This window comes from Pseudofrankia sp. EUN1h (assembly GCF_001854645.1).
Lineage (GTDB): Bacteria > Actinomycetota > Actinomycetes > Frankiales > Frankiaceae > Pseudofrankia > Pseudofrankia saprophytica.
Window position 1 is genome coordinate 115,344 of record NZ_MBLN01000003.1, and the last position, 115,343, is coordinate 230,686.

General features: G+C 71.7%; 94 protein-coding genes and 2 pseudogenes (2 of these 96 cut by a window edge). 46 read left to right on the forward strand and 50 right to left on the reverse strand.

The features are described 5' to 3' along the window. The 6 genes from BCD49_RS03670 to BCD49_RS03695 form a co-directional block, all read left to right on the forward strand. On the forward strand, window positions 1-226 hold the 3' portion of the coding sequence (locus BCD49_RS03670) for a ferredoxin (RefSeq protein ID WP_007517563.1). It extends 11 nt beyond the left edge of the window; 226 of the gene's 237 nt are visible here — the last part of the coding sequence; its start codon lies off the left edge, out of view; its stop codon occupies window positions 224-226. Between the two features lie 4 nt (window positions 227-230). Beyond that, on the forward strand, window positions 231-1,019 hold the full coding sequence (locus tag BCD49_RS03675; RefSeq protein WP_007517561.1) for an SDR family NAD(P)-dependent oxidoreductase: 789 nt from the start codon (window positions 231-233) through the stop codon (window positions 1,017-1,019). Window positions 1,020-1,056: 37 nt separating this feature from the next. After that, window positions 1,057-2,304 (forward strand): cytochrome P450, encoded by a 1,248-nt coding sequence (locus tag BCD49_RS03680; protein ID WP_007517559.1) that lies wholly within the window; start codon window positions 1,057-1,059, stop codon window positions 2,302-2,304. A 112-nt stretch (window positions 2,305-2,416) separates the two neighbouring features. After that, window positions 2,417-2,869, forward strand: coding sequence for a nitroreductase family deazaflavin-dependent oxidoreductase (locus BCD49_RS03685; RefSeq protein WP_007517557.1), 453 nt, complete (start codon window positions 2,417-2,419; stop codon window positions 2,867-2,869). Between the two features lie 225 nt (window positions 2,870-3,094). Beyond that, the gene (locus BCD49_RS03690; RefSeq protein ID WP_007517554.1) at window positions 3,095-4,159 is read left to right on the forward strand and encodes a phosphotransferase family protein; all 1,065 of its coding nucleotides are present in this window, start codon (window positions 3,095-3,097) and stop codon (window positions 4,157-4,159) included. Between the two features lie 3 nt (window positions 4,160-4,162). Then, window positions 4,163-5,050 (forward strand): SDR family NAD(P)-dependent oxidoreductase, encoded by an 888-nt coding sequence (locus tag BCD49_RS03695; protein ID WP_007517553.1) that lies wholly within the window; start codon window positions 4,163-4,165, stop codon window positions 5,048-5,050. Window positions 5,051-5,346: 296 nt separating this feature from the next. On the opposite strand, the gene BCD49_RS03700 is transcribed toward BCD49_RS03695, so the two are convergent. After that, complete coding sequence (locus tag BCD49_RS03700; RefSeq protein ID WP_007517551.1) at window positions 5,347-6,309, reverse strand: hypothetical protein; 963 nt, start codon at window positions 6,307-6,309, stop codon at window positions 5,347-5,349. Between the two features lie 450 nt (window positions 6,310-6,759). After that, complete coding sequence (locus BCD49_RS03705) at window positions 6,760-7,284, reverse strand: MarR family winged helix-turn-helix transcriptional regulator (protein ID WP_007517549.1); 525 nt, start codon at window positions 7,282-7,284, stop codon at window positions 6,760-6,762. Window positions 7,285-7,510: 226 nt separating this feature from the next. On the opposite strand from BCD49_RS03705, the gene BCD49_RS03710 reads away from it, so the two are divergent. From BCD49_RS03710 to BCD49_RS03720, 3 genes are all read left to right on the forward strand, one after another. After that, a complete protein-coding gene (locus BCD49_RS03710) occupies window positions 7,511-9,091 on the forward strand; it encodes a DHA2 family efflux MFS transporter permease subunit (RefSeq protein ID WP_071041118.1) in 1,581 nt (526 codons plus the stop codon). A 290-nt stretch (window positions 9,092-9,381) separates the two neighbouring features. After that, window positions 9,382-9,693, forward strand: coding sequence for a hypothetical protein (locus tag BCD49_RS03715; RefSeq protein WP_007517547.1), 312 nt, complete (start codon window positions 9,382-9,384; stop codon window positions 9,691-9,693). Window positions 9,694-9,931: 238 nt separating this feature from the next. Then, a complete protein-coding gene (locus BCD49_RS03720; protein WP_051467154.1) occupies window positions 9,932-10,669 on the forward strand; it encodes an HAD family hydrolase in 738 nt (245 codons plus the stop codon). Here BCD49_RS03720 and BCD49_RS03725 read toward each other — a convergent pair. The 3 genes from BCD49_RS03725 to BCD49_RS03735 all read right to left on the reverse strand — a co-directional run bounded on the left by BCD49_RS03725 (window position 10,666) and on the right by BCD49_RS03735 (window position 15,290). Then, window positions 10,666-13,578, reverse strand: a complete 2,913-nt coding sequence (locus tag BCD49_RS03725) for an FAD-linked oxidase C-terminal domain-containing protein (RefSeq protein ID WP_007517543.1) — start codon at window positions 13,576-13,578, stop codon at window positions 10,666-10,668. The genes BCD49_RS03720 and BCD49_RS03725 overlap by 4 nt on opposite strands. A gap of 118 nt (window positions 13,579-13,696) precedes the next feature. Further along, on the reverse strand, window positions 13,697-14,482 hold the full coding sequence (locus BCD49_RS03730) for an NUDIX hydrolase (RefSeq protein WP_007517541.1): 786 nt from the start codon (window positions 14,480-14,482) through the stop codon (window positions 13,697-13,699). 25 nt (window positions 14,483-14,507) lie between these two features. Beyond that, entirely contained in the window at window positions 14,508-15,290 is a 783-nt protein-coding gene (locus BCD49_RS03735) for a Clp protease N-terminal domain-containing protein (RefSeq protein WP_007517540.1), read from the reverse strand. A 460-nt stretch (window positions 15,291-15,750) separates the two neighbouring features. On the opposite strand from BCD49_RS03735, the gene BCD49_RS03740 reads away from it, so the two are divergent. Both BCD49_RS03740 and BCD49_RS03745 read left to right on the forward strand, forming a co-directional pair. Further along, complete coding sequence (locus BCD49_RS03740) at window positions 15,751-16,515, forward strand: class I SAM-dependent methyltransferase (RefSeq protein WP_007517538.1); 765 nt, start codon at window positions 15,751-15,753, stop codon at window positions 16,513-16,515. 625 nt (window positions 16,516-17,140) lie between these two features. Further along, complete coding sequence (locus tag BCD49_RS03745) at window positions 17,141-19,339, forward strand: hypothetical protein (RefSeq protein WP_131803360.1); 2,199 nt, start codon at window positions 17,141-17,143, stop codon at window positions 19,337-19,339. 23 nt (window positions 19,340-19,362) lie between these two features. Here BCD49_RS03745 and BCD49_RS43960 read toward each other — a convergent pair whose 3' ends face one another. Then, window positions 19,363-20,694, reverse strand: a complete 1,332-nt coding sequence (locus tag BCD49_RS43960; RefSeq protein WP_007509666.1) for an NAD(P)H-dependent oxidoreductase — start codon at window positions 20,692-20,694, stop codon at window positions 19,363-19,365. A gap of 258 nt (window positions 20,695-20,952) precedes the next feature. Between BCD49_RS43960 and BCD49_RS03760 the strand changes: the two genes are divergently transcribed. Beyond that, entirely contained in the window at window positions 20,953-21,984 is a 1,032-nt protein-coding gene (locus BCD49_RS03760) for a phosphotransferase family protein (protein WP_007509665.1), read from the forward strand. Between the two features lie 129 nt (window positions 21,985-22,113). Continuing rightward, complete coding sequence (locus tag BCD49_RS03765; protein ID WP_007509663.1) at window positions 22,114-23,319, forward strand: acyl-CoA dehydrogenase family protein; 1,206 nt, start codon at window positions 22,114-22,116, stop codon at window positions 23,317-23,319. Window positions 23,320-23,336: 17 nt separating this feature from the next. Here BCD49_RS03765 and BCD49_RS03770 read toward each other — a convergent pair whose 3' ends face one another. Beyond that, window positions 23,337-23,678 (reverse strand): ankyrin repeat domain-containing protein, encoded by a 342-nt coding sequence (locus BCD49_RS03770; protein ID WP_007509661.1) that lies wholly within the window; start codon window positions 23,676-23,678, stop codon window positions 23,337-23,339. Between the two features lie 378 nt (window positions 23,679-24,056). Between BCD49_RS03770 and BCD49_RS03775 the strand changes: the two genes are divergently transcribed. From BCD49_RS03775 to BCD49_RS03785, 3 genes are all read left to right on the forward strand, one after another. After that, window positions 24,057-24,665, forward strand: a complete 609-nt coding sequence (locus tag BCD49_RS03775; protein WP_083401228.1) for a flavoprotein — start codon at window positions 24,057-24,059, stop codon at window positions 24,663-24,665. A gap of 125 nt (window positions 24,666-24,790) precedes the next feature. Further along, entirely contained in the window at window positions 24,791-25,363 is a 573-nt protein-coding gene (locus BCD49_RS03780) for a MerR family transcriptional regulator (protein WP_007509657.1), read from the forward strand. Next, window positions 25,363-26,379, forward strand: coding sequence for an aldo/keto reductase (locus BCD49_RS03785; RefSeq protein WP_007509655.1), 1,017 nt, complete (start codon window positions 25,363-25,365; stop codon window positions 26,377-26,379). The genes BCD49_RS03780 and BCD49_RS03785 overlap by 1 nt, the downstream gene beginning before the upstream one ends. Window positions 26,380-26,435: 56 nt before the next feature. Here BCD49_RS03785 and BCD49_RS03790 read toward each other — a convergent pair whose 3' ends face one another. Continuing rightward, the gene (locus tag BCD49_RS03790; RefSeq protein WP_007509653.1) at window positions 26,436-27,599 is read right to left on the reverse strand and encodes an acyl-CoA dehydrogenase family protein; all 1,164 of its coding nucleotides are present in this window, start codon (window positions 27,597-27,599) and stop codon (window positions 26,436-26,438) included. Between the two features lie 203 nt (window positions 27,600-27,802). Here BCD49_RS03790 and BCD49_RS03795 point away from each other — a divergent pair, with 203 nt between their 5' ends. The 5 genes from BCD49_RS03795 (at window position 27,803) to BCD49_RS03815 (ending at window position 33,097) form a co-directional block, all read left to right on the forward strand. Next, window positions 27,803-28,654: a tyrosine-protein phosphatase gene (locus tag BCD49_RS03795; protein WP_106410524.1), complete on the forward strand. Its 852-nt coding sequence runs from the start codon at window positions 27,803-27,805 to the stop codon at window positions 28,652-28,654. Between the two features lie 56 nt (window positions 28,655-28,710). Beyond that, on the forward strand, window positions 28,711-29,517 hold the full coding sequence (locus tag BCD49_RS03800) for an enoyl-CoA hydratase (RefSeq protein ID WP_007509649.1): 807 nt from the start codon (window positions 28,711-28,713) through the stop codon (window positions 29,515-29,517). 200 nt (window positions 29,518-29,717) lie between these two features. Beyond that, complete coding sequence (locus tag BCD49_RS03805) at window positions 29,718-30,593, forward strand: alpha/beta fold hydrolase (RefSeq protein ID WP_007509647.1); 876 nt, start codon at window positions 29,718-29,720, stop codon at window positions 30,591-30,593. Window positions 30,594-30,860: 267 nt separating this feature from the next. Then, window positions 30,861-32,651 carry a protein kinase domain-containing protein gene (locus tag BCD49_RS03810; protein WP_007509645.1) on the forward strand — a complete coding sequence of 597 codons (1,791 nt, stop codon included), beginning with the start codon at window positions 30,861-30,863 and terminating at the stop codon, window positions 32,649-32,651. Between the two features lie 74 nt (window positions 32,652-32,725). Further along, the gene (locus tag BCD49_RS03815; protein ID WP_131803361.1) at window positions 32,726-33,097 is read left to right on the forward strand and encodes a hypothetical protein; all 372 of its coding nucleotides are present in this window, start codon (window positions 32,726-32,728) and stop codon (window positions 33,095-33,097) included. Between the two features lie 73 nt (window positions 33,098-33,170). Here the strand turns inward: BCD49_RS03815 and BCD49_RS03820 are convergent, their stop codons facing one another. Together BCD49_RS03820 and BCD49_RS43965 are read right to left on the reverse strand one after the other, a co-directional pair. Further along, a complete protein-coding gene (locus tag BCD49_RS03820; RefSeq protein ID WP_007509641.1) occupies window positions 33,171-34,136 on the reverse strand; it encodes an isopenicillin N synthase family dioxygenase in 966 nt (321 codons plus the stop codon). Between the two features lie 944 nt (window positions 34,137-35,080). Further along, window positions 35,081-35,305 (reverse strand): hypothetical protein, encoded by a 225-nt coding sequence (locus BCD49_RS43965; protein ID WP_198536039.1) that lies wholly within the window; start codon window positions 35,303-35,305, stop codon window positions 35,081-35,083. Window positions 35,306-36,543: 1,238 nt separating this feature from the next. Between BCD49_RS43965 and BCD49_RS03830 the strand changes: the two genes are divergently transcribed. Continuing rightward, complete coding sequence (locus tag BCD49_RS03830) at window positions 36,544-37,926, forward strand: lysine N(6)-hydroxylase/L-ornithine N(5)-oxygenase family protein (RefSeq protein WP_007509637.1); 1,383 nt, start codon at window positions 36,544-36,546, stop codon at window positions 37,924-37,926. 76 nt (window positions 37,927-38,002) lie between these two features. Here the strand turns inward: BCD49_RS03830 and BCD49_RS03835 are convergent, their stop codons facing one another. From BCD49_RS03835 to BCD49_RS44775, 8 genes and pseudogenes are all read right to left on the reverse strand, one after another. Then, window positions 38,003-39,190 carry a P1 family peptidase gene (locus BCD49_RS03835; protein WP_007509635.1) on the reverse strand — a complete coding sequence of 396 codons (1,188 nt, stop codon included), beginning with the start codon at window positions 39,188-39,190 and terminating at the stop codon, window positions 38,003-38,005. A gap of 459 nt (window positions 39,191-39,649) precedes the next feature. Beyond that, a pseudogene (locus BCD49_RS45790) lies at window positions 39,650-39,754 on the reverse strand (ATP-binding protein); the annotation flags it as partial. A gap of 646 nt (window positions 39,755-40,400) precedes the next feature. Then, window positions 40,401-41,333, reverse strand: a complete 933-nt coding sequence (locus BCD49_RS03845) for an MHYT domain-containing protein (protein WP_007509631.1) — start codon at window positions 41,331-41,333, stop codon at window positions 40,401-40,403. Between the two features lie 206 nt (window positions 41,334-41,539). Continuing rightward, window positions 41,540-42,193 carry an ester cyclase gene (locus BCD49_RS03850; protein WP_007509630.1) on the reverse strand — a complete coding sequence of 218 codons (654 nt, stop codon included), beginning with the start codon at window positions 42,191-42,193 and terminating at the stop codon, window positions 41,540-41,542. 759 nt (window positions 42,194-42,952) lie between these two features. Further along, window positions 42,953-44,419 (reverse strand): VWA domain-containing protein, encoded by a 1,467-nt coding sequence (locus BCD49_RS45795; RefSeq protein WP_007509627.1) that lies wholly within the window; start codon window positions 44,417-44,419, stop codon window positions 42,953-42,955. Between the two features lie 71 nt (window positions 44,420-44,490). Next, window positions 44,491-46,119, reverse strand: a complete 1,629-nt coding sequence (locus tag BCD49_RS03860) for a TIGR02679 family protein (protein ID WP_007509625.1) — start codon at window positions 46,117-46,119, stop codon at window positions 44,491-44,493. Window positions 46,120-46,684: 565 nt separating this feature from the next. Then, window positions 46,685-46,942: a hypothetical protein gene (locus BCD49_RS46310; protein WP_425343354.1), complete on the reverse strand. Its 258-nt coding sequence runs from the start codon at window positions 46,940-46,942 to the stop codon at window positions 46,685-46,687. Then, on the reverse strand, window positions 46,843-47,118 hold the full coding sequence (locus BCD49_RS44775) for a hypothetical protein (protein ID WP_232794149.1): 276 nt from the start codon (window positions 47,116-47,118) through the stop codon (window positions 46,843-46,845). Before BCD49_RS44775 ends, BCD49_RS46310 begins: the two co-directional genes overlap by 100 nt. Before the next feature lie 124 nt (window positions 47,119-47,242). On the opposite strand from BCD49_RS44775, the pseudogene BCD49_RS03865 reads away from it, so the two are divergent. After that, window positions 47,243-47,832: pseudogene (locus tag BCD49_RS03865) on the forward strand (IS30 family transposase); the annotation flags it as partial. A 1,938-nt stretch (window positions 47,833-49,770) separates the two neighbouring features. Here BCD49_RS03865 and BCD49_RS03875 read toward each other — a convergent pair. The 4 genes from BCD49_RS03875 to BCD49_RS03890 form a co-directional block, all read right to left on the reverse strand. After that, window positions 49,771-50,208: a type II toxin-antitoxin system death-on-curing family toxin gene (locus BCD49_RS03875; RefSeq protein ID WP_007509621.1), complete on the reverse strand. Its 438-nt coding sequence runs from the start codon at window positions 50,206-50,208 to the stop codon at window positions 49,771-49,773. A gap of 91 nt (window positions 50,209-50,299) precedes the next feature. Then, a complete protein-coding gene (locus tag BCD49_RS03880; RefSeq protein ID WP_027140946.1) occupies window positions 50,300-50,506 on the reverse strand; it encodes a CopG family transcriptional regulator in 207 nt (68 codons plus the stop codon). 706 nt (window positions 50,507-51,212) lie between these two features. Further along, complete coding sequence (locus BCD49_RS03885; RefSeq protein ID WP_051467159.1) at window positions 51,213-52,331, reverse strand: CapA family protein; 1,119 nt, start codon at window positions 52,329-52,331, stop codon at window positions 51,213-51,215. A gap of 238 nt (window positions 52,332-52,569) precedes the next feature. After that, entirely contained in the window at window positions 52,570-53,718 is a 1,149-nt protein-coding gene (locus BCD49_RS03890) for a thiolase family protein (RefSeq protein WP_007509615.1), read from the reverse strand. Between the two features lie 239 nt (window positions 53,719-53,957). Between BCD49_RS03890 and BCD49_RS03895 the strand changes: the two genes are divergently transcribed. The 6 genes from BCD49_RS03895 (at window position 53,958) to BCD49_RS03920 (ending at window position 60,863) form a co-directional block, all read left to right on the forward strand. Beyond that, window positions 53,958-54,764, forward strand: a complete 807-nt coding sequence (locus BCD49_RS03895; RefSeq protein ID WP_007509613.1) for an LLM class flavin-dependent oxidoreductase — start codon at window positions 53,958-53,960, stop codon at window positions 54,762-54,764. Between the two features lie 253 nt (window positions 54,765-55,017). Beyond that, window positions 55,018-55,896 carry a branched-chain amino acid ABC transporter permease gene (locus BCD49_RS03900; RefSeq protein WP_007509611.1) on the forward strand — a complete coding sequence of 293 codons (879 nt, stop codon included), beginning with the start codon at window positions 55,018-55,020 and terminating at the stop codon, window positions 55,894-55,896. Then, window positions 55,896-57,821, forward strand: coding sequence for a branched-chain amino acid ABC transporter ATP-binding protein/permease (locus tag BCD49_RS03905; protein ID WP_007509609.1), 1,926 nt, complete (start codon window positions 55,896-55,898; stop codon window positions 57,819-57,821). Before BCD49_RS03900 ends, BCD49_RS03905 begins: the two co-directional genes overlap by 1 nt. After that, complete coding sequence (locus BCD49_RS03910; protein ID WP_007509607.1) at window positions 57,818-58,579, forward strand: ABC transporter ATP-binding protein; 762 nt, start codon at window positions 57,818-57,820, stop codon at window positions 58,577-58,579. Before BCD49_RS03905 ends, BCD49_RS03910 begins: the two co-directional genes overlap by 4 nt. Before the next feature lie 92 nt (window positions 58,580-58,671). Continuing rightward, window positions 58,672-59,940, forward strand: coding sequence for an ABC transporter substrate-binding protein (locus BCD49_RS03915; protein ID WP_007509605.1), 1,269 nt, complete (start codon window positions 58,672-58,674; stop codon window positions 59,938-59,940). Window positions 59,941-60,068: 128 nt separating this feature from the next. Beyond that, the gene (locus tag BCD49_RS03920; RefSeq protein ID WP_083401232.1) at window positions 60,069-60,863 is read left to right on the forward strand and encodes a GntR family transcriptional regulator; all 795 of its coding nucleotides are present in this window, start codon (window positions 60,069-60,071) and stop codon (window positions 60,861-60,863) included. Here BCD49_RS03920 and sulP read toward each other — a convergent pair. Continuing rightward, a complete protein-coding gene (gene sulP, locus BCD49_RS03925; protein ID WP_007509602.1) occupies window positions 60,860-62,617 on the reverse strand; it encodes a sulfate permease in 1,758 nt (585 codons plus the stop codon). The two genes, BCD49_RS03920 and sulP, sit on opposite strands and share 4 nt — an antisense overlap. Before the next feature lie 184 nt (window positions 62,618-62,801). On the opposite strand from sulP, the gene BCD49_RS03930 reads away from it, so the two are divergent. Continuing rightward, window positions 62,802-63,239: a pyridoxamine 5'-phosphate oxidase family protein gene (locus BCD49_RS03930; protein WP_007509600.1), complete on the forward strand. Its 438-nt coding sequence runs from the start codon at window positions 62,802-62,804 to the stop codon at window positions 63,237-63,239. A 150-nt stretch (window positions 63,240-63,389) separates the two neighbouring features. Next, a complete protein-coding gene (locus BCD49_RS03935) occupies window positions 63,390-63,833 on the forward strand; it encodes an SsgA family sporulation/cell division regulator (protein WP_007509598.1) in 444 nt (147 codons plus the stop codon). Window positions 63,834-63,904: 71 nt separating this feature from the next. On the opposite strand, the gene BCD49_RS03940 is transcribed toward BCD49_RS03935, so the two are convergent. The 3 genes from BCD49_RS03940 to BCD49_RS03950 are packed head-to-tail and all read right to left on the reverse strand — an operon-like array spanning window position 63,905 to window position 67,290. Further along, entirely contained in the window at window positions 63,905-65,353 is a 1,449-nt protein-coding gene (locus tag BCD49_RS03940) for an NAD(P)(+) transhydrogenase (Re/Si-specific) subunit beta (protein WP_007509596.1), read from the reverse strand. A 36-nt stretch (window positions 65,354-65,389) separates the two neighbouring features. After that, window positions 65,390-65,803, reverse strand: a complete 414-nt coding sequence (locus BCD49_RS03945) for an NAD(P) transhydrogenase subunit alpha (RefSeq protein WP_007509595.1) — start codon at window positions 65,801-65,803, stop codon at window positions 65,390-65,392. After that, on the reverse strand, window positions 65,800-67,290 hold the full coding sequence (locus tag BCD49_RS03950; RefSeq protein WP_083401241.1) for an NAD(P) transhydrogenase subunit alpha: 1,491 nt from the start codon (window positions 67,288-67,290) through the stop codon (window positions 65,800-65,802). Before BCD49_RS03950 ends, BCD49_RS03945 begins: the two co-directional genes overlap by 4 nt. A 420-nt stretch (window positions 67,291-67,710) precedes the next feature. Here BCD49_RS03950 and BCD49_RS43385 point away from each other — a divergent pair, with 420 nt between their 5' ends. Then, window positions 67,711-68,421: an AMIN-like domain-containing (lipo)protein gene (locus BCD49_RS43385; RefSeq protein WP_007509592.1), complete on the forward strand. Its 711-nt coding sequence runs from the start codon at window positions 67,711-67,713 to the stop codon at window positions 68,419-68,421. Between the two features lie 119 nt (window positions 68,422-68,540). Next, the gene (locus BCD49_RS03960; RefSeq protein WP_007509590.1) at window positions 68,541-68,810 is read left to right on the forward strand and encodes a metal-sensitive transcriptional regulator; all 270 of its coding nucleotides are present in this window, start codon (window positions 68,541-68,543) and stop codon (window positions 68,808-68,810) included. A gap of 78 nt (window positions 68,811-68,888) precedes the next feature. Here BCD49_RS03960 and BCD49_RS03965 read toward each other — a convergent pair whose 3' ends face one another. Then, window positions 68,889-71,090: an MMPL family transporter gene (locus BCD49_RS03965; protein WP_007509588.1), complete on the reverse strand. Its 2,202-nt coding sequence runs from the start codon at window positions 71,088-71,090 to the stop codon at window positions 68,889-68,891. A gap of 405 nt (window positions 71,091-71,495) precedes the next feature. On the opposite strand from BCD49_RS03965, the gene add reads away from it, so the two are divergent. After that, window positions 71,496-72,530, forward strand: a complete 1,035-nt coding sequence (gene add / locus BCD49_RS03970; protein WP_071041121.1) for an adenosine deaminase — start codon at window positions 71,496-71,498, stop codon at window positions 72,528-72,530. Window positions 72,531-72,671: 141 nt separating this feature from the next. On the opposite strand, the gene BCD49_RS03975 is transcribed toward add, so the two are convergent. Next, window positions 72,672-73,232 carry an RICIN domain-containing protein gene (locus tag BCD49_RS03975; protein WP_027140950.1) on the reverse strand — a complete coding sequence of 187 codons (561 nt, stop codon included), beginning with the start codon at window positions 73,230-73,232 and terminating at the stop codon, window positions 72,672-72,674. A 39-nt stretch (window positions 73,233-73,271) separates the two neighbouring features. Then, a complete protein-coding gene (locus BCD49_RS03980) occupies window positions 73,272-73,850 on the reverse strand; it encodes an RICIN domain-containing protein (protein ID WP_071041123.1) in 579 nt (192 codons plus the stop codon). Window positions 73,851-74,407: 557 nt separating this feature from the next. Between BCD49_RS03980 and BCD49_RS03985 the strand changes: the two genes are divergently transcribed. Continuing rightward, window positions 74,408-76,006 carry an alpha/beta hydrolase domain-containing protein gene (locus BCD49_RS03985; protein WP_007509581.1) on the forward strand — a complete coding sequence of 533 codons (1,599 nt, stop codon included), beginning with the start codon at window positions 74,408-74,410 and terminating at the stop codon, window positions 76,004-76,006. A gap of 662 nt (window positions 76,007-76,668) precedes the next feature. Here the strand turns inward: BCD49_RS03985 and BCD49_RS03990 are convergent. From BCD49_RS03990 to BCD49_RS04000, 3 genes are all read right to left on the reverse strand, one after another. Continuing rightward, a complete protein-coding gene (locus tag BCD49_RS03990) occupies window positions 76,669-77,439 on the reverse strand; it encodes an SDR family NAD(P)-dependent oxidoreductase (RefSeq protein ID WP_007509579.1) in 771 nt (256 codons plus the stop codon). 153 nt (window positions 77,440-77,592) lie between these two features. After that, window positions 77,593-78,018 (reverse strand): VOC family protein, encoded by a 426-nt coding sequence (locus BCD49_RS03995; protein ID WP_007509577.1) that lies wholly within the window; start codon window positions 78,016-78,018, stop codon window positions 77,593-77,595. Window positions 78,019-78,190: 172 nt separating this feature from the next. Continuing rightward, complete coding sequence (locus BCD49_RS04000; RefSeq protein WP_071041125.1) at window positions 78,191-79,120, reverse strand: SDR family NAD(P)-dependent oxidoreductase; 930 nt, start codon at window positions 79,118-79,120, stop codon at window positions 78,191-78,193. Between the two features lie 469 nt (window positions 79,121-79,589). On the opposite strand from BCD49_RS04000, the gene BCD49_RS04005 reads away from it, so the two are divergent. Together BCD49_RS04005 and BCD49_RS04010 are read left to right on the forward strand one after the other, a co-directional pair. Next, window positions 79,590-80,942 carry an ABC transporter substrate-binding protein gene (locus BCD49_RS04005; RefSeq protein ID WP_071041127.1) on the forward strand — a complete coding sequence of 451 codons (1,353 nt, stop codon included), beginning with the start codon at window positions 79,590-79,592 and terminating at the stop codon, window positions 80,940-80,942. 184 nt (window positions 80,943-81,126) lie between these two features. Next, window positions 81,127-81,534: a nuclear transport factor 2 family protein gene (locus BCD49_RS04010; RefSeq protein WP_157845263.1), complete on the forward strand. Its 408-nt coding sequence runs from the start codon at window positions 81,127-81,129 to the stop codon at window positions 81,532-81,534. Between the two features lie 382 nt (window positions 81,535-81,916). On the opposite strand, the gene BCD49_RS04015 is transcribed toward BCD49_RS04010, so the two are convergent. The 5 genes from BCD49_RS04015 to BCD49_RS04035 all read right to left on the reverse strand — a co-directional run bounded on the left by BCD49_RS04015 (window position 81,917) and on the right by BCD49_RS04035 (window position 86,799). Then, window positions 81,917-83,230 (reverse strand): cytochrome P450, encoded by a 1,314-nt coding sequence (locus BCD49_RS04015; RefSeq protein ID WP_007509570.1) that lies wholly within the window; start codon window positions 83,228-83,230, stop codon window positions 81,917-81,919. A 4-nt stretch (window positions 83,231-83,234) separates the two neighbouring features. Further along, window positions 83,235-83,699 (reverse strand): hypothetical protein, encoded by a 465-nt coding sequence (locus BCD49_RS04020; RefSeq protein WP_007509568.1) that lies wholly within the window; start codon window positions 83,697-83,699, stop codon window positions 83,235-83,237. After that, window positions 83,696-85,348, reverse strand: coding sequence for a long-chain-fatty-acid--CoA ligase (locus tag BCD49_RS04025; RefSeq protein WP_007509566.1), 1,653 nt, complete (start codon window positions 85,346-85,348; stop codon window positions 83,696-83,698). The genes BCD49_RS04020 and BCD49_RS04025 overlap by 4 nt, the downstream gene beginning before the upstream one ends. Window positions 85,349-85,417: 69 nt before the next feature. After that, complete coding sequence (locus tag BCD49_RS04030; RefSeq protein WP_007509564.1) at window positions 85,418-86,251, reverse strand: phosphopantetheine-binding protein; 834 nt, start codon at window positions 86,249-86,251, stop codon at window positions 85,418-85,420. Between the two features lie 125 nt (window positions 86,252-86,376). After that, window positions 86,377-86,799: a hypothetical protein gene (locus tag BCD49_RS04035; protein WP_131803364.1), complete on the reverse strand. Its 423-nt coding sequence runs from the start codon at window positions 86,797-86,799 to the stop codon at window positions 86,377-86,379. A 242-nt stretch (window positions 86,800-87,041) separates the two neighbouring features. Here BCD49_RS04035 and BCD49_RS43060 point away from each other — a divergent pair, with 242 nt between their 5' ends. Beyond that, complete coding sequence (locus BCD49_RS43060; RefSeq protein ID WP_131803365.1) at window positions 87,042-87,341, forward strand: hypothetical protein; 300 nt, start codon at window positions 87,042-87,044, stop codon at window positions 87,339-87,341. Between the two features lie 8 nt (window positions 87,342-87,349). On the opposite strand, the gene BCD49_RS04045 is transcribed toward BCD49_RS43060, so the two are convergent. Both BCD49_RS04045 and BCD49_RS04050 read right to left on the reverse strand, forming a co-directional pair. Further along, entirely contained in the window at window positions 87,350-89,149 is a 1,800-nt protein-coding gene (locus BCD49_RS04045) for a sensor histidine kinase (RefSeq protein WP_027140954.1), read from the reverse strand. A gap of 179 nt (window positions 89,150-89,328) precedes the next feature. Beyond that, window positions 89,329-91,281 carry a histidine kinase gene (locus BCD49_RS04050; RefSeq protein WP_116439367.1) on the reverse strand — a complete coding sequence of 651 codons (1,953 nt, stop codon included), beginning with the start codon at window positions 91,279-91,281 and terminating at the stop codon, window positions 89,329-89,331. A 233-nt stretch (window positions 91,282-91,514) separates the two neighbouring features. Here BCD49_RS04050 and BCD49_RS04055 point away from each other — a divergent pair, with 233 nt between their 5' ends. After that, a complete protein-coding gene (locus BCD49_RS04055; protein ID WP_071041144.1) occupies window positions 91,515-92,225 on the forward strand; it encodes a LuxR C-terminal-related transcriptional regulator in 711 nt (236 codons plus the stop codon). Window positions 92,226-92,739: 514 nt separating this feature from the next. On the opposite strand, the gene BCD49_RS04060 is transcribed toward BCD49_RS04055, so the two are convergent. The 7 genes from BCD49_RS04060 to BCD49_RS04090 all read right to left on the reverse strand — a co-directional run bounded on the left by BCD49_RS04060 (window position 92,740) and on the right by BCD49_RS04090 (window position 101,409). Beyond that, window positions 92,740-93,483 (reverse strand): class II aldolase/adducin family protein, encoded by a 744-nt coding sequence (locus BCD49_RS04060; RefSeq protein ID WP_071041145.1) that lies wholly within the window; start codon window positions 93,481-93,483, stop codon window positions 92,740-92,742. Between the two features lie 38 nt (window positions 93,484-93,521). After that, window positions 93,522-94,745: an amidohydrolase family protein gene (locus BCD49_RS04065; RefSeq protein WP_007509550.1), complete on the reverse strand. Its 1,224-nt coding sequence runs from the start codon at window positions 94,743-94,745 to the stop codon at window positions 93,522-93,524. Window positions 94,746-94,835: 90 nt separating this feature from the next. Then, window positions 94,836-96,047: a thiolase family protein gene (locus tag BCD49_RS04070; RefSeq protein ID WP_007509548.1), complete on the reverse strand. Its 1,212-nt coding sequence runs from the start codon at window positions 96,045-96,047 to the stop codon at window positions 94,836-94,838. 2 nt (window positions 96,048-96,049) lie between these two features. Continuing rightward, complete coding sequence (locus tag BCD49_RS04075; protein ID WP_083401234.1) at window positions 96,050-96,799, reverse strand: PadR family transcriptional regulator; 750 nt, start codon at window positions 96,797-96,799, stop codon at window positions 96,050-96,052. Then, on the reverse strand, window positions 96,796-99,510 hold the full coding sequence (locus BCD49_RS04080; RefSeq protein WP_083401235.1) for a CaiB/BaiF CoA transferase family protein: 2,715 nt from the start codon (window positions 99,508-99,510) through the stop codon (window positions 96,796-96,798). The genes BCD49_RS04075 and BCD49_RS04080 overlap by 4 nt, the downstream gene beginning before the upstream one ends. 11 nt (window positions 99,511-99,521) lie before the next feature. After that, complete coding sequence (locus BCD49_RS04085) at window positions 99,522-100,871, reverse strand: amidohydrolase family protein (protein ID WP_007509542.1); 1,350 nt, start codon at window positions 100,869-100,871, stop codon at window positions 99,522-99,524. Between the two features lie 16 nt (window positions 100,872-100,887). After that, window positions 100,888-101,409, reverse strand: coding sequence for a Zn-ribbon domain-containing OB-fold protein (locus tag BCD49_RS04090; protein WP_007509540.1), 522 nt, complete (start codon window positions 101,407-101,409; stop codon window positions 100,888-100,890). Between the two features lie 439 nt (window positions 101,410-101,848). Here BCD49_RS04090 and BCD49_RS04095 point away from each other — a divergent pair, with 439 nt between their 5' ends. Then, window positions 101,849-103,264 carry an ABC transporter substrate-binding protein gene (locus tag BCD49_RS04095; RefSeq protein WP_071041132.1) on the forward strand — a complete coding sequence of 472 codons (1,416 nt, stop codon included), beginning with the start codon at window positions 101,849-101,851 and terminating at the stop codon, window positions 103,262-103,264. Here the strand turns inward: BCD49_RS04095 and BCD49_RS04100 are convergent. Next, complete coding sequence (locus BCD49_RS04100; RefSeq protein ID WP_007509537.1) at window positions 103,251-103,964, reverse strand: nitroreductase family protein; 714 nt, start codon at window positions 103,962-103,964, stop codon at window positions 103,251-103,253. The genes BCD49_RS04095 and BCD49_RS04100 overlap by 14 nt on opposite strands. 319 nt (window positions 103,965-104,283) lie before the next feature. Between BCD49_RS04100 and BCD49_RS04105 the strand changes: the two genes are divergently transcribed. From BCD49_RS04105 to BCD49_RS04125, 5 genes are all read left to right on the forward strand, one after another. Further along, a complete protein-coding gene (locus BCD49_RS04105) occupies window positions 104,284-105,639 on the forward strand; it encodes an ABC transporter substrate-binding protein (RefSeq protein ID WP_007509535.1) in 1,356 nt (451 codons plus the stop codon). 407 nt (window positions 105,640-106,046) lie between these two features. Continuing rightward, window positions 106,047-109,052 (forward strand): CHAT domain-containing tetratricopeptide repeat protein, encoded by a 3,006-nt coding sequence (locus BCD49_RS04110; protein ID WP_007509533.1) that lies wholly within the window; start codon window positions 106,047-106,049, stop codon window positions 109,050-109,052. Window positions 109,053-109,241: 189 nt separating this feature from the next. Further along, entirely contained in the window at window positions 109,242-111,638 is a 2,397-nt protein-coding gene (locus BCD49_RS04115; protein ID WP_007509531.1) for an ATP-binding cassette domain-containing protein, read from the forward strand. A 185-nt stretch (window positions 111,639-111,823) separates the two neighbouring features. Further along, entirely contained in the window at window positions 111,824-112,264 is a 441-nt protein-coding gene (locus tag BCD49_RS04120; protein WP_007509530.1) for a helix-turn-helix transcriptional regulator, read from the forward strand. Between the two features lie 10 nt (window positions 112,265-112,274). After that, window positions 112,275-112,685 carry a VOC family protein gene (locus tag BCD49_RS04125; RefSeq protein WP_007509528.1) on the forward strand — a complete coding sequence of 137 codons (411 nt, stop codon included), beginning with the start codon at window positions 112,275-112,277 and terminating at the stop codon, window positions 112,683-112,685. 16 nt (window positions 112,686-112,701) lie between these two features. Here the strand turns inward: BCD49_RS04125 and BCD49_RS04130 are convergent, their stop codons facing one another. Then, a complete protein-coding gene (locus BCD49_RS04130) occupies window positions 112,702-113,496 on the reverse strand; it encodes an SDR family NAD(P)-dependent oxidoreductase (protein WP_007509527.1) in 795 nt (264 codons plus the stop codon). Window positions 113,497-113,605: 109 nt separating this feature from the next. Then, on the reverse strand, window positions 113,606-114,190 hold the full coding sequence (locus tag BCD49_RS04135) for a TetR/AcrR family transcriptional regulator (protein WP_007509526.1): 585 nt from the start codon (window positions 114,188-114,190) through the stop codon (window positions 113,606-113,608). A 152-nt stretch (window positions 114,191-114,342) separates the two neighbouring features. Here BCD49_RS04135 and BCD49_RS04140 point away from each other — a divergent pair, with 152 nt between their 5' ends. Beyond that, window positions 114,343-115,179, forward strand: a complete 837-nt coding sequence (locus BCD49_RS04140) for a DUF427 domain-containing protein (protein WP_007509525.1) — start codon at window positions 114,343-114,345, stop codon at window positions 115,177-115,179. A 48-nt stretch (window positions 115,180-115,227) separates the two neighbouring features. On the opposite strand, the gene BCD49_RS04145 is transcribed toward BCD49_RS04140, so the two are convergent. Next, window positions 115,228-115,343 carry the final stretch of a MarR family winged helix-turn-helix transcriptional regulator gene (locus BCD49_RS04145; protein WP_274535038.1) on the reverse strand. Its footprint extends 397 nt past the window's final position, so only the last 116 of its 513 coding nucleotides appear in the window; its start codon lies beyond the right edge, outside the window; it ends in the stop codon at window positions 115,228-115,230.

Sequence of the window (115,343 nt, forward strand, 5' to 3'; positions counted from 1 at the left end):
CGCCCCCGCTCCCGCTGACTGGTCGGTCGCCGTCGACCGCGACCAGTGCATCGGCAGTGGGATCTGCATCGTCTATGCCCCGGACTTCTTCACCCACGACGACGAGGCCAAGGCAATGGTGATCGACGGTGCTGGCGACGCCGACCTGGGCGCCGTCCGCACCGCCGTGGAAGCCTGCCCGACCAGCGCGCTGGCGTTCCTGGCCGGCGACAAGAAAGAAGCGTGACCTGATGGGAAACCTGCTCGAAGGCAAGAGCGCCATCGTCACCGGTTCCGGCGGTGGCGTCGGCCGGGCCTCCGCCTTACGGTTCGCCGAGGAGGGCGCGCGGGTCGTCTGCGCCGACATCCGGCTGGAACCGGTCAAGGAGACGGTGAGCCTGATCGAGGCGGCCGGCGGGACGGCGATCGCCGTCGGCGCCGACGTGTCGAACGAGGACGACGTCGTGGCGATGATCGCCGCCGCCGTCGAGGCGTTCGGCCAGCTCGACATCCTGTTCAACAACGTCGGCATTCCGACGCCGCGACTGGGCACAAAGCTCGAGGACCACACCGCCGAGGACTTCCAGCGCCTCGTCGGCGTGAACTTCGGCGGCGTGTTCTTCGGTACCAAGCACGCGATGCTCCAGTTCAAGGCGCAGGGCGGCGGCGGCGTCATCCTCAACACCGGTTCGGTCGCCGGGCTGGTCGCCTGGGGTGGATCCGTGTACGGCGCGACGAAGGGCGCGGTGCACCAGCTCACGAAGGCCGCGGCCATCGAGGGCGCGCCGTTCAACATCCGGGCCAACGCGATCTGCCCGGCCGGCATGCCGTTCACCGGGTTCATGGCGGCCGGCGGCATGACGGTGACCGACGAGGCGACGCTGCGCCACGTCGCCGAGACGACCGGGGCCAACCACCCGCTCGGCCGGCCCATCACCGCCGAGGACTGCGCCGAGGCCGCCGTCTACCTGGTCAGTGACCGGGCCGCGAACGTCACCGGCGTGCTGCTGCCGGTCGACGGCGGCTACGTGGCGCGCTAGCCGCCACGCCACCCCACCGAAATCGGCGGACAATTCCATGACCGAGATAGCCACCCTCGACCGCGCGCGCATCCAGGAGCTCTTCGACCTGCGCGGCGCCTACCTCGCCCGTTCCGGCGGCGGCTACACCGACGACCCGAACCCGATCTGGAACCGGCTGCGGGAACAGGCGCCGGTGCATCCGGGCACCGTCCACGAGCTCACCGGCGTCGACGAACCGCTGATGTTCGCCGGTCTGCCCTTCCCGGACCGACCGCACTTCTCGGCCTTCACCTGGGCGGCCTGCGATGCCGCCTACCGGGACGCGGAGGTGTTCGCCTCCTCGCCCGAGCCGGTCGACGTCGCCGGCGGCCCGTCGGCCGTGCTCAACAGCATGCTGTCGATGGGTGGCACCGAGCACCGGCGCTACCGGGCGCTCGTGCAGCCGTCGTTCGTGCCGAACAGGGCGCAGTGGTGGATCCGCAACTGGATCGAGCAGACCGTCCAACTGCTGATCGACAGCTTCGCCGCCGACGGCCGGGCGGAGCTGAACGTCGACTTCTGCGCCGCGATCCCGGTGCTGACGATCACCAGCAGCTTCGGGGTGCCGGTTGACCAGGCCCTCGACATCCGGGCCGCGCTCCAGCACCCCGAAAAGATCATCGAGATCATCCGCCCGATCGTCGCGGCCCGCCGCGAGGCCCCGGGCGACGACCTGATCAGTGTGCTGACCCAGGCAGAGATGACCGACGAGAACGGCGTCCGCCACCGGCTGTCCGACGCCGAGATCTACTCGTTCTCACTGCTGCTGCTGGCCGCCGGCTCCGGCACGACGTGGAAGCAGATGGGCACGATGATCACCATTCTGCTCCAGCGGCCCGAGCTGCTGAAGGCCGTCCGCGAGGACCGGGCGCTGCTGCGGCCGGCGATCGAGGAGTCGCTACGCTGGCTGCCGACCGACCCGATGTTCTCCCGGTACGTGACCCGCGACGTCGACTTCCACGGCGTGCACCTGCCCGAGGGGGCGGTGCTGCACATCTGCCTCGGCGCCGCCAACCGGGACCCGGCCCGCTGGGACCGGCCCGACGAGTACGACGCCGGCCGGCCGCTCAAGCCGTCGTTCGCGTTCGGCGGCGGCGCGCACGTGTGCCTAGGCATGCATGTCGCCCGGGCCGAGATCCGCGTCGCCATCAACGCGCTCCTCGACCGGCTGCCGAACCTGCGCCTCGACCCCGACGCCGAGCCCCCGCGCTTCGTCGGCATGTACGAGCGCGGCGCGACGGCCATCCCCGTCCTGTTCGACTGACGCGGGCCGCACCACCGACCCGGGCCGCCCAGGCTCGGGCCGGTCGGCCTCGCCGGCCCGAGCCTGGGCGGCGCGGCCCGGCCGCCACGTCTCCCGACCTCCGGAGAACCCCGTGAGCGAACCGAACCCCGCAAGTGAACCGAACTACGTCAAGCCCGAGCTCACCCTGCTGGGGGCGGACCACATCCGCGCCTACCGGGAGACCGACGGCGAGACCGGCTACCTCTGGAACGGCGTCCCGACGCTGCTGCTGACCACGACTGGCCGGCGCACCGGCGAGGCCCGCACCTCGGCGCTGATCTTCGCCCGCGACGGCGACGACTTCCTCGTCGTCGCCTCCACCGGCGGGGCACCCAACCATCCCAAGTGGTACCTGAACCTCGAGGCGAACCCGGCCGTCGAGATCCAGGTCAAGGCCGAGCACATCAAGGTCGTCGCGCACCCGGCCACCCCGGAGGAGAAGCCCCGCCTCTGGAAGATCGTGACGGACGCCTGGCCGAACTACGACGTCTACCAGACGCGCACCGAACGCGTGATCCCGGTCGTGGTCCTGCGCCGCGCCTGAGCACCCGGTCGCGAATGCTCCGCCGCGCCGGCCCATCGGCGAACCCGCCGACGGTGACCGGCCGGGCGGCGCCAGAATGGCCGCCGGCCCGGCTCCTGGCCCCAGATCCCTGCCACCTCGCGCCCAAGGAGGAGACATGCTCCCGCAGGTCCCGACGGAGACCGCGCCTACACCGTGCGCGGCGCTCGGCCGCATTGGCCGCACCACCGCCCCCGAGGCCGCCTTATGAGCACGGTCGCGCCGCGGTTTCCCGACACCCTCGACGAGGCGCTCTCCCCCGCCTGGCTGACGGAGATCCTCAGCAAGCAGTACCCGAACATCCGGGTCCACGGGGCCAGTCGCGGCCCCATCGTCGCCCGGGTCGCGACCAATCTCCGCTTCGACGTCGACTGCGACGGCCTGGGCGAGGACCAGGCGCCGCTGAAGCTCTGCGTCAAGGGCTTCTTCACCCCGGCCGGCGAGCTCGTGCACGGCACCGGCGAGCACGAGGCGTACTTCTACCGGGATCTCGTCGACTCCACCGGGGTCCGCACGCTGAACGCCGTCTACGCCGACGTCCACCCGCAGCACGGCGGCGGCGTGATCATCACCCGGGACATCGTCGCCGAAGGCGCGACCTTCCTCGACGCGCTCGCCCCGTACACCCCCGACCAGGCAGCGGTCAGCCTCTCCCAGCTGGCCAAGCTGCACTCCTCGACCTGGAACGCCCCGGCGCTCGCCGACGTCGGCTGGCTCGCGCCCCGCCTCGATGGCCATCTGCGGCACCGCGGCTTCAAGGAGATCAACGGGAACTTCACCGGCCCGATCGGCGCCGGCGTCCCGGCAGAGGTCCGCGACGCCCAGCGGCTCGTCGACGCCTACCGGCGGTTCGCCGCCCTGGTCGCGGCCGCCGATCCGTGGTGCATCGTGCACGGCGACCCGCACGTCGGGAACGTCTACCTCGACGCGCGGGGCCGGCCGTCGTTCGTCGACTGGCAGCTCGCGCAGCGCGGCCCGTGGTGGGTCGACGTCGGCTACCACATCGCGTCCGCGCTGACCGTCGAGGACCGCCGCGGCCACGAACGCGACCTGCTCCAGCACTACCTCGACGAGTTGCGCGCCGGAGGCGTCGACGCCCCGTCGCTCGACGACGCCTGGACCGGCTATCGCCAGGGCATCGTCGAGGGCTTCTACCTCTGGGGGATCACTCTCAAGGTCAAGCCGGAGATCACCACCGTGCTGCTCGCCCGGATCGGCACCGCGGTCGCCGACCACGACTCCCTCACCGCCGTCCTCGACGCCGAGGGCTGACCGGTGCCGACAGCTCTGGTCACCGGCGCCAGCCGCGGCATCGGCAAGGCGATCGCCGTGCACCTGGCCAGGACCGGCTATGACGTCGCGGTCACCGCCCGGACCGTCAAGGAAGGCGAAGGGCGCGAGCACTCGTCGACCCTGCGTCGCTCCGACACCAGCCCCCTTCCCGGGTCGCTGTCCTCGACCGCCCTGCTCGTGGAGGCGGAGGGCACGCGGGCACTCACCGTCCCCGCCGACCTGACCGACCGTTCCTCGGTCTTCGCCGCCGCCGACGCCGTGCTGGCGGAATGGGGCCGCATCGACGTCCTGGTCAACAACGGCCGCTACATCGGCCCCGGCCACATGGACCACCTGGAGGAGACCCCGCTCGACCTGCTGGAGCTGCACCTCGAGGCGAACGTCATGGCTCCCCTGGCGCTCATCAAGAAGGTGCTGCCCGGCATGCTCGAGCGCGGGTCCGGCTGCATCGTGAACATCACCTCCGGCGCGGGTTACCACGACCCGCCGGCCGCCGCGGGCGCCGGCGGCTGGGGGCTTGGCTACGGCCTGAGCAAGGCGGCCCTGCATCGCGTGGCCGGCATCCTGCATCTGGAGACGGCCGGCCGCGGGGTGCGGGCCTTCAACGTCCAGCCCGGGTTCGTCGCCACCGAGCGGATGGCGCAGGACATGGGCACCTTCGGCTTCGACGCGTCCGGCGCCGCCCCGCCCGACGTGGTCGGCGCGGTCGTCGCCTGGCTGGTGGCCAATCCCGAGACCGCGGAGGCGGCCATGGAGGACGAGCCGGCCGTCTTCCGGTCGACCAGGGACGGCCGCACCATCGAGGCCCAGCAGGTCTGCCGTGACCTCGGCCTTCTGCCCGGATGGCCCAGCACACCGGCTGGTCCCTGAACCAGAAGGCCACGTTCCGTGCCCCGGTTCGCGGGCGCGTCGCACGCGGGCCGGGGTGCGGCCGGATCGATGGAGGTGGCCGGTGGGCGAGGCGGCGGTTGGGCTTCGGGTCGGATTTCACGCCGGGACGGACCTCGAACCCGCCCCTGCGCGACCACGCGGCCTCGAACCTGACCGCACCTCTTCGAACCTGGCCACACCCTGTTGATCACGACCTCACCCCGTTGATCTCGAGTCGCCGGGCGTAACGTCCCGCCTGCGCGCCAAGCGGCGCTTTCGGCACGTCAGCGCCGGATTCACGCGCAGACCCGGCATGGGCGGAAGCTCCCGGTCCAGCCACGCAGGTGGAGCGCGGCGGCCTGTCGGCGGGCGGCCTCGCAGGGGTTGGCGAGTACCAACGAGCCTGGGAGGTGGAGGATTTCAAGATGGTCGAGCTTGATGTCAAAATCGCGTAGCTGGCCCTTTGACCATGCCTCCTGGTGCCCATGAAACTTCCATCCGTCCAGCTCGACGACAAGCCGTTCATGCTCATAGAAGCCGTCAAACCTGTACCTGCCGCTCTGCCCCTGGAAGGGGACCTGCCGAGCCGGCTCCGGCAAGCCGTGGCGCCGACACAGCCGCGCATGCCGCATCTCCAGCAATGAGTGCGCACCATCGGCCGCTAGCAGGCAGCATTCTCGCAGTAGTTTGCGATGCCGGGCATGACTACGGCGTTCCAGTGCCTGATTCAGCTGAGCGCCGGTCGTAATGCGGCTACGCACCGCCTTCGCGACCAGTTCACAGACGGCCTCCAAGTCGTCGAACTGCTCGGCGAGGTCAAGAACTGTGCGCTCGACAGAGGTACGCGGCGGCCCATCGGAGCGATAGATGTCCCCACCCGTCAACGGCCGGCGGGTGCGGTGGATATCGACTCCTTCAGCCGCGGTAAGCTTCATTGGCCCGGTGACGAGCACATGGATGATGCGGGGCGGCTCGTCCTGGAGACCCCAGCTGTGCGCCGCGCTCTCCCGGCAGAGAACCGCCTCAGGCCCGGCATACAGAAGCGCGGCCCACAACCGGGTCTCAGCCGTCAACGGCCCGTTGTAGGCGGCATAGACCCTCGGGTACACCCGCTGCCACCGTTGCGCCGCCACCTGCGCCCTCACCCGGTAGTCAGGTATACCGTGCCGTTTCGCCTGCTCGACAGTGAATGCCGCCGCCTGTGCGCGGACGAGGGCACCCCACCGCGCGTTTTCCCAGTCTCGAAGCTCGATCTGCATGCGCCAACTCTGCCCCGATACCGGCTCCGGCTCTATCCGCGCTCGCGGGACCCGACTTGACACGAACCGTGGCAGCTCACCCAGCCAATAGGCTCACCCATCCAACACACATCGATAGCAGTGCGGCGGAGTGTGTTGGATGGGGGAGTCTATTGGCTCGTTCAACTGACACGATTCCGGTTTGGAAGGTGGGACGGTCGGAGGAGGGATGCAGAGGGTGTGCGGTGCGGCCCAGGCAATCACACCGGCGGGCTGCAATGGGCCGGCAGGAGCCGACTCAGCCGTGTGGGGACAGTCACCGTACGTACTTGGCGTGGTGGGCGAGCCACCGAGTGGAACTCGTGGAGGCACGACGATGGGGCACCACGCTGCCCCMGCCCATGAAGGCCCCTCCGCGGGAGCCGGCTATCACCGGGTACCCGGCCGGCTGGGCTTGGACGGGACCGGACGTCAGGCGGGCTGGATGAAGCTGGCTGGGACGCGGGGGCGCATCGCCTCTGGAACGGCGGGTTCGGCGGCAAGGACGCGCATGAGGAGAGCCAGCAACTGCTCCTGCTCGGCCGGCGAGAGCACACCCAGCGAGCGCGGCGGGACGGTGAGGATCTCGAGGGCCTGGGCCAGGACCTGATGGCCCTGCTCCGTTATCGCGACGGTCTTGGCCCGCCGGTCGGTCGGGTGCGGCTCGCGGCGGGCGACGCCGCGGCGCTCCATGACGTCCACCACGCTGGTCAGGTACGACGGGTCGTGCCGAAACGTCTCGATCAGCTCGCGCATGGGGCGCGGCCCGGACGCCAGCACCATGAGGATCTTCATCGCCGCCGGAGTTAGGTCTACCGCCTGGCAGACGTCATGCATCCGGGTATGCGCCTCGCCGCCCATGGTCAGCGCCAGCATGGCGCGCCAGGTCTCCCGGGCGAGCGTCGTCTCCCGAGTGAGCGCCGCCTCCCCGCCAGTCTGCCCAGCGGCCTCGATCATGTCTTGATGGTAGCGGCTGCCGCCACGATCCGGTCATTGTTGCAACAATATGTTTGACACCACTCAACGATCGACCCCATGCTGGGCGACGACAGCATCGTTCCGTCCCGTCCGCTCGCCGGAGGGGCCGCGTCCGTGGTCCTCCCAGGTCGGCGCAACCGACCGAGGGTGATCGGCGGCGCGACCGACCTCCCCGCGTCTGCCGCTCTCTTCCCGGGAGATCATCGTGCCCGACCAACCCACCGAGGCCCCGCCGCCGGCCAACACCGCGCCAGGACCGGACACGGACAAGCTCGACCCGGCCCTGCTTCGCCTCGCCGGCACCGTCATGCTCGGCGCGATCATGGTGATCCTCGACACCACGATCGTCTCGGTGGCCATCCACGACCTTGGTAGCGAGTTCGACACGTCGCTGTCCACGATCTCCTGGGTCACCACGGGCTATCTGCTCGCGCTGGCGGTGGTCATCCCGCTGGCCGGCTGGGCGGTCGAACGGTTCGGCGCCTTCAGAATGTGGAACATCTCGCTGGCCCTGTTCGTGATCGGCAGCGCGCTGTGCGGCCTGGCCTGGTCGGCGCCGGTGCTGGTCCTCTTCCGGGTGCTACAGGGCCTCGGCGGCGGCATGATCATGCCAATCTGTATGACCCTGCTCGCCCAGGCAGCCGGCCCGCAGCGCATGGGCCGGGTGATGAGCATCATCGGCGTCCCGACGCTGATCGCCCCGGTGCTCGGCCCCGTCATCGGCGGTCTGATCGTCGACAACCTGAGCTGGCGCTGGATCTTCTACGTGAACCTGCCGATCGGCGTTCTCGCGCTGTTCCTGTCCTGGCGGGTGCTGGAGCGCAGCGACCACGGGGCATCGCACCACCGGCTTGACGTCCCCGGGCTCGCCCTGATCTCACCTGGGCTCGCGGCACTCGTCTACGGCCTGTCCGAGGCCGGCAACAGCGGCGGCTTCGGCGCGACGAAGGTGCAGGTCGCGATCCCGCTCGGCGTCGTCCTGCTCGCCGGGTTCGTCGTGCACGCCGTGCGCCGGGYCGACCCGCTGCTCGACATGAAGATGTTCCGCAACCGGTCGTTCAGCGTCGCGAGCATCGCCACTTTCGTCATCGGCGCCATGCTGTTCGGCGCGATGTTCCTGCTGCCCCTGTACTACCAGGTCGCCCGTGGGCAGAGCGCGATGGCCGCCGGCCTGCTGCTCGCGCCTCAGGGCCTCGGCGCGATGATCGCCATGCCGCTCRCAGGGAAGATCTCCGACCGCCGAGGGCCCGGCTACGTCGTCCCCGTCGGCATGGCGGTGACGCTGCTCGGCACCCTGGTGTTCACCCAGGTCGACGCGCACACCAACGAGGTCGTGCTGGCGCTGTCCCTGTTCGTGCGCGGCCTCGGTTTCGGCGCGGCGATGATGCCGGCGATGGGCGCCGCGTACCAGACGCTCGCGCCGACGGATGTGCCCAAGGCGTCCACGACGCTGAACATCCTGCAGCGGGTCGGCGGCTCGCTCGCGACCGCGCTGGTCGCCGTCGAACTGCAGCGCGGCATCGCCAGCCGGCTGCCGAGCCTCGCCGGCGGGGATGGGGCGCTCGCCGCGTCGTCCGCGCAGAAGCTGCCCGAGGCCATCGCCGACAAGGTGGGTGCCGCCTTCGGCGCGACCTTCTGGTGGATCATCGGCCTGTCCGCCGTCGGCTTCGTCTCCAGCCTCCTCCTGCCACGCCATCCCGCGAGGCCCGCCCACGGCGCGGCCACCCCCGACGCCGCGGCCACCGAGCCAAGCGCGCCCGCCCGTCAGGTGGTCGCGGTCGACTAGTTCGGCCCCGACTTCGGCACGCAGTTCTGCACCCAGTTCCACGTGGCCGGTCTCGAGGCCCGCTGACCGGTCCCGGGCCGAGCCCGGGACCGGCTCCGGGCCGGCCGCATCAGGAGAATCCCCAGCCGTCATCGCCGGCTGGGGATTTCTCGTTGTCCCCGGATCCGGCGGCGACGCCCGACCGGATACGCTTTTTCCGATCTCGGCTGGGGTAGGTCGATAGCGCACGGATTGTCCCTGGGCCGCGGCTGGCGCGCCGGTCCGCACGTGACCTGCCGCGAGGAGGACCCATGTCGACAGATGAGACCGAGACATCACCCGGTTCCCGTCCCAGCTCGGCGACGACCACCGGCGCCCTGCCCAGACCGAAGGCGCCCCCCGCCCCCCGCCCCAGCGTGGTGGCACCCGCGGGTTCGCAGCGGTGGTTCAGCGCGCCCCGCTATCTCGTCCTGTGCCTTCTCGGCGTCGCCATGCTGGGCTCGCTCGGCGGCTGGATCGCGATGGTCCTGATGGACAAGGCGGTGCCCGACGGGTTCCCGGTCGTCATCGGCACCGTCATAGGCGGCCTCGTGGGCATCGCCGCCACGGACAGATCCTCCTGAGCGCCGGCGGCCCAGGGGCCCGGCCCGCGGACTACGCACCCCGCATCGGCCCGCTCCCCGCCTGGGCGGCGCACCCCGCCGGCCGTCCCCGGTAGACGTACCGGAGTCCGGGCCGGGACCGGGCCGGCTGGGGCGGCTGGGGCGGCTGGGGCGGCTGGGGCGGCTGGGGCGGCGTGATCGGCTCGGTCGCGCGGTTTTCGGCGCGGTCGGCGGTCCGCGGGTGTGCGACGATGGCGACGTGCCCGTCCGTCTTGTCCTGTGGGATATCGACCAGACGCTGATCGACACACGAGGCATGGGACGGCTCGTCTACGAGCGGGTTTTCAGCCGGATCACCGGGGTGGCGCTGCGGGAGCTGGCCGCGCTGCAGCACGGCAACACGGAGCTGGACACCGTCCACAGCACCCTTACGAGCCACGGGCTGGTCCCCTCGGAGGAGCTGGTGTACGACATGCTCGCGGCGTTGGCCGAGGGGTTCGGCGCGGCGCGCGCCGAGCTCGCCGAGCGCGGGCGGGTGCTGCCCGGCGCCCTGGAGGCGCTCACCGCCCTGACGGGTCTGTCCACCGTCCGCCAGAGCGTGCTGACCGGCAACACCCGCGCCGTCGCCGAGATCAAGGTCCGGGCATTCGGGCTGGACCCCTACGTCGACCTCCGGCTCGGCGCCTACGGCGACGACCATCGTGACCGGCCGGCCCTCGTCGCGTTCGCCCGCGACCGGGCGGCCACCCACTTCGGCCGCTCGCTCGACCCGCCCGAGATCCTGCTGGTCGGCGACACGCCGAACGACGTCACCGCCGCGCTCACCACCGGCGCCCAGATCGTCGCCGTCGCCAGCGGCGCCTTCTCCGTCCAGGAACTCAGGGACGCCGGCGCGCCGACCGTCCTTGCGACGCTCGCCGAGCTGCTCCCGCTCGCTCCCACCCTGTTCGGCGCGGGTGACGAGGTAGCGGCCGCTGACGAGGTACCCGCCGGTTAGTCGGGGAGATCGGCCTCCTGGGCGCCTGCGCCCGGCGGGCGGTCGAGAAGCTCGGCCAGGTGCAGGCTGTCCGTGCCGGCGAGCTGAGCCAGCTGGGTCCGGCAGGAGAAGCCGTCGGCCAGGACGACGCTGCCCGGGGCGGCCGCGCGGACGGCCGGGAGCAGGGCGGTCTCGGCGACGGCGACGGACACGTCGTAGTGGCCCTTCTCGACACCGAAGTTGCCGGCGAGGCCGCAGCAGCCGCCCACGGCCCTGACCTCGGCGCCGGCGGCGGCGAGCAGGGCCGCGTCGGGAGCCCAGTCGAGGATGGCGTGGTGGTGGCAGTGCGGCTGGGCCACCGCCTGGACGCCGTCGAGGCGTGGCGGGGTCCAGCCGGGAGTGGCGGACAGCAGTTCGGCCAGGGTTCGGGTCGCCTCGGCGACCCGGGTGGCGCGGGGGTCGTCCGGGAGGAGTTCCACGAGGTCGCGGCGCAGCACGGCGGTGCAGGACGGTTCCAGGCCGATGACCGGGATGCCGGCGTCGACGGTTGGGGCGAGCGCGTCGACGGTGCGGCGGAGCTTCCGCCGAGCGGTGTCGAGCTGCCCGGTGGAGATCCAGGTCAGGCCGCAGCAGACCGGTCGGTCGGGAATGCGGACCTCGTAGCCGGCCGATTCCAGCACCCGCACCGCCGCCTGGCCGATCTCGGGGCTGAAGTGCTCGGTGAACGTGTCGACCCACAGAACCACCGGTTCGCGCGCGCCCGCCCCTGCCACGCCCGCATCGCCGGTCGGGGCAGGCGCGGAGGCGGAGGCTGCGGAGGCGTCCGGGCCGGGACGCTGGGCGAACCATCGGCGGAAGGTCTGGGTGGCGAACTCGGGAAGGTCGCGGCGCTGGTCGATGCCGCCGAGGCGTTTGGCCAGCCGGGCCGTGACCGGGCGGCGCAGCGTCGCGTTCGCCAGGCGAGGCGCGCGGGCTGCCGCGCGGGCGGCCCGTGGCAGCCAGCCGAGGCTGTAGTGGGACGCCGGCCGCGGCCGGTGGCGGTACTTCTGGTAGAGCGCCTCGGCCTTGTAGGTGGCCATGTCGACGCCGGTCGGGCAGTCGGTGGCGCAACCCCGGCACGACAGGCACAGGTCGAGGGACTCCTCGACCTCCTTCGACCGGAACCCCCGCACCAGGGTGCCGTTCGCGACCTCCTGCAGCACCCGCGCCCGTCCACGGGTGGAGTCCTTCTCGTCCCGGGTGGCGAGGAACGACGGGCACATGACGCCGCCGACCGCGGTGTTGTCCGCGCGGCAGCGGCCCATGCCAACGCAACGGTGTAGCGCCGTCGTCAGGTCGCCGCCGTCCTCCGGGTAGGCGAAGGCCAGGCCGCGCCGCAGCGGCCGAGCCTGCGGAACGCGCAGGTCGGCGTCGAGCGGCCGCGGGTCGACGAGGATCCCCGGGTTGAGGACGTTGTCCGGGTCGAAGGCGTGCTTGACAGCCCCGAAGGCGGCGATCGCCGCCGGGGAGTACATGTAGCCGAGCAGCTCGCCGCGCGCGCGGCCGTCGCCGTGCTCGCCGGACACCGATCCGCCGTGCCGCGCGACGAGCTGCGCTCCGGCGACCATGAACTCCCGGAACGGCTTCGGGTCGCGGCCGTAGGCGAACGGAAAGTCGATCCGGGCGTGCACGCAGCCGTCGCCGAAATGCCCGTACATCAGCCCGTCCAGCCGGTGCTCGGCCAGAAGCGCAGCGAACTCCCGCAGGTAGGTCCCGAGCCGGTCGGGCGGGACGGCCGCGTCCTCCCAGCCCGGCCAGGCGGGTGCCCCGGCCGGGGTGCGCCCGCCAAGCCCGGCCCCGTCCTCGCGGATCCGCCACAGCGCGCGGGCCGCCGGGCCGGTGACCACGGCCGACTCCAGGCAGCCGGCGTCCGCGGCGAGCCGGCGGGCGGCGTCGACCGCCTCCGCCTGGGTGGCACCCGCGGTCTCGACGAACAGCCAGCCACCTCCGCGCGGCAGATCGGGCACGGCCGCCGGGCCACGGCGGGTGCGAACCACCTCGACCAGCCGCGCGTCTATCCCCTCCAGCGCGACCGGCGCGTGCGGCCGCAGGGCGCCGGTCGCCTCCGCCGCGGTGGGCATGTCCTCGTAGCCGAGCACGGCGAGCGCGACCGCCACCGGCGCCTCGACCAGCCGGACCGTGGCCTCGACGACCATCCCGAGGGTGCCCTCGGTTCCGACGAGGAACCGGGCGAGGTCGGCTCCGTTCTCCGGGAGCAGGTGCTCCAGCGAGTAACCGGACACCTGGCGGGTGAACCGGCCGAACTCGGTGCGGATCGACCCGAGGTTGGCGGTCACGACCTGGTCGAGGGCCTTGCCGATCGGCCCGGCGCCGCCGAGACCCTCGCGGCCGAAGGCCCGGGCCGTGAGCCGGTCGCCGCCAGCCGTCAGCAGGTCGAGCGTGACGACGTTGTCGGCGGTACGGCCGTAGCGCATCGCCCGCGCGCCGCAGGCGTTGTTGCCGATCGCGCCGCCGATCGTCGCGCGGGCGTGCGTCGACGGGTCCGGGCCGAACCGCAGCCGGTCCGCCGCAGCGGCCGCGGTGATCTCGTCGAGGATCGCGCCCGGCTGGACGCGCGCCGTCCTGGTCTCCGGGTCGACGGCGAGCACCCGGTTCAGGTGCCGGGAGAAGTCCAGGACAAGCCCCGAGCCGACCGCGTTGCCCACGATCGACGTACCTCCGCCGCGCGCGGTCAGCGGCACCCCGGCCGCGCGGGCCGCCGCCAGCGCCGCCGCGACCTCGTCGGCATCGTGCGGGAACACCACCGCCGCGGGCACGACCCGGTAGTTCGACGCGTCCGACGAGTACTCGGCCCGCCGCCGCGCCGAGACGTCGACCTCCCGAATCCCGGCCCGCGCCAACGCCGCCGTCAACGCCCTCGGATCGTCCACCCACCCATCCTGGCCCATCGGCTCCGGTGCCGCGCCGCAGGTGGTGGGACCGGGCCGGATGCGGGCATCAGGCACCGACACCGGTCCATCAGGTACCGACGCCGATCCAACGCACCGGCTACGGACCGGCCGGGCCGGCCGGGCCGGACCCGTGCTGGCTCCGCTGGTGGTACTCGTCGAGGACGGGGGCCAGGTAGTCGGCGACCGGGCCGCCGAGGGTGGCCAGGTCGCCGGGTATGGAGACGAAGGCGATCTGGTCGAGCTCCGGGTCGTGGCCGCGCGCCCGCTCGGTCCGGACCAGGGACGCGTACTGGTCGCGCAGCGACGTGACGGGCCTGGGCGGGGCGCGGAACAGGACGCCGACGTCGCTCTGGGAGCTGAGCATGAGGCACTGGAGACCGAGGTCCGCGGGCGCCGCTTCGGTTCCGGTCTCCTCCCACAGTTCCCGGGCCGCGAGCGAGCGAAGGCCATCGACGTCCAGGGGATCGTCCTCGGCCTTCGGTGGCTCACCCGTACCGCTTGGCAGCTGCCAGCGGCCGGGAGCGGACGTCCACGACGCCATCCGCCCGACCAGCAGCCGGCCGTCGTCCGTCGGCTGTAGGACGCTGACGTACAGGTGTGGAAGCCAGCAGGTGGCGCCGGGAACCCCGCGCGGCACGTAGCGCCGGTACGTGGTCCGGACCCAGGCGAGCACCAGGCTGTCGGGACCCTCCCACCCGAGCCCGCCGGACGCGGCCACCGGCCCGTCGAACATGCTCGGCTTGGCCTGGACGGCGTCGTCCCAGGCGCGATCGGTGAGCTCCTGCTCGTCGGCCGACAGTCGCGGCGCCTCGACCTCGACCAGCCGGAGCCGCCCGGCCGTCAGAAGCATGGTCCCGTCCGGCACCGCCAGCCAGTCCGTCACCGGATCAGACTCGCACAGCCGACGCTCAGTCAGCGCCGGTGTCACCGTCCGGACCGGCCGCCTGGGCCGCGGCGACCACCTGGGCGAGGAAATCCGCGATGTGCCGCTCGGAGGCGGCCTTGGAGATGCCCAGATCGCCGAGCAGCGGCTTGCCTTCCTCCAGGTCCTCCAACTCGAGCAGGGCGAGCAGGATGTGCTCGGTGCCGATGTAGTTGTGGCCGAGGCGCAGCGCCTCGCGGAAGGTCAGCGTCAGCGCCTTCTTGGCCCGACCGTCGAACGGGATGAGCTTCACCGGGGCGCCCGTTCCCCCGGCCGGTGTCGGCTCGACACGTGACGGCAGCGCCGCCGTGGCGGCGGCGCGGACCGCGTCCAGCGAGACGCCGGACGCGACGATCACCTTCGCGGCGATGGCCGCCGGTTCGGCCAGCAGGCCGAGCACGAGGTGCGCCGGAATGATCTGGTCGTTGCCGGCCGCGATCGCCTCGTTCTGGGAGGCGATCACGACGTTGCGGGCCCGCGGGGTGTAGCGGGCGAAGCCCTGGTTCGGGTCGAGGTCCGACGGTTCGCCGGGGTCCTTCGGCACGAAGCGCTTCTGCGCGGCCTGCTTGCTGACACCCATGCTCCGGCCGATCTCCGTCCAGGAGGCGCCGGAACGGCGCGCCTGGTCGACGAAGTGCCCGATCAGGTGGTCAGCGACGTCGCCGAGGTGATCGGCCGCGATAACCGCGTCGGTGAGTTGGTCGAGGGGGCTCGAGTGCACCTTCTTGATCGTCTCGATCAGATCGTCGAGCCGCACAGGAGCCGTCATCTGCACTGGTTCCGCCATGCGTCAACTGTAGGTTGACGATGCTGGATCGTCAACTCAAGGTTGACGCCACCAGGCCACCAGGCCACCAGGCCACCTGCCACCTGCCACGGGCCTTCACACCCCCACAGGGGCGGCACGCAATGGATCCATGGATATGGACGCGGAACGCAAAGATGCCGGTCGGTCGGCGCGGTACGGGGGGATCCGCGCCGGCCCGGCCGGCATGCACTCGATAGTGCCCTAATGCAACGGAAGTGTCGATACCTGTACCGTGGCGGGTTGTCACCTTCGGTAACGGCAATCCGAGGGCCCAGGTCAGGTGTGATGCGAGCCCGCGGCGCGGCAGCCACGAGACGCAGGTCACTCTCCAACCGCGACTGCCCTTCTACGCGAGGTCACCAGGACGACCGCGGGCCGCCCCGACTCGGTGGTCGGCGGCGGGCGCGAGGATCATGGGGCTATGGCTACTCCCCCCACGAAGCTCGACGGACCCACTGACAGCTACGAGCGAACCCGGCCCCGGTACCCGGTCGAGCTGTTCGCTCACGCCGTCACGCTGCTGCCAGCGGGTGCCCGGCCGACGGTTGTGGACGTGGGCGCGGGGACCGGGATCGCCCTGGAGGCGCTGCTCCCACAGCTTTCCGCCGACGCGGAGGTGCATGCGGTCGACGTGTCCGGCGACATGATCAACATTGGTAGAGAGAAGTTCCCCCAGGTGGCGTGGGAACAGGGCAAGGCCGAGGAGTTCCTCGATCGGTTCACCGGCATCGACTTCGTCGTGTCCGCCCAGTCGTACCAGTGGATGGACCGGCCGGCATTCCTGTCCGCCGCCGCGCGAGCGCTGCGGCCCGGCGGGGTGTGCATGGTCGTCCAGAACAGTCTCGACTACCAGGTCGGAGGGCTCGCCGCGGAGTACGAGAACCTTCTCGAGGAAATCTCGCCCTTCCATAGCCGTAGCCGCGCCTTTAAGCCCATCGATGTCGAGACGGAGCTGTCGGCTCACTTCGACGAGGTGGAACGTCGGGCGACGGAGTGGCGACAGCCGCTCACGATCAACGAGTTCGTCGCCATGAGCTCCTCGTCGACGCAGGGCCAACGCGCCATCGCCGCCGCCGGGCCGCTCTTTCTCCGTCAGGTTCGCGCGCTGTGCGCCAAGCACGTGAAGGACGGCCGCGTCCAGCTCCCTTACGTGACCGAGGCCTTCTACGGCAAGGGCCGCGCCTGACGGGTCCGTATCAGCCCGGCCTGGCCCGTGCGTGCCGGGGCTGACAGCCGGGTCGGACGCCCGCCGGTCCACCCGAAACCAGGAGAATTGGCGGAGAGTGGCCGGTGTTCGTGGGTGCGCCGATCAAACGACGGTCACGGCCGGCAGTGCGCGCGACCAGTGTGAACCGCGGTGAGCGGTATCCACAGGATGCCGGACGTGACTACTCACCCAGTACTTTGTGTGGTAACACCTCTTTGTCAGCGATTCCGCCGGACTGTCCGGACAGCGCCGGCCCGACGAGCTCTGCCAGGTAGCCAACACTCGAGAGGCGATCGGCATTCGCGTCGGTCGCGTGGCCGCGTCATTCCGCCGTCCGCGACGAGCCATCCGGGCTGAGATGTCAGCTCACCGCGCTCGCCACCACCTCCGGTGGGATCCCGCGCCCAGCACCGAGGCGTCTGTGCCATGCCTTACTGGGAGGGCCCATGCGTCCCGGCTTTCACCGCCGTCCCCGCCGCCCGGCCGCGTGAAGCGGCCCGTGGCGACGGCCACGCCACGCACCGCGCGACGCGGCCAACCCGATCCCGCCGAGCTGGCGACCGGCCGAGGAGGCACCCGCGGGTCGTCGCGGGCCGCGCGAGGCGTGAGCGACCGCAGGTACTGGGACGCCCGGGCGGGCCGCGACAACGGCGCCGGTGAGGTCGCCGGCGCCGTCGGCCTCGGCCCGGCCGGCACTGGCCGCCGGACAGGCGATGGCAAGCCAAGCGGTGGCCTGCCAAGCGGTGGCCTGACCGGCAAGGGACCGACGGGGAGCGGCGGGGAGCGAGGCCGCCGCGCACGGGCCGGTGGCCGCGTGCTCGCCGGCTGGTCCGATGTGGCCGAGATCCTGCGTGGGCTGGCCGCGCTCGCGTCGCTCGTCGCGCTCCTGGTCGTCGTCCCCGTCGTGCTGTGGGCCTGGCGCGCCAACCCGCTGCCCATGGCGGGCCAGCCATACGCCGGTTGGGATGTCGTCGCCGCGGTGAGCTGGCTGCTGTGGGCCTGGCTCGTCGTCTGTGTCGGCTTCGAGATCGCGGCCCAGCGCGGCCGGGCTGCCGGGCGGGATCGGGTTGCCTGGCCTGGCGGGTCCAGCGGAGGGGCCGGAGCCGATGAGCGGTCCGTGCCCGGCGCGCCGGCCAGCAGGCCTCGCGGCACGCATCGCGGTCCGAGCGACGGACCAGCCGGTGGGCCGGCGCCGGCCGGCGCGGCCGCGCGAGCCGCCGACGCGGCACCGGGCGGGCGGCGGCCCGCGCCGACACCTGCGCCACGGATCGTCCGACGGGGCACCGCCCGCCTCGTCACCACCGCCGGCGTCGTGGTCGCGGCGATGATGTCCGGCCGCGCCGCGCTCGCCGCCACGGCGCCAGACCCGCGCCCGGCCACCGTCGCGACCGCGACCGCAGGCCCAGCCGACACCACCATCCCCACGAACCACGACGCCGACAGCCCGGCCGGCCCCGACAGCCCCGCCGCCGCCGGCGCCGGCGGGAGCGCCACCGGTCAGGCCGACGCGGACGACCCGAACGATCCCCATGGCGCGGACGCCTCGGGCGTCGCCGGGAGCGACGGGCCGCCGGCCGCGCTGGTCCCCACGGCCGAAAGTCATACCGTCCAGCGGGGCGAGTCGCTCTGGTCGATCGTCGAGGACGGCTACCCCGACGCGGTCCTCGCTCAGCTGCCCACCGCCGTCGACACCGTCTTCGCCGCCAACGACGGCGCGGCCGATCCCGCTGGTCACCGCCTCGCCGACCCGGATCTGATCAACCCGGGCATGCGGCTCGCGCTGCCGGCCCTCGACGCGGCCGGGCACGCCGTGCCGGCTCCCGCGGCAGGGTCACCCGCCGCCGGCGGCGCTCCGGCTCCTGGCGGCGGTGCTTCGGCTCCGAGCGGTGGAGGCACTTCGGCGCCTCCCGGGGGCGCGCCCGCGGGAGAAACACCGCGGCTGCCGGCGGCGGCGCCCACAGCGCCGTCGGGGGGCACGCAGCCACCGCGCGCCCCGGCACCACAGGCGACGGCGCCGGAAAGCGCGCCGGCAGCGCCGGGCGCGCCGCCGCCTACGACACCCGCGGCGGGACCGTCAGCCGCCGCCGGCCCTCCGGCTCCCGGGCAGGCGACGGCGAGCGCCTCGCCGGCCGGTCCTGGTGCGCCCTCACCCGGGGCGGACGGCGGACGCCAGAGCGCCGGAACCGGCACGCCGGCCAACAGCCGGCCGGGAAGCGACGGGACGACGGGGCGCGCCGGGCCTGGACGGAGCGCGCCGGACGTCCCGAAATGGCAGACCGAGACGTGGGTGGTCGCCGGCGGCCTGCTCGGCGCCGCGTCCGTCGCCTCGGTCTCCTCCTCCCGGCGCCGCCGTCGGGAGGAGGAGGCAGCGGACACGATCTCGGTGGCCGGCTCCGACGGCCCTTACCCGGACGGCGGGCCGATCTCGGTGGAGGTGCTGCGGCCGGCCACCCCTCCCCCATCGCCACCCACCGTCGCGGCGGATGCCGACGCCGTCCGCCGCCACAAGGTCGTGCGGGCCGCGCTCCTTCTGGGTGAGCAACACCTGCGGTCCGGCAATCCCGACGCCGCCCTGGCCGCCACACAGCGTGGTCTCGCCGTCCATCCCGCGCATCCCGACCTGTTCGCGCTGCGGATGCGTGCCTACGCGGCAGCCGGCGATCACGTCGCGGTGACCGGCGAGTACGGCGCCTTTCTCTTCGCCGAACAGGCAAGCCCGTCGTGGACCGGCGAGACCAACCGGGGTCTGGAGAGTCTCTACTGGTCGCTGCGCCAGGAGCTGGAACCACCCGTCGGCTCCTGAACGAGCCGCGGGCGGACGGCCCGTCAGGCGGCGGCGGAGGCGACGGAGCGGAGCGAGGCGAGGGCGGAACTCCAGGCGACGACCTGGTCGAGCATCGTGCGCAGAGCGGCCAGGTCCTCGTCGCTGGCCTCGAAGCCGACGGAGGGTTCAAACGCGGCGGAGGGTTCGAAGGCGGCGGAGCGCCCGACATCGACCGTCGACGACAGCACGACCCGCTCACGGACATCGGCCATCATCAGCTCACCGGCGATCAGCCGCAGCCGTTCGACGGCCTGGACGTCCACATCGCCATACGACACGAACCCGACGGCCTTGTTGCTCCATTCCGTATGCACGCGATCGATATCCAGGCGGTCGATCGCGCCCTCGAACATTCTGGAGGTGCCGCGACCGCTGCCCGAGGCGACCATGACAAAACCGTCGAAAGACGCGATCTTGGCCGCCCACGCCGACGCGCGGTCGTGCTGGCAAGGGCCGGCCGATGACGGCGGCGCCGCGGCCGGCGCAGGCGGCGGGTAGTCGCCAGGGTCGACCAGTTCGAACTCGGCGTCATCGCGGCGCGAGGCCACCCCGCAGACCCAGGTCGCCACCTGCTCGCCGACCCGCCGTGGCCGCTCCGAACCCAGGATGACGCCGATCCTGATCGGCGCGGGTTCTCCTGATCGGCGCGGCCCCGTCAGCGCGGTACCGGTACCGGTGGCGGTGGCGGTCAGGGCTTGCGGACCAGCTGGTGGTCGGGGCGGCTCGGGATCGGCCCGAATCGGGCCTTGTTCCGACCGCGGCAGCGATGGAAGCAGCCGGTAGCCGCGGTAGATGAGGAAGGCGGCCAGGGGAAGCTCGACGAAACCTGCGAGCGCGGCCGACACCCAGACATCGGATGTGCCGACATCAAACGAGATGTCGAACCAGGCGTCACAGATGAGCAGGACAGCGGTGGCCGGCCCGGTCAGGAAAACAGCACGGTGGCGTCGCCAGCCGAGCACGGCCGTGGCCGCCATCGCCGCGATGAGCATCGCGTCGAAGCCCACCCACGCGGCACGCCACTGGTGGACCTCACGGTTCGCCGGCAGCGTCACGGCGAGAAGGATCGTCCACGGAACGAGGCTGGCGGCGCAGACCGCGAGAAGCTCCAGCGTGCGGCGGGACCGCGGCCCCATGGGGGCGGCCGGCGCGGCGCGGCGGGATGATCGGGGCGTCGCCGCCCGGGGCGTCGCCGCTCCGGCCGACGAGCCGCTTGACAGGTCAGGAACGACGCCGGCCTCGAGCAGAGCGCGCAGCCTCCCGGCCCGCCCGACGGCCCGCCCGACGAGCCCGGACACAACTCGTTCGATCTTGCCGTCGCCGCGGGCAGCCATGGTCGCCTCCTGGGCCGGGCCGTTGTCACACTGACGAGTACACGTCCGCCGACAGTCGACAACAATTGGAAACCGTCGCCTCGTTCTGACCGGTGCCGCCTGTCGCGGAGCTCACCCATCGCCAGCGCCGACCTGGTGACGGCGAGCGACGACACAAGTGGATCTTGAAGTGGCCACGGCGATGGCCACGGTGGACGACGCGGGCGGATCCGGGCCACCTGCGGCGGCACCGGATACCTGGCTTGGAGAGGCGGAAACGTGGGTGAGTTCGACGGTCTGACCCGTCCGGATCAGGTCGGTCCGTTACTGGCCGAGACGGTGGGCGACGACAGGTGGCGCACGATCGAGCCCCGGCTGATCGCGGGCGGGAAGTCGAACCTGACGTTCGAACTGGTGAGCCCGGCGGGGTCGGTCGTGCTACGGCGGCCCCCGTCGGGGCACATCCTGCGGGGCGCGCACGACATGGGCCGGGAGGCGCGGGTGCAGGCCGCACTCGCCGGCACGGACGTCCCGGTCGCGCGCGTCCTGCTCGTCCGCGACGAGTCCGGMCCGCTGGGCGTGCCGTTCTACGTGATGGAGAAGGTCGAGGGGCACGCGATCCGCGACGTGCTCCCGCCCGGTTACGCCGAGGACGACACCAGCAGGGCGGCGATCGCGAACGCGCTGGTCGACACGCTCGCGGCACTGCACGCGGTCGACCCGATCGCGGTCGGGCTGGGCGACTACGGGCGGCACTCCGGGTTCATGGCCAGGCAGGTGCGGACCTGGACGCGCCAGTGGGAGGCCGCGAAGACCCGCGACGTGCCGGTGATGGACGAGCTCGGACGCCGGCTGGCGGCGCACCCGTTCGCCGAGCCCACCCGCCCGTCCATCGTGCACGGCGACTACCGCCTCGACAACGTGCTCATGCACCCCGCGGACCCGAGCACGATCAGCGCGGTGCTGGACTGGGAGCTCTCCACGCTCGGCGACCCGCTGGCCGACCTGGGGATGCTCCTCTTCTACTGGACTGAGCCCGGGGAACAGTCACCGCTGCTGATCCCGGCGGTCGTCGCAAAACCTGGCTTCCCGGGCCGGGCCGCCCTCGTCGAGCGCTACGCGTCCCGCAGCGGCGCGGACCTGGCGGACCTCGGCGCCTACCTCGCCTTCGCTCACTTCAAGTTCGCCGCGATCGCGCAGGGTGTCGCCGCCCGGGTGGCCGCCGGCGTGATGGCCGGCCAGGACTTCGGCGACCTGTCCGACGCGCCCGAACGGATCGCCCGGGACGGCCTCGACCGCTGGAAAGGATGAACCTGCGCGCCGATGCGGCGATCATCCCGGGAGGGCCCGCACCGGTCGCCCGGGAGGGCGACGCCTGAACCGCCGAGAAAGGTTCGACCGCCGAGAAGGTTCGACTGCTGGGAAGGACGGGAGACGGCCATGGACTTCGAGCTGTCGGCCCAGGCGCACGACGCCTGCGAGCGGATGTGGGACTTCATGCGGGCGGAGGTGTTCCCGGCCGAGCCGGTGTGGCACGCCTGGCTGCGTGAGCATGGTGAGCACGCATACCCGCCGGTGATGGAGGACCTGAAGGCGTCGGCGCGCAAACGCGGCCTGTGGAACCTCTTCCTGCCAGCGTGGTCGGGCCTGTCGAACGTGGACTACGCGTCGGTGGCGGAGATCTCCGGCTGGTCGCCGGTAATCGCCCCGGAGGCGATCAACTGCCAGGCACCCGATACCGGCAACATGGAGACCCTGGAGCTTTTCGGCACGCCCGAGCAGAAGGACCGGTGGCTGGAGCCGCTGAAGGAGGGGCGGATCCGGTCGGCATTCGCGATGACCGAGCCCGCCGTCGCGTCGTCGGACGCGACGAATATCCGGACGTCGATCCTCCGCAACGGCGACGAGTACGTCATCAACGGACGCAAGTGGTTCATTACCGGGGTCGCGGACGAACGATGCGAAATCCTCATCGTGATGGGCCAGACCGATCCGGACGCCGACCCGCACCGACGGCAGTCGATGATCCTGGTGCCGCTGGCCACCCCGGGGGTCACCGTCGTGCGCCACCTGCCTGTGTTCGGCTTCCAGGACCAGCATGGCCATTCCGAGATCGTGTTCGAGGATGTCCGGGTGCCGGCCTCGAACCTGCTCTCGGGCGAGGGCCGGGGGTTCGCGATCTCGCAGGCGCGTCTCGGCCCCGGGCGCATCCACCACGCGATGCGGGCGATCGGGATGGCCGAACGGGCGCTCGCGCTGATGGTCGAGCGGGCCAAGAGCAGGACGGCGTTCGGCGGGCCGCTCTCCGACCAGGGCGTGGTCCGGGACCTGATCGCCCAGTCGCGGATCGAGATCGACCAGGTGCGGCTGTACGTGCTCAAGACGGCCTGGCTGATCGACCGGCACGGCGCCCGGGGTGCCGCCACGGAGATCTCCGGGATCAAGGTCGCCGCGCCGGCGGTGGCGACCGCGGTCATCGACCGGGCGATCGAGGTCCATGGCGCCGCCGGCGTCAGCGACGACACCCCGCTGGCCCATTTCTACGCCTCGGCGCGCGCCCTGCGCATCGTCGACGGCCCGGACGCGGTCCACCGCCGCACCATCGCCCGCCGCGAGCTGCGCGCCGACCGCCCCTACCTCGGCTGACGTCCGCGCCGAGCCGGTCAGTCGGCGGAGCCGGGGTGGGTGCGGATCCACTCGTCGATGAGGCAGGTCGCCAGCCAGTGGCCGCTGGCCACGGCCATATGCCGCGCGGACACGCCGCTTCCGCCCTCGGCCCGCCGGCGTGGGTCAGCCCCGCGGGCAAGAAGGTACGCCGTCATGTCGACATGAAGTGGTTCACCGGTCAACGAGTGCGCGTCCAACTCCATGTCTATCGCGCGGTGCAGGAGCGTAAGCCCGTCGCGTTCCTCGTGAATGTCGGCGCCGGCGTCCAGGAGGTCTCGAAGGGCGGGCAGGTCCTCCATCTCCACCGCGCGGTGCGTGGGAGTCAAGTCGTCGAGCATGCCGCTTACTCCTGAACCTTGCACCAGAGCCCACGAGCCCCTTCCTGGTGACGTGCCTCGACCGGGCACGGCTACAGATCGATGACCCTATCCGGGCCTCAGGAGCGACGTTCCGCCTGGTAGGCCGGATACGGCCTACCAGCGGATCAGCGTGAAGCCCTCATAGCGGAGCAACACCCGGTGGACTACTGTCCGCCAGGTATGCCCGCTGTCGCCAAGTGAATACCAAAGGTAAATGCGGTGCGAGCTCCGGGCGGATCCCGGGCCTACCCCGGTCTCGGGGCAGCCTGCCAGGTAAGGGCTTCCCGCCCATATCGGATAGATATACGGGTGTGGTCCGGCCGCGGCACTCGGGCGGACCTGGTAGGACATCGGAGCATGGCCAGAGTTGAGCTCGGGGTGCTTTACGTCCTCGTCTGCGGTGGGCAGCCGGCGCACGCGGTCGAGCCGTTCGTCGAGCGGTCACTCGCCGCCGGCTGGGACGTGTGCGTGATCGCGACGCCGTCCGGGACGAGGTTCCTGGACGTGGCGCGCCTGACCGAGCTGACGGGGCACCCGGTGCGCTCCGAATACAAGCGCCCCGAGGAGCCGGACGTGCTTCCGCCCCCGGACGCGTTCGTCGTGGCGCCGGCGACCTTCAACACGGTGAACAAGCTCGCCGCCGGCATCTCCGACACCCTCGTCCTCGGACTGGTCAACGAGGGCCTCGGCGCCGGCAGACCGATCCTGCTGGCGCCGTTTCCCAACCGGGACCTCGCGCGGCACCCCGCCTTCGCCGCGAGCCTCGCCGCGCTGCGTTCCTGGGGCGTGCGCGTCCTGTTCGACGAGGACGACTTCGCCMCGGTCCGGCCGGGCGAAACCGCCACGAGAGACGAAGCGGCCGGAAGAGACGAAGCGGTGGCCAGCGGCCCGCGGTTTCCCTGGGAGGCGCTGACCGCGGAGCTGGCCCACCTCGCCGCCGAGGTCCGCGCCCGGCCCACCGACTGACGCGCTACGGGCAGCCCGCGGCCGGCGGCCGGCCTGGTGGTCGGGGCACGGCGGTCGACGGCGGCGGTCGACGTTTGGCGGTCGACGTTTGACTTGGAGCACGCTCGAAGTTCTAGCGTCGAGGCATGGTCGATGGTCGCACCGCACCGAGGCTGCCCGAGCTATCCGCGCTGACCGAGCTGCCCGAGCTGCCCGAGCTGCCCGAGCTGCCCGAGCTCCGCGCCGCCGTCGGCGGCGGCGGCGTCCGGAGCGACGCGGACCGCCCGGACGCCGGCACCTCGTCCTGCGCCCTGGTCGACGCGCGGATCGGTCCCGGGCTGAGCATCACCGAGGCGGCCCGGGTCAGCGGCGTGACCGCGCACACGCTGCGCTACTACGAACGGGCCGGGCTGATGCGCGACCGGGTGGCCCGGGCGTCATCGAGCCACCGGCGCTATTCGGTCGACGACCTGCGCTGGATCGGCACGCTGACGGCGCTGCGGCGCACCGGGATGCCGATCCGCCAGATCGCCGAGTACGCGGCCCTGGTCCGGGCAGGGGACGGCAACGAGGCCCGGCGCCTGGAACTGCTCGCCGGGCACCGCCGCCGGGTCGCCGAGCGGCTGGCCGAGGTCAGCCGCCACCTCGAGGCCATCGACACCAAGATCGAGATGTATGCGAGCAAGAGCGAGCTCAAAACGGAGAGGACGCTCACCTGATGTCATCGACACCGCCATCCGCGTCGACCACGCCGACGCTGGCCCAGGTCCCGCTGGGCGGCCAGGGGCTGGTCGTCTCGGCCCAGGGCCTCGGCTGCATGGGGATGTCCGCCTTCTACAGCGGACGAGACGACGACGAGTCCATTGTCACCATCCACCGCGCGCTCGACCTGGGCGTGACGTTCCTCGACACCGCCGACATGTACGGCCCACACACCAACGAGCGGCTCGTCGGCCAGGCGATCGCAGGCCGCCGCGACGAGGTGGTCGTGGCGACGAAGTTCGGCATCGTCTACGACGCCGAGAACCCGCTGGCGCGCCCCGTCAACGGCAGGCCGGAGTACGTCAGGTCGGCCTGCGACGGGTCCCTGCGCCGGCTCGGGATCGACCACATCGACCTCTACTACCAGCACCGGGTCGACCCGAAGGTGCCGATCGAGGAGACCGTCGGCGCGATGGCCGAGCTGGTCGCCGCCGGCAAGGTCCGTTACCTGGGGCTGTCCGAGGCGGCGCCCGCGACGATCCGCCGGGCGCACGCGGTGCACCCGATCACCGCGCTGCAGACGGAGTACTCGATCTGGTCCCGTGAGCCGGAGGCGGAGATCCTGCCGACGACCCGCGAGCTCGGGATCGGCTTCGTGCCCTACAGCCCGCTCGGCCGTGGCTTCCTGACGGGCACCTTCCGCAAGGCGGCCGACATCGCCGCCGACGACTTCCGCGCGAACATGCCCCGGCTGACCGGTGACAACCTCGCCGCGAACCTCGCCGTGGTCGCGAAGGTCGAGCGGATCGCCGCGGCGCACGGCGCCACCCCGGCCCAGGTCGCGCTCGCCTGGGTGCTCGCCCAGGGCACCGACATGGTCCCCATCCCGGGGACGAAGCGGCGCCGTTACCTGGAGGAGAACGTGGCGGCGTCCGCCGTCGAGCTCACCCCGGAGGACCTGGCCGAGCTCGCCACGGCCGGCGACGCCGTCCAGGGCGACCGCTACGCCGACATGTCCACGGTCAACAGGTAGCCACGATCAACCGGTAGCCGCGGTCAATCCGTGGACCCGGTCACCCATAGGACCGGTCAGTAGAGCTCTCCGGCGGAGGCACGGGCGATGACCTGCGCGGCGATGACGCCCCGCTGGATCTCGTTCGTGCCCTCGCCGAGGATCATCAGCGGGGCGTCGCGGAAGTAGCGCTCGACGTCGAACTCCTGGGAGTAGCCGTAACCACCGTGCACCCGCATGGCGTCGAGCGCTACCTTCATCGCCGTCTCGGAGGCGAACAGCTTCGCCATCCCCGCCTCCAGGTCGGACCGCTTCCCGGAGTCGAACCGCGCCGCGGCATCGAGGGTCAGCAGGCGGGCGGCCCGCAGCTGGGTCGCCATGTCGGCGATCAGGTTGCCCACGCTCTGGTGCTTCCAGATCGGCTGCCCGAACGTCTCGCGCTGCTGGGCGTAGGAGACGGCCGCCTCCAGCGCCGCCTGGCCGACGCCGAGGGCGCGGGCGGCGACCTGGATGCGCCCGACCTCCAGGCCACGCATCATCTGCGCCCAGCCCCTGTTCGGTGGGCCGCCGAGCACGGCGTCCGCCGGGACTCGCATCGCGTCGAAGGAGAGCGTGCACGCCTCGACGCCCTTGTAGCCGAGTTTCGGGATCTTCCCGGAGATCTCCAGACCGGGGCCTGGCTCGACGAGCAGGACGCTGATCCCCCGGTGGGCCGGTCTCGCGTCCCGGTCGGTACGGCAGAGCAGGCCGATGAGGCCGGAATGGGCGGCGTTGGAGATCCAGGTCTTGGCGCCGTCGACCACCCAGGCGTCGCCGTCCCGGGCGGCGTGGGTCTTCATCCCCTGCAGGTCCGAGCCACCGGCCGGCTCGGTGAGCGCCATCGTCGCGCGGATCTCGCCGGTCGCCATCCGCGGCAGGTAACGCAACCTCTGCTCGTCGGTCCCGAACGTCCTGACGAGGTACGTGATGACGGAATGGCCGCCGACGGCGCCGGCGAGGCTCATCCAGCCGCGAGCCAGCTCCTCGGTCACCCGGGCGAACGCCGCCATCGAGATGTCCACTCCGCCGTGCTCGGCCGGCACGAGCAGGCCGAAGAAGCCGAGCTTCTTCATCTGTTCGATGAAGTCGTGCGGATAGGTGTCGGTCGCCTCGAAGCGGCGTACGTCCGGTCTGACCCGCTCGTCGACGAACTGCCGCACGACCGCGATCATGTCCAGCTCGTCCTGGGTCAGCTCGGTCACCGCTCTGTCCTCCCACCCGCCGATCTAGCTGGCGCCTCCGGTCATGCCCGGTCATGCCCCTGCCGACCGGAAACAGCCTGCCGGAGGTGCCGTTCCTGACGCTCGTCGACATTCTGGACGGCGGGACGACGGGACGCCCGCGGGACGATGGGACGCCCGGGCGGTTGCGCGCTCGCCGGGTGTTGCGTCAGAATGACGTTCCGATGAAAGAGAATGCAGTTCCCTTGCCGGGTGAGGTCAACGGGGCGGGGCCCGTCGGCGTCCCAACCCGGGTCGTGGCGCTCCAGGGAGCGGTGAACATCCGCGATCTCGGGGGTTACCCGACTCTCGACGGCGGCCGGGTGCGATGGGGCCAGGTATACCGGTCGGCGGGGCTGCACCGGCTCACCACCGAGGACGTGGCGACGCTGGAGCGACTCGGACTGCGCGTCGTCTACGACTTCCGCACCGAGGCCGAGCAGGTCAAGTCTCCCTCCTTGCTGCCCGTCGGGATCCGGCACGAGGCGCTGCCGATCGGCGGCACCGCGTCCCGCAACCAGGACCTGGCCGACCTGCTGGTCGCGGGCCGGTTGGGTGACGTCCCGCCGGACTTCCTGACGCGCACCTACGTCACCATGGCCGAGACCGCCGCGTCGACGTTCGGCAGCTTCCTCACGAAGCTCGCCGACCAGGACGGCTCGCCGGCCCTGTTCCACTGTCACGCGGGCAAGGACCGCACGGGCATGAGCGCGGCGCTGCTGCTCTCGGCGCTCGGCGTCGACGAGGCGACGATCCTCGACGACTACGAGCTCAGCGCCACCCACTTCACCGCGAGCCAGCTGGCGAAGCTCCAGGTCAAGCTCGACGCCGCGGGCATCGACCTGGCGCACTACGACGCCGTGTTCGGCGCCCCCCGCCACGCCATGGCGGTGACGCTGGATACCCTGCGCGCGCAACATGGCTCGGTCATCGCCTACCTGGAGGCCGAGGCGGGCGTGACCGCCGAGGTCGTGACCGCGCTGCGGGCCCGCCTCGTCGAAGCACCGACACCGGTGCTGGCACCGGACCGGGCCTGAGCCACCCGCGTCCACCCGGGCGCGGGTCTGTCGTTCCGTCTCTGCGCGAGGTGGCCGTGACCGATTCCGAGCCCGTCGTCCGCTACGAGGTGGCGGACCGCGTCGCGACCGTGACGCTGAACCGTCCCAAGGCGCGCAACGCGCTCAGCCGCGCGGTGACGTACGCGCTCTGGGACGCCGTGGGCGCCGCCGAGGACGATCCGGGCGTCGACGCGGTGATCATCACCGGCGCGGACCCGGCCTTCTGCGCGGGCGTCGATCTCAAGGAGATCTCGGGCGAGACCGCGCCCTCGGCCGAGCAACGGCCCGCGGACTCCGGCCCCACGCGCGGCGAGGACGGCCTCTTCCGGTTCCTGCCCGTCATCTCGAAGCCCGTGATCGGGGCCATCAACGGCGTCGCGGTCACCGGTGGCCTCGAGGTCGCCCTGCAGTGCACGTTCCTGGTCGCGTCGGAACGCGCCCGGTTCGCCGACACCCACGCCCGGGTCGGGATCATGCCCGGTGGCGGCCTCACCGTGCTGCTCGCCCAGTCCGTCGGCCTGCGCCGGGCGATCGAGATGTCGCTGACCGGCAACTTCGTCACGGCCGAGGAGGCCAGGGACCTCGGTCTCGTCAACCACGTCGTGCCGCACGAGGAGCTGCTGCCGTTCGCCCGGCGCCTGGCCGCCGACATCGTCAGCAACGACCAGCGCGGCGTGCGCCGGCTGCTGCGGCACTATCGCCAGCTGGCCGACACGGCCACCCTCACCGAGGCGCATCTGCTCGAAGGTGTGCTGGCCGAGACGTGGGTGCCGGGAACGCGCGACGTCGCGTCCAGGCGGGCCGCGGTCACCGCCCGCGGCCGCGCCCAGTCCACCTCCTGACCTGCGTCGCGGGCCTGTCCGCGCCATGGCGCATCCGGGATTCCCGCCGCCCAGCGGGCGCAGGCCGGCCCTCGACCGGCGTAACGATCGACAGGGACGAGACAGCGCGATCTACTGAATGAACGTTCAGCAACGGCGGCGCCGAGAGCCTCCGCGGTCTAGCGTGAAATGACCGGCGCTGCTCGAGGACGGAGGCGACGGTGGTGGCAGACAGACGGGCAATCATGCGGGTCGACCGGGGCGGGATCGGCGTCTACGTCGACCTCGCGGGGCCCGCTGACGGCCGGCCGGTCGTGTTCCTGCACGGCGTGGCCGCGAGCGGCACCGTGTGGGACTGGCTGCCGCCGGCGGTCACGGCCGGACGCCGGGTCGTCAAGATCGACTTCCGCGGGCATGGCCGCTCCGACCGCGCTCCCGGCACCTACCTGCTCCCCTACTTCGCCGACGACGTCGCCGCGGTGCTGCGGGACGTCGTCGGCGGCGCGGCGACGTTGGTGGGGCACTCGCTCGGCGGAGCTGTCGCCTGGTCCGTGGCCCAGCGCCACCCCGACCTCGCCACCGCGCTCTTCCTGGAGGACCCGCCGCTGTTCGCCGGGTCCCGCGCCGACACCGCCGGCTCGCCGGCCGGGGCCGTCTTCGCGGGGATGCGGTCCGCCGCCGACCAGTGGCAGCGCGAGGGGCTGTCCATCGACGAGATCGCGAAGCGGGTGGCCAGGACCTCGTTCGGCCCGCCGCCCACGCCGGCGATGGGCGCCGCCTACACCGCCGACGCGATCGAGGCGACCGCCTTCAACCTCAAGCACCTCGACGTGCGGGTGATCGACGCGGTCCTCGACGGCTCCATGCTGGCCGCGCTCGACACGTCCTCGCCCATGCCCGTGCCGGTCTTCCTGCTCGCCGCCGATGAGGCGCTCGGCGCCGCGTTCACCACCGCCCACACCAAGCAGCTGACTGAGGACCACCCGTCGGTCGAGGTCGTCCACCTGACCGGCGCCGGCCACCGCATCCACCTCGAACGCCGCACCCGCCCCGTCTTCACCCGCCACCTCGTCGACTTCCTCACCCGCCACGCCTGATCTGATCATGAAGACGGCGCCGGGCACGGCCGCTGACGGCGGGGTCAGTCCGCCTGCGGTCCGGTCGGGCGACGGGGTCCCCGCCGGGCGTGCGGCGTCCGAACGTGTCCCCTCCCGTCGAGCCGGCTGGGCGGGACGCCTACCGTGGTGGCCTTGCCAGCGGCGCGCCGCCGCCCCGGCGGTCCACACCGCCGCCTTTACCGGTCGTTTAATCCCGATCTCGGTAGGCTTGACAGGAGCTGGGTACCAGCGGTGCGGGGGACGGGAATGACGGGCGGTTCGGCGGGCTACAGGTCCGACCACGACCTCCCGCCCAACTTCCGCCAGTTGGTGCCCGTCGGGTCCGGGTCGGCCGGGCAGGTGTACCGGGCGTACGACGAGGCGCTGAGCCGCACCGTCGCGCTGAAGCTGTTCACCGGGCCGCTCACGGACGACCCGGCGGCGCTCGCCGCGTTCCGTCTCGAGTGCGCGACGCTGGGCCGCCTCTCAGCCCACCCGGGTGTCGTCTCCGTCCACAGCGCCGGGCTCACTCCCGGCGGCCGTCCCTGGCTGTGCATGCAGTTCGTCGCGGGCGGCACCCTGTCCAGGGCGCTGCGCCGCGACGGGCCGCTCGCCCGGGCCGAGGCCCTGCGGATCGGCGCCCTCCTCGCCGACACGCTCGCCTGGGCACACGAGCTCACCCCGCCGGTCCTGCACTGTGACGTGAAGCCGGGGAACATCCTGCTCACCGGCGACGGGCATCCTCTGCTCAGCGACTTCGGCGTCTCCGTCTGGGTGGCGTCGGGCCGCTCGTCCGTCACCGTCAAGGGCTTCACCCAGGCCTACGCGGCGCCGGAGGTGCTCTTCCATGGCCGGTTCTCGCCGCGGTCGGAGGTGTGGAGCCTCGCCGCGACGCTGTTCGAGATGCTGACGGGCGCACCGCCGTTCGAGCAGCTGCCCGGGGAGGGCACGGGCGCCTTCATCGAGCGGGTCGGCTACGGCCTGCCCAGCGACGCCGACCTGGGCCTGTCGGGGCCGCTGCGCACGCTGCTGCGCCGCGGCCTCGCCGTCGACCGGGAGATCCGGTGGCCGTCGGCAGCCGCCTTCGCCGCGGCGATCCGTGAGACACAGGCCATGCTCGGCCTGCCCGTCACGCCCGCCGTTCCGGCGCCGGCACCGTTCCCTTCCGACGACGTCCTCGTCGCCGACGCGCCCGCCATCCACGCCGCGCAACCGCAACCGCAACCGCAACCGGCCATCCTCGCCGGCCGGCCGATGTGGTCCAACGGGAGTGCACCCGCGCGCGGCACCGCCGCGGACGACCGGCCCCCGCACCCGAGCCAGGAGCCGGCGCGGCCGGGCCGGGAGCCCGGGGCCTCCGGCGACGGGGCCTCCGGCGACGGGACGGGCGCCGCGGGGCAGCTGGCGCCGGACACCGCCGGGAGGCAGCCAGGTACCGGGCCGCGCCGCGCGGTGCCGCACTGGTGGATACCGGCCGCGTTCACCGCCCTCGTGGTCGTCGCCCTCACCCTGATGCTGGTACCGCGCAGCCGTGGGCCGAGCACGCAAAGCGAGCCATCGCTTGGCACCACCCTCAGCGCCAGCCTGCCCGCCAGCGCGGTGCCGACGTCCTCGCCGCTGGCCGAGACGGAGACGGCGCCGGGGCCGGCGGCGGGCGGCACGCTCTCGCAGCTCCCGCCCTCGCAGGCCGGCCAGCCCGGCCCGGCACAGGCCGTCCTCCAGCCCGGCCAGCGGATGGAACGGGGCCAGCGGCTGGTGTCGGGCAACGGCCGGTTCGTCGCGGCCATGCAGTCCGACGGGAACCTCGTCGTGTACTCCGAAGGCTCCGGCGCGGTCACCCCCACCTGGCAGTCAGGGACCAGCGGAACCAGCGCGTCCTACGCCGCGATGCGCGACGACGGCGACCTCGTGCTCTACGGCGACGACGGGACGACCGTGTACTGGAGCTCGGGTACCCACGGGTCCGACGTCTACCTCTGGATGCGTGACAACGGTGAGCTCGTCGTCTGCCTCGAGGACGGCACCGTCCTGTGGGCCCGCCGGAGCGGGACCGGCTAGTCCCGGCCTCGGGGATCGCCGGCGAAACCGCCCGGCTCCTGTCCTGGACGCGATCGATGGTCGATGATGGCGGCATGCCCACGAGCACCTGGCCGGTTCGGGTCGTCCTCGCCGTCGTGACGCTCACGGCCGCGGTGACGCTGGCCGGCTGCGGTGGCGGGAACAAGGCCGCGAGCTCCGCGCCCGACGACGCCAAGGCCGCCTGCTCGGCGCTCGCGCGGACCAAGCCGAACCTGAACCATCCCGTCGACGTCGACTGGCGGCGGCTGCGGGCCGCCGGTGACCTCGGTGTCGCCGCCGCCACCGCCGACAAGAAGAAGTACGGCGACCTCTCCCAGCCGTTCGCTGTGGTCTACCGGGACGCGCTGAACTCCGAGACGACCTCCATCTACACCGACGTCCGCGCCGCCCTCTCCATCTGCGCCGACAAGAACCTGCCCCACTGACCCACTCGCGCCGGCTCGCTTGGCGGCCCGCGGCGCGAGGCGCCAGCCGTGGCGGCGGCCGTGGCGGCGGCGATCAGGCGACGGTGGCCGCGTTCGCGCGTTCGAGCAGGTAGTGGCCGGCGACGATCGGGGCGTAGGCCGTGCCGGCGACGAGTGGCTCGACGACCGTGTCGACGTCGGCCTCGAGGAACACGATGAGGGAGACCAGCTCCTCGTCGGGCGCCTCGGCCGGCGGCGGGAGCACCCGGTGGCGGGTGGACCGCCAGCGGTCGCCGGTCCAGCGGGCCAGCAGGTCGCCCACGTTGACGGTGAACGCGTCCGGCTCGTAGGGGGCGTCCATCCAGCGGCCGGCGCGATCCTCGACCTGGAGGCCGCCGTAGCCGGGCTGACGGTCGAGGATGGTGAGAACGCCCCAGTCGGTGTGCGGGGCGACCCGGAACTGGCCGTCGAGCGGGGTCCCGGTCTGCGAGCGCGCCGGGTAGCGGTTGATGTTGAGGGTGTGCGGGCTGGCGCGCACTCGCTCGGCGAACCACGGCTCGGGCAGGCCGAACGCGACGGCGCAGGCGCGCAGCAGGTCGTCGTAGAGGGCGCGGACCTCGTCCGTGTAGCGCTCGCACAGCGCCCTGAGCTCGGGGCTCTCGGCCGGCCAGACGTTTGCGGGAAACCACGTCCGGTCGAGATCCGCGTCGCCCGTGGAGAAGGCGCGCCCGAAGGTCAGGCTCTCCTTGAGGTCGGCGCGGGTGGAGTCGGCGACCTGGCCGTAGTAGGCGTTGGCCTCGCTGCCGGGCGGGATCCAGCCGCGCCCGCCGACCGACGTCGCGTAGGCGGTCTTCGCCCCGGGCGGCAGGGCGAAGAAGCGCGCGGCGGCGGCGCGGATGTCCGCCCGCAGCCCGGCGCTGATCCCGTGCCCCCCGACCAGCAGGAATCCGGACTGGCGCAGCGCCACATCCAGCTCGCAGGCGAACCGGTAGCGCTGGTCGCCGGTGCCCGCGCGCCAGCGGCCGATGTCGAGCAGCGGAAAGTCCGGTGTCGTCGTCACCTAGGTCCTCGCCTCCGCGGCCCCTGGTCAGGGCCGTCCAGTCCTCGGCCGGAGCGTTGGCGCGACCCGCCCTTACTCGGCCCACGCCGCGGCGGCGAACAGCCGCCACGCGGGGTCGGTACTGGCGGGCCGCGCGTCACCGGCAGGCAGCGGCGCCGCGCGGTGGTACCCGTCTACCTGCCATTACGGCCCATCGACGTTTCACCAGGCGGCCCCGCGGGTTACGGGACGGTGGCCATCAAGGACCCGGACGCGACACCCAGGCGCGCCGGCGCAGCCTCAGCCGTCGCGGTCGCGCCGGACCTGCTTGCAGGTGCAGCCCTGCGGTCGGCGGCCGGGCGGCCAGGTCAGCACGACCTGGCGGTCCAGTCCGCGTGCGCGCTCTCGTTGGAAGTCCCTGCAAGCCTCGCAGGGCAGGTTCACCTGCGGCCCGGTCGTCTCGCGATTTCTGTACGTGTCCCCCATGCTTCGGAGAGTAGCGCGATTGACGGGCGTTCCGGAGATGCGCAGCCTCGGCGTGGCTGCCTTCCGGCGGTTCGGACCACGGGCGGCACGGCCGATGGCCCGGTGGCGGCACGCGCGGGACCGGTCTCGCCCTGGTCCGGATGGTTGGCTCTCGCGCGCCCCCCGGCGGCCGGCGTGGCCGGGGGCCCGTCAGCGGGACAGGCGGTCGGTCGCGGGGCCGGCGAACGGGTCCGGGCCGGCGGGAAGGCGGATCCACGGTGCGCCGCCATTTGTCCCGGCCGCGGCCGTCCAATTGGACCGTCCAAAAGCGCCGATGTGCGCCTTACCACCCGGTGTACCAGCTCACACCGCGACGGCCGGCCGTCGGGAAATTGACAATTCCCGGGCCGATGACCACGACCGAGGGGCCGGGTGGCTAAACAGTGTCCGTACCCGGTGCAAACGGCGGGACAACCCGACACTCGTCGGCCGAGTACGGTTCAGGCGCTCCTGCGCGCCGAGGCGGTGGCCGGCTCGTCGGCGGTCGCGGGGTCGGCCCCGGTGATGGTCCAGCGGCGGTCGCGCGATGCCGCGACGCCGAGATCCTGCATGTGACGCAGCTCGGCGGTCACCTCGGCGGCGGGGAGGCCGAGGTCATAGGCGAGGGACCGAGCCCGAAGTGGGCGGTCAGCGCTGGCGAGGGCCGCGTGCAGGCGGACGGCCACCCAGCTGGGGCGGCCGGGCGCGGCCGCGGCGGGCGGCTGGTGAAGCCGCCTCGGCTGGCTTGGAACGGACGGGGCCTCGGCTACTAACCGAGGCTTCCGCCGAGCAGAAGAAGTGTTGCCGCTCACAGCATGCATCAGATTCACCCATCCAGAATTCGGTTCCCCCCAACAATGCTTCACGGCCGCCCCTCAGTCACGGTGAGGTTCATCGCGCAACAGCCCGTAACCACGCGAATACGTAATATTCAAGACATCTGAGCGAGCGCCCGCGGGACACCGGACAGCGGTCAGCCTCCCCCGGTCCGGCGCGGTCGGCGCCCACTCCAGTCGGCACCAGGTGAGGTTCACCGCCACCTCCAGCCCGCTCGCGACATCGCTCCGTGGTCGAGGGCCAACTCTATATGGCCACCGCCCGACCGCAAGACGTAGTCACGTCCGCGCCTTTCGTCGACCATTCGATCGAAAGGTGACAGAAAGACCACAGCGCGCGGCCACCGGCCGGAGCGGCGCCGCGACCGAGCGCGGCACGGCCGACCGAAGACGTGCCACCACGGCCGGCCGGCGAGGCGGGCACTCACGGTCGCGAGCCCACCTCTTTCGGCACCCTCAACGCCCGTCACCCCACCACCGGTAGCCGAACGTGACCACCCGCATCGGGCTTACCCGCCCGACCAAGCATCCACGTCGACAGCCCTTGCGGCGAAGCGCACATTAGGGAAACCTAACTTAACCAACCAACAACCTCGCCGATCAGGTCGGCGCGCCGCCTCACGGGTGGAGCCGCGAGCCCGGCTGGCAGGACAGCGATCGGAGGTCCGCCACGAGCCGCGAGCCCAACCCACCGACGAGCCCCGACGACGGCACGCAGTGGCGCGCTCCCGAGGCGCTGCCACATGACATCAACGGATGCTTAGGCTAGCCTAACTTTAGGAACCRCAAAATGCACCGGTCTGGTCACTATGCGTCTACCGACCCGAACCGAACCGACCGACCGACGCGTGCGCACCGCCGCCGCCAGCGCGCGGGTGCCACCAGGCCGCCGCCTCCGCGTGCCGTCGCACCAACCGCCGCTCGCGGCACCGCCCCACCCGCCGACCCGGCAGCACCGCTCCACCGCCGCGCCGCGGCACCGCCCAGCAGCCCGACGCCTCACCCAGGGAGTACATCCCCGTGTACCGGTCCTTGCTTACAAGCAAGATCCATCGTGCACCCGCACCCATATCCCACCGGAGGCACCCGTGGTAGGGCGACCGCATCCCGCGGTACCGCAGTCAACGCAGACGACGGAATCGGAGCTCTACGACGTCATCGGCGTCGGGTTCGGGCCGGCGAACCTGGCCCTGGCGATCGCGATCGAGGAACACAACGCGCGCGCCGACGAGCGGAACCATCGGCGCGCCGTCTTCCTGGAGACTCAGGAGCGGTTCGGCTGGCACCGCGGAATGCTCATCGACGGCGCCACGATGCAGGTCTCCTACCTCAAGGACCTGGTGACGCTGCGCAATCCGACGAGCGACTTCAGCTTTCTGGCCTACCTGCACGGCTGCGGGCGGCTGGTCGACTTCATCAACCACAAGACGATGTTCCCGTTGCGCCACGAGTTCCACGACTACCTGGAGTGGGCCGCCGGCCGGCTCGACCATCTGGTCGAGTATGGCCAGACCGTGACGGCCCTGCGCCCGGTCGTGGAGGAAGGCGAGATCACCCACGTCGATGTCGTGAGTCAGGACGGCGACGGCCGAACCGTCGTCCGCCGCGCCCGCGACGTCGTCGTCGCGCTCGGGCTGGAGCCGCGGCTCCCCACGGGCGTCGCGCTGGATGACCGGGTCTGGCACAACCGCGACCTGCTCGACCGGCTCGCCGACCTGCCGCCGCTGCGGCACCGCCGGTTCATGGTCATCGGTGCCGGCCAGAGCGGCGCGGAGGTCACCGATCACCTGCACCGGGCGTTCCCCACCGCCGAGGTCCACGCCGTCTTCTCCCGTTACGGCTACAGCCCGGCGGACAACAGCCCGTTCGCCAACCAGATCTTCGACCCGGACGCCGTCGACGACTTCTTCGAGGCGTCGCCGGACGTCCGCCGGATGCTCACCGACTACCACCGCTCGACCAACTACTCCGTCGTCGACATGGATCTCATCGAGGACCTGTACCGGCGGGTCTACCAGGAGAAGGTGCGCGGCCCGCGCCGCCTGCACCTGGTGCGTGCCTCCCGGCTCGCCCAACTGGAGCGGCTGGACGAGGGCGTGCGCGCGACGGTCGAGTTCCTGCCGACGGGCGAGCGACGCGACCTGGACGTCGACGTCGTCGTGTTCGCCACCGGTTACCGGCCGCGGGAGCCGCGGGCGCTGCTCGGTGAGGCCGCCGAGGCGTACCGGGTCGACGACGCGGGCCGTCCGCTGTTCACCCGCGACTACCGCCTGGTCGCCGCCGGTCCCGCCACCGCGGCCGTCTACATCACGGGAGCGACCGAGCACACCCACGGCATCTCGTCGACCCTGCTGTCCAACGTCGCCGTCCGCGCCGGCGAGATCCTCGCCTCCATCCTCGCCCGCGCCGGCTCGCCGGCCGGGGACGACGCCGTGGCTCGCGACCATCGCCTGGTCTCCGCGCTCGGCTGACGCCGCGGCCTCGGGCACAGCCCGGCCTCCCGTCCTTGGCCGGCACCCGCATTGGCTGGCGCCCGGAGTAGCTGGCCTACGCCGAGTGGCGGCCGCCGAGCAGGAGGTGCTGGTAGCTCGGGAGGTCGGGGTGGCCGGTGGCCTGGTAGAGCGCGTCGGCCACGGCGCGGGCGAAGGTGTCCGCGGCGGCGACCAGCAGCTCGTTGAGGTTGGCCGCCGGGCGGGCGCCGGTGGCCAGGGCGAAGACGGAGTCGCCGTCGACCATCGTGTGCGCCGGGCGGATCGCCCGCGCCATCCCGTCGTGCGCGCTCGAGGCGAGTCGCGAGCACTGCGCCTTCGTCAGCACCGCGTCGGTCGCGACGACACCGATCGTGGTGTTCATGAGCAGGCCCGGGATCGGCGGCGACGGGGGCGGAGACGGCGAACTCGGAGATGGGGAGTTCGGGGACGGCGGGTTCGGGTGGCGGGGGTCGGAGTCGCGGGCCGCCGTGGCGAAGTCGGGCGGGAACGGCCTCGGTGCTCGGTCCGAGGCCAGCCAGGCGGCGAGCAGCGCGGGGTCCGGCGGGGGAAGCTCGCCGTCCAGGTCGCCGTAGAGACGGCCGGTGCGCGGGTCGACGGCGGAGCCCGCCGAGTTGACCACGGCCAGCGCCGCCACGATCGTCCCGTCGCCCAGCACCGTCGACGCCCCGCCGACCCCGCCCGCGAGGGCGTCACTGACCGCGCCCGTCCCGGCGCCGACGGTGCCACGGGCCATGGGCCCGGCGGTCGCGTTGTCGTAGGCCAGCGCGCCCAGCTCCGGCCCGGGTACCGCGTGCGAGGCCGGCGAGGCGCCACCGCGACCCAGGTCGAAGATCACCGCCCCCGGGACGATCGGGACCACTCCCGCTGGCCCGACCGGGAAGCCGATGCCCGCGTCCGCGAGCCGGCGCATCACGCCGTCGGCGGCGGCCAGCCCGAAGGCGCTCCCCCCGGTCAGCACGACGGCGTGTACCAGCTCGACGGCGTTGCGGGGGTCGAGCAGGTCGGTCTCCCGCGTCCCCGGTGCTCCGCCGGCGACGTCGACCCCGCCGACCGCCCCGGCCGGCGGCGCGAGCACGACGGTCACCCCGGTCCGCCACCCGTCGCCGACCCGCTGCGCGTGCCCGACGGCGATTCCCGGCACGTCCGTCAGCGACCCGGCGAGACCCGAGGCGCCCCGGTCCCTGGCCGCGCCCGCAACCGCGTCCGGGGACCCGGCCCACGCTGGTCGGCCCGAATGCTTCATCACCCACATCCTGCCGACCCCCGACCGCTCGCGCGACCGGTGCCACGCCACGAGCCAGCTGGGCTTTCGTGAGCCTCGCCACCTGGCGGATGCGCTCCAGGGCGGGCTGGAGACCGGTGGGTGGGCTAGTTCAGCCGACGGAGGCCGGCAAGGCGGCGGTCGTCGATCGCGCGCAGCCGCTCGGCGACCCGCTCCAGCAATGCGGGGTCATCCAGGAACGTCACCGGATGCTGGGCGGGCGGCACYGGTTTGGCCACCCGCCGCGGCAACGGCGCGGCCTCTCCCCCGGGACGTCCTCCAGTCCGGCGCACGAGCTCCCTCCGCCCACATGGATCTACACATAGCCGACAAAAGCCCTGATTCCTCCACCTTGCCATCCCGGTCGGCTGGGTACCAGGGGAACCCCTGACATCATCGCCTATCGACCCGCTCATCGAGCGGCTCAGGGGAAGATCAGGAACGCAGCGCGTCGCGGCCCATATGCTCCACCAGGTCGTCGGGCAGATCCGGTGTTGGGGTCTCCTCGACCAGCTTCTGATGGTGGCGCTGCACCGAGCAGTCGCGGGGTCACAGGTCCAGGAAGGCCGACGCCTCGACGCTGAGGACCTGGTGACGCGGCGTACGGCAGGGGCAAAGCTGGGTCCGGGCTGACGAGGTGGCTTGGTTGGTGCCGCGCTGATGCGCCGTCGCCTTCGACCACCTGGGGACACCGTCGATGGGAATCCGCGCGCCACGGATTCCACTGAACCCGCGCGGTCACGGATGACGGCACGGCTATGATTCCGCTACGCGGCGCATCCGTGATCAACGGGGGTCCGGACGGCGTGGCATCGGGGGGTGCCATGCATATCCACATGTGGTCGTTACGGATGCCCTGGACACGGGCGGTAGCCGTTCTGGCCAGTCTGTTCCTAACGATCACGCTCGCCAGCTGTGGTGGGGAGTCGAACGGCGCGGAGCCGAACAGCGGGGACGGCGCGTCAGTGGAATCCTCGACACCGTCGGCCTCGACCCGTCCGCCGATATCGGGTTCGTCCTCGCCGACGCCGACGGCGACCGGGTGCCCGCGAGGTCCGGCCGCGCCGGACCTCGAACCGGCCGCTGACCAACGGGCCGGAGTGAAAGACCTGCGTGTGTCCCTGTAGCGGGCCGGCCACCGGGGCCGGCCCTGCTCGCCAGGGGATGATCGCCGGCCTGGTAACCACGCCCGTCAGATTCGGTGACGGGGACGCGTCACGAAGCTTCCACCCAATCGCGGTCGATCGTCACGCTGAGACCTCACGGAGCGAGGGATGCGCCCGGCGGGGTCGACATCAACGGTCCGCGGCACTCGTTCGGTGAAAGACGCGCCAGCACCCCCGCAGCCGGCATGAGCGGTGGTCCCGCCGGTCCGCGCCGCGGCTTTCCTCAGACTGAAGTTGCCTTCGTCTGAAAGAACGCCGAGGGCCATGATGATCACCGTGGAGAGGACGGTGAACGTCACGACGCATACCGCCAGGCTCATGGCGATGGGATCCGCGCCCGTCATCGGCGCGCTGCCGTCCATGTGCTCGACGCGCACAGCTGTCATCGCGGTGTAGTGCATCCCGCACACCGCGGCCGTCATAATCACCGAGGCAAGCACGACATGGGTCCGGCTACGCACGCGGAAGGCGATGACGAGCGCGGCGAGCGCGGCCCCGATGGCGATTCCGATCGACAGGACGACTCGCGTCGGGTCATAGGTGATCCTGGATCCAGTTTGCATCGCCGCCATCCCCGTGTAATGCATCGCGGCGATTCCGAGGCCCGCCGTGACTCCGCCGCCGAGGACACGGCCGAGACTGCGCGGGTTGGTGCCCACGATGCCGATTCCCAGCGCCGACGCCGCGACCGCGATGACGAGCGACAGGGCGGTCAGGGGCACGTTGTAGACGATTCCCATGGTGCCGAGGTGATAGGCGGCCATCCCGATGAAATGCATCGACCAGATCGCCCCGCCGCCGAGGCTGACCGAGGCGGCCATGATCCACCGCAGTCGGCGCCGGCCGGAGTTCAACGGGATCCTGATGGCGCTCACGAGCGCGGCGAAACAGCCCAGGAATGACAGTGCAACCGATATGGCCACGGACAGCGTGTCGAAGCTTGCGTGCTGGTACGTCATCCACTCTTCCCAAGGGGCATTTTCTGTCTCACCTGTGTCGATCGGGGTTCCGCGGGCCCGGAACCCCGGTGGAAAGAGTCCACCGGCCGGACGTCGCCTCGGCCCGCGGCGAGAGCAACGTCCCACCGATCCCCCTCCTGGAACGGAGGAACCGCTGCCCTCGCCGCTGAAAACGGGTCGCGCACTCCGGAACCGCGCGCCTGCGGCTAGCTCCCGTGACCGCCGGCCAGCTGCCCGAGGAAGCCGGTGTTGTCGTAGTAGTTGTGCACCTCGACGAGCCGGAGGTCATCGGACACGCGAGCCACGGTGACCCCGAACATCTCGATCCGATCACCGGTCGGCTGGACACCCTTGTACGGCCCGCTGAACGTCCCCCAGTGACGCCATTTGAACGTTATGGTGGGCGGCGCCGAGTAGACCTCGAGGACCTCCCAGAAGAATCCACCCGGGAACGCCTCATGGAAGATGTCGTGAGAGGACTCGAACGTCTCGTCGCCCGCGGAGTAGTACGGGTTCTCGCCGATGAGGATGTTGTAGCTTCCGCGCTCCGCCAGCTCCGCGCTACCGACGGCTTGGCCTCCGTTGACGCTGACCTGCAGCTGGTCGGTGACCGTGCTCACCCATTGCGCGGGATCCTTCTTGTGGGAAAGTTCCATCTCGAAGACCTGGACGACCCTCTCCACTACGTCGGAGAGCGAGCCGGCGGGGTGATGTACGGATTTCTCCAACGGCATCACCTGGTGGGACAGGTGGTAGTCGGGCGGGGCGCCGTCACGCCAGACCACACCCTCCGAGCCCGCGATTACCGCGTCTCGCCCGCGCAGGTGCGGTGGCGTGCTCTCGAGTCCGTCCTCGCTCACGTGGTCATTCTCCTTGTCGGTTGAACGAAGAAATCTGGACCGCGGACGCCGATGGCCAGGACGAAGCCAGGCGCGACCCGGCACTCTTGGACATGTCGGCGAGCGTCATGACAGAGTTGGGACCTCGTCGCTGGCGGCGCCCGCGCGCGACCGATCAGGAGATCGAGCGTTCCTGTTCGGTGGCGGAGGTCACCAAGCAGCCTCCTGGCCCGGGAAAGGCCGAGACCATGGACGCGCGGCGCCGAACGTCGCACTCATGGCCCCACAGAGCACGGAGTCATAGAGAAGGGAAGCCCTAGACCAGCGCCACACCGCGTAGCGCGGAGGCAGGCAGGAGAGCAAGCGCCTTCCCCCCATCGCCGATCTCCATCCCCGCTCCCCTGGGCCCCGTCCAGAGGCAAGCCCGATGGTGGCGACTCCGAGTCCGCGCACAGTCCGTGCGCCTGGAGCAACCGTCGCATCACGGTAGGCCAAGATCGAGAATGTCGAAACCCCCATTCGKGGGTATTCGATATCGTTTCTGGAACAACTTGTTGCGTTAAGTAACTGCAATCATGTAATCGTAACGACCAGTAAACGGCTAGACCGTTGCGTGCCGCCGACATCGTCGCGACCGGGCCCGGTACGCGCGGCCACGTGTCGCCGGTTTTGGAGAACGGCTACGTCGGACCGCGGACTGCGGACCGCGGACTGCGGACTGCGGACTGCCAGCACGAACGCGGGGCGTACATCGCGCCCCGCGTCGGCTGACGACACCGGTCAGCGCAGGATGCCGGCGGCGCGGGCGGCGGACAGCCAGGTGGGGAACTCGGCGAGGAGCTGGTCGTAGAGCTCGCCGGTAGGCAGTTCGCCCGGGACGCGGCCGGTGGCGAGGAAGCCGGCGTTGTCGACCAGCCGTCCTCCCATGGTGTCCAAATCCTGCAGGAACTTCAGGTGACGGCCCTTCCCGAATCCCACGAACTGCCAGAAGATCGGCAGGTTGCTGCTCTGCTGGATCAGGGAGCGCGCCGCGCGCCTGTCGAACGGCGCGCCGTCGGTCTGGAACACGACGAACGCCGGGTAGGCGCCACCGGTCGCCCGGTGGTGGTCGATCACCGCCCGCATCGCCGGGAGGTAGGTGGTGCCGCCCCACGGCAGCTTCGCGTGCAGCGCCTGGATCCTGCCGTGGTAGTTGTCCAGGCCGATCTCGTCGACCAGGCTGACCTTGTCGGAGAAGAACACCAGCGGCACGACGCCGTCGTCGTCGAGGTTCGCGGACAGGCCGAGCACCTGCTCCGCGAAGTGCTGCATCGTCCCGTTCCGGTAGTGGCCGGCCATGCTGTGCGAGTGGTCCAGGACCAGGTAGACGGCCGCGCGCAGCCCGGTCGCGCCCTGCTTGCGCAGGCTTACCCCGGCCGCCTTGTACAGGTCGACGAGGCCCGGCGCGGTCCGCGCGACCTTGTCGAGGCTGATGGCGGGCGCACCCGCCGGCACGGGGCCGCCAGGAGCGTTCCCCGGCGCGGGCTGCCACGGTCCCCCCACCGGCGCGGCCTGCCACCCGCCCGGAGTCGGCGGTCCCCAGGCCGGTGCTGGCTGCACGGGTGCCGGCCGCACGGGCTGTCCCGTCGGCGCGGGCCATGCCGCCGGGGCGGGCGGCGCGAACGGCGTGGCCGGCGTACTCGGCGGGCCGGGAGGCCGCGGCGTGGCTCCACCGGCCGTCCGGGTGGCCGGCGCGGTGGGCGTGCCGGGGTCGTCCACCACGACTCCGAAGTCGGCCGCCAGCCCCGCGAGGCCGGTCGCGTATCCCTGGCCGATGGCCCGGACCTTCCAACCGCCGTCGCGCCGGTAGAACTCCGCCAGCAGCACGACGGTCTCTCCGTGCGTGAGCGGCGTCGGGGTGAACTGATAGCGGCGCGCGCCGTCGTCGACGTCGACCCAGGGCGTCGTGGCGCCGTCGAACACCTCGCCGGGCCGCGCCGCGTCGACGCTCGCGGCGACCACCACCTTGGCGACGTCGCCCGGGACCCGCGCGAGGTCGACCGTCACGCACGCCCCGTCGAGTCGCACGCCGTCCTGCGCCGGATGGTTGAAGAAGACGAGGTCGTCGTCGCCACGCACCTTGCCCGCCGCCGCCAGCAGCACCGCGGACACGTCGATGGACCCACCGGCGACCGCGACCGTCGCCGCGGGCCGGCCGCCGACCAGCGGCGCGTTCGCGCCAGGCGTCAGGCGAGTCACTGCGTTCATGGCGGCGTCTCCCTGGCACTCGACGATGCGCGAGTCCAGGATGGGGGCCCGGCGCCGGGGCCGTCCAGCGGTCAGCCGGCCGGAGCGGCGCCGCCGGGCACGGCCGCCGCCGGCCCCGGCACCCCGGCGGCGAGGTCGGCCAGCAGCGTCCGGAGGACGAGTTCCTCGTCGACCCGGATGCCGTGGCGTTCGAGGGCGGGTCGCAGCGCGGGATCCCAGGACGCGTCGACGGGGCGGCCGGTCAGCGGTCCGCCGGTCGCGGTCGCGATTCCGGCCGCGGCTCTGGCCACGGTTCCCGCCACGGCTCTGGCCATGGTTCCCGTCGCTGTCCCGGCCCCAACCGTGGTCCCGCTTCCGGCCTCGGGCGTGGCCTCGCCCCCGGTCCCCGTCGTGGTCTCGCCTCCGGTCGCGGTCGCCAGGGCGAGGGCCGCGGCGTAGGCCTCGGCGTCGTAGCGCCAGGGGCGCCATCCGACGCGGTCGCGCAGGCCACCCGCGAGGCGCAGGGCGGCCCAGTCGAAGTCGCCGTGGTAGGCGAAGCTCGCGCCCTGGGCCGCGAGCAGCTCGAGCAGGCCCAGGACGGCCGCCGACGGATGCTCGCCCACGCAGACCAACGGCGGGGTGCCCGGCCCGAGCTCGTCGGCCGCGCTGGCGAGCACGATCGGCTGCTGGCAGACGAAGACGAGGCCGGCGCCGACGCCCAGGGCCGCCCGTTCGCCGCCCCGACCGATGACCTGGCGCAGCGTCAGCACGCACGGCTCGCCCGCCTCGTGGGCGGCGGCGAGGACACGGCCGGTCGCGTCCGTCGTACCACCCGGCAGCCCCAGGCACAGCACGGTCGACGTCAGCTCGTCCAGGTGCACCCCGACGGCGGCCCAGGCGGCACGCCGCCCGGCCGCCGACGCGTCGCCCGCCGGCTCGGACCCGGCGAGCACCCGAACGGCGGCGAGCGCCAGCGTCGCTAGCGGCCGGCCGTCGTCGAGCGCGTGCGCGTCGCCCGTGGCCGCCGCGGCCAGYCCGTCGAGCGCCACCCCGCCGGACGGCAGCGCGTCGAGCACCGCCACCAGCCGCGCGACCAGTCCTGCCGCCGTGTCCGGGTCGCCGGCGAGCCGGCGCAGCGCCCCCGTCCCGTCCAGCCAGGCGAGAAACGGCGAGAGCTCCGGGCGCCGGCTGGTGAACGTGTCCAGCGGTGCCCGGGCGGCCACCCAGACCGCGCTCCCGGTGGCGGGCACCGCGGCCTCATCGACTACCGGCCCGGTCAGCAGCACCACCGCAGCCGCGAGCCCCTCCGGGGCCGCACCGCTGGCCCGCAGGATCCGGTCCACCTCGTCCAGCGGGACCGACAGCGAATAGCCCCGACCGGCACGCCGTCCGAGCAGCCGCTCGGCGGCCCGGCGCTGCTCGTGGCTCGCCTTCGGCAGGGTCACGACGCCGGTCAACGGCTGTCTCTGGGCCATCCGCCTACGGGCACGATCGACCAGCCATGCCAGTTGCTCCCCGCCCAGCAGCCGCCGCAGCCGCTCGATGTCCCCGGCCACGCGAGCCGGTACCGATGCACCGCCGATGGCGGCGGTCTGTGAGGCCATGCCATCCCGGGAGGCCGCGGAGTCCGACGGCGGGATCTCGGTCTCAAGGTCGGGCGCGGGCTCGTCGGGTCCGACCGGGCCCGTCGCGACGACGGCGGGGCTCACCGCGCCGCCCACGCGCGCCTCGCGGGATGGTGCGCTGTCCGGTCTGTCCCCTGCTGCCTCATCACCCACGATGGTGGCACCCCCGGAGCGCCACGGTGACGCAGATGGGCACGCGATCGCCTGGGAGTATCGGTCACGCACGCCACCCGCCGCGGCACGCCGGGCTGGCACGGCGAGTTCGGACGTCCTCCTCGCCGCCCACCGTCACGGTCGCTACCCAACCCCGGGGCGCCCGGCGGCCCATGACCGTGATCTGGTGGGATCCTCGGGCCTAGAGCGAGGAAACGAATTACTCAAGTCCGGGCCAGCAGATCTGCGTGACGTCGGTCATGCCTGTACCTCGCCTGAACTACCTGTCTCTCCCGGTCAGCGGCGGTCTGCCACTCTCCTGACGGCGTTGTCGGCCGCCTCGTGTCTCGGGTCCGCGGGGCCTAGGTCCTTCATGCCCCGAGCTAAGCGGGGTTCCTGGGGCAACCCTCGGATGCTTGCTTGGCAGCAGAGACAGGCGTCGTCGCGCCTTTCCTCGCCGCTGGTGGCTGGTCGGCGTCCGGGGCTGAGCCCTGGGGCTCCTCCTTGACTATCGGCGACGGTGCCGGCGATGAGGGCTGCGCCCCTGACCTGCATGAGGATGAGATCGGGTCGGGCCGGTCAGGCTCTCTGCTGACCGGTCGAGGTCGGCCTGGGTGAGCACCGGACGCCCGAGTCGGGTCGACAGCCAACGGCGCTGGTAGGCGCTCAGATCATTGAGGAAGATGACGGCGTCGATGTTCCTGCTCGAACAGGTCGCCGCGATCTGGTCAAGTTTCCCCGGGCCGATGAGGAAGCGGCGGGACAGGGGGCGGTCATCAGCCGTACCCCGCCGTCGGAGACGCCCCGGCGCTGGACGAACCGCTCCAGCACATTTCCTCCCAGCGCCGTCACCCGCACGTCGAGGACATCGAGCCGGGCCTGGTAGTCGCGCTCCTTCGCCGAGAACAGCCCCACCAAAACCACGGAACGGATCGCGGTCACCTGGAAAGCATCCCAGGTCAGCAGCTTCGCGCCGCAGGGATATTCGACGGTCGGCGGGTGCCGCGGCCCCGCGTGAACGAGCGTGCATGATGGCCGACGGCCGGTCCGCCACCGGGTCGACCGGGTCACTAACCCGGCACAGATCGGGCGGACCTACCGCAAGCTGCACAGGAAACCCGACGAGCGCACGCCCCGGTTCACCGAGCGGATGGTGATGATCTCTGACCGGCCGGCCGAGATCGCCGACAGGGCCGTGCCCGGGCACTGGGAAGGCGACCTGATCATGGGTGCCGGCTACGCGTCGGCGATCGTGACCCTGGTCGAACGCACCACCCGCTTGTGTTGCTCGGGCACCTGCCTGGCGGGCACCGCCGAGGAGGTCCGGGACCTGCTCGTGCCCTGATCGGATCACTACCCGACCACCTGCGCGGCTCGCTGACCTGGACCAGGGCGCGGAGATGGCCGCACACCGACAGTTCTCCGTCGCCACCGGCGTCCCGGTCTACTTCTGCGACCCGCACCCCCTGGCAACGCGGATCGAACGAGAACACCGACGGACTGCTACGCCAGTACTTCCCCAAGAGAACCGACCTGTTTGCCCACAAACCCGAAGACCTCGAGCACGTCACCCAGGAACTCAACGGTCGACCACGACAGACACTCGACTGGGCTACCCCAGCCGAGCGCCTACGTGATCTACTGACAGCCACATAGACCATCAGGTGTTGCGAGGACCGCTAGAAACAGCCCTATCGGGAGAAGTATGCCTTGAGGCTGACGGCAGGCCCATCTGAGAACTTCTCCACGGCCACCTTGCCGTTTCCCGGCACAATTGTCGACGCCGCCTCCGGGCTGGACAACGAGGCTGCCTTGGTCGCTCCCGAAGGCGGTGGTGACACGCACGTCAGGCAGATCCCTCCCTGCGTTGTCCAACGCCGTGATCACCAGAGTTGGCACCACGCTCATCCGTCCGTCGTTGTTGATAGAGAGTGTCTGGTCGATGTACCCCGTCTTGCCGAACGCCTGGTAACTGAACGACAACGATGCGATCGTCGCCCTCGCAGAGGCACCACTTAGACTGCAGCCGGCCAGTGCCACGACGCTGAGGACAATGCCTGCGACTGTCGCACCCCACCAGCGCCGAACGAAAGATCGATCAATGCTTGGCATTGCCGGAGAGTAGCCCAATAGAGGGATACGAGAGTCAGCGCGCCTCACGCTTCGCTCCCGGTCTCAGTCGGAGTTCGGCTACACCAAGCGCTCGAGATGGTCACACCGTCGTCGGTGTTCCGGGCCCGGATCAAAACCGTCCGCTCGCACCGGTCCGTCGACGCCCTCGCCGCACGCGGCCGCCGCCCGGTCGACCTCGGTCCCGCTGCCTCCGGCCGAGCCCGGCACCGCGATCGAGGTCGACTGGACCCCCACCAACATCGACACGTTCGCACTCGGCGGGCGGACCTGACCACGGCCCAAGCGTCCACGCTCGCCCGTAGTCCTCCGCGCCAGATCGGCTGTCAGCCTGGCGGCCACAGCACTTGAGTGGGCGGTCTCGGTCTGCCTCGGGCACGGCTTCAGACCGCTTCGACCGCCGGCCCGCAGACCGTGGCGCGCTACACGGGGTCGCGGTCGTGCTGTACGAGGACGACGGCGCGAGCCGGGCCGTCGTCGGCCCATTCGACACGTCTATCGAAGCGGCTGCCCACGGCGCGCTGACGGGCGCGTCTACCCATGATCGGGTGGGATGTTCGGAGTCAGAGCGAGGAAACGAAATTACTCAAGCCCGGACCAGAAGATCCGCATGACGTCGGTCACCTACGCGTAGGGCACGCCGAAGCGGCATCCGACCCGCGCCGACTCGTGCTCCCACCAGCCCGGACGGCCTGCCTGCCACCAGCCTCTGGCGGACCGTGGCGGATGAATGACCCCATAGGCCCAATCATCTGACACACAYCGACAGCAGTACGGCGAAGTGTGTTGGTTCAGGCTGTCTATGGACACGCCRAAATGCCACGATCCCGCTTCGGAACCAGGGCGCGGTCRAGGGCACTCCAGATTGCCCGCGGCGCGACCCAGGCAGTCACACCAGCCGGCCACAACGAGCCGTCAGCGACCACCTCAGCCGCGTTCTCCCAGTCACACCCCATACACCACGTCCGTCAGACTCCGCCCTCTGGGATCGTCAAGGCGTTCGTAAAGCAATTGGGTTCTCGCGTGCCAGAGCGAGGAAACCTAATTACCCAGTTCCCTCATCGGATCCGGTCATGGCTTGTGGGGCGGATTCCGGCTTTCCGCCCGCCACAGCCCATGGATGGATGAGCGGGCAGCGCGCAGCGCCACCCAGGCCGCCTCCGTCCCGCGTCGCGTCAGGCACCMGCGGGATCCCGGGCGTCGCGTCAGACGTCAGGGGCGCCAAACGGCGCTGGTCGTGACTCTGACGTCGGACAGGACGAGCACCCAGCCGCCCGAGCGCCCGAGCGGCACCCCGACCGAGCCCGGGCCGGGCTCCAAGCGGGGTTGACTCCGCGATCGCCAGGACGTTCCCAGGGTAATTGCGTTCTTGCGTGCCAGAGCGAGGAAACGAAATTACTCCGGTCGTTGCCTGGTCGGGTCCTTGGCCGAGCACATCTGAACTGGTTCGGAGATCCGCGGCGCTCATCTGCTGGTGGTGTGTGGGCCGGTCGCGGAACGGGGGCCAGCCGGCTTGGGCGCCTCGGGCTTGGCGAGGACGACCAACCGGTCGGCAATCGCCTCGAGATCGGCCTTGCCCTGTGCCGTGTCCATCACGAGGTCGAAGGCTGCGTCGTCAGTCATTTCCACGACCAACCCGTTGAGGTCGAGGAAGACGGCCGCCGCGAGCCAGGCGAGCCGCTTGTTTCCGTCGATCAGCGCGTGGTTGCGGACCAGCGACTGGAGCAGCGCGGCGGCCTTGAGCGTGATCGTCGGGTAGGCATCCCGTCCGAAGGCACTCGATCGGGGCCGGGCCGCGCCTGCGTCGAGCAGGCCCACATCGCGCACCGGACCCACGCCAAGAGTGCGGGTGAGCGCCAATAGGTCATCGAGATCCAGGTAAATCGCCGGGCTTCGCGTCACTCGCCCGCTCCGTCGTCCGCTTGCGCGGGCACGGTGCGGCCTCCCCCTGGGTGAGGCCGCCGTTCGCATGGTCCTGCGCCCACGAACGCTGTCACACCGTGCCAAGACGGTGCAGCACGTCGCCCCAACGTTCGATCATCCGGTTGGCGCTGTCCTGAACCTGGACGGCGTGGCCAGTGCGTTCGTACCGCTCCAGCACGGCCCGTCGGATGATCTCCTGGCGGGATGTCCCCTCGGCGGCGGCCAGCGCGGTGAGGGCGCGCTCAAGTTCGTCGTCTGTTCGCACGGTCAGCGCCATGGCCGACATGCTACCAATCTGATACCATGATCGACACTTGGCGTGATCGTGTGCCCGCCGCGCGGGCACGGCCGCGCCGAGACCGAGCTGGAAGCGAGGACCGCTCCGACGCCGCGCAGGCCGTTCGACGTTGCTTCCGGGCTGGCGGCCGAGCGGCCCGCTCATCTTGTCCCCGCACGCTCCAGCGGGATCCTCGGAGTCAGAGCGAGGAACCCTAATTACTCAGGTCTCGCATCGGATCTGGTCATGGGTTGTGGGGCGGATCCCGGCTTCCCGCCCGCCACAGCCCATGGGTGGATGGACGTGCGCAGCGGAGCGGCGGCCCGGGCGCCCGGGAAATCCCGGGCGTCGCGTCAGACGTCAGGGGCGCCAAACGGCGCTGGTCGTGACTCTGACGTCGGACARGACGAGCACCCAGCCGCCCGAGCGCCCGGGCGGCGCCCCGACCGGGCCCGGGCCGGGCTCCAGGCGGGGTTGACTCCGCGATCGCCAAGACAATCCCAGGGCGATTGCGTTCTTGCGTGCCAGGACGCCGAAAATCCCACCGGATCGAGAAATCCGACGAGGTCCGAGCCCGCGCACCGCCCTAGCACTCGCCCGCTGGTGACTTCGGGTAACTCTTGAGCCCGGGCGCCCGAGACGAGGCGACGACGTGGCGGCCTACCCGCCGGCGCTCCTGGCGCCTCGCCCGGCCGGCCGTCCTGGATCACCGCGACAGCCGGCGCAGCGAGAGCAGACCATCGGGGTCGAGATCGAACCCGGCGCCGAACCGGCGGCTGATCCGGTCGAGCGTCGCGTGCAGCCACGCGGTGTCCTCGGCGAGTGCGCGGCCCAGCCGCATGCGCCACGTCCGCAGCGGCACCACCCGCAGGCCGGCCAGCCGGCCGGTGTCCGCCTCGACCGAGACCAGATAGGCGGGCCGCAGGTCGTCCCGGAAACTCTCGTAGCCGGTGATGCCCTCGTAGTCGTCGACGAAGTCCCCGCAGCCATAGAGGATCAGCCGATCCCGGTACACCTCGACCGGGCGCGGATGGTGCGACGAGTGCCCGTGCACGAGGTCGACGCCGCCGTCGACCAGCCGGTGCGCGAACCGGATCTGGTCGTCGTCGATGCCATACCCCCAGTTGTCCCCCCAGTGGATCGACGCGACGACCACGTCCCCTGGCTGCTTGTTCCGCCGCGCGCGGGCGGCGATCTCGTCGGCCGCCGCGTCCGACAGTTCCGGGACGACGTCGACGCCCGGCCGGTCGTCGACCGCGGCCCACGTCCGCGGGATGCCACTGGACGGGACACCGAACGCGAGAACCAGCAGACGCAGCCCGCCCTCGACGGGGACGATCGCCGGCTGGCGCGCCTCGTCCGCGCTCCGCCCGGCGCCCGCTGTCCTCAGCCCCGCGGCGGCCAGCGTGTCGAGCGTCTCGATGAGCCCGCGCCGCCCGAAGTCCAGCACATGATTGTTCGCCAGCACGCACACGTCGGGCCGGGCCGCGGCCAGGCAGGGAAGGTTGTCCGGATTCATCCGGTAGTGCACAGCTTTCCCCGGAGCAAAATCGTCGGATCGTGTAACGCTCGTCTCCAGGTTCACCACCCGGACATCGGGCGCGGCGCTCTCCAACGCGTCCAGCGCGTCTCCCCAGGGCCAGGAGAAGCCAACCGGATACCCGATCCGCCCGTTCACCGCCTCGGCCAGGTCGACGTAGGCCAGAGCATCCCGGCTGAACCCCTCGTGCAACGCCGGGTCGCCCGGATGCGGCAGGATCTGGTCGACTCCTCGCCCCAGCATCACGTCGCCGCACAGGAACACGGTCAGGACACCCGGATCCATCGCGTGCATCACGTCCCCCAGCCCGCGCCGTTCTCCTCCGGCGTTCCCGGCGTGCTCCGCCCGAACACACCGGCGGCGATGCTCGCCAGCCGACTCGCTTCGGCCCTCGACAGCCGCGGATCTCCCAGCCACGCCCGGCGCCGGAGCCGTGTCCCCGGCGCCGGGTGACGGCCTGAAAGCTCAGCGTCCCCGGCGCCGGCCGCCGGGGACGTCGGGATGCTTGGCTGTCAGTCGTCGATCAGTCGTCGACGAGCTCGACGAGGGTGGCGTTGGCGGTGCCACCGCCTTCGCACATGGTCTGCAGGCCGTAACGCAGGCCGTTGTCACGCAGGTGGTGGACGAGGCGGGTCATCAGGATCGCGCCGGAGGCGCCGAGCGGGTGGCCGACGGCGATCGCGCCGCCGAGCGGGTTCATCCGCTTCGGGTCGGCGCCGGTCTCGGCGAGCCAGGCCAGTGGCACGGAGGCGAACGCCTCGTTGACCTCGAACGCGTCGATGTCGTCGATCGTCAGGCCGGCCCTGGCCAGCAGCTTCCGGGTGGCCGGGATCGGCCCGGTCAGGACCATCACCGGGTCAGCGCCGACGACGGTGCCGGCGACATAGCGGGCGATCGGTGCGAGGCCCAGCTCGCGCGCCTTCTCCGGTGTGGTGATCAGAATCGCGGCGGCACCGTCGGAGATCTGCGACGAGCTGCCGGCGTGGTGCAGGCCGTCCGCGCCCGCCACCGCCTTGAGCGCGGCCAGCGTGTCGGCGGTGGTGCCACGTCGCAGGCCCTGGTCGACGCCGACCGGGCCGGCCTCGGTCGGCACGGTCACGATCTGGGCGTCGAAGGCGCCCGCGTCGATCGCGGCGGCGGCCCGCTCGTGGCTCTGCGCCGAGAACTCGTCGAGCTGGCGGCGGTCGAGCCCCCACCTGCGGGCGATCAGCTCGGCGCCGGTGAGCTGGTTGAAGTCGGAGCCGTCGTAGCGGTTACGGGCCGTGGCGCCGTAGGGCTCACCGCTCTGGCGGGAGGCGCCCAGCGGGATGCGGCTCATGCTCTCGATGCCGCCGGCGACGACGACTTCCTGCTGGCCGGACATCACGGCCATCGCGGCGTAGTCGATCGCCTGCTGGCTCGACCCGCAGGCCCGGTTGATCGTGACGGCGGGCACGGACTCCGGCCAGCCGGCGGCGAGCACGGCGAACCGGCCGACGTTGCTGGACTGGTCGCCGAGCTGCCCGACGCAGCCCCAGTGGACGTCGTCGACCACGGCCGGGTCGATCCCCGTCCGGGCGACCAGCTCCCGCAGGACGAGCGCGGACAGGTCCACCGGGTGCACCCCGGCGAGCGCCCCGTTCCGCTTGCCGATCGGCGTGCGCACCGCCTCGACGATCACCGCTTCCGGCACTGCCGTACCCCTTCCCGACGCTCACATCCCACGGCCCGGCACCACCGACCGAAATTCGCTTCTCGCCAGACGATAGGACGGTTTCCACTACCAGGCCGGCACATGTGCCGCACAGAACGTCGTACGCCGGCCACCCACGAGGCAACCAATGGCTTGCGCGAAGCCCGCTGGCGGCTCCCCGTCGAAGCCCGTCGGTGGTTCCTCGCAAAGCCCCACCGGGCGCGGGCTACGGTCAGGGCGTGCGCCTTGGGGTCTCTCCGTACGGCTCGGACCGCGACGAGACCGTCGCGTTCACGGACACGGCGGTCGCCGGCGGGCTCGACACCCTCTGGCTCGGCGACGGGATGTTCCGCCGGCCGGACTTCTCCGGCTGGCGGGGCGGCCTGGAGTCGATGGTCGAGCTCGCCTGGTTCGCCGGCCGGCACCCGGGCACGCGGATCGGGATCACGGCCGCCGTGCTGCCGGTGCGGGACATGGACTGGCTGACGCGCCAGGCGGCCACCCTCGACCAGCTCACCGCGGGCCGGTTCGTGCTCGCGGTCGCCGCCGGCTTCTGGGACGACGAGCTGGTCCACCGGGGCGTGGCGCCGGCCGAGCGCGGCCGTCGCTTCCGCGCCTGCCTGGACCAGCTGCGCGCCGGCCTGACCGGGGACGTCCTCTCGCCCGAGCCGTTCACGCCCGGTGGGCCACCGATCTGGCTCGCCGGCGCCGACGCGACGATGCGCCTGGCCGCCCGTCTCGGCCTGCCCTACCAGGCATCACGGGCGTTGCCGGACGACCTTGCCCCCCTCGCCGCCCGCTGGCGCGACCTCGGCGGTGGCCTGCTCGCCCACCGCATCTACGTCGAGGCCGGCACGGCCGTGCCCGACGGCGTCCAGGTCGCCCGCCACGTCCTCGCCGGCTCGGCCGGCCAGCTCCTCGACGGCCTGTCCCGCTACCGCGAGCTGGGCGTGGGCGACCTGTCGATGGTCCTCGGCCACGACGACGTCACCGCCCGCCGCACTCTCGACGTCCTGCTCGCCGACGTCCTCCCGGGCCTCCGGTAGCGGCCGGAGAGCTCGCCGCGCCGCCCACCAGGCCTGACGGGTAGTCAGGACGGGACGCGATCATCGGCGGGCACTCGACCGTGGTGCACGCAGGCAGGTAATGCGCGCAGGCAGGTAATAGGCGCGTCCACGTTGGCCTTCCGGCTGACCCCGGTGTTCACGGGCCGAGGTGACGCCCATTGACATCTAACATACTAGTCCCCTATACCTGACACCGCATCAGGAACAGGTCCGGGTCAGGTTGGGGGCGCCGGTGGACTTCGTCAACGACGTGGTGTGGCCGGGGCTGGTGTCCGGCTCCCTGTTCGCGCTGGTCGCGCTCGGGATCAACATGGTCGAGCGGGTCACGAAGGTGGTCAACTTCGCGCATGCGCAGCTGATCTACTGGGCGCCGCTGGCCACCCTCCTGCTGGCCCGTCAGTTCCACCTGCCGGTGGCGCTCGCGTTCGTGCTGGCGACGGTGGGCGTCGTCGCGGCGTCGCTCGTCGAGGAACGCGTCGCGATCCGGCCGTTCCTGCGGCGCGGGGCGGCGCTGCCGTGGATCCTGTCGACGCTCGCCGTCGGCACGCTGTTGGAGCGGGCGGCGCACTACCAGTTCTCCGGTGAGCCGCAGGCGTTCACCTACAACTTCGGCCAGGGGCCGGTCGACCTGTTCGGCATCCGCACCACCGGCGCCGAGATCGCGATCATCGTCGTCGCGCTGGTGCTCGTCGGCGTCGTGTCGCTGCTGTGGCGGATGACGCTGCTCGGCCGGCGGTTGCACGCGGTCGCCGAGGACCTCGACGGCGCGACCTCGGTCGGCATCTCGGCGGCCCGCGCCTCGCAGCTGGTCATGGCCGGCTCCGCGCTCGTCGCCGCCGTCACCGGCTTCGTCGCCGCGCCGTCGCTGCAGGTGGGCCCGTCGCTGGGGCTGACCCTGCTGTTCAACGGGTTCGTCGCCGCCGCGATCGGCGGGATCGGCAGCCTGCACGGCAGCCTGGTCGGCGGCCTGGTGCTCGGCTTCCTGCTGCAGTACGCGAACGCCAACTTCGGCACCCTCGCCCTGAACTCGGTCCTGTTCGGCACGCTCCTGGTCGTCTACCTGGTGCGCCCGCAGGGCCTGTTCGGCGATCGCGCGCTGCGGAGCGTGTGATGACGACGGCGAGGCGCGCGACCGCGCGGCTGTTACCCGCCGGCCGGGCCGCCGCCGGCCGGGCCGCGGTCGGGAAGGCCTGGACGGCGGCGGTGCCCGCCGGCAGCGCCCAGGCCCGGGTGCTCGGCACCGGGTGGTCCGTCGTCGCCCGGCCCTACGTCCACGTCGTCCTGCTGGCCGGCCTCGCCGTCCTGCTGGCAGGATCCTTCGGCTACGGCAGCTATCGCGGCGTCATCGTGCTCACCCTGGTGATGTACGCGACGGCCGCCCTCGGGCTCGACATCCCGGTCGGGTACTCCGGCGTGCTGTCGATCGGGCATGGTGCCTCGTTCGCCGTCGGCATGTACGCGGCGGCGGTCACGTCCGGAAGCCATGCCCTGCCGGTCTGGCTCGCGCTGCCGATCGCCTTCGGGGTCGGCGCCGCGATCGGGCTGCTCATGGCGATCCCCGCCGGCCGGCTCGGCGGCCTGGGGCTCGCCGTCGTCTCCCTCGGCTTCACCATCGTGCTCGCCGACGTCGTCCGCGGCTGGGACTCGCTGTCCGGCGGGAACAACGGCATCCCCAACATCGTGGCCCGCTGGGGCTTCGAGAAGGCCGACGGGCTGCTCGACGACGCCGAGCTGCTCTACGTCGCCGTCATCGCCTTCGTGCTGGCATATCTCGCCCACTGGTACTTCCGGTCGGCCACCGCCGGTCGGTCGGCCGTGGCCGCCAAGTGCGACCCGATCGGCGCCGGCGCGCTCGGCATCTCCGTCTACCGGACGCGGCTGCTGACGTTCACCCTGGGCTCCGGCATCGGCGCGGTCGCCGGCGGGATCAACGGCTACGTCGTCAGCTACGTGAGCCCGGCGAGCATCACCGTCGACCTGTCCTTCCTGTTCCTGGTCATGGTGGTGCTCGGCGGCGCCGGCAGCCGGATCGGCGCGGTGCTCGGCGCGGTGGTCATCGGTGGCCTGCCGATCTGGCTGGCCAAGTACCCCACCCTCAATGTCGTCCTCTACGCGGCGCTGCTGCTCGGCGTCGTCCTTTTCCGCCCGGCCGGCGTCGTCGCCCGGCGCGCCGTCGCCGTCCGGCTCCCCCGGCCCCCCGCCGAGCCGACGCGGCCGGCGCAGACGGAGGCCGCGGACGCGGCGGCCCCCGACCAGGCCCCGGTCCAGACCCCGGATGGGGGCACAGGCGAGGGTGCTGGCGAACAGCCGGTGCTGCGCTGCGAAGAGGTCACCAAGCGGTTCGGTGGACTGGTCGCGCTCGACGCGGTGACGCTGTCGGCGAAGGCCGGCGAGGTGATCGCGATCGTCGGGCCGAACGGGTCGGGCAAGACCACCCTGCTCAACGTGCTCTCGGGCATCTACCCGCTCGACGGCGGCGCCCTGGCGGTGGCGGGCGCGCGCGTCGACCGCCGCGGCCGCCGCGCGCTCGCCGCGCACGCGGTCGCCCGCACCTTCCAGACGCCGAAGGTGTTCGGCGACCTGTCCGTCGCCGAGCACCTGCATCTGGCCGCCCGCCGGCCGGTGCGGCACCGCGACGCCGCCGAGCGCGCCGCGTTCGAGCGGATCGCGTTCGCGCTGCTGGACGCCACCGATCTCCCGCTGGACCGCGTCAGCGGCGCCGCCGACCTCAGCCACGGGCAGCTGCGCTTCCTGGAGATCGCCATCGCCGTCAGCCGCGCGCCCCGGCTGCTGCTGCTCGACGAGCCGGCGACCGGCCTCGGCCCGAGCGAGATCGCGCTGCTGACCGACACGGTCCGGGCCGTCGCGGCGCTCGGCTGCGCGGTCCTGCTCGTCGAGCACCACCTGGAGCTGGTGCACGCCGTCGCCGGCCGCGTCGTCGTCCTGCACCTCGGCGAGTTGCTCTGGTCCGGTCCACCCGACCGGCTCGGCGACTCGGACGAGGTCCGCGACGCCTACCTGGGGGTGGGCGTATGAGCACCGCCGAGCGCCCAGACCGCCCAGACAGCGCCGGCGCCGTGGCCGAGGTCGCGCCGCCGCTGCGGGTGGCGAACCTGCGGGTCGACTACCGCGGTGTCGTCGCCGTCGACGGAGTCAGCCTGGACGTCGCCGAGGGGCGCTGCGTCGCGGTCATCGGGGCCAACGGAGCCGGCAAGACGTCGCTGCTGCGCGCCGTCGGCGGCTTCATCCCCGCGGGCTCCGGCTCGCGGATCCAGCTCGCCGGAGCCGACGTCGCCAGGCTGCCCGCGCATCGCAGGGTGCGCGCCGGCCTCGGCAGCGTGCTGGAGAACAGGCACCTGTTCGGGCACATGACCGTGCGCGACAACCTCGGCCTCGGCGCCGCCGCCGCGCCGGGCCGAAGCGGCGCCGGCCTGCGCCGGGCCCTCGAGCTGCTGCCGGAGCTCGAGGGCCTGCTGGACCGCAGGGCGGCGACCCTGTCCGGCGGCCAGCAGCAGTTCGTCGCCATCGGCCGGGCGCTGGCGGCCGAGCCGCGGGTGCTGCTGCTCGACGAGCCGACGAACGGGCTCGCGCCCCGGCTGGTCGAACGCGTCGTCGACATCGTCAGGGCGCTCGGCGCCACCGGGACGGCGCTGCTCCTCGTCGAGCAGCGCCTGGAGGTCGCCACCGCCATCACCACCGAGATCCATGTGCTCGCGCACGGCCGGGTCGTCCACGCGACCGGCGGCGACGTCTCCGACCTCGCCGAGATCGCCCACCGCGCCTACCTGGCCTGACCGCGCCCCGCGCGGGCCTGCCCACCCCCGGCGTCAGCGGAACACGAGGAAACCCGCGAAAGCGACGAGGAAGAAAAGGAAGAGGAACTGACATGCGATTAGGACAGCAACACCCAAGAAGGTCTCGCGTCGCCGTGCTGGCGGTGCCGCTGCTGCTCGCCGCGACGGCGCTGGCGGCCTGCGGCGGCGGCGATGACGACGACGGCACCGCCCCGGCGGCGTCGGCCGGCGGGACGCTGGCGCCGCAGACCGTCACCATCGGCCTGATCACGGCGCAGACGGGCCCGGCCGCGCCGGCGTACAAGCCGCTGGAGGACGCGGCGAAGGCGGCGATCGGCTACCTCAACGACGGCAAGGCGAAGGCGTCGGGCATCACCTACAAGCTGGAGATCCGCGACAGCGGCGCCGACCCGAACCGGGCCACCATCCTCGCCCGCGAGCTGATCAGCGGCGGCTCGAAGGTGATCATCGGCGACATCGCCTCGTCGCCCGGTTTCATCGCCGAGCAGACCACGTTCAACAAGGAGAAGGTCATCGGCTTCACCTCGACGCCCGCCGACGCGATCTGGAAGGACGCCGGCGCCGAGGGCTCCTACCCGTGGGCGTTCGGCATCAGCGGCAACGACACGATGTTCGTGACGCCCGAGTACCAGGCCGCCGCCGCGGGCAGCGCGAGCGGCAAGATCGCCCAGATCTACCTCGACCAGGGCTCGGTTCCCGGCTGGGCGAAGATCGCCAACGGCCTGGCCGAGAAGGATGGCAAGACCCTGACCACCAAGGCGTTCGCCGCGACCGCCACCGACGTCAAGGCCCAGCTGCGCGACCTGCAGGCCAGCGGCGCCGACACGCTGCTGGTCTGGGCCTACGGCGCCCCGCTGCAGCTGGTGCTGAGCAACCTCGACCAGGTCGGCTGGTACCCGAAGATCGTGACGCAGCCGGACGCGGCGCGCGCCAGCCTCCAGCAGGCCGTGCCGGCCAAGGTGATGGACAACGTCATCGCCGGCCCGATCACGGCGACGTTCGTGTCCAAGGACGGCGCGGCGCCCACCGGTGTCGTCGCCGACTACCTGGCGGCGATGACGAAGGTCACCGGCCGCGGGCCGGGCCAGTACGGCCAGAGCGACATCAGCGGGGCGTACACCTTCGACATGTTCCTCGCCTATGACGCCGCGGTCGCGAAGGCCGGCTCGACGGACTCGGCGAAGGTCCGCACGGCACTGGAGTCGGGAATGCAGGTCGAGGGCGTGATGGGCGTGCACACCTGGAGCCCGAGTGAGCGCAGTGGCCTCGAGTCGACCTCGTTCGCGGTCTTCGACCCGACCGAGTCCTGCGGCAAGGGCACCTGCGTCGCCGTCAAGTAACCCCGCCGCCGGCGCCGGATCCCCCTTGTCGCCTGCGCGGTTGCTTGCGCGCAGCGGGCCGGCGCCGGCGGTCCGCCCTCCCCCACTACCATCATCGAGCTGTGACCGATCGCATACGGACCGGCCGCATGGGCTCTGATCCCGCGCCGACACCCCCCGCCAGGACGCACCGGCACCGGCCCTCGCCGGCCGGCCGCCCGGCTGTCGTGCTGCCCAATCCTCCGGAGCGTCCCCGGGTGCCGACGGCCGTCGAGACCGCGTCGGACTACATCCGGGCGCTCATCTTCCGGGGGGTGCTGCGCGGCGGCGACCGGATCCCGATCGACCAGATCGCCAAGACGCTCGGCATCAGCCGTCAGCCCATCCGCGAGGCGCTGATCACTATGATCAACGACGACCTGGTGGTCGCCGAGCCGAAACGGGGGACGTTCGTCGCCACCTTCGGCCCGGAGGCGATCCTCGAACACTTCGACCTGTTCGGCGCCCTCGTCTCGCGTTCGATCGCCCGGCTGGTCGCCACCGCGGACGACGCCCTGATCGCCCAACTCCGCCAGATGCATGCGAAGGTCGACGCGCTCGCCGCGGCGGGCGACGTCGCGCGGGCGAACCAGGCGATGCTGGAGTTCCAGCGGTTCGTCTATCACCGCGCGGCGACGCCGCGGCTGTCGATGCTGGTGCGCTCGATGCAGCGGTTCGTTCCCGGTGAGGTCTACCTCGACACGGTCCCCACCGGCCTCGAGATCTCCCACCGCTTCCGCGTCACGCTCCTCGACGCGATCGAGCGCCGCGACCCCGAGGCCGGCGCCCGCGCCATCACCGACCAGATGGCGTCCGCCGGCCGCCGCTTCTGCGAGGAGCTGCGCAGCCGTGGCGTCTTCGCGCCATCGCCGGCCGCGCCACCGGCGGACAGCGACGATGCCTAACGGTCAGCGGATCGCCCGACAGCCTCCTCGTAGGCGGCGACCGCGGTCGGCAGGGTCGGGAAGATCAGGTCGGTGCCGATTCGGCCGGCCACGCCGTGCGCGACGAGGGCGTCGAGCAGCTCCTGCTTGACGCGGGCGAGCGCGACGACGATGCCGCGGCCGGTGAGTTCGACGCGCAGGTCCTCCAGCGCGTCCAGCCCGGTGATGTCGACCTCGGTGTTCGCCTCCATGTTGAGGACGAACCATTCGACGGGGCCTTGCCGTGTCATCGCATCGACGGCGGCGAGCGCGCGGCGGCGGAAGTTCTGCGCGTTGGCGAAGAAGATCGGCGAGTCGTAGCGGTACACGACGAGGCCCGCGATGAGCTCGGCGTCCGGGTAGTCGTCGATGTCGTGCATGCCGTCCACCTCGGGTACCCGCGCGAGGATGGCGTCGTGCGGGCGGGCCACCCGCGCCAGCAGGTCGGCCAGTGAGAGGGCGACGGCGATCAGGATGCCGTAGAGGATGTTGAACGCGAGCACGCCGGCGAGCGCGGCGAGCGCGAGCAGCAGCTCGCTGCGCCGGAACCGGGCCAGGCGCCGGAAGCCGGCCACGTCCACCAGCTGGACCGCGGCGTAGATGACGATCGCGCCGAGCACGGCCGTCGGGAAGGTGGCCAGCGCCGGGCGCAGGAACAGCAGCACACCCACCACGGCGCCGACGGCGACCAGCGAGTGCAGCTGGCTGCGGCTGCCGGCCGCCGCGCCCAGGGCGGTGCGGCTGCCGCTGCTGCTCACCGGGAACCCGGACAGGAGCCCGGTACCGAGGTTGGCCGCGCCGAGTCCCAGCAGCTCGCCGTTCGCGTCGATCTCACCGTGGCCGGCGCGGCTGGCGAACGCCCGGGCGGTCAGCATGTTGTCGGTGTAGCCGACGAACAGCACCCCGAAGGCGGGGATCACCAGCCTGGCCAGGTCCGCCGCGGCCGGCGGCGTCGGGCGGGGCAGGCCGCCGGGAACGTCACCGACCACCGCGATTCCATGCGCGTCCAGGTCGAAGACCGCGACGGCGACGGTCGCCAGCACGACGGCCAGCAGCGGCGCAGGCCCGCCGGGCCAGCGCCATCGGAGCAGGAACAGGAACACCAGCGCGGTCACGGCGAGCACGACGGTGCCCATCTGCGCTGCTCCGACGTGGCGTGCGAACGAGGCAAGCTCGCCGTACATGTTCGCCCCGGTGACGGGAACGCCGGTCGTCTTGCCGAGCTGACCGACGATCATGATGACGGCGACGCCAGCCAGGTAGCCGACCAGGATCGGCTGGGAGAGCAGGTCGGCGACGAACCCGAGCCGCGCCACCCGGGCCGCGAGCGCCAGCAACCCGACGACGAGGGCGAGCTCGGCGGCGAGCGCCGCGTACCGCGCAGGGTCCCCCGCGGCCAGCGGGCCGACGGCGGCGGCCGTCATGAGCGCCGTCGTCGACTCCGGGCCGACGGACAGCTGCCGCGACGACCCGAACACCGCGTAGAGCGCCAGTGCCGGCAGCGCCGCCCAGAGCCCGGCCACCGGGGTCAGGCCCGCGACCCCCGCATAGGCCATCACCTGCGGCACCAGGTAGGCCGCCACCGTCACTCCGGCGAGCACGTCGCCACGCAGCCACCCGCGCCGGTATCCGCGCACCCACCCGACCATCGGCACCCACCCGAGTGCCCGAACCACCCACCCCACCCGGGCCACCGCGCTCCTCGTCACCGTGGCGACCATGCTCGCCGTCCGCATCGGCCTCCGCGGGCGCGATCGGCGAGCATTGTCGCGCCTGGCCGCCCCGTCGCGCCCGGCTCGTTCGCCGCGTCGGTACCCACAGGTCCCGTGCGCGCGGGACGTCCGCACCGCGATCCACCCAGCCCGATGGCGCACAGTCAACAGACAGTGCCGGTGCTCGACGGACGGGAGAAGCGGTGTCATGAGCAGCTGGGCGATAGACCATGCGGGTATGCGGGTGTTGTCCGACGAGGACTGCGCGACGTTGCTGGGCAGCCGGCAGGTCGGGCGGGTGGCGTTCCTGCTGGATGGCGAGGTGGAGATCTTCCCCGTGGCCTTCGTGCTCGACGGCTCGGCGGTCGCGTTCCGCTCCACGATCGGCACGAAGCTCGCCGCCACGCTCGACCACGCCACCGTCGCCTTCGAGGTCGACCGGTTCGAGCCGGCTTCGCGCGCGGGCTGGAGCGTCGTCGTCAAGGGCACCTGCGAGGAGGTTCACGACGAGGCGGCCCAGGCCCGGCTGGACTCGATCGGGTTCCGCACCTGGATCGAGCGGCCGGAGACCGAGAGCCAGTTCCGCTGGGTGCGCATCCGCCCGTACTCCATCACCGGCCGGGCATTGCCGCCCCACCCGGCCTGAAGGTGCCGCTGGAAACCACCCACCTCCCAGCCAGTGAGGCGGACAGGAAAACCCGTCCGACGCGCCGCGACTTCTGATACCTGCCTATTTTCCCGCGGGCGCGCCATGATATCGGCAACGTCCGTACTCGCCCGGCGAGGGGAGGCCACGGTGACCAGAGCCGAACCAACCATCACCGTTTCGTTCGATGCCAGGCTGCTGGACGACGGAGGTAGGTTCCCCGCCGAACTGGGCTACCGGCCCGTCGATCCGTTCGCCGTCGTCATCCGCTTTGACGTCGGCAGCGGGCCGCGGGTCGAATGGGTTTTCGCCCGTGAGTTGCTCGAGGACGGCCTGCGCCGACCCGCCGGCATCGCGGACGTGCGGATAGCCCCGATCACCCATGCCGGCGAGCCCGTCGTCGAACTGTGGCTGACGAGCCCCGGCGGCCACGCCCGGATCGGCCTGCCGCGCTGGGCGGTACGCACCTTCCTGCGTCGCGTCGCCACCTCGGTGCCGTCGGGCACCGAGTCGGGCCACATCGACTGGGACCTGGAGCTCTCCCTCCTTTCCGAGGGTGGTCTCACCGGCGACGGACCCAGCATGACCAGCTGAGCAGGCGCGTTCATCGGTAAGGGGAGGCGCGCGTTCCCCGGCGCGCGCTGCCGCGTCGGCCCAGGGCCGTTTCAGTGAACGAGGGCTTTGGTGGCGGCGGTGAGAGCGGCGAGGCCGGCCTTTGCGTCGGCGAAGAGCACGCCGGTCTTCGGGTCGGTGTAGAGCTCGTTGTCGATACCGGTGTAGCCGGGTCCTAGCGAGCGTTTGACGACGACGACGCTGCGGGCCTTGTCGACATCGAGGATCGGCATGCCGGAAACAGGGTTGCCCTGGCGGCGGGCGGCCGGGTTCGTCACGTCGTTCGCGCCCACGACCAGGGCGACGTCCGCACGGGCGAGTTCGGCGTTCGCCTCGGCCAGCTCCAGCATCAACCGGTACGGGACGCGCGCCTCGGCGAGCAGCACGTTCATGTGCCCCGGCAGCCGACCGGCGACCGGATGGATCGCGTAGTGGACGTCGACCCCGAGCGAGGCGAGCAGCTCGGCGAGCTCGACGACCTCGTGCTGCGCCCGCGCCGCGGCGAGGCCGTAGCCCGGCACGATGACGACCCGAGCGGCATAGGCGAGCTGCAGCGCGACGTCGTCGGCCGCCGCCGCTCGCACCCACGCGGAACTGTCCCCGCCGCCGGTCCGGGAGGCGCCGCGCGTCGCAGGAGTGCCGCCGCCGTCGCCTGTCCCGAGCCCGCCGAGGACGATCGCGATGACCGAGCGGTTCATCGCCTCGGCCGTCAGTACGGTGAGGATCGCGCCGGACGCCCCGACCAGCGCGCCCGCGATGATCAGAATGTTCGTGTCGAGCACGAAGCCCGCCATCGCGACGGCGATGCCGGTGCAGGCGCCCAGCAGCGAGATGACGACCGGCATGTCGGCGCCGCCGATCGGCAGGACCGTCAGCACGCCGAAGGCCAGCGCCGCCACCGCCGCCGCCGTCAGCGCCGACGCTCCGCCGCGGCCGGCGACGACCGCCACGGCGCCGCCGACGGCCACTGCCGCCATCGCCGCGGCGAGCACCCGGCTCCCCCGGAAGGTCACCGGAGCGCCCAGGGCCGGTCCCCGCAGCTTGCCGGCCGCGACCAGTGAGCCGGAGAACGTCACGGCGCCGATGACCACGTCCAGCCCGGTGGCAACCGTCGTTCGCGTGGAGGCGTCGGCAAGTTCGGCCGCGCCGCCTAGGCGGACGACATTGGCGAACGCGACCAGTACCGCCGCCCCGCCGCCGACCGCGTTGAACAGGCTCACCAGCTGCGGCATCGCCGTCATCGGCACCGACCGGGCCGCAAAGAGGCCAGCTCCCCCGCCGACGAGCAGCCCGGCGACCAGCACCGCGAGGCCGGTCACGGTGATCAGGTGGTCGCGGGCGAGCAGCCCCGCCGCCGTGGCCACCGCGAGGATCATGCCGGCGGCGGACAGCTGGTTGCCGCGACGCGCCCGCGCCGGCGAGTTCAGCAGGCGCAGTCCCAGCACGAAGCACACCGCCGCGGCGACGAACAGCAGGTGGACCGCCGCGTCTGAGCCGCTCATGACCGCTTGTCGCCGCTCATGACCGCCCGGGTGCCCTCACGGCCGGCCCGTTCGGGATCCGCGCGCCTCGCGCGGGCCCCGCTCTCCGTCGGCCGCGTCGCCGGCGTCCTTGCCGCCAGCGCCCTCTCCGCCAGCGCCCTTGCCGCCGAGGTCCCCGGCGCGAACCGTGGGACGGCGGCGGAACATCTCCAGCATCCGGTCGGTGACGACGTAACCACCGACGACGTTGGCCGCGGCGAACGCGGCGGCGACGAAGACCAGCACGTAGCCGAGCGGAGAGTCCGCCCCGGCGGCGACGATCATCACACCGATGATCACGATGCCGTGGATCGCGTTCGCACCCGACATCAGCGGGGTGTGCAGCGTCGACGGAACCTTGCCGACGACCTCGAACCCGACCAGCAGGCTCAGCACCAGCACCGTCAGCCCGTTGACCAGCTCAGCGCTCATGACGCACACCCCAACTCGGCGCCGTGGAATTCCCCGATGCCGCCGCCCGCGCCGTCGTGGCGCTCGCCGTCGTGGCGCTCGCCGTCGTGGCGCTCGCCGTCGTGGCGCTCGCCGTCGTGGCGCTCGCCGTCGGCGAGCAGTGCCGCGGTCGCGGGCTGGACGACGCTGCCGGCGTGGGTGATGACGACGCCGGCCTGGATCTCGTCCGTCAGGTCGACGGCAAGCGCGCCGTCGCTGACCAGGAGGCCGAGCAGCGCGGCGACGTTGCGGGCGTACGCCGTCGACGCGGCCGACGGGATGGTGGCCGGCAGGTTGCCGGCACCGATGACGGTGACGCCGCCCGCCGTCACGATGGTCTCGTCCGGCGCGGAGATCTCGACGTTGCCGCCGCGCGGACCCGCGGCCAGGTCGACGACCACCGAACCGGGGCGCATCGCATGGACGGCCTGTTCGGTGACCAGCAACGGCGGGCGACGTCCGGGTAGCTGAGCGGTCGTGATCACGACATCGTGTCGGGCGACCACCGCGGCGATGGCTTCCCGCTGCGCGGCCTGCTCGCCGGCGGTCAGCGCCCGCGCATGGCCGCCCCGCTCGGCGCCGCCCATCACCACGCCGCCCACGCCGCCCGGCCCGCCCAGCCCGTCGTCGCTGGCCGCGGCGAGGTCGAGGAAGGCGGCGCCCAGCGACTCGACCTCGCCGCGCGCCGCCGGGCGGATGTCATAGGCGCGCACGACCGCGCCGAGGCGGTGCGCGGTCCCGATCGCGGCAAGCCCCGCGACGCCGGCACCGAGCACCAGGACCTCGGCGGGGCAGGCGGTGCCGGCGGCCGTCATGAGCAGCGGGAAGTAGCGCGGGCTGGCATCCGCGGCGACCAGGACCGCCTTGTAGCCGGCGACGTTCGCCTGCGACATCAACGCGTCCATCGCCTGCGCGCGGCCGAGCGTGCGCGGCAGACCGTCGAGGCTGACCGCCGTCACGCCGCATTCGGCGAGCCTCGCCATCGTCCGCGGCCGCAGCAAGGGCGCGAGCAGGCCGACGAGGACCTGGCCGCGGCGCAGGGCCGCGAGCGTGTCCGGCCCTGGGAGCGCCACGCCCAGCACGACGTCGGCCCATTCCAGCAGCCACTGCCGCGTCCCCAGCACCGCGCCCGCGTCCGCGTACGCCCCGTCGGAGAACCAGGCGTCCCGGCCGGCACCGTTCTCGACGAGCACCCCGACCCCGAGTGCCTTCAGCCGCCCGACCACGTCGGGCACCATCGCGACCCGCCGCTCCCCCGGCTCGGTCTCCTTCAACACCCCCACGATCGGCGCCCGAACTCGCCCCCGGTGCCGGCGCCCAGCCTCGCCGGCCCGCGCGGTGCCGCCTTGCTCACGCGGGGCTCGGGGCGCGGTCGCCTCGGATAATCGCGGGTTCGCGTCTGCCTCCGAGGCCGAAGGCCGCGTGGCCTGGCGCTCGTCGCGCGGCCTGGGGCCGGGCACGGCCCTCATCGCGACCAGCTCCTCTCGGATGACCGGTGACTGGCGGTACGGCTGGCACCGGACCGTGGGAACCGGCGTCCGCCCGAAAGGCATCGTCCCGCACCGCGGCCGCCGGCGAAACAGCCTGGGGCCGACCACGCCTCGCCAATCTCGGCCCTGTTCAGGCCCGTTCGGTCAGGCGCATCTCGAAGGGGCCGGCTCAGGCCGCGGTCGGATCGGTGCGAGGCCCGCACCCGCGACAGGCAGGCGGGAGCACCGGACCCGCCGGTTGGCACGCGGCAGTGGACCGATCGGCGTGGCGAGAGGAGCGGTTCGGCCCCCCGCGACGAGAGACGGGCGGGGAACACTGGAAATGGCACCACGATCTGGACGATCCGCCGCCTGGGCGGCGGACGCGCACGGTGCCTGGTACGTGGGGACGTGGGGACGATGCGCCGACCCATGAGGATCCTGCTGGTGGCCGTGCTTGCTCTGGTTCCTGGGCTTGTCGCCTGCGGGAGCGAGGCGGCCGGGCCGCCCACGTCCGCGGCGCCGAGCGCCACGCAGACCGTGCCCGTCACCCCGACGAGCCCGACGAGCCCGACGAGCCCGACGACGGTCACGCCGACCAGCCCGACGACGGTTCCGACGCGGCCGTCTTCTCCGAGCACACCCCCGACGACGGCGCCGGCGACACCGCCGAGCCAGGTGCTGCGCGTCTCCGCCTGGTCGAGTGAGCCGCTGAGCGTCCAGCATCCGACGGTGCCGGTCGCCCGGCTGGTCGAGGTGCGTTCCGCCCACCACACGGAGGGCGCGATGGCCTACGACCGGCTGGTCTTCGAGTTCACCGGCTCGGTGCCGGGCTACAGCGTCCGGTACGTCACCGAGGTCGTCTCCCCTGGCCAGGGCGCGGTCGTCCCCCTGCGTGGTCAGGCCTTCGTCGAGGTGGTGTTCTACCCGGCGGCCGCGCACAACGACAACGGAGTGTCCACGCTGCGCACCAGCGGCAGTGGCGGCGGGCTGCCGGCCCTCGTCCAGTACCGGATGTCCGGGGACTACGAGGGCTACGTGCACTACGGCCTCGGCGTCGACGACCGGGTGGCCATCCGCGTGATGGAGCTCGCGAACCCGTACCGGGTCGCCGTGGACATCGCTTCCTAACCACCGCGAGCGGGGCCCGCTATACCCACAGGGGTATCTTGGAAGCAAGGTCCGGGGGCCGGGCCAGTGGCCCGGCCCCCGGCGCATGCCCGGTGCGGCAAGAAGCGGAGGTCGTTGGAATGCAGGCCGACGAGGCGGCGGTGGCCGACGTGATCAAGCGGCTGCGACGAGCCGAGGGGCAGATCAGGGGCATCATCGGCATGATCGAGGACAGGCGGGACTGCGCAGAAGTGATCACCCAGCTCGCCGCCGTGTCCCGCGCCCTCGACCGCACCGGCTTCAAGATCATATCCACGAACCTGCGGCAGTGCCTGGCTGCCCGCGAGAACGGCGAGCAGGCCGAAATCACCGAGGACGAGCTGGAGAAGCTCTTCCTCTCGCTCGCCTGACGAACCCGCGCTTCCCGCCTGACGAACCCGCCGCCGGGTGCGGCCGACATCTGCGCCCACCCCACCCGGCGCGCCAGGTCAGTGCGCGAACGTCACCCGGGGCAGGACGCGACGCAGCCAGACCGGGCTGTACCAGGCCGCGCGGCCGAAGACCCGCAGCAGCACCGGCAGCAGAACGAGGCGCACCAGCGCCGCGTCGAGCAGCACCGCGACACCGAGGGTGAAGCCCATCTCCTTGGGCGGCAGCGGCCCGGACAGCGCGAACGTGAAGAACACCGCCACCATCATCGCCGCGGCCGCGAAGATCACCCGGCCGGAGTGCGCCAACCCACCGACCATGGCCTCCCGCGGGTCGCCTGAGCGCTCCCAGTGCTCCTTGGCCGACGCCAGCAGGAAGACGGTGTAGTCCATCGAGATCGCAAAGATCATCGCGAAGAAGAAGATCGGACCCCAGGCGTCCATGAAGCCCTGCGAGGTGAAGCCGAGCAGCGAGGCGCCGTGCCCGTCGGCGAACACCAGCCGGGCCACCCCGAAGGCAGCGCCCGTCGCCAGCAGGTTCGTGGCCACGCCGAGCGCGGCGGCCAGCGGCGCGGCCAGCACCACCAACAGCAGCAGGAAGCCCATCGCCAGCACCACGCCCAGCACCAGGCCGGTGCGGCCGGACAGCGCCGTGTGCAGGTCGATGTTCTCCGCCGCGGCTCCCCCGACCAGCGCCGCCGGCGGCAGCGCGGCCCGCAGGCGGTCCAGGGTGCCCGCGAGCGCCGGGTCGGACGGGCCGACCCGCGGGGTCGCCTCGATGAGCACGTCCCCGCCGTCCGCCGAGGTGAGCGCGGGCCCGGCCGCCGCGATGCCCGGGTCGTGCGCGAGCACGACCGCGACCTGGTCGGCCTCCCCCGCGGGCGCCAGGACCTGGAGCGCGCCTGGGGCGCCCGGCCCGAACGCGGCCTGGACCTGCTCGTAGCCGACCCGGGAGGAGTCACCGGCCGGCACCACGGTGATCGACGGCATGCCGGTGCGCAGGCCGAGCACCGGCACCGCGAGCGCCACCAGCACGACGGCGGCGAGCAGGCCGTAGCGGGCCGGCCGGCTCCACAGCCGCTCGCCCCAGGCCGTGAAGCGGGCCGAGCGGTGCTCGCCACCATGCACCCAGCGCAGCGCCAGCGCGTCCACCCGGTCGCCGAGCCAGGCCAGCACCGCGGGGAGCAGGGTCAGCGTCGCGGCGAGGACGAAGACGACTGACAGCATGATTCCCGCGGCCACCGACCGGAAGGCGGGCGAGGGCACCAGCATCACCGCCGACAGGCTCGCGAGCACGGTGAGCCCGGAGAAGGCGACGGCCTTGCCGGCCGTGTCCATCGTCTCCGCGACCGCGGCCACGGGGTCGGCGCCGCGGCCGAAGCGCGCGGCGCGGAACCGGACGACCATGAACAGCGCGTAGTCGATGCCCAGGGCGAGCGCGAACATCATCGCGAAGTTCATCGCCCAGATCGACATGTCGAACACCGAGCCGAGCACGGTGAGGCTGCCGGCGGCGGCGACCAGACCGGCCAGAGTGAGCAGCAGCGGCAGACCGGCGGCGACCAGCGAGCCGAACGCGACCACCAGGATCACCATGGTCACCGGCCAGCTGAAGATCTCGGAGTGCACCATCGCGGCCAGGTTCGCCTGGTTGAAGTCCGACCACATCCCGGACGCGCCGGTCAGCGAGACCGTCACCCCCGGCCCGTCGAGGCCGCGCAGCCTGTCCTTCAGGTCGTCCGCCGCCCGGACCATGTCGCTCGTCCCAGCCGCCGCGCCGCCGAGCAGGACGGCGGTGTGCCCGTCCGGCGCGACGCGCGCCGGCATGACCTGGGAGACCCGCTCATCGGCCTCGAGCAGGTCGGTGGCGGCGGCGAGCGCCCGCTGCCCATCCGGCCCGGCGACCGGTCCAGTGGTGTGCACGACGACCATGAGCGCCGCGCTGTTCGCCCCGGCGAACTCGGCGCCGGCGGCCTCGCGGACCGCCACCGACTCCGATCCGTTCGCCTGCCAGCCCGCGCCGGACAGGGTCTTCTCGACCCTCGGCGCGAACACCCCGAGCGCGACGACCACGACCAGCCAGGCGATGACCGTGACCCGCCGGTGCCGCGCCGCCCACGTGCCGAGCCGGCCCAGCGGCCCAGGACCGGCGGGCCGGGCGGGTCCGCCATCCGGCCCTCGCGCGCCGACATCGGCCTCGGCAGGCGGCCGGTCACCACCGGCAAGGCCCGGGCCCTGCCCCATCAGTCGCACCTGCGCCATCACTGACCTCCCAGTTCCGATTCCATCGCGCGAGGCTGGATACCCCACCGGGTACGGTACCCAATACCCCCGGGGGTACCAGACCGGTGACCGGAACCGGACAGCGGCGCACAGGCCGCCGACGAGAACCCCGGTCGAGTCCGGGTCCCGCCATGGGCGTCTCTCGGCGCGGGGCACCCGCCCGCGACCTCAGCAGGACGTCGATGGTCCGCCGCCCGTCGCGGGCGTCGAGCCCGTCCGGGCGGCCGTGACCTGGGCGTTTCCGGCTGGTAACCGGGGAGGTCGGCTCGGCTCCTACGGTGGGCGGGCGGCTGGCCGAGGGCCGACGACGGCTCGGCCGGTCGTCGCCCACCGGGCGGACCAGGCGGACAGCGAGGCGTTGACGGTGTGGGAGGCGAGCACGCGATGGATTACCCCGAGTACCTGCGGTCGGTGCCGAAGGTCGAGCTGCACTGCCACTTCGAGGGCACGGTGCGGGCGGCGACGTTCGCCGACCTGGCCCGCAGGCACGACGTCGCGCTGCCTACGGACGAGGTGGCCCGGCTCTACGACTACGACACCATCTACGAGTTCCTGAAGATCTTCGGGATGGTGTCCTCGACGCTGATCGACCGCGCGGACTTCGCCCGCTGCGCCTACGAGTCGCTCGAGGACGGCGTGAAGCTAGGCAACCTGCGCTACCGGGAGATGTTCTTCAACCCGACGCTGCACACCCGGCGCGGTGTTCCGATGGCGACCGTCATCGGCGGCCTGGTCGACGGCATCCGGGCGGCCGAGACCGATCTCGGGGTGCRCTGCCGGCTCATCGCCGACGTCTACCGGCAGGACCCGCCCGAGATGGCCAGGCAGATGGTCGAGGAGGTGCTGGCGAACCGGGTGGACGAGCTGATCGGGCTCGGGATGGACGGCGCCGAGGCCCCCGACCCGCCGGAGAAGTTCGCCCTGGCCTACCAGGCCGCGAAGGCCGGCGGCCTGCGGCTGACGAGCCACGCCAGCGAGGACGCCCCGCCCGTCAACATCACCACCTGCCTGGACGTGCTCGGCTGCGAGCGGATCGACCACGGCTACCACATCATGTCCGACGACACGGTCGTGCGCCGCTGCCGGGACGAGGGCATCTACTTCACCTGCTGCCCGACGTCGACCGCCGTCGTCTACGGATGGCCGGACCTGACCGCCCATCCGATCAAGGACATGGTGGCGGCCGGCCTGAACGTGATGCTCAACTCCGACGACCCGACGATGTTCCACACCGACATCGGCCGCGAGTACGTCGAGCTGTGCACCGCGCTCGGCTATGGGCAGGAAACCGTGCGCACGCTCGTCCTCAACGGCGTCGACGCCACCTGGCTCGACGACACCGACAAGACCGCGCTGCGCGCCGCCTTCACCGCCGAGCTCGACGTGCTCGACGCCCGCCTGGCCGCCGGCACCGACTGACCGGGCGCATCGCGACACCCACGGCCTACGGTTCATCCACGGCCCACGGTTCAGGGCCTACGGTTCACGCGGCCGTGCCCCGTCCCGCGCGAACGCGGGACGGGGCAGGCCCGACACCGCCGGCAGGCGATGTCGGCGTCTCTACCTGGGGAGCCAACCGGCGGTGCCGCCGCCCAGGCCGACCTTCTTGTTGTCGAACATGTTCAGATGATAGTTGAAGTAGACGGGGCTTTGTATGTCGACGGTCCCGTCACCGCGCTGGGTCCACGTCCAGTCGAATTCCGCCCCGGAGCCGCAGGTGTACTGCAGGACCCAATAGAATGGCTCCTCCCAGGCATTGGGCTGAAGACACAGACTTCCGTGCAGGAGGTGGTAGGTGCCGGGTTTGGAACCGGGTGCCAGGTAGAACTTCTGCGCCGCGCTGTTGTTGCAGGCGTACACCTGGTAGTGGACGTTGATATCGGAGCTGTTTCCCGGGTCGTCGAGGCAGCCGTAGCCAGTCCGCTGGAGGCTGAAGGTGACGGGGCCGCCGCCCCCACCGCCGCCCGGGTCGGTGGGGATGATGGCGTTCGCCGGGCCGGCGGCAGCGATCCCGGCGAACGCCAGGCACAACGTCGCCGATGCCAGGAACCCCAGCCACGTGAGCCGCCGGCGCCGGCCACGGCCGGTCCGCTGGGCGGCGGGAGTTGACGAGGATTTCACGAAAGACAACCGTCCCACCGTTGACTCGCGGGCCGGCGCCTAGACGATGGTCCAGGCGTAGAAGGCGTACGCCGCGCCGACCTTCCCGTTGTCATACATCTCGAGACCGAAGCCGTAGTAGAAGGGACTCGTTATGTACACGGTCCCGTCGCCTGGCCGGTTCCAGCCCCAGTCGAATTCCGCCCCGGAACCGCAGGACCGTTGCGTGACGAGCAGGAGGGGATCGTTGCCATCGGGCACCAGGCACAGGTTTCCGTGCACGAGGTGAACGAGGCCAGGTGYGGAGCCGGCCTCCAGGTGGAACTTCTGGGCGGCGGTCTGGTTACACGAGTACACCTGGTAGTGGATCGTGGTGCTGGAGCTGTTCTGCGGGTCGTCGAGGCAGCCGGAGTTGCCGACCCGCTTGAGGCCGAAGGTGGAAATGCCGCCACCGCCGCCGCCCGGGTCGGTTATCAGACCCGGGTCGGCGGTAAACGCGTTCGCCTGGCCGGCGGACGCTACCCCGGCCAACGCCAGGCACAGCGTCGCCGACGCCAGAAATGCCAGCCATGCGAGCCGGCGGCGCCGGCCGCGGCCCGGCGCCGGGCCGCGGCCGGCGGGAACTGACCAGGATTTCATGAGGACAACCATCCCATCATGGACCCGCGGGACGGCCGAATGCCATCCCGACGTCGCAGGCTGCCTCCAGAACCGTTCACCTTTCGTTCCTCCGGAAACAGTCGCTTCTCTCGACAGCCGCGGCGCCCTCCGCCCGCGCCTCTCGAACACCGAACATTTCCAGTCGATGACGCGACGGCCTCGAAAAGGCCCGCCGGATGAATCGGTCTCCTGCGTCGCATCAGGCTAACGCGGCCGACCTGGGCACCAATACACCTGCCCGCCGGAAAGGGCGTCGGATAACGGACATCCTTCTTACCAGTTCTTTTCTTCTTGCCAATTCCTTGTAGGCGGCGTCCGCGTCGCCGGCGTCCGCCCGAGGTCGGCCGTGGCGGCTCGGAGGCGGGACTCCGGCGCGGGCACCCGCTCGCGGGATCGCCATCCAGGCCGGTGGCTGGAGCGGTGACGCATCGGTGGCGCATCGGTGGCGCATCGGTGGCGCCGTGGATCACGACGGTCAACTATGGGCCGACCACGTATCCCACCGGGCCGGCCGCTCGGCGGATCGAGAGGAAACGATGACGGTCCCATTACCGCTCGCCGCCCGAACCGACGCCCACGTCGGCTACGAAGCGGCCCCGCCGGAGAAGGCCCGCCCCGGTCGTCCCAGGAGGTTGCGGGACGCGGCGGCGGTGTTCGCGGTCGCCACGGTGGTCGCCGGCGGGGCGGCCGCCTGCTCGGGGTCGGCCATCCCGGGCGATGGGCACTCCCCCGCCCCGGCAGGGAGCGAGGGCACGGCCGCCCAGCGGCGGCCAGCCGTCCCGGCGGCCGCGCTCTCCGGACCGGCCACCGGGGGCGCCATCTCGGAACCGGTGGGCGCCGGGCCCGACCTGGCCGCGCACGGCTACGCCGAGCAGGAGTACTTCGCCGCCGGCACGGCGACCGCCTACACGGCCGTGGGCGCGCTGGGCGCCGATGGAGCCTGGCGGGTCAACCCGTCGACGACCGCCCCCTACAAGACCCGCCTGATCGTCCGGCGGCCGGCGAACCTCGACGAGTTCACCGGGACCGTCGTCGTCGAGTGGCTCAACGAGACCGCCGGAGTCGACACCTCGGCCGAATGGACGTCCTTCGGCGAGGAGGTGATGCGGTCCGGCTCGATCTACGTCGGCCTGTCCGTCCAGGCGCTCGGTGTCGTCGGCGGCAAGAGCCTGCTCCCGATCCCGGGCGCGCCGCCCGCGATCGGCATCCGGGGCACCGACCCCGAACGTTACGGATCGCTGGCGCACCCGGGTGACAGGTACGCCTTCGACATCCTGTCCCAGGTGGGCGCGGCGCTGCGCGCCCCGGGTGACGTGCCTGCCCTCGGTGGCGCGCACGCCGCCCGGCTGCTCGCCGCCGGCGAGTCACAGTCGGCGTTCTTCATGACGACCTATGTCAACGCCGTGCACCCGGTGGCCAACGTCTACGACGGGTTCTTCATCCACAGCCGCGCCGGCTCGGCGGCGAGCCTGGACGGCATGAGCGGTGTCGGCGGCTCCGGGCCGCCCGTCGCGCGGATTCGTTCCGACCTCAACGCGAAGGTCTTCATCTTCGAGACGGAGACCGACGTCGGCCCGACGCTCGGCTACGCCGTCGCCCGCCAGGACGACACCGACCAGCTGCGTACCTGGGAGGTCGCCGGGACCGCGCACGCCGACGCGAGCCTCACCGGCTCCCCCGACGCGTCCGGCCTCGGCTGCCCCGGGCGCATCAACACCGGGCCGCAGCACTACGTCGCCAGCGCCGCCTTCGCCGCCCTGGTCCGCTGGGTCACCGACGGCACCCAGCCGCCGCGCGCCGACCCGCTGGTCCTGAACGGCACCGGCACGGGCGCGACCCTCGCCCGAGACGCCCGCGGCATCGCCCGGGGCGGCGTGCGCACGCCGCCGGTGGACGTCCCGGTCGCGGTCCTGTCGGGTGACCCGTCCCCCGACTCCAGCAGCGTCCTGTGCAGCCTCTTCGGCTCGACGACCCCGTTCGACGCGGCGACCCTCGCGTCGCTGTACCCAACCCGGGACTCCTACCTGTCCGCCTTCGACAAGTCCCTCGACGGCGCGATCGCCGCCCGCTTCCTCCTGGAAGCCGACCGCGCCGCGCTCGCCGCCGAAGCCCGCGCCGTTCCCCTCACGGCCTGAACGCGGTCCTCTCGTCGATCGGTCCGTGCCGGGCACGTCGCGCCGACGTGCCCGGCACGACGGATGCCGCCCAAGAACCGAGAGCCCGGGCCGGCCCGGGTTGCGAAAATGAACAAGGTGAGAGAAGTCCGCCCTGCGCCGCAGCAGCGGCGTTTAGGTGATGCACGGTGCGGGGATCACGCCCTTTCGGCGCGTCCACTTCTCCATGCCATTCTCGTGGCGGCTTCTCTCACCTGCTCTCGTTATACCCGCCCCTGCGCGGCTGCACAACCCCCCAGGAAGCCTGCGGCGCCCGGCCCCGGCCGACCGACGCGCTCGCGACCGGGGCTCTCGCGACCGGCGCCCACTAGCTCCACGACCAGCGGTTTCTCCCCTTCGCCGGAACCGTCCGGCCTGCGAGCAAAATCCGAATGGACCGTTTCACCGTCTTGCGGCGCCCGTTTCCTCATTGCGATCCGGCCCGACCCGACAGGCGGGCGGATCGTCAGCCGAAAACGCGACACGGCGGGATGACGACACCGAAGAACCAAGGAGGAGCCACCAACGCATTCCCGACACGACCGAGCGCGGCGATCGTATGTCCACGATCGATCCGATCGATCCGGCGGCGGATCCAAGATCACAGATGTCGGACAGGGCTGGGACGGGAGCCGCCTGGCGCGTCAGCCCGCGGTGACACCGCCGTCGGTGGAGAGGATCGCGCCGTGGATGTTGCGACCGTCGTCGCTGGCGACGAAGGCGAACAGCTTGGCGATGTCGTCGGGCTTGGCCATCGGGCGCGGGACCATGTAGCGGCCGACGAGGTCGTAGTCGACGTCGTCGGGGAACGTCGTGCCGGCGACCAGCGCCGTCTCGGTGCCGCCGGGCGCGATCGCGTTGATGCGGATCTTCTTCTTGAGGAACTCCATCGCCAGCGCGCGGGTGAGCTGGACGACCGCGCCCTTGGTCATGCAGTACAGGACGGTGTAGGCACCGCCCATCAGGCCCGAGTTCGAGGCGATGTTGACGATGTTGCCCTTGGTCGTCAGCAGGTGCGGGATGGCGGCCTGTGCGAAGAAGAAGTAGGCGTCGGTGTTGACCGCGAACAACAGCCGGTACTCGTCCTCGGTCACGTCCGTGACGTGGCCCGTGCGCAGGATCCCGGCGACGTTGCCGAGAACGTCGAGGCGGCCGAACTCCGCGACCGCGTCCGCGACGGCGGCGCGGCATTCGCCACTCTCCCGCACGTCGGTGACCCTGGTGACGATCCGGCCGCCCCCCTCCGGCTCCTCCTTGGCCAGCGCGTCCAGGCCCGCCGCGTCGATGTCGCAGGCGAACACCGACGCGCCCTCGGCGGCCAGCCGTAGTGCCACCGCGTGGCCGATCCCGGACGCGGCACCGGTGACGAGCGCGGCGCGGCCCTCGAACCGGCGCAGCTGGCTCCCCTGAGACATGCGGGCACCTCCCTGACGCGCGGCCTGGCCGCGCCCTGACTAGAACCGGTTCCAGTATTGAGCGAGCTGGCCTTTGTGTGCACGTTTCTCCCGATCCGGTGGACCGAACCAGGCGGGATCAGGCCTCAGGCCTCAGGCCTCGGGCCTCGGGTCTCAGGTCTCCAGCTTCTTGGGGTCGGGGACCGTGGCGGGGGTGCCCTGGTGATATTCGATGAGCTCCAGGAGGTAGCCGTCGAGGTCCTTGACGAAGGCGACGGTGACGGGCCACCGGTCGAGACGGGCCGGCGCGGCGACGACCTCGCAGCCGGCCGCGACGGTCTTCTCGAACAGCGCGGCGCAGTCGTCGGTGTTCACGTAGAGCTTCCAGATCGCGGTGCCCATGTCGACCGGGCCGGCCTGGGCGAGCTGCTGGGCGAGCTGCATCCGGCTCCCGCCGTGGGGTGACTGGATGACCGCCTCGCGCGCCGTCTCGATCTCGGTGCGACTGACGACGGGAATGCCGACGACGCCCTCCCAGAACGCCACCGAGCGCTCCAGATCCGACACGTTGATGCAGTACTGGCCAAGGATCGCTACCACCGACGTCCTCCTACGCTGGTTGGACCGGGCTGGGCTGGGCTGGCGACGATCACGCATGATCGTCGCGAACGTGTGGTGGCGGTTGTGATGTCGCCGGATCCGCAACCGCGACGACACGGCCGCGACGATCAACGTGTCGGGCGGGTGGGTGGAAGTGGCGCTGGTCGGGTGTTCACGACGCCGGCTTGCCCCCGGCGGGGCGGCCGGTCATCAGGTTGGCTTCGAGCAGGTAGGTCGGCTCGGTGCGCTCGACCTGGGAGTGGGCGCGGGCGAGGATCTTCGTGTTCTGCGCGTCGCTCGGCACGGTGATCCAGAAGGTCTCGGCGCGGATGCCCGCCAGGCACAGGTCGGCGACCTCGGACAGCGGCGCGAACGTGACCGGCAGGCCGGCCGCGTCCATGCGCGCCTGGAAAGCCCCCAGCGAGTCACGCCCCTCCTTCGGCGGGGCGCCTGGCCGGTCGTACCGGTCGGGCCGGTTCGCGCCGGGACGCCAGATCCCCGTGTTGAGCAGGCCGGGGGTGACGGTCGACGGGTAGAGCAACGAGGCACCGACCAGGGCGCCCGCCTCACGCAGCTGCCCCCACAGGCACTCGGTGATCGTCGTGACCGCGGCCTTCGTCGCCGCGTAGACCGCGCTGTTGATGAGCGGGGTGAAACCGCCGTTGCCCGACGTGGTGTTGACGATGTGCCCCTCGACGCCCTGGTCGATCATCGCTTGAGTGAAGGCGCGGATGCCGTTGACGACGCCCAGCACGTTGACGTCGAACGACCATCGCCAGTCGTTGACGTGGTGCTCCCAGATCCGCCCCTCCGAGCCGGAGCCGATGCCCGCGTTGTTGCACAGGACGTRCACGGCCCCGTAGGCGCCCAGAGCCGCGTCTCGCAAGGCCTCGACGGACTCAAGCGAGGTCACGTCCGTGACGACGCCGGTCACCTCGCTGCCGGCGGCGCGAAGTTCGGCGGTGGTCTTGTCGACCAGATCGGGCACGACGTCGGCTACGACAACCTTCATGCCCTCGGCGCAGAAGCGTTCGACGAGGGCACGGCCAATCCCCTGGCCGGCGCCCGTCACCACCGCGACCCTGCCGGCGAAGTCCTTCACAGCGCACCCCTCTGCCGTCGCGTCCGCCCGTGACGTCCTACCTGCGGGAGCACCACCCGTTACCCGAGGGAGCACCGCCCAACTCAGGTAGAACGCGTTCTACCCAACCGTCAGACCACCCGCAACGCAAGACCTGGCCGACAGCGGCCCCGCGCCTTGGCCGGCGCGGCGCCGCGCCGGCCAAGGCCAGGACAGACGCTCGTCACGCAAGCGCTTGTGACGTGAGCCACGTTTGGATAAGATATTCAGTATCAGATTGACGGCGCCCGATGACACTGGGTGATACCACCGGCTCCGTACCTCCAACGCGACCCGAAATCATCACGTATCGGACACGGTCGGTACGTTCTCGTCACAGCGGCCCGGATCTCGGCAGGTCGCCGTCTCAGTCGCCTCAGCCGCGCCAGCCCATTCCAGCCCACGTCTGCGCCCTGCCGGCACGACGTCAGCGCAAGAAAGGTGTTCGCCCATGCGGGCCTCACGATTAGTCACGGCCGTCGCGTTCACGGCCGCGCTCGCGACCAGCCTGGTCGCGTGCGGCGGTGGCGACGACGGCACCGCGCAACCGGGCGCGCCGACCGTCGCCGCCAACGACGTCACCCCGGGGCCGCCGACCGACTGGAGCGACGGTGGCTGGAAACCGCCGGTGTCCACCCTGAAGTGCGCGCAGACGGCCTCGAACCCGACCCGCGGCGTCACCGCCACCTCCATCAAGGTCGGCGGCCTCGGCTACCTGACCAGCCCGAACGGCAGCACGATGAGCGGCAGMGACATCGGCGCGAAGGTGCGGTTCCAACGGGCCAACGACTCCGGCGGCATCAACGGCCGGAAGGTCGACTTCGTCGGCATGCTCGACGACGGCAACGACCCGGGCCGCAACGGCTCGCAGGCCAAGGTCCTCGCCCAGCAGGAGCAGGTCTTCGCCGCAGTCCCCGTGATGGCCTCCCGCTCCAACTACCTCGACACGTTCTGCGCCGACACGGTGCCCTTCTTCGGCTGGGGCTTCAACACCGCCTTCTGCGGCACGTCGATCGGCTTCGGCATCACCGGCTGCCTGCTGCCCACGCTGAAGGACGTCTCGTCGAACACCTATGGCCTGATGCTCAAGGGCATGTTCAACGGCGACGTCAGCGGGAAGACGACCGCACTGATCGGCCAGGACGACGACTCGGCCCGCGCCGGCCTGGGCAGCCTGAACAAGCAGATCAAATCCGTCGGCATCGACGTCTCGTACTCGGAGAACCCGATCCCGGACTCCGGTCTCTCCGACACGACCGCGATCGTGTCGGCCGTGATGCAGTCCAACAAGGGCGCCCCGCCGGACGTCATCCTCCCGGTCACCGACTTCGCGACCACGGTGAAGCTCACCCAGGCGTTCGTCGCCGCCGGCTACAAGGGGAAGTTCCTCAACGCGGTCGGCTACGACCCGCGGCTGGCCGGTTTCGACGGCCTCGCCGGCTCCTACACGCTGCTGCAGTGGTCGCCCGGTGAGGACACCTCGTCAACCGCCGTCCAACAGCTCGTCGCCGACTTCAAGAAATACGCGCCCGACCAGGCCACCAGCCTGCCGGCCATGGCCGGCTACTGGGCCGCCGACATGTTCGTCACCGCGGCCACCAAGGTGGGCCCGAACCTGACGGTCGACGCGCTGCTGAAACTGCTCAACAACAACTACTCGAACTCCGTCGAGGGAGCGCTGCCGGAGGCCCGCTACCCGCTGAACCACTTCATCGGCGTGCCGTGCGCCTCGATCGTCCAGCTGACGGGCAAGACCTACGCCGTCCCGACCAAGCTCTCCTGCGGTTCACTCCTCAAGCAGTGACCTGACCCAATGCCAGGCCGGGCGGCACGGGCTCCCCAGTCCCGTGCCGCCCGGCCCAGCCGACCCTGCCCAGCCAAGCGAACCCAGGACAGGCAGATGGGAAGGGAAGGGACCCTGCGCAGGCTCCTACCCACCCCCTCGACGAGTTTGCGACCCGCGGACCCGACATGCGACGATCATGGCCATGGCACGACGGCCCTTGCCGGCCTTGGCGACCACCCTCAGTTTCATCGACCGCGTCAACCAGATGGACCTCGCGGGGCTCGCCGATCTGATGCACCCAGATCACTGCCTCGTGGTGCTCGACGAACCTCCGATCGTCGGCCGGGACGCCAATGTCGACGCCTGGCGGGGCTACTTCACCGCCTTTCCGCGGTACGTGATCTACCCGCGCTTCCTGACTGCCAAGACGGACCGTGTCGCCGTTCTCGGGAACACGACCGGATCGCACCTCAACCTCGCGGACGATGACGAGCTCAACCTCAACGTCATCTGGATCGCCGAAGCCGACCAGGGTCTCCTGACCCGCTGGCAGGTATGCGATGACACGCCTGTTCTGCGGCGAGAGCTGAGCATCCCCGGCACCGTATGAGTCCTCGACCGAGGTGGCCGGGCCCGCCGACGCACCCCCACGCTCACCCGTCGACACAACCAGTGGTCACACGCACACGCCTGAAATGGCCGTAGCAGGACAAGCGAAGACAGCCCCCAGGTCCCACGCCGCCACGCTTCGAAGCGCGCCTCGGGATTGATTCAGCGGATCGCCGTGTGGCTGTCGGGCGGCCGACGACGCAGTTGGGTGGCCCAGACAGTGGCCGGGGCCGAGGCCATGAGCGCAGCCATGGCTGTCATGGCACGTCGGCGTCGTCGGCGAGCGCGCCTGCGCACCTGTTCGGCGAAGTCCGCCTGCACGGATGGGGGAGGCATCTCGCTGAGCAGGGTGCCAAGTAGGCGTTGGAGATCCGAGGTCATGATCACCGCCGATCAGGGAGCGGGCGCGGTCTCGTCGAGGTTGCGGCGGTGAGGGTCTTGAGGGCGTTGACGGAGGTGGAGCGGAGGTACTCGGGCTCGCTGGTGATGGTCAGGTCTGGGAGGTGGTGGAAGATCTCGCGGAACATGGCGGTGATCTCGGCTCGGGCGAGGGGCGCTCCGAGGCAGTAGTGGGGGCCCGGTCCGCCGAGGCCGAGGTGGGGGTTGGGCGAGCGGGTGAGATCGAGCTGGTCGGGGTTGGTGAAGACGGCKGGGTCGTGGTTGGCGGCGGCGTAGTAGAGGACGACCTTGTCCCCGGTGGCGAGTGGGTGGCCGTTCAGGGTGGTGTCGCGGGTGACGGTGCGACGCATGAGGGCGACGGGGCTGGTGTAGCGGATGAGCTCTTCGACGGCGGTGGGGGCGAGCCGGTCGAAGTCGGCGGCCCAGGCGGCGCGGGCATCCGGGTGGGTGTGCAGGGCGTGGAGACCCAGGGCGATGGCGTTGCGGGTTGTCTCCTGGCCGGCGAAGGCAAGAAGGGTGAAGAACGCGGCGATGTCGTGGGTGGTCAGGCGTTCTCCGTCGACCTCGGCGTGGACCAGGGCGGTGAGCAGGTCGTCTGTGGGGTGGTGGTGGCGGTGTTCGGCGAGGTCGGTGGCGAGGGTGGCCAGGAAGGTGCCCGCGTCGAGGAAGGCACGGACGGGGTCCTGCTGGTCGGGGACCAGGTCGGGATCGCCGCCGGACACGATCACGTTGGAGGCGGCGAGCAGGGCGGCGCGGTGGCTTTCCGGGACGCCGAGCAGGTCGCAGATCACGGTCAGTGTGAACGGTGTGGCGAGGTCGGCGACGATGTCGATGTCCTGGCGGGTCGCGGCGGCGATGACGGTGTCGGCGGCGGCCCGGTCGATGTAATCGCGCAGGCCGCGCACGGCCCGTGGGGTGAAGGCGGCGGCGACGATGCGCCGCAGGCGGCTGTGGCGGGGGGCGTCCATGTTGATGATCGAGCCGAAGAACTCGTTGAAGTCCTGGCTCAGGTCGTTGATCCACAGGGCGCCGTGGCTGGAGCAGAAGTCGCCGGGGCGGCGGGAGACCTCGACGACGTCGGCGTGACGGGTCAGTGCCCAGTAGCCGTTGCCATGGGACAGGCCAGGGATCCGCGGCTCGTCGAAGCGCACAAGCTTCGGGTCATCGCGCAGCTTGGCCAGGTAGGCGAGCTTGTCCTGCGGGCTGGCGTCGCGGAAACGGCGGCTCGACGGCCACACCCAAGGCGACTGCGCCCCGGTGGTAAGCGCCGCCGAGAGGCCGGCCTCGACGAGGATCATGGCCTTACGCCTGGTAGGTGTAACGGATCGTCGGCGGCTGGCCGACGAACGAGACGATCGAGGTCAGCCGGGCCTCGGGGGTGAAACGGACGATCTCGAGGCCGCCGAGGACGGCCTGGCCAGCGCGGTCGCGTAGCGCCCACTCGTAGCGGGCGGCGTCGTGGTGGGCATCGACGCCGGAGGTGCGGACCGGCAGGTAGCCGGGGTAGGTGGCGGTCAGCTCGGAGATCAGCGCGGCGAGGGCCTGGACGCCGACGCAGCTCTTGACCGGGTTGGCGTAGGCGACATCCTCGGCGCAGGCCTCGGCGAGCAGGGCGACCCGGCGGTCGGTGTCACGGGCGGTCCAGGCCTCATGGACTCGGCCGGCGGCGGCGGCGACGGCTTGGGCCGTCTGCTGGGTGATGTCGGCACCGAGAGCGGGGGCCTCCTGGCGGGTGACGGTTCCACCACTCGCTGTTTTCCCGGTCACTGTTGTTCTCCCCACAGCCGCGCGGCTTCGGCGCGCCGCAGCTTCCCGGACGGTGTCTTCGGGACCGATCCCGGTGACAGCGCGTGGACAGCGGCCGGCCGGACGCCAACGGCGGCGAGCACGGCCGCGGTGACCTGCTCCCGAACGACGGCCTCGTCGTGGCCGGGCCGGAGCTCGAACACAACCGTGACGCTGTCGGTTCCCGAGCCGTGACGGCGGGTCGCGAAGGCGACGACGTTGCCCGGGCGGACACCTGGCACGGGTACGGCGGCCTGTTCGATTTCCTCGGGGTGGATGTTCCGCCCGCCACTGATGATCAGGTCCTTGGCACGTCCGCAGACGACCAGCTCGCCGCCGGCGAGGTAGCCCAGGTCCCCGGTCGCCAGCCAGCCGTCTCCGCCATGTCTGACCTGATGGCCCTCTTCGGCATCCTCGTCGTCGAGGTATCCGGCAACGGATGGACCCCAGACGTGGACCTCGCCGACGACCCGCTGCGGGCAGTCCGCGCTCGTGTCCGGGTCGACGATCCGGATCCGGGTGCCGGGGACGGGCCGTCCGAGGCGCACGAACCGGCGGGCCCGGCCGCCGTCGGCGACGGGAACCGCGTGTCCCTTGTTGGCGAGCGCGTCGGGGTCGATCTCATCCACGCGCAGACCCTGGTACGGGCCCGGCATGGCGACGGCAAGGGTCGCCTCGGCCAGGCCGTAGGCAGGCAGGAAAGCCTCCCGCCGGAAACCATGCCGCGCGGCGGCATCCAGGAAGCCCTCGATCGCCGCCGGCTCGATCGGTTCGCCGCCACAAAGCGCCACCTTGACCGACGACAGGTCCAGCGTCGGCCCAACGGTCAGCAGCCTGCCAGCCAAGGCGTAGGCCGACGCCGGGCCCATCAGCACCGTCGCCTGGTAGCGGGCCGCGTTACGCATCCACGACGACGGCGCCGCCAGATAGTCCGTCGGCGAACCGACCAGCACATCGCAGTGCCCGCAGGTCAGCTGGACCGCCAACGCACCGATCAGGCCCATGTCGTGGGAAAGCGGCAGCCAGGTCAGCAGCCTGCCGTGCACCTCGTCGTGGCGGATCCGTTCCCGGATCGCCGCGATGTTCGCCGCGAGGTTCCCATGACTGACCCTGACGATCTTCGGCGCGGAGGTCGTGCCGCTGGTGAACTGGAGGATCGCCGAGTCCTCGTCGGACAGGTCCGGTGTCTTCCACACACCGACTTCCTCCGCGGCCAGCACATCGGACAACATCTCGACTCGGGCACCGCCCTCGGCTACCACGCCGGCCAGCGCCTGATAGGGAGGGCCCAGGAGGACGAGCGGGTCACCCAGTGCCGCGATCCGGTCGCGGGTCTGCTCGAAATAGGTCGCCATGTCCGTCGACCGTGCCGGCGTCGGCAGGCACGTCACGCTCGCTCCGGCCATCCACGTCGCGACCAGCGCGGAGACCACCGCAGGCGACGGCAACGCCACGACCGCGACCCGGCCGCCCGGTCCGACGCCACGGGCGTTCTGCAGCCAGGCCGCTACCCGCTCCGCCTTCTCGAAGAATTCCGACCAGCCGACGTCGATGTCTGCATCCGGCCCGAGAAACACCACTCGGCCCGGCCCGTACCTTGCCTTGGCGATTCCGTCCAACAGACCAACCACAGGCTTACCTCACCCCTTCTGACAGGAGAGCCGCGACAGGACGGCGCGCCAGCGAGACGACCTGGAGGTCTAGCGGGTGAACTCGTCGGTGGCTGCCGGTTCCTCGCCGGGTCGGTAGGCGGCGAGGGTCAGACGGTCCCAGCGGCGGCCTTGGTAGTAGTCGTGGTCGCGTAGCCGAGCCTCGATGTGTAGCGCCCGGCCCGCCGCGCTGGCGAACTGGGTGAAGTTGAACTCCGGCAGTTCCAGGTAGAGCTTGCGAAGTGGCCAGACGTCGAACAGGTAGTTGATGAACAGCCGGACCGGCTCGGCGGCGAGGCCCGTGCCCAGATACTGGCCGGCCATCACGGCGCCGACGTAGGCGTGACCGAGGTTGAGGTCCGGGTTGTAGCAGATCACGTGCCCGGCCGGCTGGCTCGTCTCGATCGACTCGACCAGAAACTGCGCGAGCATGCCCTGCCAGAGTTCCTGCTCGAACTGCTGGTACGCCGGCACCGACCCGCGATAACGCCAGCGGAACCCGATATCCGGGCTGACCGACAGGCTGTAGAGAAACGGCGTCGCCTGCGGCAGTACCGGCGTCAACCGAAAGTACTTTCCTTCCAGGCGGACAGGCGACACATCATTGTCCGTCGCACCAAGATCCGCTACTGCCGCGGGCAGCGAACCGGTGACGGCCTTGGAACGATCGAGATAGTGATCGTAAAGCTCGCCGACCGTGGTGGACGAAAGCCACTCCCGCTCGCCCAGATCCACCCCGAGCTCGGCGATTCCCCCGGCCAGTTCCAGCAGTCCGAACGAGTCCAGTCCCAGGTCGGCATCCAGCCTCGATCCACCGGTCAACCTGGCCCGCGGCACCCCAGTCCGTCTACTGACCAGATCCTCGAAGTCGTCCTTGGTAAGCATCGGTCCTCCGATACGGAAACTGGGCCCGCGAGGGCCGGGGGCAGCACTGTCCCCGGCCCTCGACCTCAGGATCGTCGGGCGCGTCGACTACCAGTCGCGCCGGTCACRCACAGTTAAGGATGTTACTAGTGCAGGCCGCAGTAAATGGAGGCCACCGGGGAGACCGCGCCTCGGGTTATGGACCCAGAAGTCGCGATCACCGAAGTTTGGAAGTTCCAGGGACCGACGTCCAACCCGGAGCAGTCATAGTTCTGGAACTCGTACCAGGAAAGATGATTGAGGGCTCCCGCGTGGCCGGTGTAGCTGCCCGATGAGAAGTCCACCCAGTCGCCGTTCACCGCCTGCTTCTTAACGACGATCGTCGCGCTGAAGGAGATCTCACCCAGTGAGGCACAGACTACCCCAGCATACCCGTGGACGTGGAAGGTGCCCGCTGGTTCTTCGACAGGCTTGAATGACTTGAGATTGCAGGTATCCCTGAAAGCCACCTCGGTGGCCGGCGTGTTTGCCGGCGGCGGCCCCGATTCCGCCCAGGCTGGGCTGATCATGGYGGTGGAGCCGACGGCCAGCRCCACCGGCCCGGCGGCGCCGATCGTAATGYGTCGCAGCGTCTGTCCTCGCATGACACCTCAGTTCCTCAAGGATGTGATGGCCGTGAAGGATGTGACGGACGTGCTGGATCTAGGTGTACTTCAGGAATTGGTAGATGGCCGCGGTCGCTCTGTCGCCCGTGTTGCAGTACACGGTCGAGGGGTTGGGAATGCCAGTCCACGGCCCGTAGCGCAGGTAGGTGGTCGTGGTACTCCCCAACCTGCAGGTCACCCTGACCCGATGGTTCCCGGTGCCCGTCTTGCAGATCGATGTGCCGTACCCGGTCGAGCCGCTGGTACCGATCCGGGCAGTGCAGTTCTGTGGGATCGCCTGCGCGGGTGCGGCCAGGGTCAACGAGACGATGGCGAGCATGATGAATCCGAACATGACAACCGCGATCTTCTTAAATTCCCGCAATTTACCTCGTCTCCGTCGGGGGCGCCTTAATACCCAGGATGACGATGCAAAGATACAGGAAATGAACATCTCGGACTATTAGGGGAAACCCTAGATCATGGCCGCGCCGACCGAGTTCAGCGGCAGGGAGATGATGAGGCTGGTTCCACTCCCCGCCGCGCTACGCAGGGATAGCGAGCCACCGGCGGCCGTCACCCGCTCCTGAAGGCCGGCGAGTCCCCCGCCAGGGGGGATGTGAGCGCCGCCGCGGCCGTCGTCGGCGACCTCCCCGACCAGGCGACCTGTCGTCACGTGGACCCGCACCCGCACGGCGTCGGTCGCGGCGTGTTTGGCGGCGTTGGTCAGGCCTTCAAGCAGTGCGAAGTACATCAGCCGCTCGGTGGCGGGCGCGAGCGTCGGTTCGTCAGCGTCCATCCGCGGCCGAAGGCCCAGCCGGGTTCCCACGGCCAGCACCGCCGCCCGCAGGCCGACCTCACTGAGTTCGACCGGATGCAGACCGCGGGCGACGTCCCGGGCCTCGTCCCCGACCGCGCGGATACCGTCGCGGATGTCGGCGACCAGGCGCCCAGCCGCCGGAGCGGACGATGATTCGGCCAACCGGACCGCCAGCGCGTCAAGGTCGGCGAGTCGGCTGGCCAGGCCGGTGGCAAGGTCTCGTTCGAGCCGGCGACGCTCGTCGGCTTCGGCGTCGGCCACCCGCTGGTTGGCCTGTGCCGTCTGCGCCAGTCTCGCCTGCAACCCGCTCTGCAATGCGATGTTGCGCAGCCAGGGGGTACTGGTCGTCAGGATAGAAAGGACGGCGACCTCGTGGCCGCGCAGGCGTTGGTCGCAGTCGATCAGCGCGACCGGCTCTGGACCGGATACGGGGACTGCGACTCGCCAGCGCCCGCCGGATGGCGTTCGCGCGCCGATGGTCGCGATCGACCTGGGCTTGTGACGGTGGCTGGATGCGGCACCGAGGCCGGTCGCTGGTGTTCGGGAACCGAGGACGACCTTGTCGGGAGCGGGCTCGCCGTCGACGTCGACGTACCGGTTCTCGTCCGTGAGCCAGAGGTAGACATCGAGCGACGGGTCGCGCAGGACGGCACGCAGCGTCGTCCTCGTGGTGGTCGCCGTCGGTGGGTGGGTCTGCCGCAGCAACCGTTGTGCCCGCGACGGGAGTGCGAGGCGCAGGTAGGCCGTGGCGACGAGCAGCGCGGCCGGTCCGACGGCCAGTGCCCCGCCTTGCAGCGCGAAGCCATGCGGCAGCCCGTCCAGCTGGGATGGGCGGATGGGATCCGTGACGACCAGTGCGGTACCGAATCCGGCGAGACCGGTCGCGAGCAGTACCGGAACGAACACGACTCGGTCGAGACCGTGAACGTGATCCAGGCGTCGACGGAGCGCCAGCATAGTGATCACGATGCAGAGCAGGACGCATCCTCCGGCGACGGCTACCAGCAGCGGGTGGAACAGCCGGAGCGAGATCAGCGCCGGTCTCGGCCAGTAGGTGTCAGGGTCGAAACCGTTCCACTCGGGGCGCGAGGTCACCACGATCAGGATGTGGCCGCCAACGAGAGCCGGCCCGCTGGCGGTGACGACCGCCGTGTCGAGCCGGCCGAGTATCCGCCCGTCGGGATAGGTCAGCACCAGCCAGGCCTGGAAGAACCAGCACAACGGCTGGATCAGGAACCCGGCCAGCGGAGCGGGTCCGGCGTCCCAGCTCATCAGCCACGACAGGGACCAGCAGACACCTGTGGCCAGGAGCAGGAAGCCCAGCACACGGGACCGGGCGGACAGACAGCGGGCTGAGAGGACGAGTGCCGCCATGTTCAGGGCGTTCACGACGGCGAGCGCCGGATGATCGGACCAGAACGGCCAACCCGCCAGGAGGCCAAGCACGGCGGCCACGGCGGCCACCGCCCCGCCGAACCGGTGTCGCTGGCCGGCTGGCGGCGCGACGGGATCCGACGGTCGCGCCCCCGCTGGCCATCCCTCTCGAACGGCCCGTCGTGCCTGCGCCTGCGCCTGCGCCCGCGCCGCCTCCGCCGGTGTCGCGGGTGGGGCCGCGGTCGCCCAATGCGCCTGCCTCACGCGCACGGAACACGCACCTGGACGCCGACGCCGCGCCGAGGTCGGGCGAAGCGCGTCACGCTGCCGCCGAGCGCGCGAATGCGGTCGGCCGCCACCCCCAGCTCACCCTCGTGGAAACCATTCGGACGCTCGCGGCTGGCGGGACGGTCCATCGCGGCGGGAGCCGCCCACACGATGTCGCCCACGAGCTCGGTGCCGGCGACCCGGACGTCGATGCGCACGTACCCCGGTGGCCTGAGACCGAGGTCGTCGAAGCCGGCTCGGTCCAGATCGGGCTCGTCCTGTGGGGCCCGCAGGGCGAGATCGTCCAGTACCGCGGTCAGGGCCAGGTACATGGCGAGCTCGACGCCCGGGCGGTACCGCCGGTCACTGATGCGAAACACCACCGGGAGGGCCATTGAACCGGCAGCCTGCTCGAGCGCGACGCGCAACCCGTCCCGGCCCAGTTCGACGGGGTGTAGCCCCTGGCCGATGGCACGCAACCAGCCGGTCGCCGCACGTAGCCGGTGACGCATCTCCCGCAGGATGTCCGCGTCCGCGGGATCGGTGACCATGCCCTCGAGAACACTGGTCGTCATGGTCAGAGCGATCAGCCGTTGCTGGAGCCCATCGTGGAGCTCCCGCTCGATCCGGGCCCGCTCCCGCGCCGCCGCGTCCGCGGTCCGCCGCCTCGCGTCCGCCAGGCGGGTGAGCTCCGTCTGGAGAGCGGACTGCAGCTGTGCATTCTCCAGCGCGAGCATGATCGTCGAGATCGCGGCGTCGACCAGCACGCCGTGGCGACGGAGCGCTGGATCCACGCTGATCGTCGCGACGATCCCGTCCTGCGGGGAACGGACGTCGACGAGCCAGCGGACTTCGTCCCGTTTCGGCTCCGGCCTCTGGTGGGACCCGCTGGGCGGCTCGGACGGCCGAGCCGCGCTGTTCTGGTGCCAGCCCGCCTCGTCGGGTGCGCCCCGGCGGCTGGCGGCCCGACCCGCGACGAGCTGACCGGTGACTGGGTCGAGCCGCTCGTGCCGCGGGTCCCAGTAGTGGATCTCCAGGGTGTCGTCGCGCAGCACCGTCCGCAGGCCGGCCCGGACGGCGGCGACCGTCGGCGTTYGCACCAGCTCTCCGAGGCGGTCCGCGGCGCTCGCCGCGGTGTAGTGCCGGTGGATCGTCACACTGACCAGGGCCAGCGGGGCGACGCTGGACGCGGCGCCCTGCACTGCCAGTGTGTCGAGGGTGTCGGCCAGGCTCACGTACGTGGCCTGGTATCCGCGCGTAATCATGGCGGCCATGGCGGCCATGGCGGCCGGACCCGCCGACAGCAGCACCGGACCGGCGAGGCGTCGTTCGAGTCCTCTCATCGCACGGAAGCTACGTACGGTGAGCACGACGAACATCGTTATGAGCGTGACGTCGCACGCGGCGACAACCTGGTACACCCGCTCGAACGCTTCCCGGTCGGCCAGTAGCGCCGGCCAGATGGCGGCGGGAGAGAACCCGTTCCAGCTTGGACGCGACGTCACCGTGATCGCGATCTGACCACCAAAGAGGTCCGCCGCCAGCAGAGCGACGAAAATCCGATCCCATCGTGAAGGGAGCCGATCGGTGGGGTAGGTCAGCACGCCCCAGAGGAAAGTGAGCCAGTAAAGGCACCAGGCGAACGTCGCGAGCACCGGCAGAGCACCGACGTTCCAGGCCATGAGCCAGGACAGCGCCAATGACAGCCCCGCCGTGGTGAAAAGCAGACCGTGACGCCGCGTGGTGGCGCTGGTCAGGGCCACCACGCCGGCCACCGATATGGACGTACCGACGGTGACGTTCACGGCCGCCATCAGCGGACGGGCCGACCAATAGGGCCAGCTGGCTTCGGTTGTCACCGCGACGGTAAGCACGGCGGTGGCGAGCACGGTGCCGGCTAGCCGGAGCCGACGCGACCGCATCTCCACGCCGGCCCCAGCTCGCATGATTCAGATCTACCGTTTGGCCGGCGTTCTGACCACTTTTGTCGGGTTCGCGCTTGTCGCGGCGGCGTTCCCCGCGGGCGATCTGGTCCGAGGGCCCGGATCGCCGCGTGTGCCGGATCCGGATGCGAGACTGGACCGCGCGACGGCCCTGGGCGGCGACGGCCGCGACCGCCCGCACCGCTCAGCCCGTCCCACACGTCGAAAGCGAGAAACCACCTGTGCCTCCGAAGCCGATGCGGGTGGCGATCGCCGAGGACAGTGGTGTCATCCGGGAGGCACTCGGTCTGCTCCTGACCAGCATCGGTGTCGACGTCACCGGCTCTACTGCCACCGGTGAGGAACTGCTGGCCGCCGCCCTGACGGACCCGCCCGACGTGGCGATCGTGGACATGCGCATGCCGCCGACACGCACCAACGAAGGCGTCGTCACCGCGCTCGCGCTGAAGGCGTCCCAGCCGCGAATGGGGGTGCTCGTCGTAACAGCGCACGACGACGATCCCTTTACTTCGGGCCTGTTCGCGAATGGAGCCGCCGGTCTCGGATACATGCGAAAGGACAACATCGCCGACCGGACCGCGCTGCAGCAGGTGCTCCTCCGACTGGCGAACGGCGAAGCCGTGATCGACGCCGGCGTCACGACACGAGCACTGCACCGTACCCGCGATATCGATCGAACCCATACGCTGTCCGACCGTGAACGCCTCATCCTCGACCTGATGGCGCAGGGCCGTTCCAATGCCGRCATTGCCAAGCAGACGCACGTCAGCCTGAAGACCGTCGAGGCTCACATCGCGAAAATCTTCCTGAAGCTGGGCCTGCGTTCCGGAGATGCCGACAACCGCCGGGTGCTGGCGGTACTGACCTGGTTGCAGGCGGCCGCTGGCCCACCGGCGGGGCCGCTCACGACCGGCTCGGTCGCCGGGGAGGCCCGCCTACCGCCGTGAGGGAGGCTCGGCTACCGCCGCGAGCAGGGTGGGCACGGAGGTGCGTCGACGTCCTCCAGCGCCGGGACACTCACGTCCACGATGACGATCCCGGCCTTCTCGCGCCCCCATGCTTCCCCGTGGGCACCATCGTCGGGGTCGCCGCCGCGCTCACCGACGTCAGACCCAGCGTGATTACGATCCGTCGTCAATCATGCACGGCTCAACCGGCCTCTGATGGCCGATCGCGAGGACCCTGGACTAGTCCCCTGGGGTCCTGACCGCCACCCGCGAGGTGCGGCCTCCCCCCAGAAAGCTGATCCGTGGTAGATGAGTCAGCCCATAGACGCGGCTATCCGACACACWCACCCACTGCCTTGGTCGATCGTGTCAGCTCAGCCGGTCCATGGGCAYCGTCATCTGCCACAGAACACGGTGGAGGAGTGTTCGGTTGGACGGGTGGCCCGCCTTGTCAGCCGTCTGCCGCGCGGCTTCCGGTCCGGTCCGGTCCCGCCCGCTTTCAGCGGCGCGAGGGTCAGTGAGTATCGAGGAGCGTCGKGTCGGCGCGGAGCTCGGCGCGGACGGCGGACTCCCAGAAGCCGATGAAGCCGTTGCCGTCAGAGTTCTTCATGTGGTTCAGGAAGCCGGTCGGTAGCACCGGCGCCGGGGCGGCGCCGAGGGCACGGACGTGCCAGGCACGCTGGCAGCGCTGTTCGAGCGCGACGGCGCGCTGGAACAGCGCCCGTGCCGAGGTGCCGAGGACGAAGACGCCGTGGCCGGCGAGCAGCGCGAGGTGGCCGCCGTGCAGGGCGTCGACCGCGCCGCGGGCGGTGGCGAGATCGTTGACGGGGCCCTCGTACTCGTTCACCAGCACCAGGTCGCCACCGCCGCCGAGCGCGGAGCTCTGGTCGTAGATCGGTGGGATCTCGCCCAGGTCCGCCCAGACCGTGCCGTACAGCGGGTGGTTGTGGACGGCCCAGGTGACGTCGGTGCGGGCGGCGTGCAGGGCGAGGTGCAGCGGGATGCCGAGCGGGACCGGCCAGTCGCCCTCGAGCAGCTTGCCGTCCAGGTCGATCCGGATGATCTGCTCGGGGCGCAGCTCGTCCCAGCGGACCAGCCACGGGTTGCACAGCAGGGTGCCGTCGGGCTGTAACGCGGTGATGTGGCCGGCCAGGTGGTCGTTGTAGCCCTCCCGCCACAGGGCGCGGGCGAGCAGGACGATCTCCTCGCGGGTGGTGAGCTCCGGCATCAGCTTCTCGGCCGTCGGGATGAACGTCACGGGTTTGCCCTCCAGGCGGTCCAGGGGGATCAGGGGGTTCAGCCGGCCGGCAGGACGGTCGGCGGGAGGGGGTGGCGGAACAGGGCCGCGGCGTTCTCGCTGCACATCGCCCGGATCTCGGCGGGCGGGATGTGGCCCCAGGCGTCGGCGAGGACCTGCTGGGTGTCAGGCCAGGTGCCGTCACCGTGCGGGTAGTCGGTCTCGACCATGATGTTCTCGACGCCGATGTGGTGGCGGGTGTCGATCGTCGACGGGTCGTCGATGGTGCAGAACCAGAAGTTGCGGCGCAGCACCTCGGCGGGGCGAAGGTCCCAGCCGAGGCCGTAGCCGGACCGGTCGACGATGTTGTCGAGCCGGTCGAGCAGCATCGCGACCCAGCCGATCCCGCCCTCGCTCATCGCGATCTTCAGGGTCGGGAACCGGGCCGGGTACTCCGACCACAGCCACTCGGCGCAGGCGGTGAGCGACGCCTGGCCGAACAGCGTCGAGCCGAGCTGCAGGCCGGGCGCACCCGGCGGCTTCTCGGACAGGCCGGCGCTGCCGACGTGCAGGGTGACGACGGTGTCGGTCTCGACGCAGGCCTGGATGATCGGGTCCCAGTGGTCGCGGTCCCACAGCGACGGCAGGCCGATGACGTGTGGGCGTTCCGGGAAGGTGACGGCGGTGAACCCGCGGGCGGAGTTCCGCCGGATCTCGGCGACGGCCAGTGCCGGGTCGGACAGGTGGGTGATGCCCATCGGGACGACCCGCTCGGGGTACGCCTGGAACCACTCCTCGTACAGCCAGTCGTTCCAGGCCCGCACGCAGGCGAGGCCCAGCTCCTGGTCGCGGGCGCCGAAGAACACCCGGCCGCAGAACCCGGTGATCTGCGAGGGGAAGTTCACCGACGCCCAGACCCCGCTCACGTCCATGTCCCGCACCCGGGCGTCGATGTCGTAGCAGCCGGGACGCATGTGCTCGAACCGGAACGGCTCGAGCTTCACCGAGTCGGGCCGCCGGCCGGCCACGGCGTTCATGCCGACCTGGGTGAACGTCTGTTCCTCGAACCGCCACACCTGGTGACCGCGTTCCGTCTCGACGATCCGCGGCGCCGCGTCGGCGAACCGGGCCGGGACCCGCCCGGCGAACAGGTGCGGCGGTTCCACGACGTGGTCGTCGACCGAGATGATCGTGTAGCGGACCTCGCGGGGCTCAGGCTCGGGCAGGAACAGGCTCGGGTCGAGGGCGGCCTCGCTGACGGTGGGGACGGGGGTGGTGGCCACGGCTGCCTCCGGGCGGGTGCGTAGGGGTCGGGCTGCCGGTCAAGGCCGAGGGACGCACGATGGTGGCGGAGCCTCGCGTCCGGGGGCCCTTCAGGGATACGGGCGGGCGCGGCCGAGCAGGACGAGGTGGAGGAACAGTGCGCCGGCTCCKCCGGCCGTGCACAGGGCGACGTGGGCGTCGGGAACCTGCAGGTCGGGGCCGCAGTCGCCGCGCAGCTGCTCGGCGCCGCGGATGACGCGTTGCAACATCTGGACGGACGAGCCGGCGTGGCTGAACGACATCGTGCCGCCGTCGGTGGTGACCGGGTGGCTGCCGGTGACGGCGATGTGGCCGTCCTCGACGAACGGGCCGCCCTCCCCCGGCCCGCAGAAGCCGAACGCCTCCAGCTGACGGATGATCTCGAACGAGAACGGGTCGTAGAGCTCCAGCACGTCGACGTCGTCGCGGCGCAGCCCGGCGGTCGCGAGTGCCCGTTCGAACGCGCGCCGCCCGACCTGGCCGTTGACCGGCACGTCCGCGCCACCCGCCCCGGACGCGGCGACTCGGCCGGCGCGGCGGGCGTGGCCGGTGTGGTCCCAGGCCGGCGGGAAGCGATAGCTGGGCCCGTAGTGGTCGGCGCCGCCGGCGAGGACGTGCACGGGTGGGCGGGGCAGGTCGGCCGCGCGCTCGGCGGTGGTGAGCAGCAGGGCGCAGCCGCCCTCGGAGGTCGTCGAGCAGTCGAGCAGGTGGAACGGGTCGGCGACCATCCGGGAGGCGAGCACGTCGGCGGCGCTGAAGGGGCCGCGGCCCGCGTAGACCGCGGCGGGGTTCGCGTGGCCGTTGTTGCGGATGGTCGCCGCGACCGTGGCGAGCTGCTCCGGCGTGGTGCCGTAGGTGGTCATGTGCCGGCGGGCGATGAGGGCGAACTCGGCGGCGGTGAACATGCCCCAGGGGATGACGAACTCGTTCTCCGGGCGGGTCCATGGGGCGGTGGAGGCACGCTCGGTGTAGGTACCGGCGGCGGCGGAGGCGACCAGGACCGTGTCCGCCTCGCCGGAGGCGATCGCCGCGGCCGCCTCGAGCACCGCGGCGACGCCGTGCTGGGCGCCCTGCCAGGCGGGGCCGAGGCCGAGGTCGTAGACGAACCCGCCGGACATGCCGGGGGTGGACAGGCCGTCGACGTCGGCGAGGCCCAGCCCGGCGTCGGCGAGGACACCGGCGACCGCGTCGACCAGCAGGGCCGTCGACGTCTGGTCCGGCAGCCGCCGGGCCTGCGCGGTGTTGTGGATGCCGACGATCGCGGCGGATCTCGGGCGGGCCACGCTCAGCTCCTCTCCCCCGGCGACCCGGTGCCGTCCGCCCCGGCACCGCGCTCGCGCCCGCGCGCGTCGTCAGGGTGTTCGTCGTCAGGGTGTTCGTAGTCGTGCAGCGGGGGCGGGCCGGCGAACGGCGGCCGCGGGGTGGTGGGCAGGTCGGCGAGCTCGTCGCGCAGCTGGGCGACGTTCGCCAGCTCCGCGTACATCCGGCGCAGCACGTAGTCGCCGACGGCGCGGGAGTAGCGCAGCTCGGGCCGGCTGTCCAACCGCACCTCCTGGGCACGGCGCCGGCCCCAGCGCAGCTCGTCGACGGCCGCCCGGGTCTGCTCCACGTAGCGGTCGAGGATCTCCACGACCCGCTCCGRCTCGGTCTCGGCGCCCAGCCACACCCGCAGCAGCACCGGATGCTTGATGACCACCGGCTCCTCGTCGGCCGTCTGGTGCAGCCAGTCGCGCAGCACCGTCCGGCCGGCCGGGGTGATCTCGTGCACGAGGGTGCGCCGGATCCGGCGGCCGGGCGCCGGGCTCGCGGTGACGAGGCCGAGCGCCTCCAGCCGCGCCAGTTCCTTGCGGATGTGGCTGATCGCCGGCGCCCAGTAGAAGAAGCGCAGGCTGAAGTCGGCCCTGGTCTTGAGCTCCACCGGCGACAGCGGCACGTCGGCGACCGCCAGCATCCCCAGCACGGCGTACGCGGTCGTCGGCAGGCCGTCCGCCGCACCGGCTCCCGCACCGGTGGTCGGTGATGGTGGACCGGTCATGCGCCGGCCGGCCGGTCGCCGAGGACGCGGCGGGCGCGCAGGCCGTCGAGCTCGGCCGGGGTCAGGCCGAGCAGGCCGCCGTACACCTCGTCGTCGTGCTGACCGAAGACGGGCGCCGGGCGGCGCAGCAGCGGCCCGGGGTGGCTGGCGAGGCGGAACGCGACGCCCGGCATCGGGTGCTCGCCGACCACCGGGTGGGCCAGCCTCTCGAAGAAGCCTCGGGCCGCGAGCTGCGGGTTGGCCAGCAGGTCGGCGGCCGGGATGACCGGCGCGGCCGGGACGCCACCGGCGGCGAGGGCGGCGAGCGCCGTGGCCCGGTCGGGCGCCGCCGCCGTCCAGGCGGCGATCGCCTCGTCGACCCGGTCGTGCGCGGCGGTGACCCGGCGGCCGGCCAGGGTCGCGAGGCCCGCGTCCGCGGCGAGGTCGGGGCGGCCGAGCACAGCGCACAGGTCCCGCCACTGCACGTCGTCGGTGATGGCGAGCGCGAGCCAGACGTCGGGGCCTGCCGGGTCGCGGGCACAGCGGTAGACACCCTGCGGCGCCGCCAGCGGGCCGAGCGGGCCGCGGTTGCCGTCACGGCGCAGCGACGCCCCGCTCTCGGTGTACTCGACGGTCAGCTCGGCCGCGACGTTGAGCACCGACTCGATCATCGTCGCCTCGACCAGCGCGCCGGAGCCGTCGCCGTCCGGGCGGTCCCGGGCGGCCAGCGCCACCAGGGTGGCGAACGCGGCGTGCAGGCCGGCGATCGGGTCGCAGGCGCCGCGCGGGATCACCGGCGGGCCGTCGGCGGTGCCGGTCAGCCAGGCCATGCCGCTGGCCTGCTCCATCGTCTGGGCGAAGCCGGTGCGGTCGCGCCACGGGCCGTCCAGCCCGAAGGCCGGCATGCGGGTGAGCACGGCCGACGGGTTCGCGGCGTGCACCGCCTCCCAGTCGAGGCCGAGGTTGGGCAGCACCCGGGGGGTGAAGTTCTCGATGACGACGTCGCAGGCGCCGACGAGCCGGCGGGCCAGGCCGAGCCCCTCCGCGGTGGAAAGCTCGAGGCTGACCGCCCGCTTGTTGGCGTTCGTGGCGAGGAACATCGTTCCCMATTCCCACCAGCTCGGCTCGGTCGGTGGCTTGCCGCCCGCGAACCGCATGCCGTCGGGGCGGGACACCCCCTCGACCTTGACGACGTCGGCGCCCAGCGAGCCGAGCAGCATCGTCGCCGACGGCCCGGCCCAGAAGGCGGTCAGGTCGAGGACCCTCAGCCCGTCCAGCGGCAGCGGCCGGACCGCCGGGCGGGCGGTCCTGGCCAGGCCGTCGTCGTCGGTGGCGGCGGCGGCATCGGCGGCCGCGGTGGCGGGCCAGCGCGCGGTGGCGGTGTGCTCGCCGAGGGCGGGGGCCGGGGCGAGCGGCCGGCCGCGGAAGTCGCCGACGCGGTAGGGGGTGCGGGGCTGGTGGAAGCCGCCGCGGGGGTTGGGGACGAACACGCCGCGGGCCGTGAACTGGTCGATCGTCGTCACCGTCTCCGGGGTGCCGACGGGGGTGGCCGGGATGCGCAGGGCGGCGGCGAGCTCGACGACCTCCTCGGTGGTGTGCCGGGTGGTCCAGGCGTGCACGGCGGCCTGGAACTCGGCCCTCCGGGCATGCCGGCGCGGCAGCAGGGCCAGGTCGCGGTCGCCGAGCAGGTCGGGCCGTTCGATGAGGACCAGGAAGTCCTGGAACTGCTGCGCGGTGATGGTGCAGAAACCGACCAGGCCGTCCTTCGTCGGCTCGATCGACGGCGTCTCGGGGATGCGGCCGGGTGAGCCCGGGGTGCCGCCGGGCCTGGTGCCGCCCATGATGGTCGGCCCGACGACGGACAGCCCGCCCATCATGATCGCCATGCATTCGAGCATCGAGACGTCGACGAGGTCACCGACGCCGTCGCGCCGGGAACCGCGCAGCGCGGCGAGCCCGACGACGGCGGCGTAGACGCCGGACGCCCACTCGCCGATCCGCCCGCCGGCCTGCAGCGGGGCGGCGTCCGGCTCGCCCCGGCCGGCGGTGGATCCGCAGAGCGCCTGCAGGAGGAACTCGGTGACCGCCCCTCGGTTCGGCGCCACCGCGCTGGCCGGGAAGCCCGGTCGCCAGCCGTCGTCCGCCCAGGGCCCGGTAAGGCCGAACGGGCTGATCGACAGGATCACGGCGCGCGGGTTGTCGGCGTGCAGGCGCCGGACGGCCGCCGGGCCCGCATCGGCATCGGCGTCAGCGGCGGCTCCCGCTCCAGCCCCCGCGCCCGCGAAGATCCCGTTGCCCGCGAGGGCGCCGTCCACGGTCGCCCCGTCGCCACCGTGATTACCGCTACCGGGAGTTCCGCCGCCGGCGAGGGCGCCGCCGACGATGACGAGGTCGGCGGCGGCGGCCAGGGCGCGAACCCGCGAGCTGTCCGGGTCGGCCGCGACGGACCGCTTGGAGGTGTTGAGGAACCGGAACAGCGCGCCGTCCCCGTCGGGGCGGGAGCCCGAGGCGGACCAGGCGCGCATCGGGTCGCCGGAGCCGGGCGGCTCCACCTTCACGACGTCGGCGCCGGCGTCGGCGAACAGCTTCCCGCAGTATGGCCCGGCGATCTGCGTCGCCAGTTCCAGGACGCGGACGCCGGCGAGCGGCCCGAGAGCCGACGGCCCCGACGCGCCGGCGGATGCCCCGGCGGCCGGGTCGGCCGATGGGTCGGCGGATGCGGCATGTGACACCTTGACCGCCCCTAGGCCCGCGGGGCGCCGGGAACCGCCGGCGCGGCCGGCGCGGCGGGCGCGGCCGGCGCGGCGGGGAACGACGGCGCGGTGCGGGTGGTGAGGCGCTTCCAGGACTGGAGGTCACGCTCGCTGGCGAGGCGGCCGACCCGGGTGACGACGTCGACGTCGGTCGCCTCGGCGCGCAGCGCGCCGGCGGTGGCGCGCTCGCGCGGGCGGGTCGCGAACGGGTCGAACTGGAAGTGCCGCAGGGCGTTCTCGTGGGTGATCCGGTTGATGGTGTCGTCGGGCAGGTGGCCGAGGTTGGCGATGACGTCCTCGGGGGCGTTCGGCCAGTTGGAGTCGGAGTGCGGGAAGTCGGACTCCCAGCAGACGTTGTCGACGTCGAACCAGTCGAGCAGCCGCGGGCCGACCGTGTCGCTGATGAAGCAGGTCAGGATGTGCTTGCGGAAGATGTCCGACGGCCCGTCGATCCCGGCGGGGAAGGACGGCCGGGTCCAGGCGGAGTGGCGGCGCTGGACGTGCTCGCTGCGCCACAGGAAGTACGGGATCCAGCCGATGTCGCCCTCGGTCAGCGAGAACCGCAGGTCCGGGAAGTCGGCCCAGAACTCGGCCCAGATCAATTCGAGGAGCGAGTAGATCGAGGCGATCGACGAGCCGGACATGTTGACGCTGGCCGGGGCGTCGGAGGAGAACATCGGGGAGCGCGACGCCGAGCCGAGGTGCAGGCACAGCACGGTGCCGGCGTCGCTGGCRGCGCGGAACAGCGGGCTCCAGTAGCCGCTGTGGATGCTCGGCATCTTCAGCGCCTCGGGGTTCTCGGAGAACGTGACGGCGTGGCAGCCCTTGCCCGCCAGCCGCCGCAGCTCCCTGGCCGCCTCCTCGACGTCGAACAGGGGCAGGATGCCGCACGGAATGAACCGGTCGGGGTAGGCGCCGCACCACTCGTCGACGTGCCAGTCGTTGTACGCCTTGATCATGACGAGGTTGACGTCGCGGTCCGGGCCCTGGTTGAGCACCTGGCCGGAGAAGCCGGTCCAGTTCGGGAAGTTCAGCCCGGCGAGCTGCCCGCCGGCGTTCATGTCCCGGACCCGTTCGTGCACGTCGTAGCAGCCGGGCCGCATCTCGTCGTAGCGGCTGGCGTCGACGTTGAACATCTCCGGCGGCTTGCCGGCGACCGCGTTCAGGCCGAGGTTGCGGCCGCGCTGGGTGCCGTAGTACCACTGCTGGACGCCGTCGGGCTCGTCGACGACGCGCGGGGCTAAGTCCCTGTACTTCGCCGGGACGTGCGCGTCGAACATGCCGGCCGGCTCGGCGATGTGGTCGTCGACGCTGACCAGGATCAGGTCTTCTGGCTTCATGCGGCTGGTCTCCCGTTCAGGCTCGGCCGGCGGGTTCGAAGTAGGGCAGTGTCGTCGCCGCCGGCTGGCCGGCCGCCTCCACGGTGACGGCGGGGGCCGCGGGTATGGCTGGGGCCGCGGGTACGACGGAGTGGAACGCGACGCGCAGCCGCAGCTCCGGGCGGATCTCGGCGATCGTCAGGCCGACCAGGCAGGTCATCAGCTGGTAGCCCTCGTCCAGGGTCACGATGGCCGGCGCGTACGGGGTGCGGAACGCGGGGCTCACCGGGCGGTGCACGACCGTCCAGCTGTAGAGGGTGCCGAAGCCCGCGGACCGTTCCCAGCGCAGGTCGCGCGACAGGCAGGCCCGGCAGGCCTCGGTCGGCGGGAAGCCGGGGGTGGCGCAGGCGGCACAGCGCTGGAACAGCAGCTCACCGCGGGCGCAGCCCGCCCAGAACGGCTCGGTGACCGGCGTCCGCGGCGCGAACGGCACCCCGTCGACCTGCGGGCGAAGAAGGGTGTCCGCGTCGCCGCCGACGACGACGCCCCGGCCATTCACGACCACCTCACTCGGACTAATAGTCCGAGATAGAGGCCGGATGCCCGCCACGATCTCATCACCCATGGTGAAATTCACCGCCCTTCCCCTGACGGATGGACCCCACCGGCCCGCCCGACCAACCCATCAGATGGGCAACTGAGACCCGCGGCGCCGACAGTGTGCCCGGCATCACCTGCTCCAGGTCAGGAAGATTAGCTCAATAGTCCGGCCGCGCACACCCCTGCCACGCCTCGACCACCCTCGTGGATCTTTGCCGGCCACGCGCGGGCGTCGATCCGCTCGCCAGAATGATCTCCGGGTCGCGGCGGGCGGGGACTTCTTGCCCGGTCAGGGTGACGGTGGTAGACGTACCGCTGAGCAGTGGTTCTCTGTACTGAACGATCGTTCGCCAGCCGCCGGGCAGGCGGCGACGGCGAGTGAGCGGCGAGGAGTCTGGATGAGCGAGCAGGTCTCAACCGGCCAGGACCAGCCTGGGCAGGAGAACGCCGGACGGTATGCCGAGCGCCTCTTCCCGGCGCCAGTGGATCACGGGATCGCCCAGCCGGACCGGGCCGTCTCGACGGTCGAGCGCGGGACGGACACCGTCGCCTACAACGACCCGGCGGGCCGCTGGTACGAGGGCGGCGGCCGGGTGGGCGAGAAGGCGGTCGAGTCGATCGTCGTGTATCCGCCGACGCGGGGCCTCGTCACCCAGGGGGATCCGTTCGAGCCGGTGAAGATCGGCATCCTGGTCGACATGGACCTCGGCCAGCTGCTGTCCGACTGGGTCGACTCCACGATTCTCGCGGTCGAGGACGCGCTGAACGAGGGCGTCTACGACCGGCCGGTCGAGATCCGCACCGTCGACGCGCGCGGGCTGCCCAGGGAGAACTACCTCAAGGTCCGCCGGGGATACCAGCAGCTCGTCGACGACGGCTGCGTCGTCGTGCTCGGCCCGATGATCTCCGACAACTCGCTGAACCTGCAGGACACCGCCAACCGCACCGGCGTCTCCTGCATCGGCTGGACCGGCAGCGTGAAGTTCGCCGGTGACTACTGCTTCACCGTCGCGAACGGCGACATCCCGACGGAGTCGGTGATGGGCGCGAACTGGTGCGCCCAGCAGGGTCACACCAAGGTCGGCTTCTTCTGGGAGAAGGGCTCGTCCGGCGACCACTACTCGGACTTCTTCCGGACGGCGGCGCAGCAGGTCGGCGTCGAGATCGTCAAGGAGGTCAGCCTGGGGCCGAATCCGAAGGGCCTCCAGCAGCACCTCGAGACGATGCGCGCCCAGGGTGCCGAGGCCATCGTCTACATGGGCTACGGCTACTCCACCTTCCATTTCGCCGCGGCGTTCAAGGCCCTCGACTGGGATCCGCCGCGGTTCATGGGCACGGCGTTCATGTTCTACTCGAACTCGAACGCCTGGGCGGAGGGCCTGGAGGGCTGGCACGGCGTCGACCAGCTCGGCGAGGACGGCRCGAACCCGAACTACGAGGCGATGGTCCGCCGGTTCGAGGCGCGGTTCGGCCGGGTCACCCGCAACGTCGTCGTGGCCCTCGGCTACGACACGGCGCGGGCCGCGATCCACGGCATCGCGAACGCGGCGATCCCCACGCCCGAGCAGGTCCGGCTCGGGCTGGAGAAGATCAAGTGGATGCCGTGCACCAACGGCGGCCCCGGCGCGTACATCACGTTCGCGCCCTACGACCACCGCGGCTACAAGGGTGACTTCCTGACGATCCGCGAGCTGCGCGGCGGTGAGCTGCACTTCCGCGGCTACTACCGTCCCCAGTGGCCCTCCAACACCACGTCCCCGCTGCTCGCCCCCCAGCCCAAGCCGATCGACGCCGGGGGTGTCACCCAGGGCTGATGCCGAAGCCGGCCGGCGCGGGGCCGGGGAAGGCCTCGCCGTCGAAGGTGTCGAGCCGGGCGAACTCCTCGACCGGGCGGCGGGTGAGCTTCGTGGCCCGCCGCTCGGGGTGGCCGAGGGCGACGACTGCCGCGATCGCGTGGTCCGGCGGGATGGCGAGCAGCTTGGCGGCCTCCGGCTCCCGGCGGACGAGGAACGTCGTCAGCACGCCGCCCAGGCCCTCGGCCCGGGCCGCGAGCAGGAGGTTCTGGGCGAACGGGTAGACCGAGGCGCCGCCGACGATGCTCTGCCGCTCCAGGTCCACGTCCATGACGGCGAGCGCCGTGAGCCGCGCACACAGGACCAGCAGCACCGGCACCTCGTCGAGGTTGTCGGCGAACGACGACGGCGCGGGGGTGGCCGCCGCCTCGGCGAGGTCGATCGCCGGCCCGTGCCAGCGGCCGTCCGGGCCCGGCGCGAACGGGCGCACCCCGGCCTGGACCTGCGCCCGGTACTCGCGCCAGCCGAGCACCACCAGGTCGCGGATGGCCCGGCGGATCCCCGGGTCGCGCAGGACGAGCACCGTCCACGGCTGGGTGTTGCCGCCGCTGGGCGCGAACCTGGCCTCGTCGAGCACCCGCGCGAGCACCTCGTCCGACACCGGCTCGTCGGTGAACTTACGCACGGCCCCCGACGTGCGCATCGCCTCGCGCAGCTCCATCCCGTCCGCCTCCCGCCCGTCCCGGCCGCGGCCTGTCCCGCGGCCCGGGCATGACGGTAGTCCTGGTGGATCGGCAGTCCTGGTGGATCGGCGGATGGGAGCGTCAACGCGGCGGGCCACCCATGGTAATCTTCGGCCAAATAAAGTATCCAATATTAAGTCTGCAATGCTTTGCCACCGCGCGGCCAGGCCGTCCAGGTGGCGCATGCCGCGGGGGCCCGCCTGTCCGGGCCGTGCGCGGCCAGCCGGTTCACGTATCCCGTTCACCTATCCCGCGCTCGCCGCTGGCGGGCGCGTCGGTCATACGAGGGAGTTCCCGATGCGAGCCCTGCGGCTCATGACCGTCCTCGCCGCCGCGACGGCCCTGACCACGGGCCTCGCCGCCTGCGGTGGCGACGGCGGTTCCACGACGACGAGCAGCGGCCCGACCGTCGCCGCCGGCGCCATCAAGGCCGTCCCGCCGTCCGACTGGAGTGACGGCGGCATCACGGTAGACGCGAGCTCGCTGAAGTGCGGCCAGACCGCCGCCGACCCAGCCCGCGGCGTCACCGACACCTCCATCAAGGTCGGCGGCCTCGCCTACCTGACCAGCCCCAGCGGCAGCACCATGGCCGGCACCGAGATCGGCGCCAAGGTCCGCTTCGACCGGGCCAACGACGCCGGCGGCATCAACGGCCGCAAGATCGACTACATCGGCACGCTCGACGACGGCAACGACTCGAGCCGCAACGCCAGCCAGGCCAAGGTCCTCGCCGACCAGGAGAAGGTCTTCGCCGTCGTCCCCGAGATGACCAGCTCCGCCAGCTACCTCGACACCTTCTGCTCCGAGGCCGTGCCGTTCTTCGGCTGGGGCTTCAACGGCGGCTACTGCGGCAACACGGTCGGCTTCGGCATCACCGGCTGCCTCACCAACCTGACCGTGAGCACGTCCTCGCTGTACGGCGTGATGATCCAGAACCTCTTCGACGGCGACGCCCAGGGCCGCACGGTCGCGCTCATCGGCAACGACGACGACTCGGCCCGCACCGGCCTGTCCGACATCAAACTCCAGGTCCAGTCCGTAGGCGCGAAGGTCGTCTACGCCGAGAACCCGATCCCCGACTCCGGCCTCACCGACGCCACCCCGATCGTCAGCAAGATCATGACGGCCGCCAGCGGCGCGCCCCCGCAGGTGGTCCTCTACGTCACCGACTTCACCTCGACCACCAAGCTGATCCAGGCACTGGGCGCGGCCGGCTTCCCCGGCAAGCACATCTCCGCCGTCGGCTACGACCCACGACTGGCCGCCGCCAACTTCGCCGGGCTGCAGAAGTCCTACGCCCTGCTGCAGTGGTCACCGACCGAGGACACCTCGTCGGCCGGCGTCCAGCAGCTCGTCGCCGACTTCAAGAAGTACGCCCCCGACGCCACGCTCAGCCTGCCCACCATGGCCGGCTACTGGGCCGCCGACATGTTCGTCGACGCCGCCACCAAGACCGGCAAGGACCTCACCGTCGACAGCTTCCTGAAGACCCTGAACAGCGACTACAGCTACTACGTCGACGGCGCGGTACCGCAGACCCGGTACCCCCTCAACCACGTCGTCAACGCGCCCTGCGGGTCGCTCGTGCAGCTGAACGGAACGAAGTACGACGTCACGAGCAAACTCGCCTGCGGCCAGGTCCTCAAGAAGTAACCGGTCCCTGAGAAGCGGTCAGCGAAGAGCCATCCAGTGCCGGCGGGCGGTCCACGGTCGCCCGCCGGCACCCGTTTCCCTGAGCATCCCCTCGACCGCCTGTCGATGGATCAGACAAGCGACCGTCCAGGGCCCGGACCGGTCTCGGGCTGCCGCGCGTGGCCAGTCCCATCGAGCTCCATGGGCGCGGCGGTCATCACGGGTGGGTCGGTCTGGTGATGGTCGGTCTGGTGATGGGGGCATCGGCTTGATCACGACGGTCCCGTTCAAGCCGCTTCCGCTCCAGTAGTGCTGCCACGCCGCCAACGTCACCGATAACGTGAACGCAACTGTTCATGACGGCTTCGGCATCGGAGCGCGGATGTCGCGAAGATGCGGCCCGACGGGCAACACGGGGGCGACGAGGAATGCGGGAGCGTTTAATCGCGCGGCTGTGGGCACGACTGGACCAGTTTGAGATCGACCAGAATCCGGCGACTGTCTTGGACCCTGAGGCGTTGGCCGAAGTAGCGGCGTTGCTGGAGACGGTCTCCGACCCGGCCGCGGACCTGGAGATCGCGCGGGCAGTCGGATGGCTGCACTTCGCGCGTTACTGGGCCCCCGACACCGGCGAGGACCAGCAGGACCTCGAGACCGCACTGGCATTTCTCGAACCGGTGTACGAGGCCCACCCGGACGCCGTCCCCGACGAGGTGCGCGCCTACTTCGACGAGCAGCGACACGGCGCCACCGATACTCCCCAGCTCCTGTCCGACCGCGCTGTCGACCTGATGGAGGCGACGATGCGGACAGGCGACCCGTCCGCGCTTGACGGGGCCATCGACCTGTTCCGACAGGCACTGGACGCCGTCCCCGGCGACCACCCCGACCGCGCCGCGATGCTGTCCAACGTCACCAATGCCCTGCTGACCCGGTTCGAGCGGACCGGGGAGCTGGCGGACCTGGATGCCGCGATCGAGGCCGGCCAGACCGCGGCGGACGCCGTCTCACCCGACGACCTCAACCGCGCCGTGCTGCAGTCCACCTTTGGGGGCGCCCTCTGGACCCGGTTCCGCCAAGGCGGGGTGTTGGCGGACCTGGACAACGCGATCGAGGCCTTTCGGGTCGCCGTGGAGGCCACCCCGTCCGACCACCCCAACCTMGCCGCGATACTGGCCAACCTTGGTACCGCGCTTCACACCAGGTTCCAATGGACCGGGGAGTTGGCGGACCTGGAGGCCGCGATCGAGGCCGGCCAGATCACAGTGGATGCCACCCATATCGATCATCCCAGTCGCGGCCAGCGGCTGGACCATTTCAGTGTCGTCCTACAAACGCGGTTCGGGCACCATGGCGACCTAGCGGACCTGGACGCCGCGATCGAGGCCGGACAAGCGGCCGTGGAGACCACCCCACCCGACCACCCCCGTCGCGCCGCGATGCTGTCCAATCTCGGCATCGCCCTTCGCACCAGGTTCGAGCGAGGTGGACAGCCAGCCGACCTGGATGGCGCGATCGAGGCCGGACAGGGAGCGGTGGATACCACCCCACCCGACCACCCCGACCGCGCCGCGATGCTGTCCAATCTCGGCGTCGCCCTTCGCACCAGGTTCGAGCAGGGCGGACGGCAGGCAGACCTGGACGACGCGATCCAGGCCGCCCAGGCAGCCGTCGCCGCCACCCCACCCGACCACCCCGACCGCGCGGGGCGCCTGTCCAACCTCGCCGACTCGTTGCAGACCCGGTTCGAGCGGGGCGGACGTCCGGCGGACCTCGACGCCGCGATCGACGCCTACCAGGCGGCCGCCGAGACGTTGGGGGCGCCGCCACGGATTCGAGCGGGTGCGGCGCGCGGCTGGGGCCTCGCGGCGGCGGGCGGCGGGCGATGGTCGGAGGCGATGACGGGGTTCACGACGGCGATCGAGCTGCTGGGACAGGTGGCGCCGCGCCGCCTGGCACGCCGCGATCAGGAGCATCTGCTGGCGGAGCTCGCGGGCTTGGGCGCGGACGCGGCGGCCTGCTGCCTGCGAGTCGGTCTGGTCGAACGGGCGGTGGAGCTGTTCGAGCAGGGCCGAGGGGTGCTGCTGGGCCAGGCGCTGGACACCCGCACCGACCTGACCGCCCTGGCGGAGCGGCATCCGGAGCTGGCGGCGTCGTTCACCAACCTGCGCGACGTTCTGGACCGGGCCGACGACCAGGCAGGACCGGGGCGGACCGAGCCTGGTGAGGGTCCGTCCGCGCCGACCGGCACCGAACGGCGGGCGGCGGGCGTGGCGTTCGACGACCTGATCGCGAACATCCGCGGCCTCGATGGGTTCGAACGGTTCCTTCGACCGCCACCGGCCGCCGAACTGCTGGTGACCGCCTCCAACGGCCCGGTGGTAATCGTGGCGGTCTCGGAGTTCGGTTCGTACGCGCTGCTCCTGACCGGCGGCGGGGTGGACGCGGTGCGGCTGGCCGGGCTGACCCCGCAGACCGTGTACGACCAGGTCGTCGCCCTCCTCGCGGCGCTGGACGGCCAGGCCTCTTCCCGCGTCGCGGCGCAGGAGCGGATAGGTGAGATCCTCGGCTGGCTGTGGGACGTCCTCGCCGGTCCGGTCCTAGACCGGCTGGGCATCGTCGGCCCGCCGGGTGACGGTGGCCGGTGGCCGCGGCTGTGGTGGTGTACCTCAGATCTGTTGTCGTTCTTGCCGGTGCACGCCGCCGGGTATCACCGCGCCCCGTCCGGGTTGGCCGCGGCCACGGTCCTGGACAGGGTGATCTCGTCCTACACCCCGACTGTCCGCGCCCTGGCGCACGCCCGCGCTGCCAGCCCCGTGGACGCTGGCGGCCGTGTCGAACTCGGCCGTGGGCGGATGGTGGCGGTGGCCATGCCACACACCCCCGGCGCCTCCGACCTGCCCGGCGCCGAGGTCGAGACCGCCGCCCTGCGGGCCCGGTTCCCCGGCCAGGTCGACCTGCTGACCGGCACGCGGGCCACCCGGCAGGCGGTCCTCAGCCGACTGCCGACCGCCAGATGGGCGCATTTCGCCTGCCACGCCACCGCCGATCTGGACGCCCCCTCGGCCGGCCGGCTCCTGCTGGCCGACCACCGGGTCCGGCCACTCTCCGTGCTCGACGTCGCCCGGCTACGCCTGCACGACGTCGAACTGGCATTCCTGTCGGCCTGTTCCACCGCCCGGCCCGGGGGCCCGCTGGCCGACGAGGCGATCCATCTGGCCTCCGCGTTCCAGCTCGCCGGTTACCGGCATGTGATCGCCACGCTGTGGCCGATCGGCGACCAGCACGCCGCCTACATCGCCGAGGACATCTACGGTGCCCTCGCCGAGGGTGGAGACGTCTCCACCGCCGTCCACGCCGCCGCCCGCGCGTCCCGCGGGAGGTGGGCTCGCATGCCCCTGGTATGGGCGTCTCACATCCACGTCGGTGCCTGACAACCACGTTCCGCGCCAACACCCGGCGCTCCTCGCCGCCGGAGATCCCATGACGACGCCGTGCCGGACCACGCGTCTGGCCGCCACGCGTCACGAGACGGTCTGCCGGACCCGTCGGGGCCGGATCGGTCAGGAATCGAGAAGCACGGACTGTCGTGCTCTCGCTAGCGTGACTTTCATGGAGACACGATGAGCACGGCCACGAGGACGGACACGCGGGCACCCGCGCAGCGCGGCGCCGGCGGCCGCGACGCCGACAGCCACGATCTGATCCGGGTGCGGGGTGCGCGCGAGCACAACCTCAAGGACGTCAGTATCGAGATCCCGAAGCGCCGCCTCACAGTGTTCACCGGCGTCTCCGGCTCGGGCAAGAGCTCGCTGGTGTTCGGCACGATCGCCGCCGAGTCACAGCGGCTGATCAACGAGACCTACAGCACCTTCGTGCAGGGCTTCATGCCGACGCTGGCGCGGCCCGAGGTCGACCTGCTGGAGGGCCTGACGACGGCGATCATCGTCGACCAGGAGCGGATGGGTGGCAACCCACGCTCCACGGTCGGCACCGCCACCGACGCGGGCGTGATGCTGCGGATCGTCTTCAGCCGCCTCGGCAAGCCGTATGTCGGCTCGCCGAACGCGTTCTCCTTCAACGTCGCCTCGGTCCGGGCGAGTGGCGCGATCACCGTCGAGCGCGGTGCCAAGAAGACCGTGAAGGCGACCTTCAACCGCATCGGCGGCATGTGCCCCCGCTGCGAGGGCATGGGGTCGGTGTCCGACATCGACCTGGCGCAGCTGTTCGACGAGAGCAAGTCGCTGTCCGAGGGTGCGATCACCGTGCCGGGCTACAGCGCCGACGGCTGGTTCGGCCGGATCTTCGCCGCGGTGGTGCCCGCCGACATACCCATCGCCAGGTTCACCAGGAAGCAGCGCGAGGAGTTCCTGTACGGCGAGGCCCGCAGGATCAAGGTCGACAACGTCAACCTGACCTACGAGGGGCTGATCCCGCGAATCCAGAAGTCGCATCTCTCCAAGGACATCGACTCCCTGCAGCCGCACGTCCGCGCGTTCGTCGAGCGGGCGGTGACGTTCACCGTCTGCCCCGAGTGCGGCGGCACCCGGCTGTCCGAGGCGGCCCGGTCGTCGAAGATCAACGGCATCAGCATCGCCGACGCCTGCGCGATGCAGATCAGTGACCTGGCCGAGTGGGTGCGCGGCCTCGACGAGCCCTCCGTGGCGCCGCTGCTCGCGGCGCTGCGGCACGCCCTCGACTCGTTCACCGACATCGGCCTGGGCTACCTCTCGCTCGATCGCGCCACCGGGACCCTGTCCGGTGGCGAGGCGCAGCGCACCAAGATGATCCGTCACCTCGGGTCGTCGCTGACCGACGTCACCTACGTCTTCGACGAGCCGACCATCGGGCTGCACCCGCACGACATCGCGCGGATGAACGACCTCCTGCTGCGGCTGCGCGACAAGGGCAACACCGTCCTCGTCGTGGAGCACAAGCCGGAGGTCATCGCGATCGCCGACCACGTCGTCGACCTCGGCCCCGGCGCGGGTACGGCCGGCGGCACCGTCTGTTTCGAGGGCACCGTCGACGGGCTGCGGGCCAGCGGGACGCTCACCGGGCGGCACCTGGACGACCGGGCCTCCCTCAAGTCGTCGGTGCGCACGCCGTTGGGAGCACTGGAGATCCGCGGCGCCGACGCCCACAACCTGCGGGATGTCGACGTCGACATCCCGCAGGGCGTGCTGGTCGTCGTCACCGGGGTCGCGGGCTCGGGCAAGAGCTCGCTCATCCATGGCTCGGTGTCCGGCCGGGACGGGGTGGTGTCGGTCGACCAGACCCCGATCCGCGGCTCGCGGCGGAGCAACCCGGCGACCTACACCGGTCTGCTCGACCCGATCCGCAAGGCGTTCGCCAAGGTGAACGGCGTGAAGCCGGCGTTGTTCAGCGCCAACTCCGAGGGTGCCTGCCCCGCCTGCAACGGCGCCGGCGTCATCTACACCGACCTGGCGATGATGGCCGGCGTCGCCACCACCTGCGAGGAGTGCGAGGGGAAGCGGTACCAGGCGTCGGTGCTCGAATACCACCTCGGGGGCCGCGACATCAGCGAGGTGCTCGCGATGCCGGTGACCGAGGCGGAGGAGTTCTTCGGTGCCGGCGAGGCGCACACGCCGGCCGCGCACAGCATCCTGGGCCGGCTCGCCGACGTCGGGCTCGGCTACCTCAGCCTCGGCCAGCCGCTCACCACCCTGTCCGGCGGTGAGCGCCAGCGCCTGAAACTCGCCACCCGGATGGCCGACAAGGGGGGCGTCTACGTCCTCGACGAGCCGACCACCGGCCTGCACCTCGCCGACGTCGAGCAGTTGCTCGGCCTGCTCGACCGGCTCGTCGACGCCGGCAAGTCGGTCATCGTCATCGAGCACCACCAGGCGGTCATGGCCCACGCCGACTGGATCATCGACCTCGGCCCCGGCGCCGGCCACGACGGCGGCCGGATCGTCTTCGAGGGCACCCCCGCCGACCTCGTCGCCGCCCGCTGCACCCTCACCGGCGAGCACCTCGCCGCCTACGTCGGGCGCTGAGCGCCCGGCCCGGGCGGCGGTGGCCTTCGTCGAGGCAGGTGGGGTTGGGGCCGACGGGCGGGGCGGAGCCCCGATGTGGCCTGCCGGGATGGGGCGGGCGCTCCGGGTGACGGGCGCCGCGAGGCCCGCGGCGAGTGGCGGCGCGATCAACGGGGCGTCACGCTCGCGTTGTTACGCTGGGGTTCGTGACGCCGGAGGAGCTCGCCAACCTCGCGCACCTGCGTCGCGCCCGCGATCTGATGGACCGCGAGTACGCGAGCCCGCTCGACGTCGCCGCGCTCGCTCGCGCCGCGCTGATGTCGAACGCGCACTTCTCCCGGCAGTTCCGCGCGACGTACGGGGAGACGCCCTACTCCTATCTGATGACGCGGCGCATCGAGCGGGCGAAGGCGCTGCTGCGCCGCGGCGACATGTCGGTCACCGACGTCTGCATGGCGGTCGGGTGTACGTCGCTCGGCTCGTTCAGCGCGCGTTTCACCGAGCTGGTGGGCGAGACGCCGACGGCCTACCGGGCCCGGGACCACAGCGCGCTCGCGAACGTGCCGGGCTGCGTCGCGAAGGACCTCACCCGCCCCAGCCGTGGTCCGAGCAGGATCGGAGAAGCACTCCCGACGCCGGCGCCCTAGCGTTGCGGACATGGATCTCACACTTGCTCGCTGCTTCGTCCAGGTGCAGGACCCGGACCTCTCGCTGGCCTTCTACCGCGACGCGCTCGGCCTCGAGCTGCGCAACGACGTCGCCCGCGAGGGCTTCCGCTGGATCACCGTCGGCTCGGCCGCCCAGCCCGGCGTCGAGATCGTCCTCACGAACTACCTGGCCGGTAGCCCCGCCGACGGCGACGCGATCACCGCTCTCGTCGCCAAGGGCGCCATGAACGGCGTCCACTTCCACAGCGACGATCTCGACGCCATTTTCGAGAAGATCCGCGCCTCGGGTGCCGAGATCGTGCAGGAGCCGACCGACCAGCCATGGGGCACCCGGGACTGCGCCGTCCGCGACCCTTCCGGAAACCTGGTCCGCATCGACCAGCCGCCCGCCGCGAAGTAGCCGCCGGACGCCCCGGCTAGCCGTCGGCGCGGAAAGGGTTGGGTCCCGCGATGACGGTGACCCCGGTGCGGCCGCCGTCGACGTCCATGACCGTTCCGTGCACGAAGGCCGCGTCCTCGGACGCGAGGTAGACGGCCGCCGCGCCGATGGCGTCGGGGTGCCCGGGTGACCCGGCGGGCGTGCCGAGCATGAGCGCGTCGGCGGGATGCTCGACGGCGGGATCCCGGTCGGGATCGGCGATGACCCCCGGGGAGATGGCGTTGACCCGCACGCCCTGGGGCCCGAACTCGGCGGACCAGGCGCGGGTGAGCGTCTCCAGCGCACCCTTGGTCGACGCGTAGAGGGCGCCGACAGGAAGGCCGAGCCGGGCACCCCAGGAACCGAGGTTGATGATGACCCCGCCGCCCGCGGCGACCATCCGCGGCGCGACAGCCTGGGTGAGGAAGAACGGCGCCTTGACGTTGACGGCGTATACCCGGTCGAACATCGCGTCGTCCGCGGTCAGGGTGGTCGCCGGCGGATAGATGCCCGCGTTGTTGACCAGGATTTCGATGCGCCCGCCCAGCAGGTCGCTCGCCGCGTCGGCGAGTGACCTGCTGGCGCTCGCCGTGCCGTCGAGGTCGGCGTGGAGGTAGTCGGCGGTGCCGCCCGCGGCGCGGATCTGGGCGACCACCGCCTTGCCGCGAGTGTCGTCGCGCCCGGAGACGATGACGTGGGCGCCTTCGGCACCGAAGGCGACCGCGATGGACCGGCCGATGTTGCTGGTGGATCCGGTGACGAGTGCCGTCCTGTGTTCGAGTCGCTGTGACATGCGGGCGAAGCTACGGAGATATTTTTGGACCCGCAAGTCCAAAAATCTTGCCCGGCCCGCCTGGCCCGCCCGGCGCTGACGCCAGCGGCTGTCGGCCGCGGCGCGGAGCTCAGACGCCGCGCAGGTGGTCGATCAGCGCGTCCAGTGTCGCCTCCAGGTGCCAGGTGCTCCCGGACGACCTGAGCACCTGGACCCCACCCTGGATGCCGGCGACGAAGGCAGCGGCGACCCGGTCGGCGTCGAGGCGCGGGCGGATCTCGCCGGCAGCCTGCATCTGCTCGATACCGCGCCGGATGTGGGCCCGCCAGTTCGCCAGCAGGGTGCCGGTGACCTCGGCCGCGCCCGGTGTGCCGCCGACCTGGCTCATCAGCGACCCCAGGGGACAGTTGCGTCCCTGTGCCCGGTAGCGGGCCAGGACCGCGTCCCGCCAGCGCTCCCAGGCCGCCCATGAGGTCAGCGCGCCGAGGTGCGGCTGCTGGTCGGCGAGGACCCGCTCCGACTCGTACCGCGCCACCGCGAGCAGCAGCTCCTCCTTGCCGCCCGGGAAGTAGTGGAAGATCTGGCCCTTGCTCGTGCCCGTGATGGCGCGGATGTCGTCGAGGGTCGCCTCGCCGGGGTCGTCGCCGCGCAGGTACACAGCCGCGCCCTCGATGATCCGTTGCCGGGTCGCCTGCCCCTTCGTGGTGAGCGCCATCCGCTGACGCTAGCTCTTTATGGACCAGATAGTCCACTTCTTGATCCCTGGCCCACGGTCACCCACCCGCGGGAGGCCTGTGGCGGCGTTCCGTGGAAGGTTGCTCTTGGGGGTGCCGTTACCTAGGTAGCGGATCGACGGAGGAGTAACGCATGACGACCACTGAACCGACGACCACTACGACCGAGACGACAGCCAACCCGGCCACAGCACAACCGTCGGCGGACGCCGGCGCACCCGCGACAGGCAAGGGATCAGCGGCAGCGTCGGGCGCGCGCGGGCGGGTTCGGGTCGAGCAGGCGCACAAGCGGGTACGGCCACTGCTGGGCGGTGTGGTCGTCGTCGACACGGTCCGGCCGCTGCTGGTCTGGGAAGGCCCGCACTACCCCGTCTACTACCTGCCGCTGGCCGATCTGAAGGCCACGCTGGAGCCCACCGGGGAGATCGTGCGCTCCCCCAGCCGCGGCGACGCGCACCGCCACGACGTGGTCGCGGGTGAGCACCGCGCGGCCGGGGCCGCCCTGACCTACCCGGACTCGCCGTTCCCGGAGCTGCGCGACATGGTCCGGCTCGACTGGGACTCTTTTGACACCTGGCTGGAGGAGGACGAGCCGGTCTACGTCCACGCCCGCAACCCCTTCCACCGGGTCGACATCCTCTCCAGCTCCCGGCACGTCCGGGTCGAGATCGACGGGGTGACGGTCGCCGAGTCGACCCGCCCGACCGTGCTGTTCGAGACCAACATCCGCCCCCGCTACTACCTCCCGCTGAGCGACGTCCGCACCGAGCTGCTCCGCGGGTCGTCCACCAGCACCGGCTGCCCGTACAAGGGCACGGCCAGCTACTACGGGGTCGAGGTCAACGGCAAGGTCCACGAGGACGTCGTCTGGTACTACCCGGCCCCGCTGCTGGAGAGCATCCGCGTCGCGGGCCTGGTCTGCTTCTACGACGAGAAGGTCGACGTCTACGTCGACGGCGTCCACACCTGAGCGAACGCCGGCCGCGCTCGCACCGCGCGGGTATGGACGCCGGACAGCTCAGCGCGGTCGGTCGGGAGTCACCGCGTCGATGAGGGTGTCGAGGGTGTGGTCGAGCTCGGCGCGCAGGCCCGCGGGCAGCGACAAGGCGTCCTCCCACTCGTGGAGCCGGTCGT

Excerpts from the sequence above, each read along its gene's own strand:
- BCD49_RS03680 (WP_007517559.1), top strand. The coding sequence starts at position 1,057 with ATGACCGAGATAGCCACCCTCGACCGCGCGCGCATCCAGGAGCTCTTC.
- BCD49_RS03705 (WP_007517549.1), bottom strand. The coding sequence starts at position 7,284 with ATGATCGAGGCCGCTGGGCAGACTGGCGGGGAGGCGGCGCTCACTCGG.
- BCD49_RS03905 (WP_007509609.1), top strand. The coding sequence starts at position 55,896 with ATGACGACGGCGAGGCGCGCGACCGCGCGGCTGTTACCCGCCGGCCGG.
- BCD49_RS03740 (WP_007517538.1), top strand. The coding sequence starts at position 15,751 with ATGGCTACTCCCCCCACGAAGCTCGACGGACCCACTGACAGCTACGAG.
- BCD49_RS03910 (WP_007509607.1), top strand. The coding sequence starts at position 57,818 with ATGAGCACCGCCGAGCGCCCAGACCGCCCAGACAGCGCCGGCGCCGTG.
- BCD49_RS03885 (WP_051467159.1), bottom strand. The coding sequence starts at position 52,331 with ATGGATCCGGGTGTCCTGACCGTGTTCCTGTGCGGCGACGTGATGCTG.
- BCD49_RS04100 (WP_007509537.1), bottom strand. The coding sequence starts at position 103,964 with ATGGAGCTGCGCGAGGCGATGCGCACGTCGGGGGCCGTGCGTAAGTTC.
- BCD49_RS03765 (WP_007509663.1), top strand. The coding sequence starts at position 22,114 with ATGGACTTCGAGCTGTCGGCCCAGGCGCACGACGCCTGCGAGCGGATG.
- BCD49_RS03930 (WP_007509600.1), top strand. The coding sequence starts at position 62,802 with ATGAGCAGCTGGGCGATAGACCATGCGGGTATGCGGGTGTTGTCCGAC.
- BCD49_RS03780 (WP_007509657.1), top strand. The coding sequence starts at position 24,791 with ATGGTCGATGGTCGCACCGCACCGAGGCTGCCCGAGCTATCCGCGCTG.
- BCD49_RS04030 (WP_007509564.1), bottom strand. The coding sequence starts at position 86,251 with ATGCTTACCAAGGACGACTTCGAGGATCTGGTCAGTAGACGGACTGGG.
- BCD49_RS03795 (WP_106410524.1), top strand. The coding sequence starts at position 27,803 with ATGAAAGAGAATGCAGTTCCCTTGCCGGGTGAGGTCAACGGGGCGGGG.
- sulP (WP_007509602.1), bottom strand. The coding sequence starts at position 62,617 with ATGCGGACGGCGAGCATGGTCGCCACGGTGACGAGGAGCGCGGTGGCC.
- BCD49_RS03690 (WP_007517554.1), top strand. The coding sequence starts at position 3,095 with ATGAGCACGGTCGCGCCGCGGTTTCCCGACACCCTCGACGAGGCGCTC.
- BCD49_RS04130 (WP_007509527.1), bottom strand. The coding sequence starts at position 113,496 with ATGTCACAGCGACTCGAACACAGGACGGCACTCGTCACCGGATCCACC.
- BCD49_RS03715 (WP_007517547.1), top strand. The coding sequence starts at position 9,382 with ATGTCGACAGATGAGACCGAGACATCACCCGGTTCCCGTCCCAGCTCG.
- BCD49_RS04140 (WP_007509525.1), top strand. The coding sequence starts at position 114,343 with ATGACGACCACTGAACCGACGACCACTACGACCGAGACGACAGCCAAC.
- BCD49_RS04115 (WP_007509531.1), top strand. The coding sequence starts at position 109,242 with ATGAGCACGGCCACGAGGACGGACACGCGGGCACCCGCGCAGCGCGGC.
- BCD49_RS03960 (WP_007509590.1), top strand. The coding sequence starts at position 68,541 with ATGCAGGCCGACGAGGCGGCGGTGGCCGACGTGATCAAGCGGCTGCGA.
- BCD49_RS04105 (WP_007509535.1), top strand. The coding sequence starts at position 104,284 with ATGCGAGCCCTGCGGCTCATGACCGTCCTCGCCGCCGCGACGGCCCTG.
- BCD49_RS04035 (WP_131803364.1), bottom strand. The coding sequence starts at position 86,799 with ATGATCAGCCCAGCCTGGGCGGAATCGGGGCCGCCGCCGGCAAACACG.
- BCD49_RS03940 (WP_007509596.1), bottom strand. The coding sequence starts at position 65,353 with ATGAGCGGCTCAGACGCGGCGGTCCACCTGCTGTTCGTCGCCGCGGCG.
- BCD49_RS03770 (WP_007509661.1), bottom strand. The coding sequence starts at position 23,678 with ATGCTCGACGACTTGACTCCCACGCACCGCGCGGTGGAGATGGAGGAC.
- BCD49_RS03735 (WP_007517540.1), bottom strand. The coding sequence starts at position 15,290 with ATGACGGCTCCTGTGCGGCTCGACGATCTGATCGAGACGATCAAGAAG.
- BCD49_RS03845 (WP_007509631.1), bottom strand. The coding sequence starts at position 41,333 with ATGACGTACCAGCACGCAAGCTTCGACACGCTGTCCGTGGCCATATCG.
- BCD49_RS04135 (WP_007509526.1), bottom strand. The coding sequence starts at position 114,190 with ATGGCGCTCACCACGAAGGGGCAGGCGACCCGGCAACGGATCATCGAG.
- BCD49_RS43385 (WP_007509592.1), top strand. The coding sequence starts at position 67,711 with ATGCGCCGACCCATGAGGATCCTGCTGGTGGCCGTGCTTGCTCTGGTT.
- BCD49_RS03965 (WP_007509588.1), bottom strand. The coding sequence starts at position 71,090 with ATGGCGCAGGTGCGACTGATGGGGCAGGGCCCGGGCCTTGCCGGTGGT.
- BCD49_RS03990 (WP_007509579.1), bottom strand. The coding sequence starts at position 77,439 with ATGTCTCAGGGGAGCCAGCTGCGCCGGTTCGAGGGCCGCGCCGCGCTC.
- BCD49_RS43960 (WP_007509666.1), bottom strand. The coding sequence starts at position 20,694 with ATGGCTGCCCGCGGCGACGGCAAGATCGAACGAGTTGTGTCCGGGCTC.
- BCD49_RS03810 (WP_007509645.1), top strand. The coding sequence starts at position 30,861 with ATGACGGGCGGTTCGGCGGGCTACAGGTCCGACCACGACCTCCCGCCC.
- BCD49_RS03700 (WP_007517551.1), bottom strand. The coding sequence starts at position 6,309 with ATGCAGATCGAGCTTCGAGACTGGGAAAACGCGCGGTGGGGTGCCCTC.
- BCD49_RS03675 (WP_007517561.1), top strand. The coding sequence starts at position 231 with ATGGGAAACCTGCTCGAAGGCAAGAGCGCCATCGTCACCGGTTCCGGC.
- BCD49_RS04125 (WP_007509528.1), top strand. The coding sequence starts at position 112,275 with ATGGATCTCACACTTGCTCGCTGCTTCGTCCAGGTGCAGGACCCGGAC.
- BCD49_RS03880 (WP_027140946.1), bottom strand. The coding sequence starts at position 50,506 with ATGGCGCTGACCGTGCGAACAGACGACGAACTTGAGCGCGCCCTCACC.
- BCD49_RS03785 (WP_007509655.1), top strand. The coding sequence starts at position 25,363 with ATGTCATCGACACCGCCATCCGCGTCGACCACGCCGACGCTGGCCCAG.
- BCD49_RS03950 (WP_083401241.1), bottom strand. The coding sequence starts at position 67,290 with ATGAGGGCCGTGCCCGGCCCCAGGCCGCGCGACGAGCGCCAGGCCACG.
- BCD49_RS03945 (WP_007509595.1), bottom strand. The coding sequence starts at position 65,803 with ATGAGCGCTGAGCTGGTCAACGGGCTGACGGTGCTGGTGCTGAGCCTG.
- BCD49_RS03920 (WP_083401232.1), top strand. The coding sequence starts at position 60,069 with ATGGGCTCTGATCCCGCGCCGACACCCCCCGCCAGGACGCACCGGCAC.
- BCD49_RS03915 (WP_007509605.1), top strand. The coding sequence starts at position 58,672 with ATGCGATTAGGACAGCAACACCCAAGAAGGTCTCGCGTCGCCGTGCTG.
- BCD49_RS03815 (WP_131803361.1), top strand. The coding sequence starts at position 32,726 with ATGCCCACGAGCACCTGGCCGGTTCGGGTCGTCCTCGCCGTCGTGACG.
- BCD49_RS03835 (WP_007509635.1), bottom strand. The coding sequence starts at position 39,190 with ATGAAGCATTCGGGCCGACCAGCGTGGGCCGGGTCCCCGGACGCGGTT.
- BCD49_RS04010 (WP_157845263.1), top strand. The coding sequence starts at position 81,127 with ATGGCACGACGGCCCTTGCCGGCCTTGGCGACCACCCTCAGTTTCATC.
- BCD49_RS03985 (WP_007509581.1), top strand. The coding sequence starts at position 74,408 with ATGACGGTCCCATTACCGCTCGCCGCCCGAACCGACGCCCACGTCGGC.
- BCD49_RS45795 (WP_007509627.1), bottom strand. The coding sequence starts at position 44,419 with ATGAACGCAGTGACTCGCCTGACGCCTGGCGCGAACGCGCCGCTGGTC.